General features: G+C 45.0%; 108 protein-coding genes, 1 tRNA gene and 1 riboswitch (2 of these 110 cut by a window edge). Of the genes, 82 read left to right on the top strand and 27 right to left on the bottom strand.

Annotated features, from left to right (window positions below; translation table 11 throughout):
* The 6 genes from B9A22_RS05250 to B9A22_RS05225 all read left to right on the top strand — a co-directional run.
* Window positions 1-987: the 3' portion of a diaminopimelate decarboxylase family protein gene (locus B9A22_RS05250; RefSeq protein WP_084574647.1), read on the top strand. The gene continues 273 nt to the left of window position 1, outside the view; only the last 987 of its 1,260 coding nucleotides appear in the window; the start codon falls outside the window, past its left edge; the stop codon is at window positions 985-987.
* Between the two features lie 162 nt (window positions 988-1,149).
* Window positions 1,150-2,313 (top strand): alcohol dehydrogenase-like regulatory protein ErcA, encoded by a 1,164-nt coding sequence (gene ercA / locus B9A22_RS05245; protein WP_245823808.1) that lies wholly within the window; start codon window positions 1,150-1,152, stop codon window positions 2,311-2,313.
* Window positions 2,303-3,145 (top strand): sensor histidine kinase, encoded by an 843-nt coding sequence (locus B9A22_RS05240; RefSeq protein WP_084574646.1) that lies wholly within the window; start codon window positions 2,303-2,305, stop codon window positions 3,143-3,145. Before ercA ends, B9A22_RS05240 begins: the two co-directional genes overlap by 11 nt.
* Before the next feature lie 110 nt (window positions 3,146-3,255).
* The gene (locus tag B9A22_RS05235) at window positions 3,256-3,426 is read left to right on the top strand and encodes an aspartyl-phosphate phosphatase Spo0E family protein (RefSeq protein ID WP_176215401.1); all 171 of its coding nucleotides are present in this window, start codon (window positions 3,256-3,258) and stop codon (window positions 3,424-3,426) included.
* 93 nt (window positions 3,427-3,519) lie between these two features.
* Window positions 3,520-3,732, top strand: a complete 213-nt coding sequence (locus B9A22_RS05230) for a hypothetical protein (protein ID WP_084574644.1) — start codon at window positions 3,520-3,522, stop codon at window positions 3,730-3,732.
* Window positions 3,733-3,783: 51 nt separating this feature from the next.
* Window positions 3,784-5,100: a hexokinase family protein gene (locus B9A22_RS05225; RefSeq protein WP_084574643.1), complete on the top strand. Its 1,317-nt coding sequence runs from the start codon at window positions 3,784-3,786 to the stop codon at window positions 5,098-5,100.
* 137 nt (window positions 5,101-5,237) lie between these two features.
* On the opposite strand, the gene B9A22_RS05220 is transcribed toward B9A22_RS05225, so the two are convergent.
* Window positions 5,238-6,434 carry an alginate lyase family protein gene (locus B9A22_RS05220; protein WP_084574642.1) on the bottom strand — a complete coding sequence of 399 codons (1,197 nt, stop codon included), beginning with the start codon at window positions 6,432-6,434 and terminating at the stop codon, window positions 5,238-5,240.
* A 366-nt stretch (window positions 6,435-6,800) separates the two neighbouring features.
* On the opposite strand from B9A22_RS05220, the gene B9A22_RS05215 reads away from it, so the two are divergent.
* The 3 genes from B9A22_RS05215 (at window position 6,801) to B9A22_RS05205 (ending at window position 8,758) form a co-directional block, all read left to right on the top strand.
* Entirely contained in the window at window positions 6,801-8,084 is a 1,284-nt protein-coding gene (locus B9A22_RS05215; RefSeq protein WP_084574641.1) for an MFS transporter, read from the top strand.
* An 81-nt stretch (window positions 8,085-8,165) separates the two neighbouring features.
* Window positions 8,166-8,242, top strand: a tRNA-Arg gene (locus B9A22_RS05210).
* A gap of 276 nt (window positions 8,243-8,518) precedes the next feature.
* Window positions 8,519-8,758 (top strand): hypothetical protein, encoded by a 240-nt coding sequence (locus tag B9A22_RS05205; RefSeq protein WP_139796172.1) that lies wholly within the window; start codon window positions 8,519-8,521, stop codon window positions 8,756-8,758.
* A gap of 238 nt (window positions 8,759-8,996) precedes the next feature.
* On the opposite strand, the gene devC is transcribed toward B9A22_RS05205, so the two are convergent.
* The 3 genes from devC to B9A22_RS05190 are packed head-to-tail and all read right to left on the bottom strand — an operon-like array spanning window position 8,997 to window position 11,757.
* Entirely contained in the window at window positions 8,997-10,637 is a 1,641-nt protein-coding gene (gene devC / locus B9A22_RS05200) for an ABC transporter permease DevC (RefSeq protein WP_084574639.1), read from the bottom strand.
* A gap of 59 nt (window positions 10,638-10,696) precedes the next feature.
* Complete coding sequence (locus B9A22_RS05195; RefSeq protein ID WP_084574638.1) at window positions 10,697-11,047, bottom strand: hypothetical protein; 351 nt, start codon at window positions 11,045-11,047, stop codon at window positions 10,697-10,699.
* 8 nt (window positions 11,048-11,055) lie between these two features.
* The gene (locus tag B9A22_RS05190) at window positions 11,056-11,757 is read right to left on the bottom strand and encodes a response regulator transcription factor (RefSeq protein ID WP_084574637.1); all 702 of its coding nucleotides are present in this window, start codon (window positions 11,755-11,757) and stop codon (window positions 11,056-11,058) included.
* Between the two features lie 458 nt (window positions 11,758-12,215).
* On the opposite strand from B9A22_RS05190, the gene B9A22_RS05185 reads away from it, so the two are divergent.
* Window positions 12,216-13,028, top strand: a complete 813-nt coding sequence (locus B9A22_RS05185; protein WP_245823806.1) for a helix-turn-helix domain-containing protein — start codon at window positions 12,216-12,218, stop codon at window positions 13,026-13,028.
* A 71-nt stretch (window positions 13,029-13,099) separates the two neighbouring features.
* Complete coding sequence (locus B9A22_RS05180; RefSeq protein WP_245823804.1) at window positions 13,100-14,053, top strand: DMT family transporter; 954 nt, start codon at window positions 13,100-13,102, stop codon at window positions 14,051-14,053.
* A gap of 382 nt (window positions 14,054-14,435) precedes the next feature.
* On the opposite strand, the gene B9A22_RS05175 is transcribed toward B9A22_RS05180, so the two are convergent.
* The 4 genes from B9A22_RS05175 to B9A22_RS05160 all read right to left on the bottom strand — a co-directional run bounded on the left by B9A22_RS05175 (window position 14,436) and on the right by B9A22_RS05160 (window position 20,782).
* Window positions 14,436-15,716: a lipase family protein gene (locus B9A22_RS05175; RefSeq protein WP_245823802.1), complete on the bottom strand. Its 1,281-nt coding sequence runs from the start codon at window positions 15,714-15,716 to the stop codon at window positions 14,436-14,438.
* A 32-nt stretch (window positions 15,717-15,748) separates the two neighbouring features.
* Window positions 15,749-18,853: an efflux RND transporter permease subunit gene (locus B9A22_RS05170; protein WP_084574634.1), complete on the bottom strand. Its 3,105-nt coding sequence runs from the start codon at window positions 18,851-18,853 to the stop codon at window positions 15,749-15,751.
* Window positions 18,850-19,983 carry an efflux RND transporter periplasmic adaptor subunit gene (locus B9A22_RS05165; protein ID WP_084574633.1) on the bottom strand — a complete coding sequence of 378 codons (1,134 nt, stop codon included), beginning with the start codon at window positions 19,981-19,983 and terminating at the stop codon, window positions 18,850-18,852. The genes B9A22_RS05170 and B9A22_RS05165 overlap by 4 nt, the downstream gene beginning before the upstream one ends.
* Before the next feature lie 160 nt (window positions 19,984-20,143).
* A complete protein-coding gene (locus B9A22_RS05160) occupies window positions 20,144-20,782 on the bottom strand; it encodes a TetR/AcrR family transcriptional regulator (protein ID WP_084574632.1) in 639 nt (212 codons plus the stop codon).
* Window positions 20,783-21,058: 276 nt separating this feature from the next.
* Here B9A22_RS05160 and B9A22_RS05155 point away from each other — a divergent pair, with 276 nt between their 5' ends.
* The 6 genes from B9A22_RS05155 to B9A22_RS05130 all read left to right on the top strand — a co-directional run bounded on the left by B9A22_RS05155 (window position 21,059) and on the right by B9A22_RS05130 (window position 28,194).
* Window positions 21,059-23,026 (top strand): methyl-accepting chemotaxis protein, encoded by a 1,968-nt coding sequence (locus B9A22_RS05155; RefSeq protein ID WP_084574631.1) that lies wholly within the window; start codon window positions 21,059-21,061, stop codon window positions 23,024-23,026.
* A gap of 157 nt (window positions 23,027-23,183) precedes the next feature.
* Window positions 23,184-24,899 (top strand): glutamine--tRNA ligase/YqeY domain fusion protein, encoded by a 1,716-nt coding sequence (locus tag B9A22_RS05150; protein WP_084574630.1) that lies wholly within the window; start codon window positions 23,184-23,186, stop codon window positions 24,897-24,899.
* Window positions 24,900-24,998: 99 nt separating this feature from the next.
* A complete protein-coding gene (locus B9A22_RS05145; RefSeq protein WP_084574629.1) occupies window positions 24,999-25,751 on the top strand; it encodes a YdcF family protein in 753 nt (250 codons plus the stop codon).
* A gap of 26 nt (window positions 25,752-25,777) precedes the next feature.
* Window positions 25,778-27,049, top strand: coding sequence for a phosphoribosylamine--glycine ligase (gene purD, locus B9A22_RS05140; RefSeq protein ID WP_084574628.1), 1,272 nt, complete (start codon window positions 25,778-25,780; stop codon window positions 27,047-27,049).
* A gap of 24 nt (window positions 27,050-27,073) precedes the next feature.
* Window positions 27,074-27,592, top strand: a complete 519-nt coding sequence (locus B9A22_RS05135) for a DUF456 domain-containing protein (RefSeq protein ID WP_084574627.1) — start codon at window positions 27,074-27,076, stop codon at window positions 27,590-27,592.
* 14 nt (window positions 27,593-27,606) lie between these two features.
* Window positions 27,607-28,194 carry a TetR/AcrR family transcriptional regulator gene (locus B9A22_RS05130; RefSeq protein WP_084574626.1) on the top strand — a complete coding sequence of 196 codons (588 nt, stop codon included), beginning with the start codon at window positions 27,607-27,609 and terminating at the stop codon, window positions 28,192-28,194.
* Window positions 28,195-28,408: 214 nt separating this feature from the next.
* On the opposite strand, the gene B9A22_RS05125 is transcribed toward B9A22_RS05130, so the two are convergent.
* The gene (locus tag B9A22_RS05125) at window positions 28,409-29,230 is read right to left on the bottom strand and encodes a MetQ/NlpA family ABC transporter substrate-binding protein (protein WP_084574625.1); all 822 of its coding nucleotides are present in this window, start codon (window positions 29,228-29,230) and stop codon (window positions 28,409-28,411) included.
* 270 nt (window positions 29,231-29,500) lie between these two features.
* Window positions 29,501-29,606: riboswitch (SAM riboswitch) on the bottom strand.
* 206 nt (window positions 29,607-29,812) lie between these two features.
* Here B9A22_RS05125 and B9A22_RS05120 point away from each other — a divergent pair.
* Genes B9A22_RS05120 through B9A22_RS05110 form a run of 3 tightly spaced genes read left to right on the top strand, consistent with a single transcriptional unit; the run spans window position 29,813 to window position 31,835 of the window.
* Entirely contained in the window at window positions 29,813-30,118 is a 306-nt protein-coding gene (locus B9A22_RS05120) for a YerC/YecD family TrpR-related protein (protein WP_084574624.1), read from the top strand.
* Window positions 30,119-30,133: 15 nt separating this feature from the next.
* On the top strand, window positions 30,134-31,315 hold the full coding sequence (gene hisZ / locus B9A22_RS05115) for an ATP phosphoribosyltransferase regulatory subunit (RefSeq protein WP_084574623.1): 1,182 nt from the start codon (window positions 30,134-30,136) through the stop codon (window positions 31,313-31,315).
* Window positions 31,308-31,835 carry an HDIG domain-containing metalloprotein gene (locus B9A22_RS05110; protein ID WP_139796171.1) on the top strand — a complete coding sequence of 176 codons (528 nt, stop codon included), beginning with the start codon at window positions 31,308-31,310 and terminating at the stop codon, window positions 31,833-31,835. Before hisZ ends, B9A22_RS05110 begins: the two co-directional genes overlap by 8 nt.
* Here B9A22_RS05110 and B9A22_RS05105 read toward each other — a convergent pair.
* On the bottom strand, window positions 31,832-32,788 hold the full coding sequence (locus B9A22_RS05105) for a D-2-hydroxyacid dehydrogenase (protein WP_084574622.1): 957 nt from the start codon (window positions 32,786-32,788) through the stop codon (window positions 31,832-31,834). The genes B9A22_RS05110 and B9A22_RS05105 overlap by 4 nt on opposite strands.
* Window positions 32,789-32,980: 192 nt before the next feature.
* On the opposite strand from B9A22_RS05105, the gene hisG reads away from it, so the two are divergent.
* The 25 genes from hisG (at window position 32,981) to B9A22_RS04980 (ending at window position 58,696) form a co-directional block, all read left to right on the top strand.
* A complete protein-coding gene (gene hisG, locus B9A22_RS05100; protein WP_084574621.1) occupies window positions 32,981-33,646 on the top strand; it encodes an ATP phosphoribosyltransferase in 666 nt (221 codons plus the stop codon).
* The gene (gene hisD, locus B9A22_RS05095) at window positions 33,643-34,983 is read left to right on the top strand and encodes a histidinol dehydrogenase (RefSeq protein ID WP_084574620.1); all 1,341 of its coding nucleotides are present in this window, start codon (window positions 33,643-33,645) and stop codon (window positions 34,981-34,983) included. Before hisG ends, hisD begins: the two co-directional genes overlap by 4 nt.
* A gap of 1 nt (window position 34,984) precedes the next feature.
* Window positions 34,985-36,028, top strand: coding sequence for a histidinol-phosphate transaminase (hisC, locus tag B9A22_RS05090; RefSeq protein WP_084574619.1), 1,044 nt, complete (start codon window positions 34,985-34,987; stop codon window positions 36,026-36,028).
* The gene (gene hisB, locus B9A22_RS05085) at window positions 36,025-36,612 is read left to right on the top strand and encodes an imidazoleglycerol-phosphate dehydratase HisB (RefSeq protein ID WP_084574618.1); all 588 of its coding nucleotides are present in this window, start codon (window positions 36,025-36,027) and stop codon (window positions 36,610-36,612) included. The genes hisC and hisB overlap by 4 nt, the downstream gene beginning before the upstream one ends.
* Before the next feature lie 12 nt (window positions 36,613-36,624).
* Window positions 36,625-37,257 carry an imidazole glycerol phosphate synthase subunit HisH gene (hisH, locus tag B9A22_RS05080; RefSeq protein ID WP_084574617.1) on the top strand — a complete coding sequence of 211 codons (633 nt, stop codon included), beginning with the start codon at window positions 36,625-36,627 and terminating at the stop codon, window positions 37,255-37,257.
* A gap of 4 nt (window positions 37,258-37,261) precedes the next feature.
* Entirely contained in the window at window positions 37,262-37,999 is a 738-nt protein-coding gene (gene hisA / locus B9A22_RS05075) for a 1-(5-phosphoribosyl)-5-[(5-phosphoribosylamino)methylideneamino]imidazole-4-carboxamide isomerase (protein WP_084574616.1), read from the top strand.
* Window positions 37,999-38,757 carry an imidazole glycerol phosphate synthase subunit HisF gene (hisF, locus tag B9A22_RS05070; RefSeq protein ID WP_084574615.1) on the top strand — a complete coding sequence of 253 codons (759 nt, stop codon included), beginning with the start codon at window positions 37,999-38,001 and terminating at the stop codon, window positions 38,755-38,757. Before hisA ends, hisF begins: the two co-directional genes overlap by 1 nt.
* Window positions 38,754-39,407: a bifunctional phosphoribosyl-AMP cyclohydrolase/phosphoribosyl-ATP diphosphatase HisIE gene (gene hisIE, locus B9A22_RS05065; RefSeq protein WP_084574614.1), complete on the top strand. Its 654-nt coding sequence runs from the start codon at window positions 38,754-38,756 to the stop codon at window positions 39,405-39,407. The genes hisF and hisIE overlap by 4 nt, the downstream gene beginning before the upstream one ends.
* 157 nt (window positions 39,408-39,564) lie before the next feature.
* Window positions 39,565-40,293 (top strand): GntR family transcriptional regulator, encoded by a 729-nt coding sequence (locus tag B9A22_RS05060; RefSeq protein WP_084574613.1) that lies wholly within the window; start codon window positions 39,565-39,567, stop codon window positions 40,291-40,293.
* Window positions 40,294-40,297: 4 nt separating this feature from the next.
* Window positions 40,298-40,954 carry a cobalamin B12-binding domain-containing protein gene (locus B9A22_RS05055; protein WP_084574612.1) on the top strand — a complete coding sequence of 219 codons (657 nt, stop codon included), beginning with the start codon at window positions 40,298-40,300 and terminating at the stop codon, window positions 40,952-40,954.
* A 13-nt stretch (window positions 40,955-40,967) separates the two neighbouring features.
* The gene (locus B9A22_RS05050) at window positions 40,968-41,678 is read left to right on the top strand and encodes a DUF1638 domain-containing protein (protein ID WP_084574611.1); all 711 of its coding nucleotides are present in this window, start codon (window positions 40,968-40,970) and stop codon (window positions 41,676-41,678) included.
* A gap of 516 nt (window positions 41,679-42,194) precedes the next feature.
* Window positions 42,195-43,007, top strand: coding sequence for a methyl-accepting chemotaxis protein (locus B9A22_RS26255; RefSeq protein WP_084574610.1), 813 nt, complete (start codon window positions 42,195-42,197; stop codon window positions 43,005-43,007).
* Between the two features lie 28 nt (window positions 43,008-43,035).
* Window positions 43,036-44,169 (top strand): uroporphyrinogen decarboxylase family protein, encoded by a 1,134-nt coding sequence (locus tag B9A22_RS05040; protein WP_084574609.1) that lies wholly within the window; start codon window positions 43,036-43,038, stop codon window positions 44,167-44,169.
* Between the two features lie 175 nt (window positions 44,170-44,344).
* Window positions 44,345-45,757: a sigma-54 interaction domain-containing protein gene (locus tag B9A22_RS05035; RefSeq protein ID WP_084574608.1), complete on the top strand. Its 1,413-nt coding sequence runs from the start codon at window positions 44,345-44,347 to the stop codon at window positions 45,755-45,757.
* Between the two features lie 261 nt (window positions 45,758-46,018).
* Window positions 46,019-47,593: an acyl CoA:acetate/3-ketoacid CoA transferase gene (locus B9A22_RS05030; RefSeq protein ID WP_084574607.1), complete on the top strand. Its 1,575-nt coding sequence runs from the start codon at window positions 46,019-46,021 to the stop codon at window positions 47,591-47,593.
* 6 nt (window positions 47,594-47,599) lie between these two features.
* Complete coding sequence (locus B9A22_RS05025) at window positions 47,600-48,742, top strand: acyl-CoA dehydrogenase family protein (protein WP_084574606.1); 1,143 nt, start codon at window positions 47,600-47,602, stop codon at window positions 48,740-48,742.
* A 32-nt stretch (window positions 48,743-48,774) separates the two neighbouring features.
* A complete protein-coding gene (locus B9A22_RS05020; RefSeq protein ID WP_084574605.1) occupies window positions 48,775-49,914 on the top strand; it encodes an acyl-CoA dehydrogenase family protein in 1,140 nt (379 codons plus the stop codon).
* A 61-nt stretch (window positions 49,915-49,975) separates the two neighbouring features.
* Window positions 49,976-50,752: an electron transfer flavoprotein subunit beta/FixA family protein gene (locus B9A22_RS05015; protein ID WP_084574604.1), complete on the top strand. Its 777-nt coding sequence runs from the start codon at window positions 49,976-49,978 to the stop codon at window positions 50,750-50,752.
* 20 nt (window positions 50,753-50,772) lie between these two features.
* A complete protein-coding gene (locus B9A22_RS05010; RefSeq protein WP_084574603.1) occupies window positions 50,773-51,705 on the top strand; it encodes an electron transfer flavoprotein subunit alpha/FixB family protein in 933 nt (310 codons plus the stop codon).
* A 34-nt stretch (window positions 51,706-51,739) separates the two neighbouring features.
* Complete coding sequence (locus B9A22_RS05005) at window positions 51,740-53,023, top strand: FAD-dependent oxidoreductase (protein WP_084574602.1); 1,284 nt, start codon at window positions 51,740-51,742, stop codon at window positions 53,021-53,023.
* Window positions 53,020-53,310 (top strand): ferredoxin family protein, encoded by a 291-nt coding sequence (locus B9A22_RS05000; protein ID WP_084574601.1) that lies wholly within the window; start codon window positions 53,020-53,022, stop codon window positions 53,308-53,310. The genes B9A22_RS05005 and B9A22_RS05000 overlap by 4 nt, the downstream gene beginning before the upstream one ends.
* 289 nt (window positions 53,311-53,599) lie before the next feature.
* Window positions 53,600-54,874 carry an MFS transporter gene (locus B9A22_RS04995; protein ID WP_084574600.1) on the top strand — a complete coding sequence of 425 codons (1,275 nt, stop codon included), beginning with the start codon at window positions 53,600-53,602 and terminating at the stop codon, window positions 54,872-54,874.
* Window positions 54,875-54,944: 70 nt separating this feature from the next.
* Entirely contained in the window at window positions 54,945-56,417 is a 1,473-nt protein-coding gene (locus tag B9A22_RS04990; protein WP_084574599.1) for an S-layer homology domain-containing protein, read from the top strand.
* 91 nt (window positions 56,418-56,508) lie between these two features.
* Window positions 56,509-57,810, top strand: a complete 1,302-nt coding sequence (locus B9A22_RS04985) for an MFS transporter (protein ID WP_245823800.1) — start codon at window positions 56,509-56,511, stop codon at window positions 57,808-57,810.
* 313 nt (window positions 57,811-58,123) lie between these two features.
* Complete coding sequence (locus tag B9A22_RS04980; protein ID WP_084574598.1) at window positions 58,124-58,696, top strand: DUF2284 domain-containing protein; 573 nt, start codon at window positions 58,124-58,126, stop codon at window positions 58,694-58,696.
* A 116-nt stretch (window positions 58,697-58,812) separates the two neighbouring features.
* Here the strand turns inward: B9A22_RS04980 and B9A22_RS04975 are convergent, their stop codons facing one another.
* Window positions 58,813-59,766, bottom strand: a complete 954-nt coding sequence (locus B9A22_RS04975; RefSeq protein ID WP_084574597.1) for a LysR family transcriptional regulator — start codon at window positions 59,764-59,766, stop codon at window positions 58,813-58,815.
* Window positions 59,767-60,085: 319 nt separating this feature from the next.
* On the opposite strand from B9A22_RS04975, the gene B9A22_RS04970 reads away from it, so the two are divergent.
* Window positions 60,086-61,225 carry a uroporphyrinogen decarboxylase family protein gene (locus tag B9A22_RS04970; protein WP_084574596.1) on the top strand — a complete coding sequence of 380 codons (1,140 nt, stop codon included), beginning with the start codon at window positions 60,086-60,088 and terminating at the stop codon, window positions 61,223-61,225.
* Between the two features lie 115 nt (window positions 61,226-61,340).
* On the opposite strand, the gene B9A22_RS04965 is transcribed toward B9A22_RS04970, so the two are convergent.
* Window positions 61,341-62,240 carry a LysR family transcriptional regulator gene (locus B9A22_RS04965; protein WP_176215400.1) on the bottom strand — a complete coding sequence of 300 codons (900 nt, stop codon included), beginning with the start codon at window positions 62,238-62,240 and terminating at the stop codon, window positions 61,341-61,343.
* A 203-nt stretch (window positions 62,241-62,443) separates the two neighbouring features.
* On the opposite strand from B9A22_RS04965, the gene B9A22_RS04960 reads away from it, so the two are divergent.
* The 3 genes from B9A22_RS04960 to B9A22_RS04950 all read left to right on the top strand — a co-directional run bounded on the left by B9A22_RS04960 (window position 62,444) and on the right by B9A22_RS04950 (window position 67,732).
* Window positions 62,444-65,413, top strand: a complete 2,970-nt coding sequence (locus B9A22_RS04960; RefSeq protein WP_084574594.1) for a molybdopterin-dependent oxidoreductase — start codon at window positions 62,444-62,446, stop codon at window positions 65,411-65,413.
* On the top strand, window positions 65,410-66,249 hold the full coding sequence (locus tag B9A22_RS04955) for a 4Fe-4S dicluster domain-containing protein (protein WP_084574593.1): 840 nt from the start codon (window positions 65,410-65,412) through the stop codon (window positions 66,247-66,249). Before B9A22_RS04960 ends, B9A22_RS04955 begins: the two co-directional genes overlap by 4 nt.
* A 145-nt stretch (window positions 66,250-66,394) precedes the next feature.
* The gene (locus tag B9A22_RS04950) at window positions 66,395-67,732 is read left to right on the top strand and encodes a uracil-xanthine permease family protein (protein ID WP_084574592.1); all 1,338 of its coding nucleotides are present in this window, start codon (window positions 66,395-66,397) and stop codon (window positions 67,730-67,732) included.
* A gap of 60 nt (window positions 67,733-67,792) precedes the next feature.
* Here B9A22_RS04950 and B9A22_RS04945 read toward each other — a convergent pair whose 3' ends face one another.
* Genes B9A22_RS04945 through B9A22_RS04935 form a run of 3 tightly spaced genes read right to left on the bottom strand, consistent with a single transcriptional unit; the run spans window position 67,793 to window position 70,789 of the window.
* Window positions 67,793-68,743: a 3-hydroxyacyl-CoA dehydrogenase family protein gene (locus tag B9A22_RS04945; RefSeq protein WP_084574591.1), complete on the bottom strand. Its 951-nt coding sequence runs from the start codon at window positions 68,741-68,743 to the stop codon at window positions 67,793-67,795.
* A gap of 14 nt (window positions 68,744-68,757) precedes the next feature.
* Window positions 68,758-69,582: a beta-keto acid cleavage family enzyme gene (locus B9A22_RS04940; RefSeq protein ID WP_084574590.1), complete on the bottom strand. Its 825-nt coding sequence runs from the start codon at window positions 69,580-69,582 to the stop codon at window positions 68,758-68,760.
* Between the two features lie 25 nt (window positions 69,583-69,607).
* Window positions 69,608-70,789 carry an acetyl-CoA C-acetyltransferase gene (locus B9A22_RS04935; protein WP_084574589.1) on the bottom strand — a complete coding sequence of 394 codons (1,182 nt, stop codon included), beginning with the start codon at window positions 70,787-70,789 and terminating at the stop codon, window positions 69,608-69,610.
* Between the two features lie 176 nt (window positions 70,790-70,965).
* Here B9A22_RS04935 and B9A22_RS04930 point away from each other — a divergent pair, with 176 nt between their 5' ends.
* The 7 genes from B9A22_RS04930 (at window position 70,966) to B9A22_RS26250 (ending at window position 77,195) form a co-directional block, all read left to right on the top strand.
* Complete coding sequence (locus B9A22_RS04930) at window positions 70,966-72,516, top strand: sigma-54 interaction domain-containing protein (RefSeq protein ID WP_084574588.1); 1,551 nt, start codon at window positions 70,966-70,968, stop codon at window positions 72,514-72,516.
* A 199-nt stretch (window positions 72,517-72,715) separates the two neighbouring features.
* Window positions 72,716-73,363 (top strand): CoA transferase subunit A, encoded by a 648-nt coding sequence (locus tag B9A22_RS04925; RefSeq protein ID WP_084574587.1) that lies wholly within the window; start codon window positions 72,716-72,718, stop codon window positions 73,361-73,363.
* A gap of 21 nt (window positions 73,364-73,384) precedes the next feature.
* Window positions 73,385-74,032 carry a 3-oxoacid CoA-transferase subunit B gene (locus B9A22_RS04920; protein ID WP_084574586.1) on the top strand — a complete coding sequence of 216 codons (648 nt, stop codon included), beginning with the start codon at window positions 73,385-73,387 and terminating at the stop codon, window positions 74,030-74,032.
* Window positions 74,033-74,097: 65 nt separating this feature from the next.
* Window positions 74,098-74,439 carry a cupin domain-containing protein gene (locus tag B9A22_RS04915; protein ID WP_084574585.1) on the top strand — a complete coding sequence of 114 codons (342 nt, stop codon included), beginning with the start codon at window positions 74,098-74,100 and terminating at the stop codon, window positions 74,437-74,439.
* 24 nt (window positions 74,440-74,463) lie between these two features.
* Window positions 74,464-75,252 carry an SDR family NAD(P)-dependent oxidoreductase gene (locus tag B9A22_RS04910; RefSeq protein ID WP_084574584.1) on the top strand — a complete coding sequence of 263 codons (789 nt, stop codon included), beginning with the start codon at window positions 74,464-74,466 and terminating at the stop codon, window positions 75,250-75,252.
* 26 nt (window positions 75,253-75,278) lie between these two features.
* The gene (locus tag B9A22_RS04905; protein WP_084574583.1) at window positions 75,279-76,214 is read left to right on the top strand and encodes a cyclase family protein; all 936 of its coding nucleotides are present in this window, start codon (window positions 75,279-75,281) and stop codon (window positions 76,212-76,214) included.
* Between the two features lie 162 nt (window positions 76,215-76,376).
* Entirely contained in the window at window positions 76,377-77,195 is an 819-nt protein-coding gene (locus tag B9A22_RS26250; protein ID WP_084574582.1) for a methyl-accepting chemotaxis protein, read from the top strand.
* 411 nt (window positions 77,196-77,606) lie between these two features.
* Here B9A22_RS26250 and B9A22_RS04895 read toward each other — a convergent pair whose 3' ends face one another.
* Together B9A22_RS04895 and B9A22_RS04890 are read right to left on the bottom strand one after the other, a co-directional pair.
* Window positions 77,607-78,929: a uracil-xanthine permease family protein gene (locus B9A22_RS04895; protein WP_084574581.1), complete on the bottom strand. Its 1,323-nt coding sequence runs from the start codon at window positions 78,927-78,929 to the stop codon at window positions 77,607-77,609.
* Window positions 78,930-79,124: 195 nt separating this feature from the next.
* Window positions 79,125-80,231, bottom strand: coding sequence for a uroporphyrinogen decarboxylase family protein (locus B9A22_RS04890; RefSeq protein ID WP_084574580.1), 1,107 nt, complete (start codon window positions 80,229-80,231; stop codon window positions 79,125-79,127).
* Between the two features lie 201 nt (window positions 80,232-80,432).
* On the opposite strand from B9A22_RS04890, the gene B9A22_RS04885 reads away from it, so the two are divergent.
* Together B9A22_RS04885 and B9A22_RS04880 are read left to right on the top strand one after the other, a co-directional pair.
* Window positions 80,433-81,368: a LysR family transcriptional regulator gene (locus tag B9A22_RS04885; protein ID WP_139796170.1), complete on the top strand. Its 936-nt coding sequence runs from the start codon at window positions 80,433-80,435 to the stop codon at window positions 81,366-81,368.
* A gap of 504 nt (window positions 81,369-81,872) precedes the next feature.
* Complete coding sequence (locus B9A22_RS04880) at window positions 81,873-82,919, top strand: hypothetical protein (protein ID WP_084574579.1); 1,047 nt, start codon at window positions 81,873-81,875, stop codon at window positions 82,917-82,919.
* A gap of 178 nt (window positions 82,920-83,097) precedes the next feature.
* Here B9A22_RS04880 and atpC read toward each other — a convergent pair whose 3' ends face one another.
* Entirely contained in the window at window positions 83,098-83,499 is a 402-nt protein-coding gene (atpC, locus tag B9A22_RS04875; RefSeq protein ID WP_084574578.1) for an ATP synthase F1 subunit epsilon, read from the bottom strand.
* A 509-nt stretch (window positions 83,500-84,008) separates the two neighbouring features.
* On the opposite strand from atpC, the gene B9A22_RS04870 reads away from it, so the two are divergent.
* The 7 genes from B9A22_RS04870 to ndk all read left to right on the top strand — a co-directional run bounded on the left by B9A22_RS04870 (window position 84,009) and on the right by ndk (window position 90,349).
* Window positions 84,009-84,683, top strand: a complete 675-nt coding sequence (locus B9A22_RS04870; RefSeq protein WP_084574577.1) for a DUF1638 domain-containing protein — start codon at window positions 84,009-84,011, stop codon at window positions 84,681-84,683.
* Between the two features lie 263 nt (window positions 84,684-84,946).
* The gene (locus tag B9A22_RS04865) at window positions 84,947-86,833 is read left to right on the top strand and encodes a sensor histidine kinase (RefSeq protein ID WP_084574576.1); all 1,887 of its coding nucleotides are present in this window, start codon (window positions 84,947-84,949) and stop codon (window positions 86,831-86,833) included.
* Complete coding sequence (locus B9A22_RS04860; protein WP_084574575.1) at window positions 86,820-87,536, top strand: response regulator transcription factor; 717 nt, start codon at window positions 86,820-86,822, stop codon at window positions 87,534-87,536. The genes B9A22_RS04865 and B9A22_RS04860 overlap by 14 nt, the downstream gene beginning before the upstream one ends.
* 160 nt (window positions 87,537-87,696) lie before the next feature.
* Window positions 87,697-87,864, top strand: a complete 168-nt coding sequence (locus tag B9A22_RS25265; protein WP_176215399.1) for a hypothetical protein — start codon at window positions 87,697-87,699, stop codon at window positions 87,862-87,864.
* 43 nt (window positions 87,865-87,907) lie between these two features.
* Window positions 87,908-89,575, top strand: a complete 1,668-nt coding sequence (locus tag B9A22_RS04855) for a formate--tetrahydrofolate ligase (RefSeq protein WP_084574574.1) — start codon at window positions 87,908-87,910, stop codon at window positions 89,573-89,575.
* A 96-nt stretch (window positions 89,576-89,671) separates the two neighbouring features.
* Window positions 89,672-89,878: a hypothetical protein gene (locus tag B9A22_RS04850; RefSeq protein ID WP_084574573.1), complete on the top strand. Its 207-nt coding sequence runs from the start codon at window positions 89,672-89,674 to the stop codon at window positions 89,876-89,878.
* Window positions 89,879-89,923: 45 nt separating this feature from the next.
* Entirely contained in the window at window positions 89,924-90,349 is a 426-nt protein-coding gene (ndk, locus tag B9A22_RS04845) for a nucleoside-diphosphate kinase (RefSeq protein ID WP_217805879.1), read from the top strand.
* Window positions 90,350-90,488: 139 nt separating this feature from the next.
* Here the strand turns inward: ndk and B9A22_RS04840 are convergent, their stop codons facing one another.
* Window positions 90,489-90,881: a pyridoxamine 5'-phosphate oxidase family protein gene (locus B9A22_RS04840; protein WP_084574572.1), complete on the bottom strand. Its 393-nt coding sequence runs from the start codon at window positions 90,879-90,881 to the stop codon at window positions 90,489-90,491.
* A gap of 118 nt (window positions 90,882-90,999) precedes the next feature.
* Between B9A22_RS04840 and B9A22_RS04835 the strand changes: the two genes are divergently transcribed.
* A complete protein-coding gene (locus B9A22_RS04835) occupies window positions 91,000-91,344 on the top strand; it encodes a winged helix-turn-helix transcriptional regulator (protein WP_084574571.1) in 345 nt (114 codons plus the stop codon).
* 351 nt (window positions 91,345-91,695) lie between these two features.
* On the opposite strand, the gene B9A22_RS04830 is transcribed toward B9A22_RS04835, so the two are convergent.
* The gene (locus B9A22_RS04830; RefSeq protein WP_084574570.1) at window positions 91,696-92,589 is read right to left on the bottom strand and encodes a LysR family transcriptional regulator; all 894 of its coding nucleotides are present in this window, start codon (window positions 92,587-92,589) and stop codon (window positions 91,696-91,698) included.
* A 257-nt stretch (window positions 92,590-92,846) separates the two neighbouring features.
* Here B9A22_RS04830 and B9A22_RS04825 point away from each other — a divergent pair, with 257 nt between their 5' ends.
* From B9A22_RS04825 to B9A22_RS04775, 11 genes are all read left to right on the top strand, one after another.
* Complete coding sequence (locus tag B9A22_RS04825) at window positions 92,847-93,959, top strand: uroporphyrinogen decarboxylase family protein (RefSeq protein ID WP_084574569.1); 1,113 nt, start codon at window positions 92,847-92,849, stop codon at window positions 93,957-93,959.
* A 69-nt stretch (window positions 93,960-94,028) separates the two neighbouring features.
* Window positions 94,029-95,348 carry an S-layer homology domain-containing protein gene (locus B9A22_RS04820; protein WP_084574568.1) on the top strand — a complete coding sequence of 440 codons (1,320 nt, stop codon included), beginning with the start codon at window positions 94,029-94,031 and terminating at the stop codon, window positions 95,346-95,348.
* Between the two features lie 33 nt (window positions 95,349-95,381).
* Window positions 95,382-96,488 (top strand): uroporphyrinogen decarboxylase family protein, encoded by a 1,107-nt coding sequence (locus B9A22_RS04815; RefSeq protein ID WP_084574567.1) that lies wholly within the window; start codon window positions 95,382-95,384, stop codon window positions 96,486-96,488.
* 214 nt (window positions 96,489-96,702) lie between these two features.
* Window positions 96,703-97,527 (top strand): methyl-accepting chemotaxis protein, encoded by an 825-nt coding sequence (locus B9A22_RS04810; protein ID WP_084574566.1) that lies wholly within the window; start codon window positions 96,703-96,705, stop codon window positions 97,525-97,527.
* Window positions 97,528-97,840: 313 nt separating this feature from the next.
* On the top strand, window positions 97,841-98,644 hold the full coding sequence (locus tag B9A22_RS04805) for a methyltetrahydrofolate cobalamin methyltransferase (protein WP_084574565.1): 804 nt from the start codon (window positions 97,841-97,843) through the stop codon (window positions 98,642-98,644).
* A gap of 54 nt (window positions 98,645-98,698) precedes the next feature.
* Window positions 98,699-99,328 carry a cobalamin B12-binding domain-containing protein gene (locus B9A22_RS04800; protein ID WP_084574564.1) on the top strand — a complete coding sequence of 210 codons (630 nt, stop codon included), beginning with the start codon at window positions 98,699-98,701 and terminating at the stop codon, window positions 99,326-99,328.
* Between the two features lie 80 nt (window positions 99,329-99,408).
* Window positions 99,409-99,669, top strand: coding sequence for a hypothetical protein (locus B9A22_RS04795; protein ID WP_084574563.1), 261 nt, complete (start codon window positions 99,409-99,411; stop codon window positions 99,667-99,669).
* A gap of 95 nt (window positions 99,670-99,764) precedes the next feature.
* Window positions 99,765-100,367, top strand: coding sequence for a GTP-binding protein (locus B9A22_RS04790; RefSeq protein ID WP_084574562.1), 603 nt, complete (start codon window positions 99,765-99,767; stop codon window positions 100,365-100,367).
* Window positions 100,351-100,746: a hypothetical protein gene (locus B9A22_RS04785; protein ID WP_084574561.1), complete on the top strand. Its 396-nt coding sequence runs from the start codon at window positions 100,351-100,353 to the stop codon at window positions 100,744-100,746. The genes B9A22_RS04790 and B9A22_RS04785 overlap by 17 nt, the downstream gene beginning before the upstream one ends.
* A gap of 140 nt (window positions 100,747-100,886) precedes the next feature.
* Window positions 100,887-102,740, top strand: a complete 1,854-nt coding sequence (locus tag B9A22_RS04780) for an ASKHA domain-containing protein (protein WP_084574560.1) — start codon at window positions 100,887-100,889, stop codon at window positions 102,738-102,740.
* Between the two features lie 180 nt (window positions 102,741-102,920).
* Window positions 102,921-103,415 carry a YajQ family cyclic di-GMP-binding protein gene (locus B9A22_RS04775; RefSeq protein ID WP_084574559.1) on the top strand — a complete coding sequence of 165 codons (495 nt, stop codon included), beginning with the start codon at window positions 102,921-102,923 and terminating at the stop codon, window positions 103,413-103,415.
* Between the two features lie 149 nt (window positions 103,416-103,564).
* Here B9A22_RS04775 and B9A22_RS04770 read toward each other — a convergent pair whose 3' ends face one another.
* The 4 genes from B9A22_RS04770 to B9A22_RS04755 all read right to left on the bottom strand — a co-directional run bounded on the left by B9A22_RS04770 (window position 103,565) and on the right by B9A22_RS04755 (window position 107,099).
* On the bottom strand, window positions 103,565-104,437 hold the full coding sequence (locus B9A22_RS04770) for a hypothetical protein (RefSeq protein ID WP_084574558.1): 873 nt from the start codon (window positions 104,435-104,437) through the stop codon (window positions 103,565-103,567).
* Window positions 104,438-104,448: 11 nt separating this feature from the next.
* The gene (locus B9A22_RS04765) at window positions 104,449-104,820 is read right to left on the bottom strand and encodes a response regulator (protein ID WP_084574557.1); all 372 of its coding nucleotides are present in this window, start codon (window positions 104,818-104,820) and stop codon (window positions 104,449-104,451) included.
* 81 nt (window positions 104,821-104,901) lie between these two features.
* Window positions 104,902-105,228, bottom strand: a complete 327-nt coding sequence (locus B9A22_RS04760; RefSeq protein ID WP_084574556.1) for an STAS domain-containing protein — start codon at window positions 105,226-105,228, stop codon at window positions 104,902-104,904.
* A gap of 2 nt (window positions 105,229-105,230) precedes the next feature.
* Window positions 105,231-107,099 carry a methyl-accepting chemotaxis protein gene (locus tag B9A22_RS04755; RefSeq protein WP_176215398.1) on the bottom strand — a complete coding sequence of 623 codons (1,869 nt, stop codon included), beginning with the start codon at window positions 107,097-107,099 and terminating at the stop codon, window positions 105,231-105,233.
* Window positions 107,100-107,344: 245 nt separating this feature from the next.
* Between B9A22_RS04755 and B9A22_RS04750 the strand changes: the two genes are divergently transcribed.
* Window positions 107,345-108,553: a divergent polysaccharide deacetylase family protein gene (locus tag B9A22_RS04750; RefSeq protein ID WP_084574554.1), complete on the top strand. Its 1,209-nt coding sequence runs from the start codon at window positions 107,345-107,347 to the stop codon at window positions 108,551-108,553.
* 153 nt (window positions 108,554-108,706) lie between these two features.
* Here B9A22_RS04750 and B9A22_RS04745 read toward each other — a convergent pair whose 3' ends face one another.
* The 3 genes from B9A22_RS04745 to B9A22_RS04735 all read right to left on the bottom strand — a co-directional run bounded on the left by B9A22_RS04745 (window position 108,707) and on the right by B9A22_RS04735 (window position 111,755).
* A complete protein-coding gene (locus B9A22_RS04745) occupies window positions 108,707-109,474 on the bottom strand; it encodes a DUF4130 domain-containing protein (protein WP_084574553.1) in 768 nt (255 codons plus the stop codon).
* Window positions 109,437-110,663, bottom strand: a complete 1,227-nt coding sequence (locus tag B9A22_RS04740) for a putative DNA modification/repair radical SAM protein (RefSeq protein ID WP_245823799.1) — start codon at window positions 110,661-110,663, stop codon at window positions 109,437-109,439. The genes B9A22_RS04745 and B9A22_RS04740 overlap by 38 nt, the downstream gene beginning before the upstream one ends.
* Window positions 110,664-110,864: 201 nt before the next feature.
* Window positions 110,865-111,755 carry a LysR family transcriptional regulator gene (locus B9A22_RS04735; protein WP_084574552.1) on the bottom strand — a complete coding sequence of 297 codons (891 nt, stop codon included), beginning with the start codon at window positions 111,753-111,755 and terminating at the stop codon, window positions 110,865-110,867.
* 148 nt (window positions 111,756-111,903) lie between these two features.
* Here B9A22_RS04735 and yedE point away from each other — a divergent pair, with 148 nt between their 5' ends.
* From yedE to pcrA, 4 genes are all read left to right on the top strand, one after another.
* Complete coding sequence (gene yedE, locus B9A22_RS04730; protein WP_084574551.1) at window positions 111,904-112,974, top strand: YedE family putative selenium transporter; 1,071 nt, start codon at window positions 111,904-111,906, stop codon at window positions 112,972-112,974.
* A 6-nt stretch (window positions 112,975-112,980) separates the two neighbouring features.
* The gene (locus tag B9A22_RS04725) at window positions 112,981-113,187 is read left to right on the top strand and encodes a sulfurtransferase TusA family protein (protein WP_084574550.1); all 207 of its coding nucleotides are present in this window, start codon (window positions 112,981-112,983) and stop codon (window positions 113,185-113,187) included.
* 162 nt (window positions 113,188-113,349) lie between these two features.
* Window positions 113,350-113,586: a putative Se/S carrier protein gene (locus tag B9A22_RS04720; protein WP_084574549.1), complete on the top strand. Its 237-nt coding sequence runs from the start codon at window positions 113,350-113,352 to the stop codon at window positions 113,584-113,586.
* Between the two features lie 136 nt (window positions 113,587-113,722).
* Window positions 113,723-115,343: the 5' portion of a DNA helicase PcrA gene (gene pcrA, locus B9A22_RS04715; RefSeq protein WP_084574548.1), read on the top strand. Its footprint extends 602 nt past the window's final position; only the first 1,621 of its 2,223 coding nucleotides appear in the window; the start codon lies at window positions 113,723-113,725; its stop codon lies beyond the right edge, outside the window.

The raw sequence follows: 115,343 nt of genomic DNA, 5'->3' as shown, positions 1-115,343 counted from the left end.
GGCGAAGAAATCATTCTGACTTCGAATGACACCCCAGCGATTGAGTTTAAAAAGGCACGTGAATTAGGTGCAATTATTAACCTTGACGATATTAGTCATATTGACTATCTGGATAAACATGCCGGTCTCCCGGATATGATTTCATTTCGTTATAATCCTGGCCCACTGCGTGAAGGCGGCAACTCGATCATCGGTAATCCAGAAGAATCTAAATACGGTGTGACCCGCAAACAGCTTTTGGATGCATACCGGATTATGAAAGCCAGAGGCGTAAAGCGGTTTGGCCTCCATACTATGGTTATTTCCAACGAACTTGATCCGCAATATTTCATTGAGACGGCCAATATGATGTTTGATCTCATTATTGAAATTCATCGTACCCTTGATATTAAAGTCGAGTTTGTTAACTTCGGCGGTGGTATCGGTATTCCTTACCGCCCTGAGCAAGAGGCGGTCGACCTTACTATTGTCAGCCAAGGAATCAAAAAGGCGTATGAAACAAAGATTGCGGCTAATGGTCTTGCACCGCTGAAAATTGCCATGGAGTGCGGCCGGATGATTACCGGACCTTATGGTTATCTGGTATCGACAGTGCTGCATAAAAAAGAGATCTATAAGAACTACGTTGGTCTTGATGCCTGCATGGCCAACTTAATGCGTCCGGCGTTATATGGCGCGTACCACCATATTACAGTACTGGGTAAAGAAGAATGGCCGCTCGGCTACATCTATGATGTTACTGGGTCGCTGTGCGAAAACAACGATAAATTTGCCGTTAACCGCAAATTGCCGATGATTGATATTGGTGATGTGTTGGTTATTCATGATGCAGGAGCGCACGGTCATGCTATGGGCTTTAATTATAATGGCAAATTGCGTTCTGCTGAATTAATGCTCAAACCGGACGGCAGTGTTGAGACTATTCGCCGGGCTGAGACGATTGAAGATTATTTTGCCACGTTAGATTTCTCTGGACTAGAAAAATAAGATTTAACATAGAAAATTCACTTGGATTATTGCCAGGTGAATTTTTTCTTATCCTCCTCTGCAGCGTAAGCTTTCGTGAAAAATATAACTGGCAGAGGTTGTCTACCAATTGTAGGAATTTTTTGATAAAATGAAGTAAGAGAGCTATTGGGGGGGATAAGTGTGACATTATCAATCCTGGAGTTGCGTAAATTTGTTGTACCAGAGTTTATTTTTGGGATGGGTGCAATGGCACTTGCTGGGCAGTATGCAGAAAACTTTGGCGCCAGAAAAGTAATGATCGTGACTGACCCCAGGATTATTGAGTGTGGTTGGCTGGACCCTGTGGTGAGCAGCCTTGAAAAGCACTCTTTGCCTTATGTTGTTTTTCAAGATGTGCATGTTAACCCCCGTGATTATGATGTAATGGCCGGAGCCCTCATGTATAGAGACTGTGGCTGCAACCTACTATTGGCGGTTGGCGGCGGCAGCCCGATTGATTGTGCCAAAGGGATCGGGATTGTATCGTCGAATCAGCGTCATATTAATGAGTTTGAAGGTGTTGATCAGGTATTCAGCCCTATGCCGCCGTTGATTTGCATTCCGACTACTTCCGGCAGCGCTGCCGATGTTTCACAGTTTGCGATTATTGCTGACAGTACGAGGAAAACCAAAATAGCTATTGTCAGCAAGGCTTTAGTTCCGGATGTTGCACTCATTGATCCGGCAACACTTACGACCATGCCCTCGTATCTTACCGCCTGTACCGGGATTGATGCCTTGTCCCATGCGATTGAAGCTTTTGCTTCAACAGCTAGTTCTCCCATAACTGACTTACATGCTTTAAAGGCTGTAGATTTGCTCATCAATTATTTGCCACTAGCGTTGCAGTATCCGGAAAACACTGAGTATCGCAGTTATACCATGTTAGGCAGCTTATCGGCGGGAATGGCCTTTTCTAATGCGATTCTGGGGGCAGTTCATGCCATGGCTCATAGTCTTGGCGGGATGTTTGATCTATCGCATGGCGAGTGTAACGCCATTCTATTAAAACATGTTATGGCCTTCAATTTCCCCGTTTTCCGGGAAGGCTACGAAAAAATCGGCGGAGCAATGGGCCTTAAACTTGACGGCTTAACAGAGTACGAGCGGGAATCACTTATTTTATCTTCAATAGACCTTTTTCGAGAAAACCTAGGAGTTACCCGGACATTAAAACATATTGGTGTTACTGAAGCAGACATTCCGCTTTTAGCCCAAGGAGCCTATCAGGACCCATGTCTGGCTACCAATCCGCGTAAGGCTACGATCAAGGATATTGAGGAGATATTTCGCCATGCATTATGACGCTGCTGCTGAAGAATTACGGGGAAAGCTCATTGGGCTTGGCGAGAAATCCATTCGTAAGAGCTATTATCCTGAATTACAGCGCCGGATGGATGAGTTGGAACGATTAAATGCGGAGCTTGAACAGCGCGTGGCAGACCGCACTGCCCAACTGGCGGCTGCCAATAAGGAACTGGAAGCTTTTTGCTACTCAGTATCGCATGATTTGCGAGCACCTCTCAGAAGTATTGACGGATTTAGTTTAGCCGTTTTAGAAGATTATGGACAGTTGCTTGATGAGGAAGGCCTTGGCTATCTGAATAGAGTGCGGTTAGCAAGCCAACGTATGGCTGAACTTATTGACGGTTTACTCAATTTATCACGCCTCACGCGCGGCGATATGATTAAACAGGAAGTAGATTTTAGTGCAATAGCGGGGATTGTAGCTGAAGAACTTAAACACAGATTTCCTGATCGGACTGTAATGGTTATTATTAAACCAGATATGAAGGCGTATGGCGATGTTGGGCTGCTGCGCACACTTCTTGAAAATCTGCTTGGCAACGCTTTTAAATTTACTGCCAAATGTGCTAATGCCGTTATTGAGGTTGGCAGCACTCTGGATAGGGAATCAGGACAATCTGTGCTATACGTACGGGATAACGGGGCAGGCTTTGATATGACCTATGCGGATAAGCTATTTGGGGCATTTCAGCGATTACATACTGTGCACGAATTTCCCGGAAATGGAATCGGTTTAGCGACTGTACAGCGTATCATTAACCGTCATGGAGGGAAGATATGGGCTGACGGCACAGTCAATCAGGGTGCGACTTTTTTCTTCAGTATTTAAAAGAAAAAAATATTAAAACAACAAATTTCTACTTCCAAAATTAGGTAATGTAGTTTATAATGTTAATTGTTGTTGAGATACGTATTTTTTCTAAATGGAGGGCGCACCTGTTGTCACAAAATATCGAAGCACTTAATATCCTAGATATAATTGAGTATTTACGGAAAAAGCTGCATTTGCTTGTTGCGTCTTACGGTTTGTCTGATCCTCAAGTTCTGGAAGCCAGCCAGTTATTGGACAGCGAAATTAGCAAATACTACCGTCAGAACCGAAACAGTTAGTCTGTTTTTATTCAATAGTTAGCGTTGTTCAGTAGTCTGGTTCTTCCATTAAGACATATAATAGGGTAGGAGTGAGTGGAAGAAGGGGTTTGTATGAGTTGGGCTAGCCTTATTGGAATGGCGGTTGTGGGGTTTATTATTACTGACCAGTTTTATACTGCTGTTAATGTACGTATGATCTTCATTGCGGCTATTATTTTGTGTATGGTATGGCCAGACTTTAAGCGGTTTTTAACACGCCAATATGTACGTCTGGTGCGGGCTGTTAGGTATATTTTTACGCCAAACAAATATTATAACAAATAGCCTCCAGCTACTGGAGGTTTTATTTACTATTAATCTCGGAGGTAGATTGCCTTGAAAAAATTGCCTGCCGTTCTAGCAAAGATTGAAGAAGAATTAGCTATATCAGTCGATTATATGCGTGACATTGCCGCCCGCTTTCAGGAGGCTATGAATGATGGCCTGGCAGGCAAGCAAAGCTCCCTGAAGATGCTGCCTGCCTTTATCGGTAGCCCTACAGGCCAAGAGCAGGGAAAAGTAGTTGCCATCGACTTTGGCGGCACTAACGTACGTGTGTTATTAGTCGAGCTGGCCGGTCAAGGCCAGGCTAGCATTATTGAAAAACGGTCTGTTCCTCTTAAAGACAAGTACGGAAACTATGACTATACTTGTGCGACAGCTTTAGGTGCCGAATTGTTTGATTTCATCGCCGGAAAAATTTCTGAAATTGTACCGCCTGGCAGTATTTATCCTTTAGGTCATACTTTTTCCTTTCCATGCCGGCAGTACGGCGTCAACGAAGCGGTATTAATCAGTTGGACTAAGGAAATCAAAACTGCTGGGGTTGAAGGTCAGAATGTCGGCCAATTACTACAGAGTGCGCTGGATCGTAAAGGCGTCGGTTATGTTAAATCGCTAGCCGTCATTAATGATACCACTGGTACATTATTAGCAGCTGCTTATACTGACACAGCCACCACGATCGGAGCGATTTGTGGCACCGGTCACAATAGCTGCTATCTTGAACCATGTCATCCGCTGACCAAGCAGCCTATGATTGTTAATATGGAATCTGGTAATTTTGACGGGGTATGCCAGACAACTTATGATATGCTCTTAGATCAGGCCAGTGAGAAACCTGGTGCTCAGCGGCTTGAAAAGATGGCCTCCGGTCAGTACTTGGGCGAACTGATAAGGTTAATTGTGGGCAGGCTTGTAACTGATGGACATATTAGCCAAGGTTCAGACAGGCTGCAGGTTCCATATTCATTTACTACTGCGGATATTTCACCAATTCTTGCTGATGAATCACCTGAATTGGGTGCTGTCGCCAGCCTGGCAGTTACGCGTTGGGGGATAAGCGGGTTAGCTCTTTGTCAACTTGCGGCAGTTAAGAAAGTGGCACAGCTAGTTACTATACGATCAGCTCATTTAGCGGCTGCTACGTGGGCGGGGGTGCTATTTAAGATTGATCCTGAACTGAATCGCAAGCACACTATTGCTGTTGACGGCTCGTTGTACGAGAAGCTACCCGAGTATGCAAACACTCTGGCTAAGGCTATGGCTGAAATACTTGGTGATAAGGCTAAGCAGGTAACGATAAGGCTTAGTAAAGACGGCTCCGGGATTGGTGCTGCCATTGCTGCCGCTACTGTATATAATAGGAAGTAAAAATAGTCGATAAAGAAAACACGACTTGCGCCGAGCCTTTGGCGAAAGCGGAAGCCGATGTTGCCCTTATCCAGGAGAAAGTTATACTTTCTATCAGGATAAAAAAGGCTGGCCATGATGGTCAGCCTTTTTAGCGACTATTTAAGTTCGTTTTTTATCAGGACAGGTATAGGTACAGCAGGAGAAGCGGATGATGGTTCTGGGATAACCGTTAAGGGCAGGCCGTACAAGAGTGCCCGGTAGCTTAGACGGTCTACTTTACCAGCAGGGTTAGTATAGATGCTGGTTAAATATTTGGCGAATAAGGGATCCTTGTACCAGGCGTAAGCCATTTCGTAAAGGTCGGTTGCTAAGGCTTTGGTAGGTTGGCCCGCGGGTGTAGCTAGTGTGAGCGGTGCTGCAAACATGGTTCGCAATTTTTGGTCAGTCGTCAAATCGTAGCCGAACTGGGGCGCAATTTCAGCGACTGATGAGAGTGCTGACAGAGCAGAGTTGTGGTGCTCAAGCGAGCCGTCTGCCCATAGTCCGGTGGCAGACACGCCTTTGGCGATTTGTTCCTTAAGACCAAGCGGTCCTTCGATCGCTGCCTTAACCCAGACCGGATTATTGGTGGCAAAACCTAAAAGTGTGCTGCCTGCGCTTTCCCAGATGCGATTAACACTGCGGTCGGCGGTTTGCTTTGCTTGAAGCATTGTGTATAGTGGTGTGATGAGTTCATTTTCAATTGTTTGCTGTTCATCAATTGTCAGAGCAGGATAGATTAGGTTATAGCCCCAGGCAATATTGGTGGCAAACTGGGCTTCATCCAGTACTTGCCAAAATATATGACCATGATCATTACTGATGTTGGGATTTTTATATTCAGCCCAGTTTTTCGCGTACTGGAGTAGAATATCACGGCCGGCAGCGGCGTATTTATTGTCGCCAGTTAGCGCATATGCCAGCCCTAGATCTTTGGTTGCACGGCCATTTCTCATATGTACATAAAAACGTTGAGCAGCGTCGAGCTTTTCGCTGGAATATTGCTTATTGTCTTTCGGACAGCGGTGTACAGCTGCTTTTTCATCATAGCTTAATGGTATACCATGGTCTGGGCAAACATAATCTTGCGCCAAGCCGCCGTATACATTGGAAACTTTGACCGGTTGAGCGGCTATCCGGTCAGCTTGTCGCGTTAGCATAAGCAGCGATTTTTTTGCGTCAAGGTCTATTTGAACTTTTGCCTTAACTGCATCCAGTTGCTCAACTGCCAAAAATGGAACATAGGCTTGACCAGCTAACGGCAAACTGACAAAAGTCAGATAGCATAAGACAAAAATAATGAAACGAAACATGGCAAACCTCCTCGATCAGTTCTATATATTGTATATTTCTCAAAATCAGGGGAAAATCCTGCCGAAATATTAAAGAATGCAAATGAATCTAATTATACAGATGTATTCAGATAGAATACAATATTAACCACGTTTCGTGAATTTTTATTACAAATAATGTTGACTGGGATTTTTATACAGTTTATAATTAATTAAATGTAATTTTATGTATACAGAGCACGTTTTTAGTGAATTGGATTCTGATTGCAAGGGGCGGATTAAGAGTTTTAAGTCGGTTTCAGGATTATTTTGCAATATCTATTTGTTTTTTTGTTTAGGCCTCATAAGAGCGTTAAAAAGTAAATAATCATAAGATGGAGTGATAATATGCGCAATTTTCGTTGGTGGCTAGCTGTCCTCATGTTTCTTGTCGGTTTTATTTCTTATATGGATCGCGTAAATCTTTCTGTAGCTACACCTGATATTATGAAAGAGTTTGGCTTTAACAAAATGGATATGGGTTATTTACAAACAATGTTCTTTTTGGGGTATGCCCTTATGCAGATACCGGGCGGGATCATGAGCGAATACTTTGGTCATCGCCGGGTGGTTACAATTGCTGTAACCTGGTGGTCGGCATTTACAGCGCTTACAGCCGCTAGTTCCAGTTTCACAACGTTTGCCATAGTCCGCGGCTTGTTTGGCCTGGGAGAGGGCCCGGTATTTCCGGCGTTCAATAATTTTATCTATCGTTGGTTTAATAAAAATGAAAAAGCTACTGCAGCATCCTTTATGCTTGGCGGTGCTTTTGTCGGTCCGGTATTTGGGCCTGGGATAACGGTTGCGCTTATGCTGGCTTTTGGCTGGCGGTCAGTATTTGTTGTCTTTGGTGTAGCTGGTTTGGTATTGGCTGCTCTATGGTATTTCTTTGCCGCAGAATCACCACGGAATAGTAAGTATGTTACTGCGAGTGAGCTTGCTCATATTGAAAGCGGGCGGTGTGAGAGCGAGGAAAAGAAGGAGATTGCTCCTTGGCGGGACTTTATGTCATCTCCACAATTTTGGGCGATTGGTATCCAATACTTTATCACCGACTATATTATGTACGTATTTTTGGCTTGGCTGCCATTATATTTAATGGAAGCACAAAAGTTCTCATTGGCTAAAATGGGTATTGCAGCTTCGTTTCCTTGGGCGCTCTTGTGTGTCCTAACCTTTACCGCCGGCTTTATAAGTGACAAGATGATTGCGGCTGGGGTGTCTAAACATAATGCGCGTACTTGGTTTGGCTCCATTGGCTTAGTCGTCTGCTGTGTAACCTTGTATCTGGGCGCAATTGCCAAAGATCCGTGGATGAATGTTATGTGGCTTACTCTTTCGCTTGGGTCACTTGGTTTTACCTTTAGCGCCTCTTGGGCAGCCTGTATTGATATTGGAGGTAAGTTTGCCGGTTCGGTGTCAGGCTGGATGAACTTTTGGGGCAATATCGGCGGAGTGTTGGCACCCATTTGCACTGCTTGGATTGCCACAAACTACGGATGGGAGGCAGCTATCGTAACTACTGCCATTTCAGCAGTCATTGGTGTTGTGGCTTGGTTTATGGTTAAGCCTGATGTTCCCATTGAGAGACGCCAAAGCGGTAGTTCGTCTGGTGTCCCTGTAGTAAAGTAAGGTATTAATAAAAAAAATGTTGATGAGTGTTGACATTATTTGATTTGCATAATATAATAGTCAAGTAGCAAGTCAACACATGACTCCGTAGCTCAGCTGGATAGAGCGTTTGACTACGAATCAAAAGGTCGCAGGTTCGAATCCTGCCGGGGTCGCCATTGATATCTCAAAGGTTTTACGATGCTTTCGTAAAGCCTTTTTTATTATTTTCATTGTAGTGGTGTTTCATGGTCGATTGGGGTAGCCGGAAAGGAAGAGTTGAGCCATGAGGCGATTTTTTCCTGGCCGCAGGTGCAGGATTTCTTCATGAAGGCTTTGTTTAGAGCAATGCGTAGGAGAGAAAAGGTCAGTTCGGTCAGGCGCGGTCCGCCGCCGTTTTATTTAATCTGATCGACTATGTGTTGAATATCAATCCCCCTGTGCTTTGTAGTTTAATGCCACCTAAGAGCGGTTGGATATGGTTGACGATGGCCGAGCCGGAAGAAGAGAAATGCATCCGGGAAGTAAACAATTTTGTCGTTTCGGCCTTGGTGCCGGGAAATGGATGCAAAGGCGTGAGTGTTGACGCGGTAGTGGCCACTTTGGACGCTGTACTGGATGTCTTGCCGGATAGCGTGGAGCAACCGCATAAGGAACACATGAATTCAGAAAAGAAATCTAAAGACAAAACTTAATCGAGGACAAGATGTAAAAAATCGTCGGATAGAAACGTTGTGAAAGGCAGAAACTCCGGGGAGTGTGGCGTTCCTATGGGGATATCGAAATGAATTTTAAAAACGGTAATTAAGCTGCACAAAAGGACCGCTCAGGCTTATTTTCGCATACTCATCATTGGAACCTGATTTTGCGGCTAAATAACGGTATCCGGCTACGAAACCGGCTTTTTCCGAGATGTTTCTTTTAACACCGACTTCAGATGCATACGAATACTTGTTGCCGCTGGTAACTGCCGCAGCTATTTCGCCATAATAAGATGTTGGGGTTGTACACGCACATCGTGAGGATCATAAGAAACACGTTTATCACCTTGGTTAGCGGCATCGGCATGGGGATAAACGTAAACGATTCAGCGAGATTATAGAGCCCCAGAGAAATCAGGAATCCGGGGATGAATCCGATGATCGCCAAAATTAAGGACGAACTGAAAACAACCAGCAGCAGATAACGATTTGAATAGCCCATTGCCTTTAAGGTAGCAAACTCCTTCAAGTGATTGGAGATATCTGTAAAGAGAATTTGATATACGATTACCAGCCCAACGACTAATCCCATGATTGTACCAAAGCCGAAAATAAACCCAAGCGGTGCACTGCTCTGCCAATATTGATATTCGAAATTAACAAATTCCTTGTCCGTAAAGACATAAACCTTATCATTAAGAAGGAGACGCAGGTCTTGTTGTAATTGACCAATATTAGCATTTGCTTTTACCCGGATAACGCCGACATCAATCTGAGACGGATGCCGGCTTGGGAAAATCCGAAAAAAATTCTGGTCACTTGTAATTAAATTGCCGTCAGCCGCGAACGATGTTCCGATACGCACTGTACCAATTACCTCCATCTTACGGTCGTTGATTTCTGTCACCACCGGACCTTGCTTCAACAATGCAGCAATATCACCAAACTCCGGCCGGGACGACTCATCAAACACAGCCGTATCCCGTCTTGTCAGCGCGGCTCGGAATTGCTCAATACCTGTGAGGTTTAGGACAGTCTCCGTAGGTTCACTACCCCATACCATAAGGGTGCGATTTACTTTGGTTTCCAGATTATTAAACTGAGCCTCGCCAATATAAACAGGAACAACTGAATCAACATCAGGGCTGGCTAATACCCGTTGAAGTTTCGTTCGGGAAAAAGGTACTGTTGCCGACAACGCTTGACACTGCTTATGGACTAAAAACAGTTCCCCTTGAAACCGTTTGGCGATGATTGTTGAGCTTTCGTTCAGCGAATCCAGAAATCCTAGCTGCATAAACACCAAAACGCAGGCAAACATGACTCCCAGTATGGCAGCCGCAAGCTTGGCCCGCCCGTGAGTCAATTGTCGCCAAGCCAGGTGCGTCGCAAAATAAAACTGTCTAGTTAGCAGCACAGGTTGCTTATCGATTGCCTCCAATGTAAGCTCATCCCTGGTAAAAGCTGAAAAATAATTTATCAAATCCACCATGTGCTTTGATTTCTTTAGAATCAGCTCATAATATTCCTGCTTGTCGCTCTCCGAAAGATCTTTTTGCAGGGTCAACAATTCCACAAAACCGTTAATGGTCGTCAGAGGAGTTTTTAGATCGTGAGCAATCGCCGCAATCATATCGACCTGTTCCCTGTGCGCCTGATGAAGCCTTGCTTGCATTTCGTTAAAATAATGATACAGTTCCCCGATCTCATCCGTCCTTTTCAAATATAAGGAGCTAAATGAATGCCCGATATTTATCCTTTTTAACCGGGTATTCAGTATCTGAATCGGCCTAGTGATGTTGAAATGAAAATACACTGCCAGAACAGCAAAGATGGCAGCGATCAAAATCAGCAGCAACCAAAGGAATAACATGAGTTGCTCTCTTGAATTTTGTTCCCACTGGCGAACCCTTTCAATCTCTAAAAAATACACTAGGTGGGGTGCTGGGATGTTTTTACGGGTAACCAGAAATTCTTTAATGCTTTATCGTCATAATCGTCGTACGGTTTCAAATAGGATAACAGCACCGCAGATGCGTCGTGATTATATAGTTTCAAGGAAATATTTTGAGAGTTGGAAATCTGCCTCAGATAAGCAGCGATTGCTTGCTGATCAGGATATAACGCAGCCACACTATCGGCTATTATTTTATTGTCAGCGACATAATCTTTATAACCTGGAAATAGCTTATCCATGGTGTACACTCTAATAGCCACAAGCAAAAACACCAGTGTTACCAGCATCAATAAAAACAGCAAAGGCAGTTTAATTTTGAGCTTCAATTTTCCAGTTATCCTTCCGTATATTTGTAACCGACACCCCAGATCGTTTTAATCAAATCATACTCCGGGCCGAGCTTTTTGCGGATATTTTTGATATGCACGGTGACGGTGTTTAGTTCATCGTATTCGTCTCTCCAAACATTTTCATAGATTTGTTCCCGGGTTAAGACCATGTTGAAATGTTTCTTCAGAAAAGCCAAAATCAGAAATTCCTTGGTTGACAGATCAAGCTTTTGCCGGTTTAAAAAAGCTTCAAAAGTCTGCTCATTTAAAACCAACGGTGACATAGCTGCCAATCCGTTACTGTCTGCATCCTTCCTGCATTCGTTCCACTCCTCATACAAACGGTCCACCTTTCGGAAATGCGCCTTGATCCGGCTGGTTAACTCTTGAATGCTAAAAGGTTTGGTCATGTAATCATCGGCGCCGATTTCCAGCCCGATAATCTTATCAATGTCCCGGTCCCGCGCGCTCAAGAATAAAATCGGGATATTATAGTCGGTGTGGATGTTGCGGCAAACTTCCAACCCGTCCATTTCCGGCATCATGATATCCAGCACCACAAAATCAACGGGAGTTGCTATAAGTATTGCTAGGGCCTCTTTCCCTGAACAAGCCGTCACGACTTCAAATTGTTCGTATTTTAAACTTTGGGTGATCAATTTGATAATGTCCGGATCATCATCAACTACCAAAATAGTTTTTCCCATGAGAAGTTCACCCGCTTTATTGCCTTTTTTCTATTATAACAAGAACATGTAAAGAGAGTATAAATAATTCTAAAAAATCATGAAGGTACATTAATGGTATAATGAAAATGGAACTCCTTTTTTGAGTCTGTCCTAGTCTCTGACCTTTTCTATGACGGGGTTACTTGCTTTAATCATACCCGGAACAGGGGATAATGATCAATACATAAGAAATATGACTAAAGCAAGAACAGACAGCTCGACTTGGAAGGGCTGTCTGTTCCGGAAAAAACAGGTATTTTGTTATATGAATAGAATAAATGACGATATGTAACATTTTTTGGTAATTTGATGGGGATGAGCGAAGTGACGATAAACGTTAAAGTAGCGGTGCAACAAAGCGGTAGATGCTTTAAAAAGAATGCCCCAAAATAGTATCATCACAGCAGACAATAAAATGAAAGGTAAGTGTTTGAACTTTGAATATATCAGACAAGGATTATATGAGCAGTATTGAGAAAGACAGACATATGGAATTTAGCAGAAGCATTATTGAAGGCGTGGAAATCAAGAGGTGTAGAAACAACCCCCATGAATATAAGGCTCATGTTCATAATGAACTTTCATTAGGGTATATCATAGAAGGATCCACTGATTTAACATTGAACGATAGGACTATCCTTTATGGAACAGGTGATGGTGTCATTATTCCACCATTGATGACTCACAGATGTGCACCGAAAGATACCAATCACTGGGCATATGTTATGTTATTTGTTGATCCCGGTTACTATGGCGATTTAGTAAGCTTTAATCAAGCAAAAAAGTTAACAGGTAATCAGGTTCAGAAATTAATAGGCTTTATTGAACAGCTGCTAACGGAACAGATTCCAGACACATTGGAAAATATACTTATTGAATTATTGATAGAGTTTGGAGAAAAAGATATTCCGGAAACTACTACAACAAATACAATAGATATTGTCAAAACGATCCATGAATATATATTAAATCACGTGAATGACGTTATAACATTGGATAAACTTCAGCAAATAACCGGACTAAATAAGTTTACAATAATAAGGAATTTTAAGAAATTATATGTCACTACACCTGCTGCATACCATTTACAATATCGAGTAGCTGAAGCAAAAAGGCTATTAAGTAAAGGTGTAGACGTGTTTGAAATTTGTGAGGAATTAAGATTTTATGACCAAGCTCATTTAATTCGAGAATTTAAAAAAATGTATGGTATTACACCAGTAACATATTTAGAGCAATTAAAAGGATAGTGTCAATTTTATACAATACAGCTCCTTATTATTTAGCTAATCTAAACTTAGCAAGGATAAGGAGTGTGTCTATGAATAGAATTAAATTAGCACTTGTTATGATCATATGGGGGAGTCTGGGGGTATTTACAAGTTCCATTCCATTGTCCGCATTAAGCTTGGCTTTTCTGAGGGCATTAATTGCACTGCCGGTTCTTTTTGTTGTAATGAAAATGAAAAAAACAGATAAGGTGGAATTGTCGCTTTTAAAACCCTATCTTATTTCAGGTGTATTACTGGGTTTTGGCTGGTTAACCTTGTTCTATGGATTTAAGCATACCAGTATTTCATCTGCTGTTGTGATCTACAACATGTGCCCGGTTTATGTAATGATATTTGCACCATTGGTATTAAAAGAGACTATCTCAAAGATTCAAATTGCAGTGATTTTCGCCTCGTTTCTAGGTCTCTTTCTGATTGTAGGTCATAACTTACTTGAAGGTTACGGGTACATGGGGATGGCACTCAGTGCTATTTCAGGGATGATGTATGCAACCATTGTTCTTATTAACCGCAGCATTAAAGTCAGGGTGGATAATCAAACTGCTACATTTGTGCAAATATTTACAGCGATGATTGTTTTACTGCCATTTGTATTGATTGATGGAAATATTTTAACGGTTGTAGACTTGGATGCTATGGCAGTTATTTATACCATTCTATTGGGTATATTACACACTGGTGTGGCCTATACCATGTTCTTTTCCCTCTATACACATATGAAATCTGTTGAAATAGTGTCCTACAGTTATTTAGAGCCTTTATTTGGTATTCTATTCAGTGTGATCTTTGTCGGAGAGACATTAACACTCCCTCAGATTATTGGCGGGATTTTAATATTGGGTTCAACCTATATCGGGGAAATGCTTAAGGATAGAAAATCTAAAGAAAAAGATTCTATTCAGAATGTAAGCGTCAACGCGCAAAATCCAGCATTATCAACTATTAATGGTGTTTTGAAAACGAAAAATGATGGCGAAATTTGACTACGAATCAAAAGGTCGCAGGTTCGAATCCTGCCGGGGTCGCCATATAAGCAGAGAGGCCAAGAAGACGAGCCGAAAGGCGAAGTCTGATTGGTGCGAATTGCTTAGTTCCAAGCAATAGCGCGGAACATCATATAATATTTTAAAAAGAGTTTTACGAGGTTTTCGTAAAGCTCTTTTTGTGTTTTTTATAGCAATTTGACAACAACTGTGACAACAACGCAGCCGAATTGCTTTTTATAAGTTTTTTAAGGAAGAATTGAGCTATGAGGCGATTTTTTTCCTTTCCGCCTGTCGGATATCCTGTGGGTGTAGACATTAAGCAAGAGGATCGTAAGCATGTTAGAGTGTAGCCGGCGGTTCCACGAAATGATTAAGAAGGTCAAATTGTTTTTGCAAACTGATCAATCAAGTGAGCATGCATTCCTTTAAAAGTATGAATGAAGGCTTCCAGGGGAGTCAGGTTATAGGTTGCGGTCGAAAAAGTGGCGGTGGTGACGGCGGTACCACTTGTGACATCATAGACAGTTTGAGTTAATGTGATGTAGTAAATATTCTTTTCTTGTTTGACACGCAGGGCACTTACGTCGGAGACAATGGCCCACCGGCAGCCGGAGGCGCTGGCTGTCTTCCGCCAGTCAGCCTGATCATCAGCTGTGACATAGTCCGGTAATGTCTGCTGGTATTCATCCTGCAATGCTTCCTGCATGTATGAAAATTCTTCCGTCAATCCAGCAGGAAGGTTATTGCCGAGCGGGGCGATATAGACGCGCCCGTGATTTATTTGTTTGTCAGCGGACGGGATAGGTAGTTGCACTCCGGCCGCAACAGCCAGGCGGCGTTTGTCATAATAGTTTTTTATTGCAGAATCTATGTAGCCGATCAATTGATGAGCATCGTCCACTGTATCAGGCGGGCGCCATTTAATTTCCTGGCCAAACTGCCGGTAGCCGCCGAGCAGAGTTTGCAGGGCGCCGGTTACCACGTCGCCGGAATTGACGACCCGTGTCAGATGGAGGCTTGGGCCGAACTTTGCGGCAAACGCAGCATTGCCTACGGCGGGTGCGCCGAAAGTAATGACTTCTAACTGCTCCGGGTTGATGCCCACGCTAAGCAGTCTGGCTCCGGCCAAGGTGGCGGCTGCGCCGCCGAGACTATGGCCGGTTAAGTACAATTTGCGGGTTTGGTTAGATAGGAGCAAGTCAGGAAGCGAGAGACTAACCTGCCGGGGATTGCGTAAGACGGCTGACAGGCCGGCTTGTACAAATTGATTAAATCCTCTGTGAACCTTAGGTTCGGTACCAGGAACATCTTTTTTAGCGGCATTGACTGCGCATTCTTCCTCATTGCTGCCGGCGAAATATACTTTATCAAACTTGAGATCGGTTTCAATATCCCTATCGTTTTCCGTGCCGACAATGGCTGCAAGATAGTAGGGGACACCTTCTTTGTGAGCAATCAGGTAGCGGGCGCCGGTATGGCCCTGGGACTGAACGTAATGATCAATTTGCCAGCCGTCCTGTTCCAGATAGCGATTGGCCAGCTCGCCGATCCGGCCGCTGTAGGCTGCCGCGCTGGCAGCCGCGGTAAGGTAGAGGGTATAGGCGTCTTCATAATCTTCTTTCGCCCCGGCATAGCCTGTGACCGGAAGGTATGCCAGCATACACGTGACAAGGCATAGCAGCAAGAAGCGTTTCAATTCATATCACCCTGTATTTCACCATTGCCGCCGATGGTTTCATATTGTTCATAAGATGGTCGGGCCTTATACCAGGCAGCATACATGGTCGGTAAAATGATAAGTGTCAAAATGGTAGCGACAAAGAGCCCGCCGGCGATAGCGACAGCCATCGGTCCCCAGAAAATACTGGAAACCAAAGGCAGCATGCCCAGAATTGCCGCAGCGGCCGTGAGCATGATGGGGCGAAAGCGGCTAACGGTCGCATTAATGATCGCATCCCACAACGGTTCGCCGGCGTCGACATGCCGGTCAATCTGATCAATAAGAATAACCGAATTTCTGATGATAATTCCGGCAAGTGCCAGAATACCTAATTGTACGACAAACCCCATAGGACGTCCGGTTACCAGCAGCACCGTGCTGACGCCGATCATTCCCAGTGGTGCCGTTAGCAGCGTCATGAGCATCTTGGGGATGTTGTGCAGTTGAAACATGAGCAGGGTAATGATGATAATCACCATCGCTGGTACGGGCTGGAGCAGCCAGAGTATGGATTTTTCACTTGACTCCGTGGAACCGCCGATTTTAATACTGTAGCCTGCTGGCAGTGAGGCGCGGAGTTCTTTTAGGTTTTCATAAGCGCCACTCGTCGCATCGTCCCCCAATACGCCTTCCGCGGTATTGGCCCGGACCGTAATCGTTGGTGTTAGATTACGCCGCCAAATCATACCTTCTTCGGCATCATAGCGGATTTTGGCGATTTGATCCAAAGGAACAAATCGGCCGCCGCCAATGTGAATATTGAGATCTTTAAGGCGGGAAAGATCCTTGCGGCTGTCTGAATCGACGCGAAAAACAATGCCGACTGTTTTATCCTTTTCACGGAATTCTCCAACCTCCGTTCCAGATAACAAAGATTGCAGGCTAGCCGCCAATGTCTGACTATCGAGGCCCAGCGCACGGGTTTTGGCCTGATCAATGTCCAGATGCAGGACTTTGTTTTTTTCATTCCAGTCCAGGCTGATATCGGTAAGGTGGGGATCGGCGGACAGGATGTCCCGCGCTTGTCCGGCGATGTCCCGGACTTTGTCATGATCAGCACCGCTGACCCTGAGCATAACCGGATAAGGGTCGGACGTGCCGGTTTGGATGACCTTGGTGTGGCCGCGCACGTTGGTAAATTCAGTGGCAAACAGCCTTTGGACTTTTTTCTGCAGTTCTATGCGAGCTTGTAAATCTTTCGCTACAAAAATAAACTGGGCGAAATTTGAATTCTCTATAGGCGGGTCTGCGGTCAGAACGAAGCGAGGCGCTCCCCCTCCTAGATAATACGTATAGTTGATAACGGTATTATCCTGTGCGAACTGGCTTGCAAATTTTTCGGCTTCCCGGTCGGTTGCCTGCAGGGAGGCTCCTTCCGGCAGTTGCATTTCCACGATGAGTTCGGGACGGGTCGAGGCTGGGAAAAATTCCTGCTTGAGCAGTCCCAGTAGGAAAAGTGAGCCGGCAAAGCAGAGGACGGTACCTACCAGCACCTGTCGGCGATGGGTCAGGCACCAGGTCAGCAAGCGCTTAAACAGGCGATAAAATGGTTTATTGTAAGCATCATGCTCAGCTATGTTGTCGGCGGGAGCGATTTTCAGCAAATGATACCCGAACAAGGGGGCTGCCATCACGGAGATTACCCAGGAAATCAGGAGGGCAATGGTGATGACGGAGAAAATGCTGCCGACAAATTCGGAGGCACTTCCCTTGGAAAAACCGACCGGAATAAAACCGGCGCAAGTGATGAGTGTGCCGGTCAGCATGGGAAAGGCGGTAGTGGTATAGGCGTGGCAAGCGGCGTCAAAACGGCTCCAACCTTGCTCCAATTTTACGATCATCATTTCAATGGCAATAATGGCGTCGTCCACCAACAGGCCCAAAGCGATGATAAGAGCCCCTAAGGAAACTTTGTGCAGGGCAATTCCCAGCATGTGCATGGTAATGAACACGCCGGCAATTACCAGCGGGATGCAGAGCGCCACCACGACACCTGAATGAAGGCCCAGACTGGCAAAACTGACTAAGAGGACAATGGCTACCGCTTCCGCCAGCGTTATGACGAATTCGTTAATGGATTCTTTTACCACGGTGGGCTGATTGGTAACTGTAGAGAGCTCCAGCCCAAGCGGCAGTTCCTGCTTGATCTGCGCCACAGTTTGTTCCAGGGATTTGCCCAAGGCGAGAATATTGCCACCTTTTTCCATTGAAAGCGCCAGCCCGATTGCCGGCTGACCGTTGTAAACCATTTTCGGCTCCGGCGGATCGACGTAACTGCGTTCAATTTTGGCGATATCGCCGAGGTGGAAGGTGCGGCCGCCGGAGCGCATCGGGAGATTTTTCAGGTCATTGATATTTTCGAACATGCCGGATACACGCAGATAGATATTATCCGAGGCTGTATCGATCATGCCGGACGCCGTCATGGCATTTTGCGCCTGTACGGCACCGGTAATGTCTGACGGGGCAAGACCCAGCTGCGCCAATTTGGCGGATTCGATTTCAATATAAATTTTCTCCGCCTGTACGCCAACCAAATCGACTTTCTTAACGCTGGGAACAGCCAGCAGCAGGCGGCGGATATTTTCCGCCCGTTCCCGCAAATCTTCATAGCTGTAGCCATCGCCGGTCAGGGCATAGATGCAGCCAAATACATCGTCAAACCGGTCGTTGAAATAGGGACCGTCTACGCCTTGCGGCAAGGTGGCTTTGATGTCATTGACCATATAGCGCACTTCCAGCCAGGTTGGATGCACCTTGTCTGCAACAACAACGTCCTCTTTCAATGATACGTAAATGATGGATTGCCCGGGAACAGAATAGCTTTTCAGATAATCAAGCCCCGGCGTATCCTGTAATTTTTTTTCAATTTTGTCGGTTACCTGTTCTTCTACCTGGCGGGCCGTCGCACCAGGCCAGTTTACCGATACGACCATCTGACGGATCGTAAAGTCAGGGTCTTCCATCCGGCCGAGATTCTGATAGGAAATAAGTCCACCCAGGAAAATGACGGTAATGAAATAGTAGATCAGTTGTTTGTGTTTGAGGCTCCATTCTGTTAAATTAAATGTTTTCACTGCCTGTCACCCTCCGATACCCGGACCTTCTGTCCTTCGCGGAGTTTGTGTACGCCGGCCGTAACCATGATTTCACCCGGACGGAGGCCGCTCACCTGCACCAGGTTATTACCGAGGCCGCCGATTTGAACAGGACGCAAATGGGCGGTGTTATCGGTCACCACCCAAACGCCGGGAGTATCATTGGTCTGATAGATGGCCGATAACGGAATGGAAATAAGGTTGGTATTTTGATCGCCGGCGCTGCTCACAGTTACGGCAGCTGTCATGCCGAGCTTGATTTCCGGCGGTGGATTCAGTAAACCGATGCGCACCTGGTAGGTGCGGGTGGTCGGAGCGGCCATGGGTGCGATTTCCCGCACTTTGCCGGTGATTTTTACATCAGGGAGAGCCCAAAAGGATATAGTGAGTTGTGCTGCTTTGCGTAATTCTTCGATGCGGTTTTCCGGCACACTGATTTCCACTTCGCGTTCGCCGCTTTGGACAATGGTTAATATCGTTTGACCGGCGCTGACTACCTGCCCGGCCTCCGCGCTGATGCTGGAAATCACACCTGATTTATCTGCATAGAGCAGGCTGTAGTCCAATTGGTTGGAACTTTGCCCATATTGGGCCGATGATTGCTGTACGGCAGCCTGGGCCACTTCATAAGCATTTTCGTATTGATCCAGCTGGGCCCGGCTGATGGCGCTCTGAGCGAATAATTGGCGGTAGCGCTGCAGGTTGCTTTCCGCCAGCTTCAGCTGTGATTCGGCGGAGTGGACCTGAGCCGAACTGCTGTTAACCGTCTGCTGCAGATCTTTTGGATCAATTTGGAGCAATACATCGCCGGCATTGACGACACTGCCGAGCTGCACATTGCGTTTAATGATTTTACCGGTCACCTGAAAGGCAAGCTGGCTTTCGTAGCGGCCGCGCACTTCCCCGGCATATGTATAGTTCTTTAATCCCCCGGCAGCGCCGACTACGGCAGTACGTACCAGGGGGATGGTTTCAACTGTGGCGGCGGGTTGGCTGTGAGCTTTCCAGAAAAGAATACCGGCAATGCATAAGGCGGCTGCCGCCAAAACATAAGATAATTTCTTTTTGGAGATTGTTTTTAAGTAATCGAATAGCATAACTGTTTGCATGATTGATTTTACTCCTTTACTAGTTTACTCACTTCTTCCCATGACAATGGTTAGCTTAGCCTTGATCTGGAGCGGGCAATTAATTGAATTAAGTTCAATTAATTGCCCGGAAAAACCGCTCATCCCAATAGCTGTTTGGATGGCGGAATTTTTTCCTGGATTATGTTTTAACTTGCCCGGTTAGTCTGATATGAATTGTTTTTTCCTGTGCGCCCAGCGCTTTTTCGATAAGCGCTTCTGCCATTCTCAGGCGAAAAAACAAGATGTCGGCAGATGTTTTTTCATAGAGTGCTTCACTTAAAAAATCCATGATCATCAGGATGTAATCCACAGCAGTCGGAGGATGAGATACGCAAAAATCCTGATTCCTAGTTCCTTCTTCGATGATATTCAATAACCAGGGTGAGAGCGAGACAGCAAGTTGACGAAACAATTTGTCTTTAATATGCAGGTTCTGGGTATCATATAGCATATTGAGCAGCAATCCGTCTTTATAACTGGTTTTACGCAGCACGGCAGCTACCAGTAAAGCCATTTTTTCAGGCGGGGGCGTGTTATTATTTAAACAAGTTATCTCTTTAATTTCCGAAATAAGGGCAGAGGCGTGGCGATCAAGCAGGGTTTCTAATAACTCTTCTTTTGACTTAAAGTAGTAATACAGCATTCCCTGGGCAACGCCCATTTTCTTAGCGATATCTTTGATGGTTGTTCCCTGGTAACTTTTGGTGAAAAATAGCTGATCGGCAGCATCTAAAATTTCAGTGATGCGAATTTGAGGATCTTGCGGAGTTCTGGCCATAGTGCACCTCAATAAATTGAATTATGTTCAAATTATAAACCTTGTTGAAAAATAATGTCAAGGATAATTTTTCATTTAAAAAGGCCGCCCTCATTAGGAACGTGTGATGGCTAATTAAAGACCTAGTCGAGCGATTCAGAATAACACTTCAACAAACTACAAAATCCTACACAAACATTGTATTAATTTAGGGGAAATGTCGATTGCTGAAAATATTTGCAACGGTTATAATTATTAGTAGATTACTGTAATAAAGGTTTATGGAGGTAATAAGCTTTGTTTGTCACCAATAGTTTAAAAACTAGATTAATCGTGCTGCTTGTGTTATTTGCATTGGTTCCCGCCTGTGTCAGCGGTGTTATCGGGGGCTATATAAATTCCAATTCGGTTAGAGAAGCGACCATCCAGTCAAACCTTAATACTGCGAATCAGATTGGCAATGAAATTTCGCGGATGATAGACGATGCGCGTATTATGAATGAGACCATGGCGGCAACACCGACAGCGAAATCAATGGATGCTGCAGCTATTAAAGAAATGATTGTAGCTGTTAAGCAAAAGAGCCCAATTTTCGAACTTGTTTTTGTTATGGACACGTCAGGCATGCAAATTGCCAGAACCTCGGGTAATTTGGCTAATCGCGCGGACAGGCCTTATTTTAAAGAAGCTATGAAGGACAGTACATTTTTTACAGAGTCATACATTTCAACATTTACCAATGCGCCCTGTATAACGATTGCGTCTCCGATTAAAAATAGTGCAGGCCAAATTGTCGGTGTACTGGCTGCTGACGTTAGTCTGAAGGCTATCTGGGGAATTGTTGATGATGTACATATTGGACAGACCGGTTATGTTGATATTGTAGATAATAAAGGAACGGTAATTGCGCATCCTGACAAAGAGCGTGTACTCAAAAAAGAGTCATTTACTACATATGACTATATTACAAAGGTCATTGATGGTCAGCATGGTTCGGTAGAAGCCGTTTCAACCCATGGTGAAAAATCGCTTGTTTCCTATTCGCCAATTCCAGGAAATAATTGGGGCGTTATTGTCTATGAGCCATTAAACGAAGTAATGGCGGCTGTTATGTACTCAGCGTTCGCGACTGGGATTGTGACGCTGCTCGCTGTTTTGATTGCGCTTATCAGCGCATACTATGTAGCGCGTAATACTGTAAGACCGCTTGAAAAACTGGCAAATGCTGCTGATCAAGTGGCAAACGGCGATTTGGCTCACACCATCGACGTGCATGGTGTAGCCGAAATAAATCAGCTCACCGATGCGTTTAATACAATGATAAGCTCACTCCGGAGCCTGGTGGCCAAAACTTCGGCTACTGCCGAGACGGTTGCTGCATCGTCGGAAGAACTGGCAGCGTCGTCTGGTGAAGTCGGCAAGGCGGCCGAAGAGGTAGCAATTACGATTCAAAGTGTGGCTGAAGGCGCTAACAGCCAAGTCAATCTGGCAGATAATTCAGCACAGGTGATCCGCGATATGGTGGAGTCCATTGGCAATACCAGCCGGGCTGCCCATTCGGTGGCTGCCGCTTCCGAGCAAAGTGAACGGGCTGCTGAAACCGGATCAAATCAGATTGGTATGGCAGTTACTAAAATGAACCAAATCCAGGCGGACGTAAATCAGGCAACCAAAATGATTCATGCGCTTGGTGATAAGTCCCGTCAAATTGGACAAATCGTTGATGTGATTACTGGGATTGCCGGACAAACAAACCTGTTGGCTCTCAACGCGGCGATTGAAGCAGCGCGGGCAGGCGAGCAGGGCCGCGGTTTTGCGGTAGTTGCTGATGAGGTTCGCAAACTGGCTGAACAGTCAGAATCGGCAGCACGGGAGATTGCCGGAATCATTCAAGCAATTCAGGCTGAAACTGTGGAAACAGTTAATGCCATTGATAAAGGTGGCCGGGAAGTAGCCGCTGGCGTACAGGTAGTGGAAAACTCCGGTGCTGCCTTCAAAGAAATCTATGCAGCTATAAAAAATGTGCGCAGTGAGGTAACTCGGATTGTGGCACTGACAGAAGAGCAAGAGCGGCATAGTGGGCAGGTAGAACAGGCTGTTCACAGTATCGCTGACGCGGCTCGGCTCAACGCAGCCAGCTCTGAACAAGTGGCTGCAGCTAGCCAGGAACAAAATGCCAGTGTCCAGGAAATTACTGCAGCTTCGTCAAGTTTGGCCCAAATGGCTGCTGAATTGCAGCAGGCAGTGTTGAAATTTAAAATTTAAATAGCCGACTTACACGCAAAATCCCTAACTATTTGTTTAGTTAGGGATTTTTTTGTAAAAAACTATTATTAAACCCGCTTACTCGCTTTTGGAAAGAGCAGTAATGTTGTATAATGTAAGGATATAAAGTGGACACATACCCTAAGGAGGATTCGCAATGACTAACGAAACTGCACATGTGGATAAAGAACCTGCCGCCAATCCTGCCATTCCTGCTAATTTCATTGAAGTCATTATCAATGAAGATATAAAGACTGGGAAATATGGCAACCGGGTGCACACACGGTTCCCGCCAGAGCCGAACGGTTACCTACATATCGGGCATGCCAAATCAATTTGCTTAAATTTTGGACTGGCTCTTAAGTATGGGGGCAAATGTAACTTACGCTTTGACGATACGAATCCGACTAAAGAAGATGTTGAGTATGTAGATTCTATTCAGGAAGATGTAAAGTGGTTGGGGTTTGACTGGGATGACCGTAAGTATTATGCTTCCGATTACTTTGAAAAAATATATGAATATACTGTTGAACTCATTAAAAAGGGTAAAGCCTATGTTTGCGACTTGTCTGCCGAGGAAACACGGCAATATCGCGGAACGCTGACTGAACCTGGCAAAGAAAGTCCCTATCGCAGCCGCACAGTGGAAGAGAACCTTGACCTGTTTGAAAAAATGCGGGCCGGAGAATTCGCAGAAGGCAGCCGGGTGTTACGCGCAAAAATAGACATGGCTTCCCCTAACCTTAATATGCGTGACCCTGTTTTGTACCGCATTATCCGCACTACCCATCACCGTACTGGGGACGCATGGTGCATCTACCCCATGTACGATTATGCCCATCCTATCTCGGATTCGATCGAAGGGGTAACCCACTCGATCTGCACACTTGAATTTGAGGATCACCGGCCATTATATGACTGGACACTTGAGGCATTAGGCATTTATCAATGTCAGCAAATTGAGTTTGCCAGGCTGAATCTGACAAATACAATTATGAGCAAGCGTTACCTGCGCCGGTTGGTTGAAGAGGGCTATGTCAGCAGTTGGGACGATCCACGGATGCCGACAATATCAGGTCTTAGACGGCGGGGTTTTACGCCTGAATCTCTCCGTGACTTTTGTGACCGGATCGGTGTTGCCAAAAGCAACAGTACTGTTGATGTTGCTCTCTTAGAGCACTGCATTAGAGAAGACCTTAATACCAAAGCGCCTAGAGTTATGGCAGTACTTAAACCGCTCAAATTGATTATTGATAACTATCCGGCAGGACAAGTGGAAGAGCTTGTGGCTGAAAACAATCCAGAGAACCCGGATATGGGGTCACGGACAATTCCGTTTTCCCGGGAAATATATATTGAGCAGGATGATTTCATGGAGAATCCGCCCAAGAAATACTTCCGCCTGGCACCTGGCACTGAGGTTCGTCTTAAACAAGCCTACATTATTAAATGTGAGCAGGTAGTGAAAGACGAGCAGACTGGTGAAATAGTGGAGGTACATTGCTCCTATGACCCTGATACCAAGAGTGGCAGCGGGACTGCCAATCGCAAGGTTAAGGGTGTGTTGCATTGGGTATCGGCCGCTCATGCGGTAAAAGCCGTGGTACGCCTGTATGATTATCTGCTGCTCAATCAAGAGGTAGAAGAGGGCGAGGCTGCTAAGGATTTTGTTGATACGCTAAACCCTAATTCCTTGGAAGTACTGGCTGATTGCCTGGTTGAGCCCAGCATAAAAACAGCTCAAGTGGGAAGTCGTTTTCAGTTCATGCGGCACGGTTATTTCTCGCTTGACCGCGATTCCACTGCAGATATGCCGGCGTTTAACCGTATCGTATCCTTGAAGGATTCGTGGGCTAAGCTTGAGAAGAAATAGCGGCACTAAAAGACTTTTGCCTGGCAGGGATGCCGGCAAAAGTCTTTCTGATACCACTATGGGTATCTGTGCTGCATTTGAGAAGCGGGGTATTTTTACGTGTTGGTCTTGATCAAGTTCTTATACATAACTTTTCTGTTGCCACCAGGGTTGTTTATTGCTGCGCTGACACTCTTATGCGTCTGGTTGAACAGGCGAAAACAGCGAGGGGTACGGGCGCTGGCTGTAATAACCGGGCTGCTGTATCTTATCTCTACCCCCCTGTTTGGGGATTGGTTTATGCGGTCCCTGGAGAGCCGTTACCATCCGCCTGAAACCGTAAGCGGTGATGTTATTGTTATGCTGGGGGGCGGGGCAACGGCAGATACGCCTAATGTTCATGGCAAGGGCCATCTGTCAGGATCTGCCGCCAACCGTCTCTTGACGGCGGCGCAGCTTCATTATAGTACAGGTGCGCCGATCATTATTTCCGGTGGACAGGTATTTGCCAATACTGGTAAAGAAGCTGAGATTGCCCGGCACATTTTGCTTGGATTGGGTGTTTCAGACAGCAAAATAATTGTTGAAGGGCAGAGTCTCAATACTACGGATAATGCCCGGTTTACCAAAGAGATCTTGGAAGAACGTGGCTTCACCAGTCCAGTCTTGGTGACTTCAGCTTTTCATATGGAGCGGTCTGTTCAACAATTTGCCAAGTATAACATGATCGTAACGCCATACCCTACTGATTATCAGACAAATACCCGGCTTATTTTTGAATGGCACCAATTGTGGCCCAGAGCTGACGCTTTCTATAACACGCAGTTGGCAATAAAGGAATATCTCGGCCTGATGGCTGTACGATGGTTTTAGAGAAAACATATTATAGGAGTGATATTTTGAATATTTTACTTATCGGCGGCGGCGGACGCGAGCATGCTTTAGCCTGGAAGCTGGCCCAGAGTCCACGGGTGGAGAAAATATACTGCGCGCCAGGGAATCCTGGGATTGCGGCTATAGCTGAATGTATAAACATTGATATGACTGATAATGAAGCTTTGGGCAAGTTTGCTCTGGCACATAACATCGGTTTGACCGTAGTTGGTCCTGAATTGCCGTTGACCAACGGACTTGTTGACCACTTCGATGCTCTTAACCTTAAAATATTTGGGCCATCCCGCCAGGCAGCACAGCTAGAGGGTTCTAAAGCTTTTGCCAAAGACATTATGCATAAATACAATATTCCCACTGCCGCCTCAGCGGCTTTTACTGATGCAGATACTGCCATAGACTATATAAAGAAGCAAGGTGCACCGATTGTAGTTAAAGCTGATGGCTTGGCTGCTGGCAAGGGTGTTGTAGTTGCTATGACCGTGGACGAAGCCGTTGACGCTGTTGATATGATGATGCGGGAGAAGGCGTTTGGCAGTGCCGGTAACCTGGTGGTTGTTGAAGAGTATCTTGATGGCGAAGAAGCGTCACTCTTGGCTTTTACTGATGGGTATACTGTGGCACCGATGATTGCGGCTCAGGATCATAAGCGTGTATTTGATAATGATCAGGGTCCTAACACCGGTGGTATGGGTACATATGCGCCTGCACCGGTTGTTACTAACGCTGTGCGGGCTCAGGTCACGCGTGAGGTGCTGCAGCCGGTGATTGACGGAATGCGTCAAGAAGGCATAATCTACAAGGGTTGTTTGTATGCTGGCCTGATGATTACGGCCCAGGGACCGAAGGTTATTGAATTTAACGCTAGGTTTGGTGATCCGGAGACACAGGTGGTACTGCCGCTTTTGGCCAGCGATTTGGTAGATATTATGGAGGCCTGCGCCGATGGACGGTTGGCTGACGTAAGCATCAATTGGGACAGCAAGGCAGCTGTCTGTGTTGTCCTGGCAGCTGGCGGCTACCCAGGCACCTATACAAAAGGTGATAAAATTAGTGGTCTTGCTCAGGCCGAAGCACAGGGCGCCATGGTTTTCCATGCCGGTACAGGAGCCAAAGACGGTGCTATTGTTACCAATGGCGGCCGGGTACTTGGTGTGACTGCTGTGGGGGATGATATCCGCTCAGCAGTGGATAAGGTTTACAAGGCTGTGCCTGAGGTGAATTTTGAGGGGATGCATTACCGTAAAGATATTGCACACAGGGCTTTTAATAGAGCGTAGGGCAAAACAAAAGGAGTGCACACTATGGACGCAGGTTTAACCGCCCTTAATCTGCTTGTAATTGTTGTCGCTGTTATTGGTATCGGCATGACTGCTATTGGGCTGCCTGGCAACTGGTTGATATTATTCACAGCACTAGGCTATGGCTATCTGGAAACCTTTGTTCATATGAATACTACCGCACTGCTCATCCTTTTGGGGGCATTGCTTTTGGGGGAATTAGCAGAGTTTGTGGCCGGGGCTATGGGGGCGAAGAAAGAGAAGGCCTCCCGTGCAGCCATTGTATCGGCTTTTATCGGCGGTATTTTCGGTGGTATTATCGGCACAGGTATAATGCCGGGGCTGGGTTCGATTGCCGGGGCTGTTGGCGGTTCGTTTGCTGCTGGATACCTGGCTGAGTATGCAGCCACTGGTGACAGGGAAAAGGCAGGCCGTGTAGCCAGGAGTATTATGATCGGCCAGGCACTAGGTTTGATCTTTAAATTAGCGGTAGCCATCGGTATGGTGGCGTTTATCATTTCCAAGTTAACGTGGGCAGGGTAGACAGGAGGAAATAAATGAAACGCCAGCAAATACTTGATGCCGCTTATACGGTTTTTTCCCGTAAGGGGTATCACCGTGCTACTGTCGATGAGATCATAGCACTGGCTGACACCGGCAAGGGCACAGTCTATAACTATTTCGTCAATAAAGAACAGCTTTTCTATACCCTCGTAAAAGAACGCAGTTCAAAATTTGAGGCTGAACTTAATGCGATTGCCTCTCTGCATGAACTGCCTTTAAGTAAAATTAAAATGGCGATCAAGGTGTTTTTAGAATTTTACGTGGCTAACGCGGATTTGTGGCGGGTACTTATGTATGAGATGCGCGGATTAGGCCATGAAGACTCAAGTTTTACCGAGGCTCAGCGCAAAAAATACCGGGAAAGATTTGTCCATACTATCGGAATCTTAGAGAACATTCTCCAGGAGGGCATTGAGCAAGGGGCTATTCGCCCCTGTGATGTACATAAGGCTGCCCATGGTTTGTTCAGTGTCATTGTGATGATGGTATTTCAGGGGTTTGTCGGCGAACAACAGGATTCGATTGAAACCGCAGCCAATAGCATTGCCGATATTTTTCTATATGGTGTTGCCGAACGCTAATAGTAAAAGAAAAAAGGCTTGTGAGTCAGGGGAGTGTCCCTTAACTCACAAGCCTTTACTATTGAGTGTTTATCGGCTTCCGCTTTCGCCAGAGGCTCGGCGCAAGCCGTGTTTTCTTTAGTCTACCAGAATTTATAACGCAATTCTGTTGACATAAGAACGACTAAGGCTTCTGCCGGCGTCCTGAAGGACTTGGCACAAGCCAAGTCTTTTCTTAAAATGCTGGAACGATTGCGCCTTGATATTTTTCATTGATAAATTTCTTAACTTCTTCCGAAGTCAATGCTTTGGTCAGCTTTTGAATCTCGGGGCGGTTTTCGTCACCTTTGCGTACTGTTAGGATATTAACATATGGGGAGTCTTTTTGCTCGATAAACAGGGCATCTTTGGCTGGAACAAGTTTAGCTTCAAGGGCGTAGTTGGTGTTGATGACAGCTAAGGCGACATCATCAAGCGAACGGGGTAACTGAGGCGCCTCAAGTTCACGGATCTTCAGGTTTTTGGGGTTTTCGGTAATGTCTTTAACGGTAGCATTAACGCCTGCGCCGTCTTTTAGTTTAATAAGACCGGCTTTGGCCAGGAGCGCTAATGCACGTCCGCCATTGGTGGGGTCGTTAGGAATTCCGATTTGTGCGCCATTTTGTACATCATTCAGGCTTTTTACTTTTTTAGAGTAGATGCCCATAGGCTCAATATGTACAGCAGCCGTGTAAGTCAGGTCAAGCTTGCGTTCTGCACTGAATTTGGTCAGATACGGGATATGTTGGAAGAAGTTAGCGTCAAGTTCTTTCTCAGCTACAGCGATGTTGGGGCGGACATAGTCGCTCATTTCCACAATAACAAGATTAATGCCGTCTTTTTCAAGGATAGGTTTGATAACATTAAGAATCTCGGCATGCGGTACAGCGGTCGCGCCAACTTTAACCGTCTTTTTATCAGCGGCTGATGGGGCAGGGGGCTCTTTGCCGCCGCAACCGGCGATAATAGTAGATAAAGCCAATAAGGCAGTAATAAACAATAAGCTTAATTTTTTCATAGTACATTTCCTCCCAATAATCAATGAAGTTTTAACAAAATCGAGTTTGTCCGATGACCAAGCCGCTCTAAGACTCTCATCTTCTACAAGTGAGAGTTAAGAGCGGCTAAGTCCCTGGAAGTTGGTCGACTAAACTTCAGATGGGGTTAAAACCCCACCTGAAGCTAAGTCTCACTTTATACATAACAGATGGAGAGTTCTGTCTTAGTCCTCCCTTCGTGGAAATAATTAAAGCCTCTTCGGCAGAGCGAAGAGGCTTGTTTAACCAGTTCTTCATCTGCCAGGATATAATCCTGTTGGATTTGGCACCGTTCGTAGTATACGATGGTTGCCGCAGCTTCATAGGGCCATTCCCTCAGCCAGCTCTTGATGAACTATATGTAATTTATAAAATTTATAATAACATGGCTAAATGTATCTGTCAACAGGATTTTTACAGTATTATTTGCGAGAAACGGACAATTCTATAATAAATATAAGTGATTTTAATTAAATAAAGATAGAAAGCACTAAAGCAGGAAAATATAAGAGCAATAGCGAATAAATATTCAATAGCAAGAATTTACAGGGAGGCGTAATATCATGTCCTCAAATCCCAAATTGAAAGATAGGCTAACAGACCAGTTATTTAAGGGTATTTTGTCACTGAGCAATGAGGAAGAATGCTACCAATTTTTTGAAGACGTATGCACGATTGGCGAGCTTAAAGCCATGGCCCAGCGGTTGGAAGTGGCGCGTCTGTTAAAAGCAGGGGTTATTTATGATGATATTGTTGCTTCAACCGGCGCGAGTACGGCAACTATCAGCCGGGTTAAGCGTTGTCTTTATTATGGCGCTGACGGCTATAAAGCAGTACTGGCGCATTTGGAAGAAAACAAGACAGACTAGAATGGAGTGTGGACAATGAATAAGAATCAGTTTGTGCCGCAAATCCCCTATGGTACACGGGATCTGCTACTTAGGGAAGCCAAGCAGAAGCGTATTGTTGAGGGCTCGCTTGCTGAACTTTTTTCCCGCTGGGGCTATGATGAAGTGGTAACCCCAACCTTTGAGTATATGGAGACGCTCACTGTAGGTACTGGCAGCGACATGCAGCAGCATGTATTTAAATTTTTTGATAAAAATAACCGCATTATGGCCCTTAAGCCGGATATGACTACGCCGATTGCCCGAGTAGCTGCTACCAGGCTGAAAGAAACACCACTGCCGCTTCGGTTGTTCTACCTTACCAATGTGTTCCGGCACGAGCAGGCACAGGCCGGCAGACAGTGTGAATTTTATCAGGCAGGTGTTGAACTCTTAGGCGCTCCTGGCCCAGCGGCTGACGCTGAGGTTGTGGCGCTGGCTGTAGAGGCAATGCTGGAAGCAGGGTTAACTAATTTCCAAATCGGTTTAGGCCAAGTTGATTTTATTAATGGGATTATGGCTGAGAGTGGACTGACTCCGGAGCACAAGCAGCAGGTTAAGTACGCTATGGTTACGCGGGACTTGGTCGGACTTGGTGAGATTCTGGCGCAAAGTGGTCTTAGCAAGGCAGCGCAGGAATTGCTGCGGCAGATTCCTGTGCTGCATGGGCATGAGGATATGCTTAATCATGCGTATCAGTTAGTAAGTAATGACCTTAGCCGGAGAGCTCTTGATAATCTAGCTGATATTCATCGGCTTTTAACAGGTTATGGGGTTGACCGTTATGTCAATTTCGACTTAGGAATTATCCGTGATTTTGATTACTATACCGGCATGGTATTTGAGGGATATACGCCTGGTTTAGGTTTCCCATTGTGTGGTGGTGGCCGCTATGACAACATGTTGGCTTCTTTTGGTGTTGCCAATCCGGCAACAGGCTTTGCGTTAGGCATTGAACGGGTGCTGTTAGCACTGGAACGCCAGGGTATTGGTGTTAGTGTACGCGGCAAAGATGTGTACATTGCCTGGGCTGAGGGCAAGCTTCCTGAGGCTATTGAGGCGGCGAACCAATGCCGCAAAGAAGGCCGCCGGGCTGAACTGGCGCTTGCGTCTGAGTCAAAGGCATCGGCTGAGACTGTGATCGCTGAAGGCTACGAAGAACTGATCTATATTGAGTAAACGGGTCAAGCAGTTTATAGCGGCATTGACAGCTCGGATTACCGGGCAAGACCGGAAATTTGTCGCTCGCTATTTGGATGCTGAGCAGGCGATGCTCTTTTGGCAAATGAATCTTCCTGACCAACGGCATGCCCTGAATGTGGCCTACACAGCGCTTGAGCTTACCGCCGGTGACTGCACGATTGACCAGAAGCTGCTGATGAAATGTGCGCTTTTGCATGATGTCGGCAAGGTAAAAGGTGATGTTAGCACTGTCGATAAAATTATCACAGTCATTCTGGATAAGTTTGCTCCATGCTGGGCCAGGCAATGGGGACGCGTAGGGCGGGGCGGCAAAGTGGCCAATCTTCGCCATGCCATATATATCTATTACAATCACGCGGCCCGTGGGGCTGCTATGTTAAGGGAGATAGGCGTTCCAGAGCTGATGGCAGAGATTGTGAGCAGACATCACGCAGCGCCGACAAGCGGGGAACCGGCAGAACTGCAGATACTACGAACAGCTGACAGCCTAAACTAATAGCCTTTAATCTTGTCAACAATGTTGATCATATCCCGTCCCTGGATAAAACGGGTGAGGTTATCGGCAAATAGCTTAATCGCCCGGTCAAGATAGGCAGGTGACAATGCTGCCACATGTGGCGTGATAATCACGTTAGGCATGCCCCAGAGCGGGTTGCTCTCAGGCAAGGGCTCATTGACAAACACATCCAGCCCTGCACCCTGAATGAGTTTTTGTTCCAGGGCCGTAATCAGGTCAGCTTCATTAACGATAGTGCCGCGGGCAATATTGAAGAGGTAAGCCGAGCGTTTCATTGCTGTAAAATGGGGTAGGCCAATCATGTTCTGCGTATTTTCAGTGAGTGGCAGAGCCACGACGACAAAATCAGCCTGGGCCAGCATTTCAAGCAGGCTCTCATTGTCTGGTGGGTAGAGTTTGTCAACAAACAGTTCGGTGGTAATCTCCTGCTTGCTGGCTAGGACTGTCATTCCCAGGGCTTTAGCCTTTTTAGCAATTTCCCGGCCAATTGATCCTAATCCAATAATGGCAATGGTTTGGTCGTGCAGTTCACCTGTCGGCATGCGTTTCCATTTCCTGGCGTCTTGTTGGCGAATGCTGATAGTAAGGCCGCGGCTAAAGGCCAGCATCATAGCTAAAACATGTTCAGACATTGGAATGCCATGAATACCTTTAGAATTAGTCAGGATGGTGTCTGCTGTCTGAATTTCAGGGAAAATCAGCTTCTCAACACCGGCGCTTAACGCGTGAATCCATTCGAGGTGAGGGGCAGCCAGATACAGTGGTTTGGTCTCAGCCCAGCCCCAAGTCACTAGAACATGGCAGCCGCTCATATGCTCAAGGGCATTCTTTTCATCAGTTACAATGATATTGATATTAGGATCAACTGCTTGAAGCAGTTCTCTGTGACGGTCTGCAAGCGGGTTGATCACTACAAGATTAAGTACAGCCATATGGAACCCCCTTCTCAGGTATTATTATCCTGACAATTAGTTCTACATATGCAGGCAGTTTTCCTACCTGTGGTGTGAAGTGGATGGTCTTGAGAAAAAAATAGAATAAGTATATTGACGTTGATAAAACTTCGTATTATTATATTAATATATTAATGCTTTAATTAACTAAAGAAAAACAGGAGGCATGACATGACCTCAAATGATATGGATTATTTAACAATCGCATTACCCAAGGGCAAATTGTTTGACCTCTCAGCCAGTAGGCTGGCCAAAATCGGCTATACTGCCGAAGGGCTTAGTGAGAACTCACGGAAATTAGTCATTGCCAACGAAACTGAGAAAATCCGGTTTATTATTACCAAAACAGCTGATTTGCCCACATATGTCGAGTACGGCGCAGCTGATGTTGGCATTATTGGCAAAGACGTACTTTTAGAAGAAAACAAAGATGTCTACGAGCTGTTAGACTTAAAGTTTGGTTTCTGCCGGATGATGGTAGCTGTTCCACAGGCGCTCAAGCAGGAAAAATTAACCGATTATGCCCATATGCGGGTGGCGACCAAGTATCCCAGAGTAGCCGAAAGCTTCTTTCATGGCATTGGCATTCAAATGGAGATTATTAAGCTGAACGGTTCGATTGAACTGGCGCCCATGGTGGGCTTGGCTGAGATTATTGTTGACTTGGTGGAAACCGGCCGCACACTGAAAGAAAATAATCTGGTCGAAGTGGCCCAGATTCACCCGGCAACCGCCCGGTTTATCGCTAACCGGGTAAGCTTTAAAATGAAGTTCGACCGGATCAATAAAATGGTGGAAGGGCTAAAAGCACTGGTGGAAAGCGAGGGGAAAGCGTGAAAAGGATATATAGCAGTTGTTTAAGTAAAGAAGAAATTGCTGAGATTATGGAAAAACCAGCCTTTGATAAGGTGGTGCTTGGTGCAGGCGCCAAGGCCAAAGTAAAAGAACTATTTGGTGAAGAGCTCTCAGCCCAGCAGGTTGTTGAACGCATTGTCGAGGATGTACGGAATCAGGGCAACGAAGCTGTCCTAAAATATACTAAGTTAATTGATGGGGCCAATTTTACAGCCGATACCCTGGAGGTAACCCAGGATGAGATTGACAGCGCTATCGCTGGAGTTGATAAAGAGGTACTGGCGGCATTAGAGGCTGCGGCTGCCAATGTGAAGAAGTTTCATGCCGAGAAAGTGCCTGAATCATGGTTTACCGAACGCGAGCATGGGGCCATACTTGGACAAAAATGTACGCCGCTTGACCGGGTGGGCATTTATGTCCCTGGCGGTACTGCCGCCTACCCCTCCTCTGTCCTGATGAATGCTGTCCCAGCCGCTGTGGCTGGGGTTCAAGAGATTATCATGGTTGTGCCGCCTGACCGCGAAGGCCGGGTTAATCCCTACGTACTGGCAGCAGCCAAGCTGGCCGGAGTTACAAGAATATTCAAGGTGGGCGGCGCTCAGGCAGTGGCCGCGCTGGCTTTTGGAACTGAAACCATTCCTAAGGTGGACAAGATTACTGGCCCTGGTAATATTTTTGTCACTTTGGCCAAGAAGGCCGTATATGGCCATGCCGATATTGATATGCTGGCAGGCCCCAGCGAGATCCTGATTGTGGCTGACAGTACGGCTGACCCGCGCTATGTCGCAGCAGACATGCTGAGTCAGGCCGAACATGATGTATTAGCTTCAAGCATTCTTATCACCGACAGCGCCGACCTGGCCGGTAAAGTAGACAAAGAAGTCGAGCGTCAATTGGCTGTCCTGCCGCGTAAGGATATTGCAGCTCAGTCCATTGAAGACAACGGCTTGATTATTATTACGAAAGATATTTTTGAGGCTATCGAACTGGCCAACTTTTCGGCACCTGAACATTTAGAGCTGTTAACAGCTGAGCCCTTCAAGCTGCTGCCCTATGTGCGGCATGCTGGCGCGATCTTTATGGGGCCCTATTCGCCTGAGCCGCTTGGCGACTATTTCGCCGGTCCTAACCATGTTCTTCCGACAGGTGGTACGGCCCGTTTTTACTCGGTGCTTAATGTCGAGACCTTTATGAAAAAGACTAGCGTTATTGCTTATACACAAGAAGCTCTGGCAGCTGTCAGCAGCCAGGTTATCAAGCTGGCCGAGGCCGAGGGTCTGGCTGCGCACGCTAATGCTGTCAGGGTAAGGGGGAATTAGTATGTTTATGCCCCGTTCTGGGCTGGAAACATTAAAACCATATTCTGTTGAAGAAGTTGATTGGCCTATTAAGCTTGATGCAAATGAACGGTCAACAGACCTGCCACCAGCCGTTAAGGCCAAGGTGATTGAGAATTTGAGAGCACTGCCATTTAACCGTTACCCCGACATTAGTGCTCTTTCATTAAAAACAGTCATTGCTGACGGGTTTGGACTGACTGCAGCCAATGTACTGATCGGCAACGGCTCAAGCGAAATTTTGGAAGCACTCTGTTTTGCTTTTGGCGGTGCAGGCCGCAGCATTGTGTATCCGACTCCGTCATTTTCCATGTATGGCATCTACGTAAAGCTGGCTGACAGCCAGCCTGTGCCTGTGGAACTGAACGCTGATTACACGCTGGATGCCGACAAACTGCTGACAGCAGCAAATCAGGCAGCTGCCAGTATTATTCTTCTCTGCAATCCCAACAACCCGACAGGCACCATTATTCCACCTGAGCAGATTGAATATATTGTGGCTAATACCAAGAGCCTGGTAGTTGTTGACGAGGCCTATCACGAGTTTTATGGTAAAAGCTCAGTTGATCTATTGGGTAAATATACGAATGTTGCGATTGCCCGCACTTTCTCCAAAGCCTACGGCCTAGCGGCTGCCAGGGTAGGCTATCTCTTAGCCCCAGAAGAAATTGCCCAAACGATTGGTAAAGTATTGCTGCCCTACAATGTTAATGCCTTAACACTGGCTACCGCCAAGACCGTGTTTGCCATGCGTCAGGAGTTTGCTGCCAGCCTGGCTGAAAACAGCAGTGAGCGGGAAAGAATGACAGCCGCGCTTAGCGCCGTTTCCGGTCTCACAGTATATCCATCGCAAACCAACTTCCTGCTTGTTAAGAGCGATAATGCGGCAGCACTGGCAGCCCGCCTGAGTGCGCGTGGTATTGGTGTACGCGATTTCAGTACTGCGCCTGGCCTTGCTGGCTGTATAAGGATTGGCGTGGGTACACCTGCGGAAAACAATGCTGTACTGGAGGCTGTTACCGCATGAGCCGTACTGCCACCATTGAACGCGTAACAGGGGAAACAGCCATAAAGGTTTCGATTGATCTTGACGGCAGCGGCCAAATCCAGGTTGCTACAGGCATCGGATTTTTTGACCACATGCTCATTCTACTTGGCAAACACGGCTTATTTAACCTGACAGTTGAGGCCAAAGGCGACTTATATGTTGATGGACATCATACAGTGGAAGACACTGGGATTGTCCTGGGGCAGGCCTTGGCCAAAGCCCTGGGCGATAAGGCCGGGATCAAGCGTTACGGTACGGCGTTTGTGCCAATGGATGAGGCACTGGCTATGGTATCGCTTGATATCAGCGGACGCCCCTTTCTGGTATTTGATGCTGTCCTGCCAAGTGAACAAGTAGGGCAATTTGACAGTGAGCTTACCGAGGAATTTTTGCGGGCACTCAGTGTACATGCCGGACTTACCCTGCATGTACGTCTGTTGTCAGGCAAGAACACCCATCATATCATTGAGGCCATCTTTAAGGCGTTAGGCCGGGCGCTTGATGAAGCTACACGCAGAGATGAACGGATACAAGGTGTCATGTCTACTAAAGGAATGATATAAGGAGGCTAAAGCATGGCGCTTGAAACCCTGGCAATTATTGATTATGGTATGGGCAATCTCCACAGTGTGTCCAAGGCCTTAGCAAAATTAAACGCCGAGAACGGCGGCAAGTATGATGTTGTTGTTACCAGTGATCCTGCCGTGATCGGCAGTGCTGCCAAGGTAGTACTGCCTGGGGTAGGGGCGTTCGGGGACTGCATGGCTAACTTAAATAGTTATGGCCTTATTGATGTTATAAAAGGAGTAGCTGGGCGGGGCACACCTTTTCTTGGAATTTGCCTTGGTCTCCAGCTCTTATTTGATGGCAGCGAAGAAGATCCTGGCGTACCGGGACTCAGAATTTTACCTGGAATGGTACGCAAAATTATTGCACCAGAACTAAAAATTCCTCATATGGGCTGGAACAGTCTTGAATTCAAGACTGTAAGTCCGCTGTTTGCCGGACTGCCGGCCGCAGCTTATGTATATTTTGTCCACAGCTATCATGCTGTGCCTGAGAATGGCCAAATTGTCACAGCTGTTACTGAGTACGGTGGCGCTGTTACTGCAGCTGTAGGCTGTGGCAATGTGCAGGCCGTGCAGTTCCATCCGGAGAAATCAAGTGCCACCGGTCTGGCGATTTTGGCTAATTTCCTGAGGAGTTGAGATTATGATTATATATCCGGCAATAGACATTCGCGGCGGATGCTGTGTCCGTTTGACCGAAGGCCGTTTTGATAAAGAGACAGTATTTGCCGATAATCCGGCTGAGATGGCGCTCAAGTGGGCAGCCGCCGGAGCTGAATACCTGCATGTCGTTGACTTAGATGGGGCGTTAGCCGGTAAGCCGGTAAATCTTGAGATAGTTAGCGCTATTGTTAAAGCAGCAGCTATACCAGTGCAATTAGGCGGCGGTATCCGCACGCTTGACAATATTGGAGAGGTGCTGGAAGCCGGTGTCAGCCGGGTAATCCTGGGATCTATCGCGGTCCGTAACCCAGAACTGGTGCGGGAAGCCTGTCGACAATTCGGCAACCGGATTGTTGTAGGAATTGATGCCAGGGATGGCCAGGCAGCTGTTGACGGTTGGGAGGTTTCAGGCGGTGTAGGTGCCGAAGAATTGGCTAAGAAAATGGCTGAAGCCGGTGTCGCCCGTATTATTTATACCGATATTTCGCGGGATGGTACGCTACAAGGCGTCAATGTTACGGCAACAGCCTCGCTGGCTAAGGCGGCAGGTATCCCGGTCATTGCCTCAGGCGGTGTTAAAAACCTTGATGATATTACGGCGCTCAAAGCCGCTAATATCGACAACGGTATTGAGGGCGTTATCGTCGGCAAAGCCATTTATACCGGCGCGATCGACTTGGCAGAAACCATTCGTCTGGCTAAGGAGGGAGCGGTCTAATGTATACTAAACGGATTATTCCCTGCTTGGATGTCAAAGACGGGCGGGTGGTAAAAGGTACGAATTTTGTCGGGCTGCGTGATGCCGGTGACCCCGTCGAACTGGCCAAGGTGTATGATGTCAAGCTTGCTGATGAGCTGGTTTTCTTAGACATCACTGCGTCGTCTGATGAGCGCAACACGATGGTAGACGTAGTTGAACGAGTCGCAGCCGAAGTGTTTATTCCATTCACGGTAGGCGGCGGTATTCGTACTGTCGATGATATCAGGACAATGCTCAAAGCTGGAGCCGACAAAGTGTCGTTAAATACGGCAGCTGTAAAGAATCCTGATCTCATAGCTGAAGGTGCCAAACGGTTTGGCCGCCAATGCATTGTGCTGGCAGTGGATGCCCGGCAGACAGAACCCGGTAAATGGGAAGTATACATTAACGGTGGCCGTACGCCAACAGGCATTGACGTATTAGAATGGGTCAAACGCGCCACTGAATTGGGAGCAGGCGAAATTCTCCTGACCAGTATGGATAAAGACGGCACTAAAGACGGCTACGACATTCCGCTGACAAGGGCGGTATCTGAGGCTGTTAATGTTCCGGTTATTGCCTCCGGTGGGGCCGGCGAGATGGAACACTTCTACGAGGTGTTAACAGCAGGCAAGGCAGACGCTGTACTGGCCGCTTCGGTGTTCCACTATGGTCAGTTTACCGTCGGTCAGGTTAAAGAATATCTTAAATCCCGTGGGGTAGAGGTGAGACTATGAATGGTGCTAATATAAAGTATGATGAACATGGCTTAGTGCCAGCTATTATCCAGGATGAAACATCTGGGACTGTGCTCATGCTGGCCTATATGAACGCAGAAGCACTCACTAAGACACAAGAAACAGGCGTAACCTGGTTTTACAGCCGCAGCCGTCGTTCCCTCTGGCAAAAGGGTGAGACATCAGGCCATGTGCAGACAGTTAAAGAGATGTATTATGATTGTGATGCAGACACCATTCTGGTTAAGGTAAACCAAACAGGTGCAGCCTGCCATGAAGGAACCTTCTCCTGCTTTAGCCGTCGGCTGGATGCCGATGCTGAACAGGCAGAAAAACTGGTTGACCCGGATAAAGTGTACAAAGAGCCGCTATCAGGTGTTTTACATGAGCTCTATCATGTCATCAATGATCGTAAGCATAACCCAAAAGAAGGCTCCTATACTAACTATCTTTTTGAAAAGGGCCAGGATAAAATCCTGAAAAAAGTCGGAGAAGAAGCGGCAGAGACGATTATTGCCTCCAAGAATAATGATAAAGCCGAGATACTGTATGAGATGGCTGATCTATGGTATCACTGTCTGGTGCTGTTGGCAAACCATGATATTGCACCAAGTGAGCTGTTTGAGGAATTGAAGAAACGCAGGAAATAATCAACAAGAGTAAAGCTATCTTCCTATGTCTTAGGAGATAGCTTTTTTCATTTAACAATAAAAAAATTGACATAATAATGAGTTTTCGTGTACGATTATATATAGATGTATAGATTTTTAAAAGTATGTTTTTAAGTACTTCCGAACGGAGGTTATTATGAGAAGTCGGGCGAACCTAATACCTGTTTACTATCGTCTAGCCGATGATATTAAACAACAAATTGAATCTGGTGCGCTAAAAGACGGTGACCTTATTCCGACTGAGGCGCAGCTGGGAGAACAGTATGGAATAAGCCGTATGACTGTAAGGCAAGGGATTGCACTACTGGCAGAAGCTGGTTTGATTGAAACAGTCAAAGGAAAAGGAAGCTTTGTGACTCGGCCCCGGCTAAACCAGCTAGTAATTGATCTGAAAAATAGCGGCGTTAACAATCAAGAGCTGCGGTATAAGCTCTTAGGCGTCAACTTAATTCGTAACAACCGGGAGTTGGCCAATGAATTGGGCTTTACTGGCGAATCAAATGTGATCACTGTCAAGCGGCTCATGTTCAAAGGCAATCAACCTGTGGCGATTGAAGAAAAATTTTTACGTTACCAAAAGGGTAAACCATTATTGGAAACCCAGCTGGAGTATGCCGATTTTCCCGATTTAGTGGCTAAACATCAAAAAAGTGTGCCAGTTCGTAATGATATGGCAATATCGGTGGCCACTTTGTCTCATGAACAAGCTAAATTATTAGAAGCTGATGACATACTACCTGCCCTGGTGATAAAGCAAGTTATCTATTCAAAAGATGACAAACCGTTAGGAGTCTCTGTCATGGTTTGCCATAAAGACCGATTTGAATTAAAGGCAACTTCATACCCAATTTCAGGAAGGTTGTGAAATCATGCTGAAAATCCAGAAGATGCTTGTTGGTGCCATGGCCAGATTAGACGAAACCATGGTCATTAATTTAGTAAAGCAAGGTCTCCAAATGGGGATTAATCCCTACGTTCTACTTGAAGAAATTAGGCTGGGTACTGACCGGGTAGGAGAATTATACAGCAAAGGTGAGTATTTTTTGTCAGACCTAATAATGGCTTCTGAGATTTTTAAGGATGTGCTGGCACTGGTAAATCAAGACCGGGTTGTTACAGCGCAAACGCTTTATCCTACGGTTATTTTTGGTACTGTAGAAGATGATATTCATGATATTGGCAAAAATATTACAACAGGCATTATGCGCTATAACGGCTTTGATATTTGCGACCTGGGGGTTGACGTACCTGGACAAAAATTTATTGAAGCCGTTGAGCTGTATAACAGCCGGGTTGTCTGTTTAACCGGACTGATTACTGAGGCATTTGACTCGATGAAAAATACAATTGATCTTCTGGAAGAAGCGGGGCTCCGTGCGCGGACTACTGTAATCATTGGCGGCTTGGTAAATGAAAGTGTAAGAAAGTACACCGGTGCTAATTACTGGGCTACCGACTGTACTAAGGTAATAGAGTTGTGCCGTAATATCCTTGTAACAAATAAAAGAATAGTTCAATCGTCGTAGAGGAAGTGGTTGGATGGGTACAGCCATATTAGCATGCCAGACACTCCAGGATGAGCTTAAATTGGCTATTAGAGAAACTGGTGTAGATTTCCCAGTTATTTATGTTGAGTCTGGCTTGCATAATACGCCCGAATTATTACATCAACGAATTCAGGAAGAAATCAATAGAATTGATAATGTTGACATATTATTATTATTATTTGGGTATTGTGGCAATAGCCTGCTTGGTGTCAAGTCTGATAAGGCAAAACTAGTACTCCCCAAGGTAGACGATTGTATTCCGTTACTGTTGGGTTCTTGTGAAGCGCGAAAAAATATATCAAAAGAAATGGGAACCTATTTTTTAACCAAAGGCTGGTTGGACTACGAGAATAACCTGCTGCGGGAATATGACCGTTGTGTTACGCGCTATGGCCAAGCTAGAACCTCAAAAATAATGAAAATCATGTTAGGACATTATAAGCGGTTTATGCTGATTGATACGGGAGCCTATTCGGTGGAAAGCATACTGCCTCAGACTCGGGAGTTTGCTGAACGACTCAATCTGTGTCATGAGGTGGCTCCAGGCTCTCTCCGCTTGTTGCATAAGCTGCTGCAAGGGGAATGGGATGAGGAATTTTTTGTGCTGGAGCCAGGACAAAGCATTACAATGCATGATATTTGCGGTGCTAGTGAGCAAGATGAATTCAGTCAAAGAACCTCCATGAAATTTGGTGGGTGCTGAGCTGTGAAAAAGAAGACAGACAAGGTCCTGAATTCCACTGGTTGGTTCAGGACCTTATTTTAATTTGTTAAGTTATTAATAGCCAGGCCGTATTCTATAGGAGTATTCTCCAAGGTGAATTGCAAGAAGAATAAAAAAATATTGACAAGTCAATAGATTTCAGATAATCTATACACATATAGATGTATATACAAATTATTATCTGAAATGATTGACTAGTTGAACAGAGGGATAAAAATTAAAAGCCAAAGCATGCCAATACCAGCATGGTCTGTTGTTTCTTATGTAGGGCTGATTCTGTTCAATCAATGAACCGGTTTTGGTTCAATTCTCTAAAGATTCATAATGAGAATATCAACAGGGTAGCTGAAAAAGGCTGGAAATAATAAATTATATCAAGTAAAACAGGAGTTCTAAGCTTGCCTCTTTTAAGAAAGCTTCATCTTGGCATATAACTTGCAATTTGTAAATAATGCAAATTGCATAACGATAAATCTTACTTAAGGAGTTTAAGCTATGAAAATTGAGGAAATTATTGAGGCCGCCGATATTTTTCGAGACTTGAACGTATTTGATTGTTCAGTAATGGTATGTGATGCAGAGGGAAAAATTCTGCATTATTCACCGGCAGTGACATTTCATGCCGATGTAAAAATTGGTGAGCTGGCCAAAGGTGGGGCAGTATTGGAATGCATCAAAACGAGGAAGAAAGTAACTGCCCAAATACCATCACATATATATGGAATTCCGTGCAAGGCAATTGTTAAGCCGCTTTTTGATGAGAACAAGCAGTTTATTGGCATTGTCGGTGCAGCTGTCAGCATGCAAACAAATGAAATATTGCAGAACGCAGCCCAATCTGTTTCGGCGACAGCTCAACAGCTAAGAGCAACCTCTGAAACCCTTACAGTCTCAGCAAGTGAGTTATCAGATGCCCTTGCACAGGTTCGTCAGGATGGCGAGAAGGTTTTAGGTGATATCCATAAGACGGCAGATATTTTGAATTTTGTCAGTGATATCGCTGCCAATTCTAATTTGCTCGGGCTAAATGCCGCAATTGAGGCAGCCAGAGCAGGTGAGCATGGCCGCGGATTTGCCGTTGTAGCTGAGGAAATTCGAAAAATGGCAGTTAACAGCGGCAATTCGGTCAAGGATATAGCCGCTATTCTAAAAACCATTCAGCAAGATACCACAAAAGTGGTAAATGTCTTAGTCAAAACGGCGGCATTAGGAAGCACGCAAGCAATTTCCACCGAAGGAATTTCCGCATCAATGCAGCAGCTGGCCGCAACTGCGGCTGATATACAGAAAGTTGCAGACTCTGTGTAACAAAATATTCTAAGGGAGAGTGGAGTAAATGGCAGACGTAATGACTGCAGAAGAAAGACTGGTTGCTTCAATTAATCTTCAACCGGTGGACAGGATAGTCTGTGCACCTATTATTGAACAGTATGCTGGCCAACATGTCGGGATGACCAATAAGGAATTCCTATGGGACTGGGAAAAGGCGCAGGCTGCTATGCAAAAGGTATGGGAAGACTTCCCGGTATGGGACAGCAACGCGTATATGCTGCATGGCCGTATCGGTCCTGTTGCAACCAAGTGCGGTCCGGGACGCTTCAAAATGCCGGGTAAAGAGCTGGAAGAAAACGCCCAATACCAAATTCACGAATATGAAACAATGACTCGTGAAGATTATGCAATGCTCAAAGAAAAGGGCTGGCTGGAATATCGCCTGACATTCCTTGAGCGGGCCCATGAAGTGAGCCGTGAGGAGGTTCTGGCCGGACAAAAGGAAATGGCCAGACTTCGTCAGGACGAGATCGACAGAACATTGGCCCGCGGTCAAAGTTTAACCTGGGGAGCCATCATGGGCACAGTGCCTTTTGATGCGTTATCCATTGTACGTTCCATGGAACGTTTCTACAAAGATATGTATCAGATTCCTGATCAAGTAGAAGAATACATGTGGCTGCTCAATGACACAATCATTGCCGGCTGCGAAGCCTCGGTTAAGGCAACCGGAATTAACCGGGTATTTGTTGGCGGGGTTAGAGGTGCCGGTCAGTTTATCAATAAGAAGAATTTTGAACGCTTCGTTTGGCCGCAGCTAAAAGTAATGGTTGAGAAACTGGTTGCTAAAGACATTGTACCTATTCTTCATTTTGATGCAGATTGGACCAAGAACTTAGAATACTTCCTCGACTTGCCCAAGGCTAAATTTGTCCTTGAGCTGGACAGTGCAACAGATATCTTCAAGGCTCATGAAATTTTAAAAGGCCACTGCTCAATCAAAGGCGATGTCAACCCGGCTCTCTTCACCGTAGCATCACCTAGCGAACTTGATGAATACGCTAAAAAGCTGATTAATACCTTCCGCAATGGCGAAGGCCTCTTATATTCATCAGGCTGCAATCTGCCGATGAATGCAAAACGTGAAAATGTTCAGGCGTTCTTTGACGCTGTAGAAAAATACGGTCGCTACAATTAAGTTTTGACTAAACGGCAAACAGTTTCACTTTTATGTGAGACTGTTTTGCCGTTTACTAAGACTTTAGGTACAATTCGCGAAAACTGTAGAAATGTTCACGATAGTGAGATAAATAACAGGAGAATAGCAGATCGTGTCGAATTTTTAAATACAGCAAACTAAGAGAGGTGATTCTGTGCCGCGTGTTTCTAAAAAGACGGGGCGTAACTATCAGTTAGCTAAACAGAATTTGGGTCAAATATTTGATAATCTGCCTGATCCAATCTTTGTTACTGATCGTCATGGCAATATACTGTTGTCCAATTCAACAACAGCTCTGACGCTTGATATATCGCTGGATCAGTTGTTAAAATCCAATGTCCGTGACCTTGTGAATAAGGGTTATTATACAAAATCGTATGCGTTAGAGGCTGCTGAAAAGAAGTGTGTGGTAAAAGGGGAACTGACTACCAAACTTAACATTAAGCAGATGTCTACAAGTACACCGATTATGGATGAAGAAGGAAATGTTGTTTTAGTTTTAACAACAGGCAGGCTGGCAGAGGCATTGGAAAAGGGGATGAGTTCGGAGGAGCTGGAGTCAGTTAACCGCCGGAAAAGGGAGATTGAGTATCTGCGCAGCTATGTACTTGATAAAGATAGTATTGTGGCTGAGAGCAAGGCGATGAAGCAACTGCTGCTGCAAGCGCATGTGGTTGCTCAGACCGACAGCTCGGTGGTGCTGTATGGAGAATCCGGGACAGGTAAAGAGATTTTAGCTAAGTATCTGCATCGTCACAGTAAACGCTCTGCCGAAGCTTTTATTGCTGTAAACTGCGCCACATTGCCCGAACATCTTGTTGAGTCAGAATTATTCGGATATGAAAAAGGGGCGTTTACAGGAGCCAGTGCCGATGGCAAGATAGGCCTGTTTGAAGCGGCTCATCGGGGCACATTGTTTCTTGATGAGATTGCTGAACTGCCGCTGCCGCTTCAGGCAAAACTTCTCCGTGTACTGGAAACACACGAAGTGAGGCGGCTGGGCAGTCATGTGGACAGAAGGCTGGATTTCAGGCTAATTGCCGCAACTCACAAAGATTTGCAGAAAATGACACAGGAAGGTACATTTCGGGCAGACTTATTTTACCGGCTTAATGTCATCCCTGTTCAGATACCGCCGCTGCGGGAACGCCCGGCAGATATTATTGCCTTAGCTCTTAATTTCTTTGAAAAGTTCAAGAAAAAGTACGGCTTGGAAATTCAGATGTCTGCAGAAACCCTTGATTCACTGCAAAAGCATAATTGGCCAGGGAATGTACGGGAGCTCAGAAATGTAGTCGAGAGGCTGGTTATCAATAGCCTGCAGAACTATTCCTCAGAAGATATTGATATGGAGCACCAGATGCTGGGAAGTATAACTCAGGGTAATTATCTCCAGGCAGCCAGCTATAGCGGAACCTTAAAAGAAGTGATAAAATCAGTAGAAAAACAATACATTTATCAGGTGTTGAATGAATGCGGCGGCAGAATGGGTGAGGCTGCAGACAAGCTGGGAATTTACCGGACAGTTTTATATCGCAAGCTAAAGGCAATTGAACAAGAGATATAAAGAACCTGAATGTACTGTGTAAACAGTACATTCAGGTTCTTTATATTCCCAAATAAGTAATGTACCTAATTTGGTACGAAAATTTTTAGAATATTTCCAAATGTCGCAAAAACGGTACATTATTGCTGCCAGGCATTATCCCAAAGCTGCGCTTAGTCCTGGATTTACTTAATCCTTTGACTTTTTTAATAATTGGCACAAAAATTGCTTTATATATAAACGAGATCAAAATTTTTTGTATATAGAAGGGAGCAAAATGCCATGTCGAAAATAATAACTGCCGACCAGGCGGCTGCTTTAATCCAGGATGGAGCTACAGTAGCGGCAACAGGCTTTGGCCTTGCGGCTTGGGCCGAAGAGGTTGCCCAAGCCATTGAAAAGAGGTTTGTCGAAACCGGACACCCCAAGAATATTACCCTGACCCATGCTTCGGCCATTGGTGACTGGAAAGAACGCGGCACAACCCGTCTGGGTAAAGAAGGACTGGTCAAAAGATGGATTGGTGCCCATATTGGTTCATCAGCCGGTATGTCAAAACTGCTGGCCGAGAACAAGATTGAAGCCTATTGCCTGCCGCAGGGGGTTATTGTTCAGCTGTTCCGTGAAATTGCTGCCAAACGTCCTGGGCTGATTACCAAAGTAGGGATGGGAACTTTCGTAGATCCACGTGTTGATGGTGCTAAAATGAACTCGGCAACTACCGAAGATATCGTTAAGGTTGTTGAGTTTGAAGGCGAAGAATGGCTCTTCTATAAGACGTTCCCGATCAACGTAGCCCTGATTAGAGGTACCACGGTTGATGAAAACGGCAACCTGACAATGGACAATGAAGGTGTATTGATGGAAGCCTTGCCGCTCGCGCAAGCCACCAAAAATTCCGGCGGCATTGTTATTGTCCAGGCTGAATACCTGGCAAAAGCCGGCTCACTCCATCCTAAAAAGGTAAGGGTTCCCGGAATACTTGTTGACCATATTGTCATTGCAACAAGCAAGGACTCCTGCTGGCAGACCGAAGGACTGTACTTTAATCCTGCATTTGCCGGTGATATGAAGGTATCGTTGAACAGTATTCCTGAGCTGCCGATGGATGAACGCAAGATTATTGCCCGCCGTGCTGCCATGGAGCTTGCTCCGAATACCATTGTCAACCTTGGGGTAGGTATCCCGAGTGATGTCGCAACTATTGCCGCTGAGGAAAATGCCATTGATACATTGACCTTGACAACAGAAGCAGGTGGTATTGGCGGTGTGCCGGCCAGTCTGCCGCACTTTGGCCAGTCCTATAACGCTGAAGCCACTGTGGAGCATCATTCACAATTTGACTATTATGATGGCGGCGGCATTGATGTAGCGTTCCTGGGCCTTGCGCAAACAGACAAAAACGGTAACGTAAATGTCAGCAAATTCAAAGGTCGCCCTATGGGCTGCGGCGGCTTTATCAATATAACCCAAAGCTCTAAAAAGGTAGTGTATTGCGGTTCCTTTACCGCAGGCGGGCTGGAGGTTACAGCTGCGGACGGTAAGCTGGTCATTGTTAAGGAAGGTAAAAACAAAAAATTCATTGACAGTGTCGAGCAGATTACATTTAGCGGCAAGTATGCTGCTCAGATAAAACAGCCTGTGGTATATGTTACCGAGCGTGCTGTATTTGTTCTCGAAAACGGACAGGTAACGCTGACTGAGATTGCTCCCGGCGTTGATTTAGAAAAAGATGTCTTGGCATTAATGGACTTCAAACCTGTCATTTCACCTAATCTGAAAACTATGCCGAGTGAGATCTTCCAGCCCAAATGGGGGCAACTCAAACAGCTTATAGAAGCCAAAATGAAAGGTTGATGAATAATGGTTGACATGTCGCTTACCCCTGAACAACAAAAATTGCAACAGTTGGCCCGGGAGTTTACGGCGAAACATATCATTCCGGTCGATCGTGAATGGGATGAAAAGGGTGAGTTTCATGAGTTCATCCTTGCAGAGTCAAAGAATGCTGGGCTCAACTGCCTGGCTATACCCAAAGAATATGGCGGCCCTGGCTATGATTCTGTAACCCAGTCGCTTGTTGCAGAAGAGTGGGGCTACGGCTGCGCCGCTTTTGCCACAACCCTTGGCGGCAACGGACTGAGCTCCTATCCTTTAGCAATTGCCGGTACGGAAGAACAAAAAAAGCTGTACTACGGACGTTTGGTAAACGGCGGCATGGGTGGCTTTGCCTTAACAGAGCCGGGAGCAGGCTCTGATGCCGGTTCTTGCGCAACAGTTGCCAGGCTCGAAGGTGAAGAGTGGGTGCTTAATGGTACAAAATGCTTTGCCACTACCTGCGGCTATGCAGACATCATGGTCGTGTTTGCTTCAACAGATCCTACCAAAGGCGTTAAAGGACTAAGTGCATTCATTGTCGAGAAAGAGCGCGAGGGTCTTATCGTTGGCGCAGTTGAGCATAAAATGGGTATCCGCAGCTCCAATACTGTTGAACTGATCCTGAAAAATGTGAGAATTCCCAAAACACATCTCCTGGGTAAAGAAGGCGAAGGCATGAAACTCGCCATGAAAACCCTGGATATGGCCCGGCCCATTGTGGCTTCAATCGGAGTCGGTATTGCCCGGCGGGCACTTGATGAAGCTGTGAAGTATGCTAAAGAATACCTTGATGTTAATGGTAAACCCATTGGCAATCATCAGGCAGTTGCCTTCAAATTAGCTGACATGGCTACCCAGGTTGAAGCTGCCAGACAGCTAGTACGCAATGCGCTCCGCCTAAAAGACGCCGGTGTACCTTATACCAAAGAAGCAGCCATGGCTAAAACATTTGCTACAGACACTGCCATGCGTGTGTCTGCCGATGCTGTCGAACTTATGGGGCAGTACGGCTATTCCCAGGATTCTATCGTGGAAAAGCTTATGCGTGACGCCAAGGTTACCCAGATATATGAAGGCACCAATCAGGTTCAACGGATTGTAATATCCGGGATCTTGCTTAGCTCTTAAGTTAGGCAGCGTAAAGAAGAGGAGGTTAACGCATGAGTTATCCATTAACGGAAGAACAACAACTTATTCAGCAAAATGCCAAGGAGTTTTCCCTGGAATATGTTGAACCGGTTGCTGCTGAAATTGATCATACAGAAAAACACCCGGCAGAAATTGTCAGTAAGATGGTTGAGCAGGACTTCCTGGGGATTTTTATCCCAGGGGAATTTGGCGGCGCTGAAGCTGGCTATCTGAGCTATATTTTAATTATTGAAGAGTTGGCACGCGTAAGCGGTGCTGTGGCATCTGTCCTCGTGAATCACGCCTCACTGGCTGCCTACAGCATCAACCGCTGGGGCACAACTGAGCAAAAAGAGATTTATCTGACAGCCTTGTGTCAGGGACAAAAACTGGGCGCTTTCGCCCTCAATGAGCCAGGCGCGGCTCCGGGTGCCGGAGAGCATAAGGTGGTTGCGGTTAAAGACGGTGATCACTACGTATTAAACGGACGCAAAAGCTATGTTGCCAATGGCGGCGCAGCCGGCGTATATATCGTATTTGCCCAGACCAATCCGGAGGCCGGTGCAAAAGGAATCAGTGCTTTCATTGTTGACGGCCAGGCAGAAGGCTTGTCAGTAGCCCGGACTATAAGCAAAATGGGTCTTCGCGGCTGCCAATCAGCCGAATTGGTGTTTGACAATGTAAAAGTGTCGGCAGCTAACCTGTTAGGTGCTGAGGGAGCCGGCCTTGCCATTGCGGCTGAAGCGCTGGCTGCCGCCAGTATTGCTGAAGGTGCTATGGTTGTAGGCATCGCTCAGGCAGCTATGGAAGATGCAGTCAAATATGGTAAGCAGAGAATCCAGTTCCGTCGTCCGATTGCCAGCTTCCCGGCCATTCAGACCATGCTGGCCGAGATGGCTGCAAACATTCATATGCTGCGGCTTGCGGTATATGACGCGGCCAGTCTCTTGGAAAATGGCGAGCCGTTTACCGCTGAAGCAGCCATGATCAAGCTGTTTGCCGCCCGTATCGGCCAGAGCGCCTTGATTGATGTAATTCAGATTGAAGGCGGCTATGGCTACAGCCAGGAAATGGTGGCTTCACGCCTGTATCGTGACGTAAAAGGTGCAATTATTAAAAACAGCTCAGTTGATTTTCCAGAGAAAATTATTGCCGGAGATCTGCTGGCTTAACAAGAATGAACTAAGCGGGAGAGGGTAAAAATCCTCTCCCAAATGAAGAAAGGGGTCAACCATGCAAAAGCTTCTTGTCTGCTACAAGTGGGTTTTAGACGAACAAGACATCAAAATAGCGGGAGATTTGTCTCTCGACACCGGCAGGGCTAAATACAAAATCAGTGATTATGACAAAAATGCAATAGAAGAAGGCGCTCTTTTGGCGGAAAAGCATGGCGTCAGCATTGAAGCGCTCACTTTTGGGCCTGCTGCAGCCAAACAATCACTAAAGGATGCTCTCTCCAGAGGCCTTGACAAAGTGTATTGGATTGGTGATCCGGCGGCCGAACAGGCAGACGCTTTTGTGACAGCTAATATATTAGCTGCCGCCGTGAAAAAAGCTGGAGCATTTGACTTAATTTTATGCGGCGAAGGCAGCTCTGACTCCTATAGCCAGCAGACAGCCCCACGGCTGGCTGCCCTTCTTGATATTCCGGCTATTACCTTTGTTCAGCAGCTTACTGTGGCTGACGGACGGGTAGTTGCCACCCGTAAACTAGGTGATTGTACCGAAGAAGTGACAGTAACAGGACCGGCTGTAATCAGTGTTTTACCAGAGATTAACAAACCGCGCATACCTGGTTTAAAACAGGTTATGGCGGCTGCCAAGAAGCCTTCAGAGGAAATAAAAGTTGCTGATTTAGGTCTGAGTGACGAGGAATTAACGCCGAAAGTGCGTTGTCTGGCACTTAAAGGGTATGTCATGGACCGGAAAAAAGTCATCCTTAAAGAAGCTAACCAGGCCGATAATGTTGCTAAACTAGTTGCCAGCCTTACGCAAGAAGGTCTGTGCTAAAGGAAAGGGGTAATTTTTACATGCCAGGAATTTGGATTTATTCGGAAGACAGCGCTGTTGCCAGACAACTCTTGACTGCTGGTCAGGAGCTTAAGCAAACCATGCAGCAGCCGCTTAATGTGATAACACTCTATGCTGATGATGCCCCAAGCTTTGTCCAAGCTGGTGCTGATAAGGTATGTGTGCTTAAAGGCAACAATCCATGGCCGGAAAGTTATGCTGCTGCCATCACAGCCCTCTTGCAGGCAGAACAGGCAAGTGTGCTGCTGGTTGGTGCTACTATGCGTGGCAAAGATCTGGCTGCTAAGGTAGCTGCAGGCCTCAAAACCGGCCTTGTTACCGATGCGCTGAGTGTGCAATTTGCTAATGATATTATTGAAACAACCCGGTTGATGTATGGCGGTCTGGCTGTTCGTACCGAGGCTGTGGCTTTGCCGGCTTTGGTTACAATCCCGCCGCGTACCTTTGCAGAAGCCCCGGCCAGTGCTGGACAAGGGGAAGTGGTTACTGTTGAAGTAGCCAACGACGATGCCAGAATAACTATTAGCAATGTTTGTCCTATTGTTCGCCAGGGGGCTGACATCTCAACAGCCAGCCGGGTAGTCTGTGTTGGCCGCGGTTTAGCCAAGCAGGAAGATATGAGCATGGTTGAACAGCTGGCAGCTGCTGCCGGTGCTGAGATTGGCTGCACACGGGGTATATCTGAGGATTATCACTGGCTGCCTAACGACCGCTATATCGGTATTTCCGGTCAGAAGGTTAAGCCTGAACTCTATATTGGTTTGGGAATTTCCGGACAGGTGCAGCATGTTGTTGGTATCAGGGATTCCAAAGTTATTGTTGCTATTGATACCAATGAAAAAGCTCCGATTTTTGAAGCAGCTGACTATGGGATTGTAGGGGATATGTATGAAGTTGTGCCCTTACTGACTGCCGCTTTGCAGAAAAAGTAAGATCGGCAAAAGTTGCTGAAATGGGGGGATTATTGTGTCAGCTGATGAAAAATTTGATGCCATAATTATCGGTGCCGGCCCAGCCGGCGCCGCCTGTGCCTATGTGCTGGCTAAGAATGGCAAAAGTGTCCTGATGGTAGAGCGGGGCGTAAGCGCCGGCAGTAAAAACGTCACAGGCGGCCGTCTTTATACCTATGCGCTGGAATTAGTCGAACCTGGTCTGTACCAAGAGGCGCCGCTTGAAAGAAAAGTGGTTAGAGAGCAGATTATGATGCTTGGCGCTAATGGGGCAATGACCATGGACTATGTTGATTACGATTTTGGGGAGGGAGTTCCTCAATCATATTCAGTGCTGCGTGCACCGTTTGATGAATGGTTTGCCGGCCAGGCAGAGGCTCAGGGCGCTATGCTTGCTCCCGGTATCCTGGTTGACGAGCTCATTGAAAAAGATGGGAAAATTGTTGGGATCAAGGCAGGCGACGACGAAATCTATGCAACAGTAGTTATAGCTGCTGACGGAGTAAACTCCTTTATCGCTCAGAAAGCCGGTTTGCGACAAGACATCGATGCCCATAACGTCGGGGTGGGCGCAAAAGAAGTGATTGAGCTACCGGAGAAAGTGATTGAAGACCGTTTCAACTTAAACGGTGATGAAGGTGCAGCCCGCGTATTGGTCGGTTGTGCCGATGGAGTGCTCGGCGGTGGCTTTCTTTACACCAATAAAAACAGTATTTCACTTGGTGTAGTATTAAATCCCGCAGACCTTGCCTGCCACGGTAAGCAGATACATGAAATTCTGCAGGATCTCAAAATGCATCCGGCAATTTATTCGTTGATCAAGGACGGAACAACGATCGAATATGGCGCACACCTTGTGCCAGAGGTTGGTTATCATGCCATGCCTAAGACCTTGTACAGGGATGGACTGATACTGGTGGGGGATGCTGCCGGTATGGTAGTTAATACCGGTACCATGATTCGTGGTATAGATCTGGCAATTGTGAGCGGTGTGGCTGCCGCACGTGCTATCATGAAGAATGAAGAGCTCAGTAATGTCGGCCCTGCCTATGTTAAGGAACTGGAAGATATTGCATTGCTTCCAACCATGAAATTGTACGCTGGGTTCCACGAGCTCATGAGCAACCGGCGTATGGTGGCTGTCTACCCGGCGATGGCTAATGATATGATGAAAGTCTTGTTTGCTGTGGATGGCAAACTGCCAGAACGCATGGATAAAGCAATGCTGAAAGTCTTGAAAAAGCATGTCACATTCGGGCAACTGCTTGCTGACGGCTGGAAGGGGTTTAAAGCCATATGACAATAAAAAAACTATCACCGGAAGAGCTTCTCGGTATAAATAAGTTTGCTGTTGATGAAGAAGAACCCCACATTGTTCTTGACAAGGCTATCTGTGCAAAATGCAAGGAAAAGCCCTGTCTGGTTGTTTGTCCTGCCGTTCTCTACACCTTAAAAGACGGTGAAATCAACTTTGATTATGCCGGCTGCCTTGAATGCGGCACCTGCCGTGTAGTCTGCAAAGACAAAGGAATTACTAAGTGGACTTATCCACGCGGTACTTTCGGCGTTGCCTTCCGTTGTGGGTAAAAATCCTACTCTTTTTATCTGTGCGTGATTTTTCTGAAATATCAGAGGAAAAGGATTGACAAATATTTTAGAGTGGGATACTATCTATATAGATGTATATATATCTATAAACGTGTAAACGGTCTCAAATAAAAACCGAGCACTCATACTGAAAGACTCAGAAGAGTTGCCGCAACAAAAAACGTGAATTCAGTAAAGATTGAGTCCACATAGGCAAGTTCTTTAAGTCACAAGTTGGGGAGCTCGTTTTTTTGAAAAGACCGAAAATTATTACAAGGAGGTCTAATTAATGGGTAACACTCAAAATTTTTATGGTTGGAAACTGGTAGGAGCACTGTGGTTTTTGTACCTGCTGAACATGGGTTTTCCACTTTACGGTGGCGCAGTAATTAACAGCTATATGATGAAAGAAATCACCATGGATCGCACTACTTACGGTTTAGGTTTTTCGTTGTTGAATTTATTTGTAGGAACGTCAGCTATTCTGGTCGGGATGGCAATTACTAAATGGGGCGTTCGCAAGACCTTTATAATTGGCTCAGGTTTGCTGGTTATTGGTTCATTGTGGATGGCACAGGTTGCCACACAACCCTGGCACTATTTAGTGGGCTTTGGCTTTTTAATTGGTTGTGGTCTCGGGTTTGGCACAATTGTAACATTATCAACTACCATTACGCGCTGGTTTTCTAAATTCAGGGGAAGAGCCATGGCTCTGGCCATGACCGCTTCAGGCTTCGCCGGCTTTATTGGTGCGCCGGCCATGAACAAACTGATCGCGGCCAGTGGGGGCAACTGGCGGGTAGCTTGGCTGGCTGTAACTGGGATTGCTATTACTAGCGCTTTAATTGCCTGGTTTTTTGTAAAAGAGCGTCCACAGGATATCGGGCAAGTTCCTGATGGAGAAGAAATAACGGCTTCAGCAACGCCTGTAGCCAATGCATTAGTGACGAAGTATGTATGGGCACCGGCCGAGGTATATAAGTCGGCTTCCTATTGGTTGACTGTACTGGCGGCTGCTGCTAGTCAATGGCCGTTTTTCTTCTTTACCGCCCACTGGATTATGCATTTGAAAGGCAAGGGAATTTCGCCGGCAGATGCAGCGTTTGCTATGGGGATGTTTACCATGGGTGGGATTTTTGGACGGTTGATCAGTGGTTGGCTTATGGATAGAATTGCGGCCCGCTTTGTCTTCATGCTAGGCATTTGTTGTTACTTTGTCGGCTCGTATCTTGCTGTGCAGGCTGCTCCTGGCGCACTAACGGCCGCCTATGCAGCGGCTGTGTTATATGGTGCCGGTTTTGGCTGGTCTTTTGTGGCACAAAACACAATGTTGGGTAACTTTTTTGGACCTGCCGCCTTTCCTAAAGTCAATGGTATGCTGCAGGCAATCTCTGCAGTCATTGTATCTGGTGCCGGTGTAGTTGGCGGAAAGTTATTTGATTCTTATCAGAGTTACACACCAGCGTTTCAGCTTAATTCGGCCATCTGCCTGATAGGACTTATTTGTCTGATTTTTGCAACCATGCCTAAGCCAGCGGCTGCCAAGTCTTCTGAAAGTGCATAACTAAAAGGGGCACTCAGCAGGCAAAGTATAGACTAGAGAAAAGACTAAAAATAATAGGGGAGAGATTTTCATGAAAACAACAAAATCGGTAAAAAAATGGATGGCTATTGTACCACTGGCTCTGATGTCCATCACTATGGCTGGAACCCCTGCATTAATCACTCCTGTTCATGCTTCCTCTGCGGCTCAAGCCTTCAGTGATGTCCCTGCCAAGCATTGGGCATATGATGCTGTAGGTAAATTAGCTAAAGCCGGAATTGTTAGCGGCTATAACGACAACACCTTCAAAGGTGATAAGACCCTGACCCGTTATGAATTTGCCTTTATTGTTTCCAAAGCAATGGACAAGTTTGACGCTGCTGATGACGCTAACAAGCAACTAATCGACAAACTGTCTGCCGAGTTCGCCAGTGAGCTTAACCGCTTGGGTACCCGGGTAGCTAAAGTGGAAGCTAAGACCAATACCTGGATTGCCGGCGAAACTCGTTTCCGTGCTTTCGGCAACGACCCTAAGGCGGCTGGAACATCGAAATTGAAGGGGTCAAATAATTTTGATTTCCGACAACGCATTAAGTTTCAGGGAACTATTAATGAGGATATTTCCTGGATGGCAAGAATTCAAGCAAGTTCAAATTTTGGTAACTACAATAATAACGAGGGAAGTAATGCTGCCTTCGATATGTTGGCCGTAACTGCGAAGAATGTTATGGGTATAGACAAAGTCCGCATCGGTCGTTTCCCTTACGACAACCTTACTCACGGTCTGTTCGGTAAAGCAGTCGGCGTTGATGGTATTCGGATTGATGAAAACATTGGCAAGGTAACATTTACCGGATCGGTGAACAATATCAAAGGTAATGGTCCTACTACAAGTGTAGTTAACTCAAATGGGGCCTCTACTGGCGACGCTAACACACTTACTACTGCTCAACTTACAGGTAAAGTAAATAACAATCTTGGCTGGAAAGCTGGCTATTATTGGTCTGAAGTTCCTGGAAGTAGTAATCCACAGGGTAAGGGCTCAATGAATACCAATATTGGTTCCTTTGATAAATCAGCTGGTTGGGCAGTAGGCTTTGACGCTAAGCTCGGCAAAGTTATGCTTATTGGAGATTATGTATCAACAGACTTAAAGGGTGCGAGCAATCTGCCAACATCACCAAAGGGGTGGGCTGTTGAACTTTCTAGCGGCGTCGACAAGATTCCAGCCTTCTACTCAGTAAAAAACCTTGTAGACTATAAGAAAAAAGGTGATTTTGGTTGGTCGGTAGCATACCGCAGCATTGACGCAGGGGCTATTCCGTCTGGTGCCGGTGGATTTGACTCGCAAGCAATGGCCTACCCGTCAGATTCTTTCTCAACATTCACTAAAGGAACAGATAATCTAAAAGGTGTCTGGGTTGCCCTACAGAGCACTGTAAGCAAAAACGTTATTTGGACTATTGAGGCACAAGACCTCAAATTTAAGAATAGAAACCTAACTGGACAGGCCTCCGATGATCTTAACAAAACCTACATGACCAAGTTAGAGTTCTTCTATTAAAATCTAAAAAACTAAACTGGATTGCAGGGACCCCGACTTGTTCGGGGTCATCTGTTCAATGATGCAACTTTAACAGAAGGAGGCCGCATCTGTGAATGGAGAACAAGCAGTGAGGGAAAATGTAATTTCAGAGGGAGAGCCAACCAAACAGCGGGTGGTCTTGATCCTGGTGCTTTTAGTGACCCTGTTGGTTGCATATCTTGACCGGGTTAATGTATCGGTACTGGTGGCCGATGAAACCTTTTTAACCGAAATGGGTATCAAGGGTAATGCGGTGGCTATGGGGGCGTTGATGTCCTTGTTTTTGGCAACCTATGCTATTACAAACGCTGTATTAAGTCCACTGGGTGATTTGTGGGGGCCACGTAAGGTAATGGCTCTGGCAATTGTACTGTGGGCAGTTTCTTGCGTTTATGGGGGATTGGTCACAACCTTTACAGGCATGATTGTTGCCAGATGCATTCTGGGTTTGGGTGAGGGAATGCATTGGCCTATGCAAATGAAGTTTGTAAGGAATTGGTTTCCGCCTCAAGAGCGAGCCCGGGCTAATTCGACATGGCTGATCGGGCTGGCAGCAGGCCCGGCTATTGCGATGCCATTCTTCGTGTGGGTTGTTGGGACTTGGGGTTGGCGGACGAGCTTTTTTACCCTCGCAGCCATTGGTATTATTCCGTTAATCCTGATTTGGTTTTTTACCACAGACTATCCAAGCCAGAATAAAAGAATTAACCGGTTAGAATTGGAGCATATTGAGAGCGGTCTGCAAGCCGAGGCTGCCAAGAATAAAACAGTAAGTGAATCAGTTTCCAAATGGGAAATTTGGAAACAATTTCTGCTTAATATTGACTATTGGCTTTGTGTCACATTTTATGTTTTTAGTTCAGCAGCCTGGTGGGGGCTTATGACCTGGATTCCGTCCTATCTGAAAACCGCGATGGGCTTCACCTGGAGTACAATGGGTTTTTGGGCTAATGCTCCTTACGCTGCAGGGGTCATAGCACTTGTCGTTTCAGGCTACCTCACAGACAAAATCGAAAGAAAAGCGACTTTTGGCGTTCTGCATATGGTAGGTGGAGCTGTAGGAATTTATTTTGCTGCTCATGCTACCGGTCAGATAGAGGCAGCATTATGGCTTGTAGTTGCCGTTGCCTCCTTAGTCATCGGGTTGCCTGGCCATTGGTCAATGATTCAAAAGGTTGTACCGGAAAAAGCCTTAGCAACAGGCAGCGGGCTGGAAAGCGGTCTAGGTAGTGCCGGGGGGGCCATCACTCCGGTCGTTGTTGGTTATTTTATTGATGCAACCGGCAGCTATACCGGTGGGCTGATGTGTCTGGTAGCTTTTTGTGTTATAGGTGCAGCGGCAATGATAGCTCTGTGGCTTCGCAAGGTATAGTCCGATCGAAGGTACTTTGCGTAAAAGAAAACACACCCCTCTGTATGATAAGCATAAGTAAAGGCAAAAAAGTAACGTCTGGAATCCTTTATTGAGGGTATCAGACGTTACCTTTTTTTTGATATTGTGAATAATAGAATTGTGCCAATAGTAAAAAAATATTGACACACTGAATGTTATCCACTAATCTATATCTAGATGTATATATAAGGACGAAGACGGTTGCTGCGGCAGTATCTTTACCCTTATATGCTGCATTTTTGGTGTATTGATTTTGCCAGAGGTGCTATTGGAATCTTTGGGAGGTAAGAGTATGGGTGCAATTTTTAATGACTTGGTTCAGGCAGCATTAGCTTCAAAGGCGGACCATGCCGCAATTGCTGAGGTATCCCAAATAAAATTTGTCGAGGATTTTAGGAAAGCATGTGAACAAAACGTATGCAGGAAATACGATACCAATTGGGTCTGTCCCCCAGCAGTTGGTCCTTTTGAGGAGTTGAAAGCTCAAGCCTGTACATATAAGTACGGTCTCTTGTTTCAGACAGTACATCAAATGAAAAGTTCGTTTGACTGGAACGGTATGATGGCGGCCAAAAAAGTTCATGATGGAGTATTCAGGAACCTGCTGGACCGTGTTAAAAATGAGTACAAATTGCAGAGTATTCTTCCTTTGAATGCGGGATCATGTGAGTTTTGTGCAAAGTGTGCCTATTTAGATAATGAACCATGCCGGTTTCCTGATGAGGCTTTTGCTTCGGTTGAAGCGTATGGGATAGATGTTATTAATCTGGAAAAGACTTGTGGAATTCCGTATTATAATGGAAAGAATACTGTTTCGTATGTTGGTCTTATATTGTTTAATATAGGGGCAGAGGAATCTATCTAGTAAAAATAAGTATAGATGCACATAAGAGAGGGGAGATTAGCTACGGCCAATCTCCCCTTCTTTTCACAAATTAGCGCCTTTGAAAAATCCTGGCCATTGATGTTTACCTACGGCTCTTAAATAGATGAAAGATGTTCATTACTATCATTAGATGGTGGAAGACCCATGCTATTTTGGAAAAATTGAATAGCACCTCTAGCTTTGTTAAGGAACAATGGTATAGCTGGATTCCTATTTGTTCTTTTCCAGGATGCGACCATCTCAACCTGCGCGTCGTCACCCTCCAGCTTAATAAAGCGGAGACTAGGGCTGGCATAGGGTTTGGTGGTAAAGTATGGGAGAATTGCAATTCCTTCTCCAGATTCAACCAGCGTAAGTAAAATCTCTGTAAGAAAAGGACGTTCAACAAAGTTTGGGGTAAAGCCCCTGTTGACACACAGACGTAACGTAAAGTCGTAGGGGCAGGGGGCAACTTCGCGATTGAGAACAACAAATGGTTCCCGGGCTACGGCGGTTAAATCTAATTGAGGTTGATTGGCCAGCGGGTGGTCATAAGGCATTACAAAACACTCAACATCCTGATAGAGTGTCTGCCAGGCAACCTTGGGAATATTTTGCAAAGAAACTGACATGGTAAGACCTATATCCAAATCACCACGCTCCAAGGCAAGATTCAGATCTCCCCAGCTTAATTGGGTTAGCAGTAACTTGATTTTGGGATATGAGTGCCGGAAGTCTTTTACCAATTTGGGTAAAAAGTGTTTAGTGTGGGACTCTAGAAAGCCGACTCTCAGAGTCCCGCCAAAACCAGATGCGGTGTAGCGAGTTCTTTTTATTGCTTCTTCTGAAGTGGTAATAATGAATTTAGCTTCCTTAACAAAAACCTGACCGGCCGCTGTTAATTGTACTGAATGTGAATTTCTCGCAAATAATTTGACATCAAGCTGCTTTTCTAAATCTGCTATTTGCAAACTGACTGCTGATTGTGTGAGGTACAAGTGCTTGGCTGCTTCTGTAAAATTTAGCCGTTCTGCGACACAAACGAAAATTTCCAGTTGTCGAATATCCATAGACGCCTCCTGTTGTTGAGAATTAGTCTTGTACTATGAGAATATTAAGTAAATTAAAAAGTGGACTAAGTATGGTTTTCTTCCCACTCTTATCTTTGTTTATATGCAATAACTGTGCCAATAGCTGAGGATATATCAGCTCATCCGGCATCCACCTCTACTGCATATAGCTGTAACCTACTGCTGGTTGTTTTTTATCAAAACATCCTTAGTATTTAATTTTCAAATTGTTGCGATTAAGAGAATGAATTTCCACAAAGTAAGCTTTTACGATATCATTTAGCTGAATAGTAAAAAAATATTATTGTGGGGTGGAAACATGGCAGCAAAAAAAGATATAATGACTGCGGAAGAAAGACTGGTAGCTACTATTAACCTTGAGCCGGTAGACCGGGTAGTATGTGCGCCGATGATTGACCAGTATGCCGGTCAATTTGCCGGAATTACTAATAAGGAGTTTATGTGGGACTGGGAAAAATGTATGGATGCCATAGATAAGGTTCATGAAGCCTTTCCGATCTGGGACAGCAATCCGTTTATTATGTGTGAGCGTTATGCCCCGCTGATGAAAAAAGTCGGCCTCATGAGGACCAAGATGCCTGGGGTCGAGCTGCCAGACAATGCCTGCTTCCAGATGCACGAAGTTGAAATAACATCTCAGGCCGATTATGACTTGCTCATTGAAAAAGGCTTACTCGAATATGTAATAAAATTTAATGAGATTGCTTTCGGTACAAGCAAAGAAGAAATGTTTCAGGCCATGATGGAAAAGGGTAAATTGCTCGTGGATGAAAATCAGCGCACACAGCGCCGGGGGCAGAGTTCGACCTGGGGAATCCTGGGCGGCTCAGCACCCGATGTCTTATCAATGACCCGTTCCATGGAATGCTTCTTTAAAGACATCTTTAGAGTCCCGGATAAGGTATATCAAGCAATGGAAGTTACTACTGACGGAATGATTGCCATACTGGCGGCCCAGGCAGATCAGATTGGTATCAGACGTACTTTTATCGGTGATTCACGCAGCAGTGCTCAATGGCTCTCTTTGAAAAAGTTTGAAAAACTGTTGTTACCGATTATGAAACGTCTTGTTAACGGGTTAGCCGAAAAAGATATTATTCCTATATTGCATTGCGATTCAGATTGGACTAAAAACCTGGAATATTTCTTAGAGCTGCCAGCCAAAAAATTTGTTTTACAGCTTGATGGTGATACAGATATTTTCAGGGTAAAAGAAATACTGGGCGGACATTGTGCCATCATGGGAGATATGCCGGCGGCCTTGTTGACAATAGGATCGGTTACGGATGTTGATGAGTATGCTAAAAAATTGATGACTGTTGTCGGGAAAGACGGCGGCTTCATTTATTCCTCAGGCTGTTGTGTCCCAATGAACGCGAAACATGAAAATATGAAAGCTTATTTTGATGCGGTGGAGAAGTACGGACGTTACAATTAATCTTTAATATCAGGGGCTGTGCTGAAACCAAAGGTTTCGGCACAGCCCCTGATTTATTATGATCAGAAAAACTATAGCATTTCAGAAGCGACATTATTCAATCTGCTGTGTATAGCTAGCGCTTAGTAGATAATTGCAGGCTTTCCAGTTCCTGAAGAAACAAAGGAATGGCTGGATTGTAATGAACCTCTGTCCAGGCGACAACTAGATCAAACCCTGTGCCGCTGCCGGCTATATCACAAAAGCGAAGCTCAGGGCCTGCGTATACTTTAATATGGCGTGGTAAAATGGCAACTCCGATTGCTGATTCGACCATAAGTAAAGCGTTCTCAGGAAAGGCCGAAAGCTTGGCGATGTTTGGTGAGAAGCCATTCGCTTCACAAAGGGAGATAATCTGGTTATGAAGACCGGGAGATTCCTCAGGTGCCAAAATGATGAAGTTCTCCTGGGATAGTGTTGATAACCTGACCGGATGATTGGTGGCGGCAGGATGGTCGTGACGCAGGACTACGGCAAGCGAATCGGAACAAATGGTCTTCCAGCAAAGCCCGGTCATCTTCGCCAAGTCAAAAGATAATGTAAAGCCGATGTCGATATCCCCTCGTTTTAGCGCATTGGCCAGTGCTCCCAGATTTAACTGGTTTAATTGTAAATCGACACTGGGGTAAGTGTTGCGAAAGCGCGAAATTAACGCTGGAAAAAAGTTTTTAACAGGTGCTCCCAAAAAGCCGATCTTTAGCTGACCTGCGAATCCGGCAACTGCAAGCCGGATTTTTTGGATGCCTTCATCATAGTGCGTAAGAATAGACTTTGTCTCTGCAAGGACCACCGCGCCAATTGGTGTTAGATTAACACTTTGCTTATTTCGCGCAAACAGCTGCACTCCGAGTGCATATTCCAAATCAGCGATGTGTCTGCTGAGAACAGGCTGGGCAATGAACAACTGCTTGGCAGCTGTACTGAAGTTTAAATGTTCTGCAAGGCATACGAATTCGCGCAACAACTGGATTTCCATGGTACCTCCTAACAGAATTACACTATAACAATAGTATAAAATGATTGGGTGGCAAGGGGAAGTAATTTTATGTAAAAACGCGCGTGCACGAACGTAATACTTTTTTGTTATAAGCTTAGTCATACACGGTATTTCCCAGGAAAAGCGGATTGCGGTATTATTAGGCTGTAGTGATGGAAGTTATTTCAAAGGAGAAGAATACTATGGCGCTTGAAAGTACGCAATTTTCTGTTATTCTTTTCGGTCTAGAAAAAATTTTAAAGATGACGTCAATGAGATCGAAAACCTTTACCAAGCGGCTGAAAGAAAAAAATCTGATAGCCCAAATTAAACTGCGTGATAATTCTCAAGGCAGATATTTTATTATTAAAGATGGCAAGGTTTCTTCCAAAGCAGGTATATATGATAACCCAGATGTTGCTATGATATTTGAAGATGCGGAGACTGCTGTAAGGCTGATGAGTCCGACAAAGACTCAATTGGAATTTATCAGTGCAGCCAAACATTTTCAGATCGACATGCAAGGGCCGGACGAACTGACACTCTGGTTTGCCGAGACCTTGAATATGACTATGAATATTGACCCTGAATATGGCGTGGACATGGGTAAGGGTGTCAAGCGCTATACCAGCAATACTAACGGCGGCCCGGTTTTTGTCTATGTCAAGGACGGCAAGATCATCCGCATCACCCCGATTGAATTTGATGAAGAGGATGCCGAGCCCTGGGTGGTCAAAGCCAGAGGCAAGACTTTTTCACCACCTAAGAAAACTACTGTTAATCCCCATACGTTAGCCTGGAAATCCATGATTTATTCGCCTGATCGTCTGCTCTATCCGATGAAACGGGTAGACTTTGATCCGAATGGCGAGAGAAACCCGCAAAACCGGGGGATATCCGGCTATGAGCGGATTAGCTGGGATGAAGCACTTACTATTGTGGTTAACGAAATTAAGCGGGTAAAAAAAGATCATGGCCCTGGAGCCATTATGAACGGCAGCGGCTCCCACCATACCTGGGGGGCATTAGGCTATTGGCTGAGCGCCAGATTGAGATTTTTCAATGCTATCGGCTGGACACCGGTAGTGCATAATCCTGACAGCTGGGAAGGCTGGTTCTGGGGGGCAACTCATCACTGGGGACAAAGCGCCCGTAATGGCGGCTCGGAAACCTACAATTTGGTGGAAGACTGTCTCCAAAACTGTGAAATGATTGTTTTCTGGTCAAGTGACCCGGAATCTACCAGCGGGGTGTATGGTGCTCAGGAAGGGACAGTGCGTCGGCAGTGGCTGAAAGAGCTGGGCATCAAGATTGTCCATGTTGATCCATACTACAACCATACTGCCGGTCTGATGGGCGGCAAGTGGCTGGCACCTAAGCCGGGAACAGACAGTGCTATGGTCTTAGCGATTGCCTACGTCTGGATGACCGAAAACCTCTATGATAAAGAATATGTGGCTGAGCGTACCACCGGTTTTAAAAAATGGCAAGACTATGTACTTGGTAAAGAGGATGGTGTACCTAAAACCCCGGAATGGCAGGAGCAGGAGACCGGTATTCCCGCTAAAGATATCAGAGCACTGGCGCGGGAATGGGGCCGTAAAAAAACCTATCTGGCTGCCGGCGGGATTATCGGCTTCGGCGGTGCTTGCCGTACTGCCACCGGAACAGACTGGGCCAGAGGCATGGTATGTCTGATGGCTATGCAGGGGTTAGGCAAGCCGGGGGTTAATATGGGCGGCATGCAGCAGGGGACACCGGTTGACACACGTTTCTACTTCCCAGGATACGCCGAGGGTGGTTTTTCCGGCGATATTTTTGGTACAGGCAACTTCCTTAATTTATATCAGCGGATGCCCAATATCGTGACCATGAATACGGTTAATCAAGGGGTGCCGCGCCTCAAGATACCTGAAGCCATCATGGAAGGCCGCTGCGAAGGCTGGTCGGCTGACGCCAAGACAATCGAAGGTCAGTTCTTCCCGTTCCAATACCCGTCCCCTGGTCACTCACCGGTAAAAATGTACTATAAATATGGCGGCTCACATATCGGCACAATGGTTGATACCAACCGCTACGTAAACATGTACCGGTCAGATGGCCTGGAGTTCGTTGTCAACCAGTCGATCTGGTTTGAAGGAGAGGCCCAGTTTGCCGATGTTATCCTGCCGGCCTGTACTAATTTCGAGCGTTGGGACATCAGCGAATTTGCTAACTGCGGGGGCTACATTTATCACTCGTTTACGCAGGTGAATCACCGTGTGGCTGTGCTGCAGCATAAATGTATTGAGCCGCTGGGTGAATCAAAATCAGATATTGAAATCTTTCTGGAACTCTCTAAACGGTTGGGGCTGGGTTCAGTCTACTCTGAGGGATCTACCGAACTGGAATGGTGCAAGCGATTATTTGACGGCACCGACCTGCCAAACCGTCTCTCCTGGAAGAAGTTTCTCAAAAAAGGCTATTATGTTATTCCGCCACTGCCAGAGAATCGCCGTGATCCGGTGTCTTTTCGCTGGTATGCTGAAGGCCGTGCGAAAGATACCCCTGAGCCGTTTCCGGCTCCAGCTGACTATACAGGCGAATACCGTATGGGGCTGCAAACACAATCAGGCAAAATCGAGTTTGAATCTTCCAGTCTAAAACGCTTTGACCCAAATGACCCCGACCGGCCGCCAATTATGAAATATAATCCTGCCTGGGAAGGGCCACATTCGCCTGAGCTGTTTGCTAAGTACCCATTGCAACTGATTTCACCTCACCCCAAATTCACCTTCCATACGCAAAGTGATGGCAAAGACAGTGCCATCAACGATATTAAGGATCATCGGGTGCTGATCAACGGGCATTATTACTGGATTGTCAGAATCAATTCCAGCGATGCAGCGGCCCGGGGTATCAAAGAAAACGATCTGGTTAAGGTATTCAATGATCGTGGTGCCGTTGTTTGCGCAGCACAATTGACTGAACGAATTCCGCCGGGAACCGTACATTCTTACGAGTCTTCAGCAGTATATAAGCCGGCAGGAGAACCCGGAAAGTCGCCAGATCTTGGCGGATGTATCAACCTATTGACGCCAAGCCGGATGATGATTAAAAAATCCCATGCCATGGCGGCTAATTCCTGTCTTGTTGAAGTTGGCAAATGGGGCGGAGAGGAGAGCGTTTCGTGAAAAAGTGGCATTTAATTATTGATGTTGAAAAGTGTGTAGACTGCAATAATTGTTTCTTATCTTGCAAAGATGAGCATGTTGATAATGATTGGCCGGGTTATACCCGGCCCCAGCCCAGACATGGCCATCGCTGGATAAATATCATGCGCAAAGAGCGGGGGCAGTACCCACTTATTGATGTAGCCTACCGGCCGACTACCTGCATGCATTGCGAGGATGCTCCCTGTATTAAAGCATCCCGCGGCAGTATTGCCAAACGTCCTGACGGTGTTGTTAGCATTGACCCGAATAAAGCTAAAGGCCAGAAAGAACTGGTCAAAGCCTGCCCTTATCAAGCGATCTGGTGGAATGAAGAACATGATGTTCCGCAAAAGTGCAGTTTTTGCGCCCACCTTCTTGATCAGGGGTGGAAAAAGCCTCGTTGTGTGCAAGCCTGTCCTACCGGCGCGCTTAAGGTGGAATATGTGGAAGATGCCGAAATGAGTCGTATCTGTCAGGCCGATAATTTGGAGGTTTTGCAGCCGGAGTATAATACGCGTCCTAGTGTGTATTACAAGAATTTATACCGATTTACTAAGTGTTTTATCGCTGGGAGTGTCGCTGTAAATAGCAGTGGTGTTGTTGACTGTGTCGAAGGCGCTAAAGTTACCCTGTTCCGTGACGAGAAAAAACTTTCTGAGGTGCTTACCGACAACTTCGGTGACTTTAAGATTGATAACCTGCCTGAAAACAGTGGCCCTTATACTATTGAAATTGAGATGCTGGGGTTTGAGAAGGCCACTGCGACAGTTGAAATCACTACCAGTCAGAATATTGGTACTGTATACCTGGGATAGTTCACTAATTATAGGAAGATTGCCGCGCTGTATCCCGGCGCGATATCGGAAGAGGGAACGAAAAATTCCGTCATCCTGTAGTGGTAAAGGGGCAGCATGGCAATCTTCCATTCCCTGGTTCATTAACATTCAGGAGGACAATCGCATGAGCCAGGACAGCAGCAAGCTGATGCAGCAGTCAGGGATGAGATATGGTTTAGATGATAACCTTCCCCTGAAGGAGCTGATTTCCTATAGTGTGCAGCATTTGACATACTTTCTGGCCAATGCTGCTATTTTGCCGGTCATCGTGGGCGGATACCTGGGACTTGATCAGCTGGGGTTAGCCGGCTTGGTACAGCGGACATTTATTCTGTGTGGAATCGTATCCATATTTCAGTCGCTATGGGGTCACCGGTTTCCTATCATGGAAGGGCCGGCAGGCCTGTGGTACGGCTTATTAATTACTTTGGCCACTTCGGCACCAAGTCTGGGAAAACCGCTGGAGATTCTGCGGACCGATATAGAGCTGGGTTTTATCATCGCAGGAATTGTGTGCATCCTGATCGGAGTTACCGGAATGGCGGGAATGGTTGTCAAGATTTTTAGTCCCCTGGTAAATGGTGTTTTTCTTGTTTTGATGTGTCTGCAGCTTAGTCCGGCCATGATAAAAGGTATGCTGGGATTAAACAGCACCAATCATATGGTGGATTTCAATAGTTTGCTAGCCTTTGTCATTACTACCGGGTTGATCATGTGGATCACTTTGAAAGGCAGGGGCTTTTTTCAGAGTATAGCCGTTCTTATTGGCGTCGTCTTTGGCTGGATTACAGCTCTCATCTTTGGTATCGCGCCGCAGATAAACCAATATAGTACTCAACTACCAGCTGCGCCTGAAATATTTGCATGGGGTACGCCGACCTTTGACCTCGGGGTTATTCTTGCCTGTGTTTTTGCTGCATTGCTGCTTTTTTCCAACTTAATTGCAAGTATTCTGGGTATGAGCGCAGTGACCGGTGAACCGCTTAAACCAGCCATGTTCAATCGAGGCGCAATTTTTACCGGTGTTTCAGACATTTTTGCCGGCCTCGGGGCGGTAATTGGGTTTATTCCTTATGCATCGGCGATCGGGTTTACGTCAATGACTGGCGTGGCATCAAGAAAACCTTTTATTGCAGGTGCTGCGCTAATAACTATTTTAGGGATTTTTCCGCAGGTTGGCGTTTTTTTTGCCGCCATACCACCTGCTGTTGGCAATTCGGTGATGTTTGTTGTTTTCTGTCTGATTCTAGGGATGGGGATAAAAGAATTCTCTAAGGTCAATTTAACTAACCGGGAAATGTATATATTGGGTATATCGTTAATGGTAGGTGTCGGGGTAATGTTCTTACCTCAGGAGGTCTTTAATAATTTACCGCCGTTGTTTCGCTATATGCTGCTTAACGGTATGGTGGATGGCATAATCGTATGCATTGTTCTTGAGCAAATTTTACTAATGAACTAATGGATAAAAAAAACACAGATGTCAGCTGATGTGCAGGCACCTGTGTTTTCGGATATTGATTTATCCCTGTGTGTAATACTCTGAAGCCTTCAATTGATGGATCAGTTTTTTCATAAACCTTTTTTTAATATCAGGGATTTCATTCCCGGCATACTTGTAGAAACCTTCGCCGGTTTTAATACCAAGCTTGCCTTCGGCTACCTTTTGTTTTAAGAGGTCGTTGGCACCCAGGCGATTGTCCATCTCTTTTAACAGATTGTCGCCGACAATGCTCCAGATATCAAGGCCCCCGAAATCGGCAACCTCTAACTGGCCGGTCGTGGCATAGCGGAAGGCGGGACCGAACTTAAGAGCCTTGTCAATGTCGGCAGGTTCGGCAACACCCATTTCAATGAGGGAAAAGACCTCTCTGGCAACACCCTGCTGAATACGGTTGGCTACCAGTCCGGGGACGTCTTTAAGGACTTTGACTGTTTGCTTTTTGATGGAAGCGTGTAACTGCTCAACCTCGGTATAAAGCGCCAAAGGCATATTGCCAAAACAAGAGAGTTCAACAATAGGCATAAGGTGGGCAGGGTTATACCAATGGTTAACAATCATACGCTGTTTACGCTCGTCCGAAATCAGAGCCATCATGCCATCCAGTTTGAGGCTGGACGTGTTGCTTGCCAGGATAGTATGCGCAGGGCAGAGTTCATCTAATTGTTTGAACAAATTTTGTTTGAGCTCCAGTATTTCCGGAGTGGCTTCAATAATATAATCTCTGTCTTGAACAGCCTGCTGTAAATCACTGTAAACCTTAATCCGGTCAAGCGTGGCTGCAATGGAGTCAGTCTCAATGAATTGTTCTTCAGCCAGGAGTGCGAGCTCATCGGCGATCTCTGTCATTGCTTTCTTCAACTGATTTTCATAGGCATCATATAAAGTTACATCATAGCCGTACAGGGCAAAGGATAAAGCAATGCCGTGCCCCATAGTGCCTGCACCGATAACACCAATATTTTTAATCATAGTTCGTCTCCTAGTTATTTCTTTGCAAGACCTAAGATTTCTCTGGCTTCGGCTGGGGTAGCTACTGCTTTGTTTGCTTCTTTAACTACTCTTACCGCCCGGGCGACAAATTCAGTGTTGGACTTTGCCAACTGATTTTTAGCATAGTACACATTATCTTCCATGCCGACGCGGATATGACCGCCCATGGCAATAGCAGCAAACATAATTGGCACATGACCGTTCCCGATGCCCAAAGCTGACCAGGTAGATCCTTGGGGCAGTAAGGCTTTGAGATAAACCAGGTTTTCGATAGTAGCGGCAGTACCGCCAGCCGCACCTAAAACGAACTGATAGTGTGCCGGTTGAGCAAGAACGCCCTTTTTCATATAGTAGAGCGAGTTGTAAATCATACCGGCGTCGAAAATTTCGATTTCTGGTTTTACGCCATTTTCAAGCATGGTTTTGCCAAGCTTCTCAAGGAACTGAGGCGGGTTCAGAAACAAACTGTTATGCATCCAGTTCATTGAACCGGCGTCATAAGAGGCCATTTCCGGCTTGAGCTCTATTAAATGAGCCATTCTGGTCTCATCGGTAGCGTGAAGGTCGCCGGAGGTGGTAAGGTTAAGGATGATATCACATTTGCCGCGGATAAGTTCAACCGTTTCGCGGAATTTCTCTTTGCACATAGTGCCTTTGCCTTCGTCGTCACGCATATGCAGGTGAGCTACAGCCGCGCCTGCCTGCCAGCATTCATATACATCGTTGGCAATTTCCCGGGGAGTCAGCGGAATATTGGGGTTGTGTTCCTTAGTCGGCCAAGCTCCAGTTGTTGCGACAGTAATAATGGTTTTTTCCATGAGTGGTTCACCTCGTAATTATTTTTTAGATTCGTTCTACAATGGTGGCAATTCCCTGGCCGCCGCCGATACACAGTGTGGCTAAACCGCGCTTGGCCTCACGCTGCTGCATGGCGTGGAGAAGTGTAACAAGGATGCGGGCACCACTGGCGCCAATCGGGTGTCCTAAAGCAGTGGCACCACCATGGACGTTGATTTTTTCTTTCGGTAGCCCGAGTTCCTTGCCAACAGCCAGGAATTGGGCGGCAAAGGCTTCATTGGCTTCAAAAAGGTCGATATCGGCCACAGTCAATCCGGCTTTAGCCAGTGCTCTTTGGCTTGCAGGCACAGGTCCCATACCCATGATGGAAGGGTCTACCCCGCCAGAACCATAACCGGCAATCCGTGCCAGTGGTTTGAGCCCGAGAGCTTTGGCCTTTTCGCCAGACATAATAACAAGGGCGGCAGCACCATCGTTAATACCTGACGCATTGCCTGCAGTTACCGTACCGTCTTTTTTGAAGGCTGTCCGCAGTGTGGCAAGTGATTCGGCAGATGTGCCCCGCTTGGGAAACTCATCTGCGGCAAAGACAGTATCGCCTTTCTTGCCTTTAATGGTTACCGGTACAATCTCCTGGGTGAAAGCACCGCTGTCGATGGCTTTGATTGCTTTTTCCTGTGATTCGGCAGCCAACTTGTCTTGCTCTTCCCGAGTAATGCCATATTTGGCAGCAATGTTTTCGGCAGTGATTCCCATATGATAGTCATTGGTTGCGCACCATAGGCCATCGCGAATCATGACATCAATAAGCTTGCTGTCACCCATGCGATATCCCCAACGAGCTTTGCTTTCCAGAAGATAAGGCGCATTGGTCATGCTTTCCATGCCGCCGGCCACAATGATGTCCGCATCGCCGGCCATAATTGACTGGGCAGCCAAATTAACGGCTTTGAGGCCTGAACCGCAAACCTTATTGATGGTGTAAGCAGGTACTTCAACAGGCAATCCGGCTTTCAGGGCAGCTTGGCGGGCCGGATTCTGTCCCAGACCTGCCTGCAGAACATTTCCCATGATGACCTCATCAACGGCATTGGATGCTATATTGACTTTTTCCAGAGCAGCACGGATAACGATGCTGCCTAGTTCAGTCGCTGATAAAGGGGCCAGTGCGCCGTTGAAGGTGCCGATGGCTGTTCGCAGTGCGGCGACAATTACGACTTCTCTCATCTTTTCATCCTCCTAGTATGTTGTAGGTTAGAGACTGCTTACCAACAATGACATCTGCAATTTTCATGCCAAGAGTAATGAATAAACATAGGTTTGAATGTTTGCATCCTGCTAGATATTGGTTATGGATAACCTTATTAAGTGCCGAAGAACAGCTAATTTTAGGGGGAGATGAAATGAAAAACAGAATAGATAGCAGCGAGGCTATTTTAAAAGATTTAATATCAAAGATAGAGAAACAAAATTGGGATATTTCGTCCCATCAGGAGCTTTTTGCTGGTTTGCAGAAAGTGCTCAGTGAGCTCACTGAAGCCAGGGAGCTTGATTTTAGAGAGATCGGGGATCATCTTTATGACGGGATTTACATTACTGATGGCAATGGTAAGACCTTGTATGTTAATGCTGCTTACACCAGAATTACCGGTATTCGTTCTGAAGAAGTTGTAGGGAAGTACGTTGATGAGCTGTTGATGGAGGGCGTTTATCTAAATGCCGTAACGCCGGAAGTAATTAAGCACAAAAATCAAGTGAACTCCATGGGCGAAAGTTTAAGGAACGGAACTAAAATGCTGATTACAGGCAGTCCGATTCTAGATGCCGAAGGGAATGTAAAAAAAGTAGTTATTATTGACCGGGAAATAACCGACTTGCTGCAAATGAAGTCTGATCTGGAAGCATCACAAAAACAGATAAAAGCGGTTGAAAAAGACAAGATAAAGAGTGCTCTGGAAGTCGAGCACCTCAGGAAGCTCCATTTAAAAAAGAATATGATTGGGAGTAGTCTTGAAACACGGCAGGTCATCAAGAGTATTCAACAAGTTGCCGGTCTTGATGTTACCGTTTTGATAACGGGAGAAACGGGTGCAGGCAAAGAGGTGGTAGCAAATGAAATCTACATGAATAGTGCTAGGAAAAATGGTCCTTTTATCAAAGTGAATTGTGCGGCCATTCCAGCTAATTTGTTGGAAGCTGAGTTGTTTGGCTATGCCAGGGGGGCATTTACCGGTGCTACCACTTCAGGAAAAACCGGTTTGTTTGAATTAGCAGACAAAGGAACGATAATGCTTGATGAAATCGGGGATATGCCGATGGAACTGCAGTCAAAATTACTCAGGGTAATTCAACACAAAGAAATAACCCGTATCGGAGGGGCGAAACCAGTTAAGTTAGATGTAAGAATTCTCTCTGCGACAAATTGCGAGTTGAAAGACCTTGTAAAACAAGGGCGTTTTCGTGAAGATCTCTACTATCGGCTGAACGTATTTCCTATTCATATCCCGCCGCTGCGCTCAAGAGACCAGGATATTGAGATACTAGCCCGCCATTTCCTTGAAATATACAACTCTAAATACGCAAAGAACACAGCGATAGAGCCGCTTGGTTTTGAAATGATGCGGCAGTATTCGTGGCCGGGAAATATTCGTGAGTTACAAAATATCATTGAGAGACTTGTTATCGTATCTGAACAAGATGGAACGATTAGTAACGAGCAAATCGGCAATTTGTTGAATATACATCCGTCTTATATGACTGAGCTAGTTGTAGAGGAGATGGGGCTTAAAGAAATCGTCAGCAATATCGAAAAAAAGACCATCGAAAAGGCCTTGGCATTATGCGGGAGTACAAGAAAAGCTGCAAAAGTTTTAAAAGTAGACCAATCAACCATTGTGAAGAAAGCCAAGAAGCTGGGGATCGTCTTAAGAGATGAAAAGACGCATCGACAGTGATGCGTCTTTTCATCTCTTGGGAATATCAGTTATAGCTACAGATACAGGAAGTATTTTAATAAATGCGATGATAAAGTTCATCAAGAGAAACTAACAACAGGGGCGATTGCCGCGATGATCTATAAAATTTAGATTGGCACAGTTCTTGCTTATAAATATAGCATAGGAGTCACTAATTCTAAGAGCTGAGGGGGAAACAATGTCTAAGGTAATCAGTATAGAGCAGGCAATGGACAAAGTACAAGATTCGTCTGTCATAATGATTGGGGGATTTTTAGCGGTTGGTACTCCGGAACGTTTAATTGATGCTGTGGTTAGCAAGGGATATAAACATCTTACTGTAATAGCCAACGACACTGGATTTCCGGATAGGGGCATTGGAAAGCTGGTTGTTAACCGCCAAGTGAAAAAAGCCATTGTTTCGCATGTTGGCACAAATCCTGAGACCGGCCGCCAAATGAATGCCAATGAACTTGAAGTAGAATTATCACCGCAGGGAACATTGATTGAGCGCATACGATCAGGTGGTGCCGGTTTGGGTGGCGTGCTCACGCCAACAGGTGTGGGAACGGTTGTTGCCGACGGAAAGCCTACAATAACAATAGATGGCCGCTTATTTTTATTAGAAAAACCCCTGCGGGCTGATGTTGCACTGGTAAAGGCACATAAAGCCGACACTGACGGCAATCTGGTATTCAGAATGTCGACCCGTAACTTCAATCCCCAAATCGCCACCGCAGCCGATGTTGTTATTGCCGAAGTGGAAAAAATCGTGCCTGTAGGAGAATTAGCTCCTGACGAGGTTATGGTGCCAGGAATCTTTATTAGCAGCATCGTTCAAGCTTAGCGGAAGACTGGAGGAGCGTTCATGGAAAACAGAGTTCTAATAGCCAAAAGGGTTGCACAAGAACTTAATGATGGCGATCTGGTAAATTTGGGTATTGGTATACCTACACTTGTTGCCAACTACATTCCAAAGGATAAAAAGGTGATCCTGCATTCTGAAAATGGCTTTATCGGACTAGGGCCTGCAGGAGAAAGCATTGATCCTGATCTGAGCAATGCAGGTGGACAACCAGCCGGTATTCTGCCAGGCGGCGCTACCTTTGACAGTGCCATGTCATTTGTCATCGTCCGTGGCGGGCACCTTGACGCCACTGTGCTGGGGGCCTTGGAAGTAGACCAGGAAGGAAACCTGGCTAATTGGATGGTTCCCGGAAAAATCGTGCCAGGCATGGGGGGGGCCATGGATCTTGTCGTTGGTGCCAAACGGGTCATTGTCGCCATGGAGCATGTCGGTAAAGGCGGCGTACCCAAAATTATGAAAAAATGCAGCTTGCCGCTGACTGCATCACATGAAGTGGATTTAATAATTACTGATTTGTGTGTATTTCAAGTCACCGAACAAGGGCTGGTACTAACCGAAATAGCTCCTGGTGTTGCTCTCCAGACGGTAAGAGAAGCTACGGATGCAGATTACATCATTTCTTCTGATATCAAAGAGATGGCAGTCTAAGTAAATCTTTATATTATTAATAATGTTATAAACATGGAAAAATGTGGAAGGAGGAGACGGAAAAAATGAAGAAAATCGAATTAAAAGATGTAAAGCCATACCAAGCCCCAAAGCACTTCAACATGGTTGCGCTAAAATTGCATGGGAAGGAGGAAACCGGGGCACAGAAATTTTGGATGGGCCTGTCGCATTTTCTGCCGGCTGGTGGCGCTGAATATGATGCATCCCCTGTTGAGAAGATTTATTTTGTTCTCGAAGGCGAAGTAACTGTTACTACCAAGACGGAAAAAGTCGTGTTGAAGGCATGGGATTCTATCTACATCGGAGCCAATGAAGGCAGAGAAATTATCAATGAAACCAATAAACCCGCAAGTATGCTGGTGGTTATGAATTATCCTGAAGCATAATTGGGTATGGAAAGGTGATATGTAATGGAACAGGCAATTTTGGATAAAATCAAAAATCTGTTTTGTCTTGAAGGCAAAGTAGCAGTAGTAACCGGCGGTGCCGGTGCCCTGGGAGAATCGATTGCTGCCGGGTTGGCGGCATATGGTGCTGATATTGTTGTTACCGGTAGAACGATTGCTACCCTGGAAGAAGCAGTAAAGGGTGTTGAAAAACTCGGCAGAAAAGCACTGGGTGTTGCTTGTGATGTCAGCAAAGAAGAAGATGTAATCAACATGGTTAAACAGACTGTGGACACCTTCGGCAAGATTGACATTCTTGTGACTGTAGCTGGCATTGCCAAACGTCATGCGGCCGAAGATTTTCCGGTTGAAGACTTCCAGCAGGTAATGGATATTAACGTTAAAGGCACTTTCCTCACTTGTAAGCATGTTGGCCGGGTAATGAAAGATCAGGGTTTTGGTAAGATCATTACCATATCTTCAGTGCGTGGTTTTGCCGGCCATCCTGGTGGTTATGCTGCTTACGGCCCCAGCAAAGCAGCTGTTGATGGCTTGACCAAACAGTTGGCCACCGAATGGGCTAAATATAATATCACGGTAAACGCCATTGCGCCGACCATCTTTTGGACTCCGCTGACGCAGCAAGTACTCGAAGATGAAAAACTCAAGCAAATATTCCTGTCCCGTATTCCCTTGGGACGTGCAGCTGTGACCGAGGATATGGTTGGAGCAACAGTATACTTAGCTGCGCCAGCTTCAGACTTTGTAACAGGTCAGATTCTGTATGTTGACGGTGGATGTACCGCTGGTTAAAAATTAATTATTTGGAGGAATAACAAATGGGAAAAAAAGTATTAGTAGATTTAACTCATCCATTCCATGCTGACATACCCGTATGGCCGTATTTTGCAAAACCTAAAATTGATACTATGCATAGTCTTGCAAAAAGCGGAGTATTAACGCAAAAAATAGATGTTGTTATGCATTGCGGAACACATGCAGATGCACCTCGCCATGTTATGGAATACGAGTTTGACGGAAAGCGCGCACGTTACACTCATGAGCTGCCACTGGATGCATATTATGGAGATGCAGTTTGCCTGGATATTCGTGTTGAGCGCTGGGGCCTTATTACCGCAAAACATCTTGACGATGCTTTGGCACGTGCAGGAGTAACACATGAAGAAGTAAAGGGCATGGTACTTGTTTTAAGAACAGGTATACATCTGAAATTTGATGACACTAAAGAGTATTATCATTATTCCTGCGGCTGCGGTAGAGAAGCAGGACAATGGTTTGAGAAATATCAACCAAAATGTGTAGCTATGGACATGCAAGCCCTTGACCACCCGCTACATACAACAATGGGTAAGAACGGTCCACCGGCAATGAATCTTATTGGTGATTCAGGCAAACCGATTACTGAGGAATATATTGAGCAATTTGGTATTGAGGCTTATGCAGAGTTCGAAAAGGATGTATTTATCAAAACCTTTGGTAAAGAGAAATATATGGAAGCGTATGGTAAGCTTGAAGACCATGGTCTGGCAGGAACCTGGGAGCCTTGCCACAAATATATGATGGGTAACGGCATTGTAGGTGTCGAAAACGTTGGGGGAGATCTTGAAAAAGTTGTAGGCAAACGGTTTAAATTCATGGCATTCCCGATTCGCTGGTGGTTGGGCGATGGCGCTATGGTTCGCTGTGTGGCTGAAATAGATGAAGATGATCTAAATCCAGTACCAGACAGAGTATACAAATACGGCGGATTTTAATCCAGTACCAGACAGAATCTACAAATACGGTATAGTATCCTATATTCTCAAACTGGGTAAAGTTACGAAGACTGACACTGTACTTGCTACGCTGTCAGTCTTTTTAGAGGTTATTTAACAACTTATAAATGAGGAAGTGAACGTGAGAAAGGAACTTTAAATATGGATAAAACATTAGAGTTGCTTATTTTATGTACACCTATTATCCAAACGGTGCTTCCGTTTGACTCGATGGTGGTTATATCTGATAGAGATACCTTTCTATACTACAAACCAGGTAAAAAGATGCAGCATGAGTCGCCTGTCGGTAAAGCTGTTAGTAAAGGAGATGGCATGTGGGAAGCCATCTCCAGTAAAATTACGCAAGATTTTGTAGTATCTAAAGAGGTTTGGGGCTTTCCGTTCAAGAGCATTAGTGCGCCTATCGTCAATGAAAATCGAGAAATCATTGGAGCAATAGGTTTGGCGTGTAGTTTAGAAACCCAAGAAATTCTGTATGATGTTGCGCAAACCATAGCTGCAGCGTCTGAACAGGTGGCGGCATCAAGCCAAGAACTTGCAGCTAATGCGGCACTGCTCAATAAGCGATTAGAGCTGCTCGGTGTGACAGGGCAATCTATGGTACAGAATATTGGAAAGTCAGACTCTATTCTTATGTTTATTAAAGATATAGCAGCAAATACAAATTTGCTAGGACTAAACGCGAGCATTGAAGCGGCTAGAGCGGGAGAGCAGGGACGAGGGTTTTCTGTGGTTGCTGAAGAGATTAGGAAGTTGTCTAATAATAGTCAGACATCTGTTAAGGAAATCAAGGGGATTTTAGAAAGCATGCGAGGGGAAATAACGCAGATAGAAAAAGAAATAGATGAGGTTGATAAAATTAGCTCTCAGCAGAAAGCTGCCAGCTATGAGATAAGTAAAGCCATAGAATCGCTTACCAGCCTGGCAACAAGAGTACAAGAACTAGCATTTCGTGTTTAATTGAGAGTGTTGTAAGTAAATCATTTTACACTGAAGTCCGGGGATCTGTGTTTTTGGCTGCGACCGGGACCGTGGGTTCGCACCACCCTCTCTGCCAATAAACAGGGTTGTAGCGATTGCTACAACCCTGCCTCCGGTGCGCCCCCAGCATGAGCGCTTACTTGTTGGTGAAAGTCCTAATGGCGGCAATAATGGCTCTTACATTTTCTACAGGTGAACAGAGTAGTTGGTAGGCTCGCCTTTGGATTAGGTAATGGGAGTTATGGCCTGAAGTGCAGAAGTCTTGTATTACTGGTGGTATTATGATTGATGCTACAAAGTCATAATACCACCAGTGGTAGCATGTAGATTTTAGGTTGGCAGAGTAATATCCCCAAAAGAAGTATATCCGAAAAATTATTTGACCGCGAACTAAGAATTAGTTACTAGGGCACGATCTGCTGCTTTTGCAGGGAGAATTAAATTCATAATAATCGCAGTTAGTGCGCCGACACAAATCGATGAACTGAACAAATAACTAAGTAACGGAGGCATGCTCTGAACGAGCGGCGGCGGCAGAACTGTTGCGCCAATTGTTGTCAGAACAGTGGTGCCGATAACTAAAATATTGCGCTCAGTTAACGAGTAGTTGCGAATGCTCATTAAACCACTCATCATGATCATAATACAAATCACTCCATATATTCCCCAGACGACAGAGCTAGGAACAACAGCGATTAGGAACATCAGCTTAGGGCAGAGTGCCATGACCACAGCTATAATACCGCCGCCGATCGCCGCATAGCGGCTGAATACTTTGGTGACTGCGATGACTCCGGAGTTCGAAGCATAGCTAGTGACCGGTAAGCCACCGAAAAATGAACCAATTAAGCAACCCACTGCTTCGCCGACTACACCCTTGTCGATTCGATCGGATTCTAGTTTCTCACCTGACATCTCAGCGATGCTAAACCAGGTACCAATGCTTTCGACCATAACTATCAACAAGATAAAACTCATAATTAAACTTGAGTTTAATTCAAACTGTGGAGCACCAAAGGGGAATAGCTGAGGAACAGCAAACCAAGGAGCCGACGCGACAGGTGACAAATCCACATGGCCAAACAGCGATGCGACAAATGTTCCAATTGCTATAGCATAAATAACGGCACCAACCATCGAAACTCGACCGATTTTGTTTGGAAGATGTGCAAGCCTCATGAACACAATCATGGCAGCAAACGTGACTCCTGCTTCCAGGAAATTAACCCCAGGATTTCCTGGAATGGCAATTAAGGAATTAAAAGTAATTGGCATCAATGATAGTCCGATAATGAGAATAACTGTTCCCGCAACCAGCTCAGGAATAAAGTTTTTAACGATTTTACTAAAAATCTTTGACCAACCAATAAGCATGAGGACGATTGATGCTACTATCAGGGCACCTGCAAACGTGGCGAAATTTGCTTGCGTTGCTATTGCTATGATTGCCCCGATTGTCGCGAAAGACATTCCTTGAATAACCTGAAACTTGAGAAAAAAGCCTGACTGAATAACCGTGGCAATACCGCAAGCCAGGAAAGTCATCGAAATCAGTGCAGCAGCGCTCGAAATATCCATTTTCATGATTCCGATGATGACGATGGGACCTAAAAACAAGTTACATGCCAATACTGACTGAAAACCATAAAACAATGATTGCCATATGTTCAGTTTCTCACCAGACCCTACGATTCTTCTTGTTTCATTCTCCATTTTTCCCCACCCTTTAATAATTATTTAGAATTGTCCCTTATACATCTTCGGGGATTACTGCTTTTTTTCTCATCTACTTTTGCCTACAGGACCTACGCACTTCCAAAGCAACTTCTAAATACCATGTGGAATTTGAAATAACGAATGTCAGTTAACAAATTAGGGTGTACTTAATAGGTGGATTGGAGCTTATAGCTATTTTCCGCTAGCAGCGGCAATCATGGCTTTTACGTTTTCTACTTTGGCATTGACCGGTACGGCGCAGCCTGAGGCCAGTATGAAACCCGGTCCCATATCTTTAATTAATTTGGTGCAGTAGTTATATACATCATCAGGTGTACCTAATGTGAACATAGCAGCCGATACATCGCCTTTGATACACATCGTATCACCGAGGACCTCTTTAATTTTATAAATATCGGTAGCACCGTCGGTTTCGAATACGCACTTGCCCTTCGGGAAATCCTTAAAGTACTCTAAGTCGCGTGTCCAGTTAGAATCAATATGGAAATTGATTACGGCGCCTTCTTCAATAATAACATCGGCAACTTGCTTCAAGTATTTCCAGACAAACCGCTCCCATAGTTTAGGGGAAAAGAATTGGCTGGCGCCCCGGGCGGGGGAGATAAACACATATTCTGAATTAGTATCACGGATTTGTTTACGCATATTTGTTAGCACGCCTTGCTGAATGGTATCCAGTACGGCCTCAACTTTGTCTGGACGCTTATACAAGTCTTGAATATATTTAGGCATGGAACGACCGCCGCTTAGTAGCTCATTGACAAGATTAATAACCAGCGGCGAGTACACCACATATCCGGCATCTTCAAAATTTTTAACCATTTGAGGAGTATCGGCAAGTTCTGACAAAATAAAGTCTAGGGGAACATTTAAACGGTTTTGGACATAGTCCTGCATAAAGGGTTCCCAGCCCTTGGACAAAATTGTGTCATAATCTTCGACTGTCATAATCTCTTTTTCATCAAGCTGCCACAAAATGTTATCGCCCAGTTCACGCCCAGGCATTTTTATATTTGACATGAACCCTAAAGGGAAAAGGGGGGCGGCAACAAAAGCTGAATCAAAACCGTCAATATCACCAAGTTCCGTAATGGACTCGACCATTACTTTATTAGATGCGTGTAAGCTGGAGCAAAAATCAGATAGCTTAACGCCCATGTGAGTGGCGCAAAAAGCATCAGCCAAGGTTACTACCGGTGTTCTATCCGGCTTTTCGAGGGAAACGGCTTGGCGAATTCTTTTTTTACGTTCTTGCAGAAGATCTTGATTTGATTTCATTTTAAAGTACCTCCAATTTAGAAATAATAGAATTGTGTGACAAGTTTCTTGGTTAAGTATAGATTAGAAAAGAAGCTTTGGGAAATTGAATATGATAATCAGCATATTTAAAAATACAATAAGCATGCTTGTCAAGCAGTTATTGCTTACTTATAATTAAAATAGAATTTTGGATACGGCTGATATAGGGAGGGTGTAATTATGGATATACGGCAATTACAACTTTTTGTCTGTGTTGCAGAACGATTAAATTTTACCGAAGCAGCCAAGTCTCTCTACTTGACGCAGTCAACGGTAAGTTTGCGTATCGTCGAGATTGAAAAGCAATTGGATGTTAAATTGTTTACTCGAAATACTCATGGGGTAAAATTGACACCTGCCGGAGAAACCTTCTTGAAGGAGGCTAAGGCTATTATTTCCAGTTATGAAGAGGCAATCACGCTTACACGCAAAACAGCTTCTGGTTTCAACGGTACGTTAAAAATCGGCTTTCTCGAGTCACATACCAAGCATTTCTTACCCCAAGCTATGCAGACTTTCCGTAAAAACTATCCAAATATCAGCTTAAACGTTCACCAAATTCCCTGGCGGGAACTCAGCCGGGGCTTAGAGCGTGGAGAATTAGATGTCGGCCTTACCATGCCACAATCTTTGGAACAATGCAGCAGCTTAACATGGCAGACTATTTATGCCGATATGGAGTGCTGGGTTATGCATCAGGATCATCCCTTAGCGCAAGCTTCAGTTTTAGATTTATCCGCAGTTGCCAGAGAACCGTTTGTTGTGCTGCACCGAGATGTCGGCCCATTTCCCTATGATTGGACTATTCAGTTGTGCGCAAACCGTGGATTTGTGCCTAGGATTATTCATACACCCCGGCTTACCGAAACACTTTTAACTTTAGTTGAGGCTGGCGAGGGAATTTCCATTCTTCCTTATGTAACGACCAAAGATTATGCGAGCTCCAATCTCCGCTTTATCAAACTAGAAGGAGATGACGCTCAGGTAGGGATGGTAACTGCATGGAATAAGGCCAATACCAACCCGGCTATACCACTATTTAATAGTGTAATAATTTCTGCAACCGAGAATTGGTCAGACAGTGTTGAGCTTTTTTCTAGATTACACGCCAGGTGAATAACTATTAAAGATCTCTTAAGCATGCTCGTTAAGGAATTAGCGAGTATGCTTTTTTGGTGTGCCTAGCATAAGCGCTCAATCTCTAGATTATTTCTTCTAAAGTCAGCAAATTGCGTGGTGTATCATCATTCGATGATGACGTATATCATCAAATGATGAATTTTATCATCATTTGATGAATTGAGGAAAAATACAGAAAGTTCTCGAAAAAGCGATGCAAATGTTCATCACTGCGGGGTTCTGAATCTTCAAAGGAACCTCGCGCAGGCGGTCCGTATTTATCAGAACACGAAGAGTTCGCCTATTCTATGGCTTTTTTTAGGGAAATTTTCAAAAATCTCTGCAGTTGGCATGATTAATGCATTAGGTTGATGTAAGACGACCTATACACTGCCATTAAGTAAAAGGAGAGGATAAGGGAAGGAGCTTTATGGTTTACCAGAGATTTGACTTTTAAGGAAATGACACCAGAAGTAAATGAAAAAGGGTGGGTAACTATTTATGAAAAAAAAGGTAGCAGCTTTGTTAGCAACACTTATGGTCGGGGCAGCAGCCGGTTCTGCCTGTTTGGCTTCAGACATAATCATAAACGGTACGTTTGATGCCAGATACAGTAATGCCAATGATCGGGGCATGTATAATTTTTCTCCTGATCTCACTAAGAAAAGTGGATTTTATCACCGGGCAGATATAAATTTAATTGCTCCGGTTTCCAAAGATGTATCTTTTATTGGAGCGCTATTTGCTGGGTCGCGTAGTTCTTCTAGCATTGCTGATAGGCTGGATAGTCCATCTGTTAAGCTGGCTATGATAGTAGCCAAAAAGGGTAATGCCGAATATCATGTTGGTCGGTTAGCATTTCAACAAGGTCTAGGATTAACTGGTACTACGCCATACTTCGATGGTGCAAGCGTTGAATTAAAGACCGATAAACTAACAACTATCTTAGTTGGTGGTAATACGTTTATTACGACATATGACCCCGATTTAGCTAATCCAATTAGTAGTGGTAATCATAACTTTTACGGGGTGGATGCCGCATATGATATAGATAAGGATAAGAAAATCATAGCAACCCTGTGGCAAAATGGGGATAAAGATGTTTATAAAACTGCAACTATGGGGTACAAGCAAAATATAAATGAGGATTGGGTAGTTAGTGGCGAGTACGGGCGTAATGATTCCACCTTAGCAAAAGATAATAATGGTGGATCGGCAGCCAAGGCTTACTTTGCGCGGGTCAAATATCAAGGAGCTGATCCGGCAAAACTTGGCTCTAGCGGGGTGTCGTTAACATATATAAAGGCTGACCCTTACTTTGATCCATGCAGTGACACTCTGCTTGAGACTACTCCTAACGGTTGGAATTACCCAACTAATGGATCAAACATTGATAATACAAAGGGGTTAGTGTTTTCCTACGAACAAACTGTATTCGACAAGACTGTGTTTAAGGTCAACTATGCCCCAGTTAAGCGGGTTAAAGATATGAATGGTGTCCCGGATGACCGCAGCTATGTCACTGCTGATTTGATAATACACTTTTAAATTCTAGAATTAGAGTTCTTGGCATAATAGTTAAATGAAACGCAAAACGTTGGATCCTCGCATTCATCAGTGAGAATCCAACGTTTCATTTTGACCCATAAATCTAAAACTAGACGCGGGCCCCGGCCGGGTTTGTAATTAGTGTAAAATATCCGGAGACGTGTAGTCACCGGATATTTTACGGTTTATTAGATTGAGAAACTTTGAGACGTAGGGCGGCGCGTTTTCGTGTAAATTCAGCTCTGCGAGCATCAATATCACCTTTTAACCTCAAGGCCGTTCGTTCTTTGGCAGCGTTGGCGCGCCTGATATCAATTTCCTCAGGTGTTTCCGCACAGCTGGCTAATACAGTGATCTTTTTTGGACGTACTTCCATAAAGCCACCACATAATAATAGCTGCTGTTCACCTTCGTCCTTGATAATCCTAAGTGACCAAATTTCGAGACTGGTAATTGACGGAGCATGACCAGGACAGATACCAAGGTCACCATTGGTTGCTCTGGCGATCACCATATTGACGTTTTCGGAATATACCATTCTATCAGGAGTAAAAATATTCAGTCGAATCTTTTTAGCCATAGATTATCCCTCTTTCAGCTATAGTTTATCGGTCTTTATCAGCTAGTTCGTTCAGGATGACTGAAGATCTTTATGAACTGATTTGCGACGATGAATACCAAAATAATAACAACCGCAATATCAACATGTATATACATCTATATACATAGTCATATTCTATATAAATGCTTAGAAGAATGTCAATAGAAAAAAATGCACAATGAGAAATAACTTGGATATAAAAAAAATAGGCATCTTCTAAGCACAAGGCGAGAAGATGAAATAATTAAATTGAAGGAATAGTATAAAAATATTGACACATATACATTGATGAATGATAATATATCTAGATGTATATACAATACCTATTGTCAGGAGACACCACATGTCACTCCGAACAATGAGAAATACGCTTCCTTGCTTTTTTTTGTTGCATTTTTGATTTCTAGCTTTTTATGGCTAGAGGATATATCTAAGTCTTTGAGAGATAAGTGCTGAATAATCGCTATATAGTGGAGGGCGAAAGGGCTATGAAATCATTAATCATTACTTGTCGTACCATCCAAGCAGAGGTTGATAAGGTTATTAAACAGACTGAGTGTCATTTTCCAGTGATGTATCTTGAATCGGCTCTACATAATGAACCAGATAAGCTAAGGTTTGTTCTCCAGGAGGCTCTGAATCGGACAAGCAATGTTGAACAGGTTCTGTTGGTAATGGGATATTGCGGCAACGCCATTTTAGGACTTAAGCCAGAAGGGTTTAGACTGGTTGTTCCTCGCGCAGATGACTGTATAACTATGCTGCTTGGTTCGCAGCAAAAACGGACAGAAGTTCAAAGAACAATGCCCACATACTTTTTTTCCAGTGGTTGGCTGGCAAGCTGGGAACAAATGGAGCGAACTGTATTTGAAGAATATGAGCGAACAATCAAGCGGTATGGTAAGGAAAAGGCTGATAAGATATTGCGGACTACTTTTAAACATTATAAAAGAGTAGGGTTAATAGATACAGGAGAATTCCCCCTTGATGAACTGATGCAAAAAGCACAGGTGCATGCCGATTTTTTGAATTTAAAATGTGAAGTCATTCCTGGAACCTTAGATTATCTTAAAAAATTTCTGACTGGTCCCTGGGACAATGATTTTATCATAATAGATTCAGGTGAAGCCATCGCCATGGAGCGTCTGTTTGGCAAAAACTAAATGGACCTAGTGCTGATAAAAACGGCTATGAAATAACCAAACTCCTGCAGGGTTAAACCAGCTTGCAGGAGTTTGCATTTACATGACAATATTATTCACATGTTATTTGTGATTTTATTATTTTGGGAAAGTTACAGGATATCGTAAATTTGGCGAGAATGAACTAGATATGTTATTTTTCAAGGAGGGAAAGCGATGCCGGAGTTCGTTACAATGTTTGTTGTTCTGTTAAACACCACGTTGATAAGTGAGACATTATTATCATGAAAAACTTATCGATAAAAGCGCATCTATGGATTGCTTTCGCAGTTATACCTATAATCCCAGTAGTTTTTCTTAGTACGTTGCTAATACTGCAGTCACCTGAATTCTCTCTGCAGTCTGTCACTTTGAGTGTTGTTATTACGTTGGTATTTACCCTTTTATTAGGCTATTTTCCGGCAAAACGTATAAATATCACAATAAAAATACTTTTGGAATATATTCAGGAAGTAATTAGTAAAGGTAATGAGGTAAAAACAGTCAGTTTTCCGCGATTTGCTCCTCGAGAGTTTCATTTTATGGCCGAGCATTTTTTTATCATGGCAAAGAAAATCAAGGATAGTCAACAAGCGCTGCTCAAGCTAAATGCTGAGTTGGAACAACGGGTGGAAGAACGAACCGAGAGCTTATCACGAACGAACCAAGAGCTTGCTATCTTGAATCAGTTAATCACCCCAACTACCCCTTACCCCGGGGGTGCGAATATTATTAGAGAGTGTCTTAGGCAGTTTTTTGAGGTATCAGGTGTTGCTGTGAAATTGTATCTAACTAAACCGGTGTTTTCTTTGCTGGGATCTTATGAGGAGGCAGCTTATGAGGAGGCTGTGAGTGGCAGCGATGATCGTGATAGAGCCAAGCATAAGAATGCATACAGATACTATGTTCAGGCCATTCGTGCAGGTAATACTACTTTCGGACACTTGGTCGTGTCTAATTCCCCGCTAAGCGAAGCTGACCGTCAGTTCTTGCAAACGCTGTCCCATTCTGCCGGGATTATTATTCAACAGGAAATGTTGTCACAAACACTTCAGCAAAATCATGCTGTTCTAAAAGCCGTCCTTGAGAGCATGTATGATGCAATCACTTTGATTGATAAAAAACGGGAGGTAGTGTACGCGAATGGCCGTATGGCCAAGCTGCTTGATACTCCCCGTGATAAAATGCGTGGTTTGTCAGAAGAACATATATTTGATGTTATATCAGGCCGGCTATCTGATTCTGACCGGCAAATTATTAAACAGGCGAGGCAGGAATATGGTATCTACAGGTTTAAAATTAACTATGGCGATACTCAACAGCACATCATGCTTTCAGCTTTTCCTGTTACCGGTGATGAGCACCATACCATTGGCAAAGGTCTTGTTTGGCGGGACATTACCAAGGAGTACGAAGTTGATAAGCTTAAGAGTGATTTAATTTCCATGGTTTCCCATGAATTTAAAACACCGATAACAAGTATAAAAGGCAGTGTTGAAACAATACTGCGTGTCGATGCTGAGTGGGATGAGGAGTTTAAACGGGAAATGTTAACAGGAATCCATGAGGATATTGATCGTATTCAGGAACTTGTTAACGATTGGCTGGATATCTCCAGAATTGACGCCAAAGCTATTAGTTTGGACCGGGAACCGGTACGGCCAAGCACTGTTGTTGACAATGCAATCAGGAAGTTGCCCAAACACTTCGCCAGTGGCGCGAAGATTGAATCAACAGTAGCCGAAAGCTTGCCGTTTATCTATGGCGACAGGGTTCGCTTGGGCCAGGTTCTATCGAATCTCCTTACTAATGCCATCCGTTATAATGAGCGTAGCCCCCATATTAAAATTTCGGCCACCAGTGATGACAAATATATCCATATCAGTGTAGCAGACAATGGAATTGGTATCAACGAAACGCACTTGGGTAAAGTGTTTGATCGTTTTTATTGTGTTGACACCGGTCGTGAACGGCCCAGCGGCGGTACTGGCTTAGGTTTAGCTATCTGCAAGGGGATTATTGATGCTCATAGCGGCAGCATTAGCGTCGAAAGCTGTGAAGGAACCGGTAGTATCTTTACCGTTTCAATACCTAAATACAGAGGTAATGGTGGTAAATATGAAAAAAAGTAGAATATTCATCATTGATGATGAGCCAAAAATCTTGCGGTTCATATCAGCTAACCTCAAGTCATTAGGCTATGAACCACACATATTTCAAAATGGCTCAGACGCATTGGACAAATTTGACATACTAGCCCCGGAGCTCATTTTATTAGATCTCATGATGCCTGGGTTGGATGGCCTTGCACTCTTAAAACGGCTGCGAACCTTTTCCAATGTGCCGGTGATTATCCTGACTGCGCGCGGTAATGCAAATGATAAAGTACAGGGGCTTAACATGGGCGCTGATGATTATCTTACAAAACCATTCTCGCTCGATGAACTTTTTGCTAGAGTTAAGGCTGTTCTGCGGCGCTCTGACAATAGGGTTGTCAGTAACTATATGACAAGCGAAATAAAGAACGGCGAGGTTACTATTAATTTGGCTCAACGGCGAGCCTGGATAGGAAATAGGGAACTGAGGCTTACGGAAACAGAGTATAACTTATTTTCATTATTAATGGCTAATGCAGGCAAGGTGTTGACTCATGAACAACTCCTTAGCGATGTGTGGGGCAGCGAGTATCGCGATGAAGTAGAATATTTACGGGTAGCTATAGCCCGAATACGCCACAAGATCAAGAATGCAGACCTCGATGGCGGTTTTATTGTAACATACCCTGGCGTAGGATATATGATTGCCAATAATGAGTCCGAAAAACACCACCTGTGATGGGCGTGTTTTTCTTTTTTTTAATGTTTTTGTAATACTAAAAGTTATGAATTTTATGCGTATTTAACGGCTAATACGATAAGATAGAAACAACAGCAGTGCTTGATTAAATAAATTGAGCGTTGCAAGTATTTTAATAAAGTATAAAGGAGGCCCCAATATGAATCTGTCTTTGTGGTGTGAGCATGAGGAGAAGACATCAAAATATAGTACGGTTAAGTATTGTTTTGAAGACAAGGAAGTGCTGTTAAGAGTGCAAACTTGGATATGCCCGATATGCGGAGTTCACGGCTCAAATACAGAGGTGGCTCAAGCGGCAGATGCCTAAGAATTAACCGAAATTTAATTACGCATATTAGGGGGACTTATTTGTGAAAAGTGACGTTGAAATTGCACAAGAAGCCAAAATGAATGCTATTGTAGAAGTGGCTAAAGAATTAGAAATTCCTGCCGAAGAATTAGAACTCTACGGAAATTACAAAGCTAAAGTTTCTCTAAAAACCTGGGAGCGGATTAAAGACAGACCTAACGGCAAGCTAATTCTGGTCTCGGCTATTAATCCTACTCCCGCTGGTGAGGGCAAAACAACCACTACTGTAGGCTTGGGTGATTCACTCCGAAGAAAAGGCAAGAAAGTAGTAATTGCTCTCCGTGAACCATCATTGGGACCCTGTTTTGGTGTCAAGGGCGGTGCCGCAGGTGGCGGTTATTCTCAGGTAGTACCGATGGAAGATATCAATCTTCACTTTACCGGCGATTTTCATGCAATTACTACTGCGCATAATTTATTAGCGGCCATTCTCGATAATCACCTTCATCATGGCAATGCACTCGGTATAGACCCCCGCCGCATTACCTGGCGTCGCGTACTTGACCTTAATGAACGCGCACTGCGGTTTATCGTTTGTGGACTTGGCGGCAAAGCCAATGGCGTGCCGCGGGAAAGCGGGTTTGATATAACTGTTGCCTCTGAAATGATGGCCATTCTTTGTTTGGCTAAAGACCTTGACGATATGAAAGAGCGCATTGGCCGGATTATTATTGCTTATACGCATGACGGGAAACCTGTTACTCCTAATGATCTAAAAGTTACCGGTGCTTTAACGCTTCTATTTAAAGATGCTATTAAACCCAATCTTGTGCAAACACTGGAAAATACGCCTGCCTTCGTTCATGGCGGTCCGTTTGCTAATATTGCTCATGGCTGCAATAGTGTATCGGCGACTAAGTATGCCCTCAAACTAGCTGATTACTGTGTCACAGAGGCAGGGTTTGGCGCAGACTTGGGTGCAGAAAAATTCATTGATATCAAGTGCCGTTTTGCCGGCTTCCAACCCAGTGCAGTCGTTATCGTAGCTACAGTTCGTGCACTCAAGATGCATGGTGGCGTTCCCAAGAACGAATTAGCCGGTGAGAACATGGCAGCGTTGGAGAAAGGTCTTGCAAATCTTACTAAGCATATTGAAAACATTCAGCAATTTGGCCTGCCAGCTGTAGTAGCTATCAACGCTTTCCCAACAGATACTGCCAACGAGTTGAACTTTGTAGAAGAAAAATGTAATGCAATGGGCGCTGAAGTAGCATTATCTGAGGTATGGGCTAAAGGCAGCCTTGGTGGGCAGGTGCTGGCGGAAAAAGTGCTGGCTGCTTGTGAGAAGCCTAATAACTTTACCTTCGCTTATGATGAAAAAGCTCCGATAAAAGATAAAATTGCAGCTATTGCCACTAAAATCTACGGTGCTGACGGCGTTAACTACACAAGTGCCGCAGAAAAAACTATCCAAGAACTTACCACCATGGGTTTTGATAAAACCCCGATTTGCATGGCCAAGACCCAATACTCTCTAAGTGATGACATGACTAAGATGGGGCGTCCAACCGGATTTAAAGTTACCGTCCGCGAGGTAAGGGTTGCTGCTGGTGCCGGCTTTTTAGTAGCCATTACCGGCGAAATTATGACCATGCCCGGACTGCCTAAGGAACCCTCCGCGGTTAAAATGGATATCGATAATAGCGGTAAGATTGTTGGATTATTCTAGTCCACGAAGAATATAATTATTAAAAACAAGGAAAGCTGTCGGCATATATATCTGATGGCTTTCCTCGTTTTAGCATATCAATAGAGGTGAATGAAAATGCAAAGTGATGCTTCGCGTGTCCAACAGGATACTGACAATGATTTGCAACTGCTTGCGGAAAGCTTCCAAAAGGCTTGCAAGATAATGTGCGATTCTGGAAAGGAGCATCGCGAAATAGCTCAGATTATTAGGCAGATGGCTGCAATCGCAAGAGAAATATGCTCACTATCTGAATATGAAGTACCTACAATGAGAAAATCGTAGGATTGACGCGATTAATACTTTTAGATCTGGAGGTAATATAAATATATGAATACCATAGAAAGTACGCTTGTATTGTTGAAACCGGACGCAGTTAAGAGGAAGTTATGTGGTGAGATCATTAGCCGTTTTGAACGGCGCGGACTTGACATTTCTGCGCTCAAGCTAGTGCGGCTGACTCGGGATGTCGCTGCTAAGCATTATGAGGAACATCAGGATAAACCTTTTTATCCGGCTTTGCTTGAATTTATTACTTCAGGACCGGTTATGGCAATTGTGGTTACCGGACCGCATGCGGTCAGCATAGTGCGGAAAATGATGGGGGCTACGAATCCAGCCGAGGCTCAGCCAGGCACGATACGCGGTGACTATGCTACGACTATGGATAATAATATTGTGCATGGTTCAGATAGTGTTGTAAGTGCTAAGCGGGAAATTGCGATTTATTTTACTGTAGGGGAAGTTTATGGATAATATATACATATAATGGTTTTAATCATATCATATCTATCGGCGGAAAGTGATGGAAATAGTTAAAGAATCAACAACCCAAGAGCGGGCTGTTGATTCTTTTTTTATGAGAGTTTATTTGACAATAGAAATTGTTTTAAAATTAAAGGTTAACAGTCTTGCTTTCACCAGTCATTGAACAAAAATTCGCAATGGCATTCTCAAGATAGAAAATTTCAAAAATCTCATCTTCCACAGAGTACATCTGTTTTAGCATTGGCAGTGCATCTAGTGCCTGGGCTTTAGCTTCTTTTGTAGTGCAGAATACAGCTTTGCCGCTTAGGCGCAACCACCTTCCATTTTTTGACGCACAAATTTCAATATTCGGATTTGCCATTAGTTGTGCATAAAACGGTTTTTGGTTGCTTGTGGCAAAGCAGAGCTTGCCTTCATGCTCCATTGCGAAGCTGAATGGACGAACTCTTGGCTGGTTGCCATCAACTGTGGAAACGAAGAATATTCCACAGTCTTGAAGAAAATTAAAAACTTCATTCATAGTATGACCTCCAATAATTTTGTTAGTTATAGTATAATTATATGTGTTGATAATATTATAACAAGTATGCAGATTATTATTACTAAGTAAGTTTTTTGTGAGTATAGGAGGTTGAAGCGTGAAAGAAATTAAAACTTTTTCAATAAAAGATGATTTATGTCCTGTTGGCTTTGCATTAAAGGTTATAGAAGGTAAGTGGAAGTTACCGATACTTTGGGTGCTTTGTCAAAACGGGACGCTTAGATACAACGAATTAAAAAAGAGTATTTTAGGAATAACCAATATGATGCTGACAAGTTCACTTAAAGAGCTTGAGGAAAGTGGAATTGTTAATAGAGTACAGTACAACGAAATACCACCACGTGTTGAATATTCATTAACAGAGATTGGAAACAGACTTCTGCCAGTTCTTGATGAATTTGCAAAATGGGGCCAAGAATTGATTGGAATTAAGAAGCTGTGAAAGTAAATTGTAGGCGCGGGTAGTGTTCAAGAGACGATCATATTACTTAGTTTAGTGCAGTTGATCATATTAACCCTCCTTGGTGTGGGAATCTGCCCAGGAAGAGCTGATTGCTATTCAGGCAAAGGTGGCTGAAAAAAAGATAGTGAATACAACCGGATAAATAAAATAACAAGGGGATGTGTTGAAACTATGTTTCAGCACATCCCCTTGTTTTATCCTTACATTGCTGTCAATTTCTTAACAATTCTATTAGTGCCAGTTTGTGTGTTAAGCAAGATTTATATAGAGAAAACACGCTACTTATTACCACAGTTTGTGATGATCCAATCTAGCATGAGGTAGTTGTGTTCATGCCTTAATAGTTTCAAGTACCTTGAGGAAAAGTGGAATAGCAGGGTTATGATGTTCCTTCTTCCAGACGGCCATTACATTAGCAACAGCATCGTCTCCCTGCATATCAACTATGGAAATGCTCGAGTGTATGTGATGATTGATTGAATGATCTTTGACCGTAAATGAAACACCAATACCCGCTTCTACTTGCCAATATACGCTTTCCATGCGCGTTGTTTTACTAGCGATATCTGGTGTAAATCCTCGCTTTTTACAAGCGTCCATGATCCAGTCAAAGCCCTGTTGGCATTCTGCTTCATATAGCATAATGAAAGAATCATTAGCTAAACAAGAGATATCAATAGAAGTCTCGTGGGCGTATTTATGATCATTTGGCAACAAAAAGCATAAAGGACTCCTATGAATTAAAAGGTTCATGAAACGGCTGGTTTTTGACTCAGTTCCTAGCAGTACAGTAAAGCCAAGATCCAAATCTTCAGATTCTAAACCATTCTCTATCATTTTGAGGGTGAGTAGGCGAATATCCAGACTTATTTGTGGATAAAGAGACCTGAATTTTCTTAGGGCGTGGGGTAGAAAGGCATCTTCAAGTCCAAAACAGCCGATTTTTAGGTTGCCACGTATTCCGCGCTGAGCTAGCTTAGTTTTTTCGACAACTTCGGCAACCTTATCGATGAGAATAGCGCCTTCTCTAAGTAGCGTTTTGCCTGATGCTGTCAATTCAAGTGAACGGTGGTGGCGAAAAAATAATTCAACCCCTAATTCCTCTTCTAGTTCAGCAATTTGTTTACTTAGAGCCGACTGACCTATATATATACGTTTGGCAGCCTCGGTAAAGCTTAGACATTGTGCAACCATTAAAAAAGAACGTAAACTACGGATATCCATAGGAAATCATCCTCCGGCATGCTAAGAAATCACTAATCTAATAATAGTATAAAATCCGCTAAAAAGGTAGAAATCTTAAAGAATTAGCACGATTTTTGGGAATAGTTTTCGGAATTATAGGAATTTGACGGCAATTACATTATGGGACTACCATTATAGTATAAGAATGCATGAAGATTTCGCTAATTATGTAGACATGTAAATGCTATCTTATGCAGAGGACTAAATAGTCTAGAAGTGATGTAAAGGAGGATGCTATGGAAAGTCGTCAGCAATTATTTAGTACACATTTCAACAGGCTTATTACTGCAATCTCAGGCGGAACACCAGACCGAGTGCCGGTCGTTCTAGCTGCCGATTCTTTTTTTGCCCGGCACATGGAAGTATCTTTAGCCGACTATCTTGAAGATCTGGAGGGAAGTAGTCAAACCAATTTGAAATCACTAGCCCAACTTGGCGAGATCGATGGTATTCAGTATTTAGTACCTTGCGTTCATGCTTTAGGGGCGGCAACTTTCGCCAAGGTAAAACTGCCAGGGAGGGAATTACCCCCTGATGCTCAATGGCAAATTGATGAAATCTCCCCGATGTCTGTGGAAGATTATGATGTCATTTTAGATAAAGGGTTTGCCTATTATCAACAGCAAGTATTTGAAAAGTATCTGCCGCTTGCTGTACCTGATTTGCAAAAGTACGTATCGTCTGACTGGCAGAAAATAGTTACGAACTATGTTAATGCGGGTATTGTGCCATTTAGCCCACAAATCTTTGGGGTTCCCTTTGATGTTCTTTCAAGTGCCAGGGGGATGGCTAACTTAACAAAAGATTTGTATCGAATACCAGATAAGGTAGAAGCAGTACTAGATGTTATTACCACAGAACTGATTGCTATGATAAAAATGCAAATCGATCAGATTAAACCATTTGCTGTCTTTACAGGAGCAACTCGGTGTGCGCCAGAATATATGTCGGCTAAAATGTGGGAACGTTTTGCTCTGCCGTTTCTTAAAAGGCAGGTAGAAGCAGTAGTTGACTCAGGGGCTTATGCATTACTCCATTGGGACAATAATTGGACCCGAGCTATTGAACATTTACGCGAGTTCCCCAAAGGTAAGTGTATCTTATCTTCCGATAGTAATACTGATTTATATAAGGCCAAAAAAGCATTGAGTGGTCATATGTGTATCATGGGTGATGTGCCTGCAGCCATGCTTACATTGGGAACACCAGATGAAGTATACCAGTACAGCAGAAAATTAATTAACGATTTAGGGCCGGATGGCTTCATTTTGGCCGTGGGCTGCTGTACTCCTCTTAATGCAAAACCTGAGAATGTTAAAGCCATGATTTCCGCGGCTACTGGTAAATAGAAGGGATTTAGCGCCTTATAAAGAGACGATGTTGGTTCCTTAAAAATACAAGAATGGGTGGGGAAAATAATGAAAAAACCGTTAATTACCCTCGTTATACTGATGGTCTTTTGCATTTCCAATCTGGCATTTGCTGCAGGTAGTACCTTTAGTGACCTTCCGGCTAAACACTGGGCATATGATGCCGTGAAGAAGCTGGCTGATGCTGGTGTAATTGATGGAGTTGGCGATGGCACTTTCCGTGGCGACAAAACTATGACAAGGTATGAAATGGCTCTTATTGTAGCCAATGCTCTTACTAAGGAAGAAAAAGCGAATGCCGAAACCAAGGCTGTACTGGAAAAGTTGTCGGCTGAGTTTTCGAAGGAATTGACAAGTATTGGTGTACGTGTCAAAACTCTGGAGGACAAGGATACTAATAGCTTGAAATTTTCAGGCGTAGCGCGAATCAGGCATGAATGGACCGAGAATCCGCGCCCACTTGTACCTGACGCTGCTCTTGGAGGGGACCCATATTACACTGGTCAACCATCGGATAAATCGGAACTCCGCACTGCATTATACGTATTTGTAGACAAAAAGTTTGACAGCAACAATTACTTTCACGCTACAATCGGAAATGACTCAATATCAGGAGATACGAGAACTGATAGCTCAGTTCAGTTTGAGGAAGCGTATTATGTAAGTAAGAATGGCAATTTTGAGTGGTCTGCAGGCAGATTTATTCCTACAGTCGGCAAAGGACTATTGTTTAATGCGCCCTATGTAGATGGTGGAAAAGTGAGTTTTGGCAAAGATATGAAAACAACTATTTATTCTGGTAAGAAAACAGATTATACATGGTTACTAGCTGATACGCAATTTAAATTAAACAAGAATACCAAGATGCTATTTGCTTACACTTCCAATAATAAAGGTTCTGACACAGGTCTCGATTTTTATGATTCAAAAGCAGTGGGATTGGAATACACCGGGATACCTAATTTCAACCTGCAAGGTGAGTATGGCGTAAATACTGCAACCAATGCTAAGCTCTTTAATGGTGGCGATTCGCCTAAGGGAATGTATATCAGGGCAAAATATAAGGGGGCAAATCCATTTGCAGTAGGAACGTTAGGTGCTTGGGTAGGGTATCGGAAGGCTGACAATGGTTTTGATATATTACAATATACTGGCGCATTAACCGCTCCCAATAACTGGACATATCCTGCGCAAAGTAGCAGTATCAACGATGTTCAAGGTTTTGAATATGGATTTGAAGTAACAGTTGCGCCACAGGCAATGCTTTCAGTTATCTATGGTGATTTGGAAGCTGTAAAAGTAGGCGGCTTAGGTTTACCGGATAAGAGTCAGAAATTCTTGATTAGCCAGTTAACCTGGATTTTCTAATCTAAAATAATTCATTCAATAAGGAGTGTTATCGTGAAAACTGCACAAGAGTTGCTTTTAGAACGCAAGACCAGGATTAATAAAGCTATCGCTTTGGAGAAACCAGACAGAACACCGGTAGTACTTATGATGGATTCTTTCTGTGCATATCATATGGGTGTTAAAATGTCAGAATTTTGCTCAAGTCTTAAAACTCAGAATCAAGTAATGCTTAAATCCTTAAAAACTTTTGGGGATGTTGATGGTTCAAATAGTGCATTTGCAGGTGGGCCGTTATTTCCGTTGATTTTTATGTCCCACGTTAAGATGCCTGGTAAAGAGCTCCCGGATGATGCCCTGTGGCAGTTGGACGAAAGAGAAGTAATGACTACTGACGATTACGACACCATTCTTAATAAGGGATGGGGCCCGTTTTATCAGGATTATTTGATTAATCGGCTGAATTACAACCTAGGTCCGATTATGGGGGAATTGGCTGATACGCCCCAAATGGTTAAAAATATTGAAGATGAGGGGTATGTGCTATATAGCCCGATAGTAACTGCAACGGTTAATGAACTTCTCGGCGGCGGACGCTCTCTGCCAAAGCTAATGAGAGATTTATACAAAATGCCGGATAAGGTGGAAGCCGTTCTCGATGTCATTCAAAAAGATACTCTTGATATGTTGCGTCAACAAATCCGCGCTACTAAGTCGACAGTCGTATTTATGTCTCCCGCACGAGGTGCTGGTGAATTTTTCTCTCCCAAGCTGTGGGAGCGCTTTGTTTGGAAATACCTAAAAGGAATGGCTGATGTAATTATTGAAGAGGGTGCCATAGCTAACCTTCACATCGATTCAAACTGGGAACGCGACCTTGATTACTTCCGTTCATTTCCAAAAGGTAAGTGTGTATTTGAAACTGACAACGCTACCAATATATATAAAATAAAAGAAGTTCTTGGCGATCGCATGTGTATTAAAGGAGATGTTCCTGCAGCTAAGCTTGCTCTAGGTACACCGGATGAGGTATACAACTACTGCACGCAATTAATTAAAGACATGGGGTCCGGTTTTATCTTATCTTCAGGTTGCTCAATTCCACCTAATGCAAGAGTAGAAAACGTTAAGGCTATGATTTCTGCCGCTACCGGAAAATAGATATGAAGTAGAAGCTTTCAATAGATTCTACTCGACCAGATGGTAATCTATTTATTGATGGGCGATTAGGTTGTTTTATTCTAATTGTTTTTTGGAAAGCATCTTTGCTGCTATAGGAGTGTTGGTTTTTTAGCACTTTTGCCAGGCAGCGGAGATGCTTTCTGAGTGGCAGTTAATAGTTATTTTATAGTGCAAGCAGCAGGAGAAATCGCATATGAACAAAATGGAAGCCTTGACAATGTGTTTTGATATTATTAAAGCAGCCTGTCCTGTAGGCTCAGGAATAATGTTAATAGATAAAAATAGGGTCGTAATAGCTATAATTGAGGCAGATATTAAAGTCACATTGCCAGCACCGAAGGTGGGAGAAAGGATTCCCGAGGAAAATCCGATTTTGCAGTGTTTGGAAACTAAATGTTTGTCAACGGATATAATTCCCAAAGAATTGTACGGAGTTAAATTGAGAGCTACCACTATTCCGGTAATTGATGCAACTGGAGATGTTCTTGGAATTTTGAGTGTTGTTTCCTCCCTCGAATTACAAGATAAATTACTTACTGCTGCTGAAACCATGGCAGCTTCTACGGAGCAGATTACTGCCACTACGGAGGAAATGGGTGCAAACGCTGTTGGCTTAGTTAGTAGATTGGGCACGGCTAAGGCTGGCGGGGAAAGTGTGCGGGCTAAAATTGAAAAGACTGATGAAATCTTGAAGTTTGTCAGTGATGTAGCCGCTAACTCCAACCTTTTGGGGCTCAACGCAGCCATTGAAGCAGCACGAGCTGGTGAACATGGCCGGGGCTTTGCTGTAGTTGCTGATGAAATTAGGAAAATGGCGGTCAACAGCGCCAATTCGGTCAATGAAATTAAAAAGCTTCTACAGGCAATCAATATTGACACTACCGAAGTTGTTGATACAATTACCAGCACCTTTGAGCTTAGTCAACGCCAAGCGGAAGCAAATGAAGAAATTGTATCAGTTATGCAGGGAATAGCATCTATTGCCTGCGAAGTAGAGACACTGGCTGGAAAAGCATAGGTTTTTACGAAAGCGAAGTGATTTTTGGATGATATACACTACAAACTAAACTAAAGTGAAATAAATCCTACATAAGTAGCAGTAAAGAATTTGAGAGAAACTAGGCGTAATTGTCTGGTTTTTGCGTTTTAACAGTCACTGCTAGAAAAATTAAAGAGCTAGGCCTGATAGGCTTACTCTATATATAACGATGAGAAAGTGCGATTTTTTTGAAATGTGAGATAAATAGTATTGACAAGATGTAGAGCTAGAGTTATTCTATATATAGATGTATATACAACACGTGTGAGTCGATAGGAGGAGTAAAGATTAAATGCTAATCATCGGGGAACTTATTAATACCAGCCGCAAGGCCATTCGTGAAGCTGTTGACACAAGAAACGCAGCATATATTCAAGAGGTTGCTAAACAGCAAGAAGCTGCCGGTGCCCATTATTTAGATGTAAACTGTGGTACTATGGTCGGTCAGGAGATTGAATGTATGGAATGGCTGGTTAATACCATCCAAGAGGTTACAGATCTGCCTCTGTGCATTGACAGTCCTGACGTGAATGCCTTAAGAGCCGGACTTACTCTGGCTAAGACTACCAATGGTAAGCGCATGATAAACTCGACAACGGCTGAAACAGCACGTTACCAAGCAGTTATTCCACTGGTTAAAGAGTTTAATGCTAAGATTGTTGCTCTTTGTATTGAAGATGCCGGTATGCCGGAAACGGCAGAAGACCGCTTGCGCATTGCCAGCAAGCTGATTGATGATATGGAGAAAGAAGGCATCAATCAAGATGACATCTACATTGATCCGTTGATCAAGCCGTTAAGCACCAATGACAAGTATGGCAAGTCTGTATTAGACGCCATTTACGCCATTAAGACAAAATATCCTGCCGTACACTTAACCTGCGGTTTGAGCAATATCTCCTACGGTTTTCCGAATCGGGCTGTACTCAACCGGCTGTTTGTAGTACAAACCATGACTGTGGGCATGGACGGTTATATCCTAAACCCAACCGACAAAGCAATGATGGGTGTGGTATACGCAGGACAGGCCCTGCTGGGTAACGATAGATACTGCACTAAATATCTGAAGGCTCATAGAAAAGGACTTTACGAATAATTTACTTGCGTATTCAGGCCTACTTCACAAATAATATAATTAGGGGGAGATTGTATGTCAAAGATTGATGTCGTAAAAGCGGTAACTGAGTTAGAGGAAGATTTAGTAATTGCTGGTGTAAAAGAACAAATTGCAGCTGGCGTGCCCGCAGTTGAGGTTCTTGCACAACTCCAGGCTGGTATGGAAGGCGTAGGCAAGCTGTATGAAGCTGGCGACTACTACCTGTCAGAATTGATTATGTCTGCAGAGGTATTTTCTAATGCAGCCGGTCTTCTTGGATCAGCTCTTGCCGATTCCGGCGACAGCAAAACCATCGGTACAGTCATCCTTGGCACTGTAAAAGACGACATTCACGATATCGGTAAAAATATTGTTTCCACAATTTTGAGCTGCAACGGCTTCAAAGTAGTGGATATCGGCGTAGACGCTCCTATCGAAACATTTGTTGAGGCAGTAAAAACTCATAACCCTGACGTAGTTGGCATGTTCTGTCTGCTGACCACTGCTTTTGATGTTATGAAAGAAACTGTAGCTGCCGTAAAAGCTACTGGTATTAAAACCACAGTTCTGGTTGGTGGCGGCCCGGTTGACCCGAGTGTTGCTACATGGTGCAGCGCAGATGGCTATTGTAAGAATGCCTACGATGCAGTTGAAATGTCGAAGAAGGCTTCAGGCGTTAACTAAGCCATCGTTATTCCTTGCGTCTAAACCTTGGATGTGCGCTATTATTTATTGATTTAAGTTGAAGGAGGGTGTCAGCTCATATGAATTGTAAGGATAAAGAAACAAAAGTCGGCGCAAGCGAGAATGAGTTTGATACCTTGCCGGATAGCCAGGACGCACATGCACAGTTGGATATTCAAAGTGATTGTAAAAAGTACTGTGAAACAAACTATGATCAGGATGAAATAGCTCCAATTATTGATAGAATATTAAGCATTGCAAAAGAAATATGCTGTCTATCTGAGCAGGAAGTCCCTGTAGAAGCTCCGCGTATCGCAAAAGGCTTCCTTAAAGTCAAATAATACGCTGGACCAATCCAACGGTGAACTCAATCCGGGTTGCTCTTTAGCAATCCGGATTGTCCTGCATAGGAGAATTAAAAGAAGCGGAGGAAAATATGCGTATTTTGCTTTTTGGTGGCTTCCTAGGCTCTGGTAAAACAACCACAATATTGCAAGTTGCTAAATATATTACTGAACAGAAGCAGGAAACAGTTGCACTTATTGAAAACGAAATCGGCGAAGCCGGTATTGATGATAAGCTTTTATCTGATAGCGGCTTGCAGGTGAGGCCGTTATTTGGCGGGTGCGTATGCTGCCAGATTACAAGTGATCTAATAACCGCAGTTCGGGAGATTCATGATACGATAAAGCCGGACTGGCTTGTCATTGAGATGACTGGTTTAGCCATTCCAGGCAATATTGCCAAGTTGATCAATGAATACTGCAATTTTTATTCTGGCTTTAAAACGATAACCCTTGTTGATATGGGGCGTTGGCCGGAGCTAAAAGAAATTCTCGGCCCGCTTGTTACCGGGCAGGTAGAGAAAACTGACCTTGTCATTATTAACAAAGCAGATATTGCTGGCTGTGACCAAGCTGAGATTATCAAGGACATTAAAGAAATAGTCAGCAGCGCCCCAATCATGGTTGCGAGTGCAGCCGGGAAACTGTCTCACGAGGTACTTGAGGAGGTAATTCGTTTTGGACAAACTCACTGATGCCGTAGTTTTTAGTAAGACGCATCATATTGATTTCGAAAAAGCAGTTACCAAGCCAATCCTTGAGAGACTTGCAAGGCAGCTCATACAAGACATTGGCAGACCTCTATCCCATAATGGCATTATCGTTGGGCATATCAAGGTGCTTGTCAAATTATCGGATGAAGAATTTTTATTTGTTTCGATTACAAGACTTGATCAGGTAGATTTTAAGATGTCGTCACACTGGACTACTGGATTAGACAATAAATATAGCAGTATCAAACTGGATATCAATGTACTGATCTTTGGGCATAGTGAAGAGGCCATAGAGAAAGTGGTAGACGGCTCACTCGCTAATTTACGCCGGGATAGTATGTGCCAAGACTGTACTAATTAATAGAGTAATATGCTGTTTCAGCGCATATCCAAATTGGGTAGGCGCGCTACATACATTCCGCCAAAGAAGAACTACCTTCAAATATATATAGTAGTTCTTCTTTTTGGCTTTCTGAACTCAATAGGAAAGAGGGTACAAACATGATTAAGCCATCCCCAACCTACCATTTACTAATCGAAGGTGATGACGGCAGATGTCTGGCGTGTTCACCGGAAGACACTATCTTGCGTTCACTCATCAACGGTGGCCTGTTTGTAGAAGCTAACTGTGGCGGCAGGGGTACGTGCGGTAAGTGTAAAGTACAAGTGATTGCAGGTCAGGTTACAAATAAAGAGGGACTGCCAATCAAGCCCAATCAAGATAATACTTATTTGGCGTGCCAGATTTATCCTCAAAGCGATATCACAATCCGGCTAAAAACAGCAGAAGCAAGTCAGAAGGGCCAAGCGTTAGACATAGTAAGTGATGGCGGGGCACCACTGATAAAAAAGGTGGTTCTTGCTCCGGTGTACCCAACAGTAGATAATCACTATTCGCTACAGGACATGATTGGACAAGCGTTAGCTGCACCGGGAGCAGTGGGCGGTGGTTCCAGTAGTCCTGTGCTTATTGATGATTCAGCCATGCTGCGACGGTTAGCGGCAGTTGTGGAAACCAAACCTGAGCTTATAACCGTTACTTTGCTTGATAATAAAGCCATGGCAATTGAGGCACATGATACGTCAAGTGTGCTGTACGGTGTGGCGTTTGATATAGGTACAACTACAGTTGTAGGAATGTTGGTAGATCTTAATGTGGGAAAGGTAGTTGAAGTACGTTCGAGGAATAACCCGCAAGCATCGCTGGGGGCGGACGTTATCTCGCGGATTCAAGCGACACATGAGCTGGAGGGCGGACTGGAAAGGCTGTCTCAGCTTATTAGGTATTGTTTGAACCAAATCATTGCTGAATTATGTACTGCAGCTGGCATTGATCCAAACCAAGTATATGCTGTAACCATTGCCGGTAATGCCACTATGGCTCATTTGGTCTTAGAGATTTCGCCATCAACTTTGGTACGTAAGCCTTATGCAGCTTTATTTAAGTACATGTCGCCGCTTAATCCCCAGGATATTGAACTGGAGATAAACCCTCAAGGAAAAATCATGGTATTGCCTAATATTGCAAGTTTCGTTGGCTCAGATACGACGGCCGCCATTCTGGCTGTAGATCAAGACATTTCGGAAACCCCAATGCTGATGGTTGATTTGGGAACAAATGGTGAAATGGTTATTGGGGATGGCAACAAGCTATATGCATGTTCAACAGCTGCTGGGCCCGCATTTGAAGGTGCGCATATACGGGATGGCATGCGTGCTGCTGATGGCGCTATTGCCGATGTTGTTATTACAGAACAGGCGGTCTTGGTGCAAACGATTGGCAGTGCTAAGCCAACTGGTATATGCGGGTCAGGTATTGTAAAGGCAGTTGCAGAGCTGGTGAAAGCCGGTATATTAGACCCGAGTGGACGGTTTAATAAGTCAGCAGCCGCAAAACTGCCGGTATCGCTTTGTCAACGTTTGAAAAATAACGATGGCCAATGGGAGTTTGTTCTTGTCGAAGGGAAACAAACGGCTAGCGGAACTGACATCTCCATTACTCAAGCTGACGTCCGTCAGATCCAACTGGTAAAGTCATCTATCTGTACAGGCATTCACTTCCTAATGGAAAAGCTGCCGCCTGAAACTGTATTTAAAGTATGCTTAGCAGGCGCTTTTGGTAATTACGTTGATATTGATAGTGCTTTACGGATTGGAATGCTGCCGGGATTTAAGAAAGAATGTGTCTGCTCTGTCGGAAATGCGGCTGGTACCGGCGCAGTTCAGGCCCTATTATCTGCAGATAAAATGCAGAGATGCGTGACTATTGCCAGTAAAGTCGGCTATTTAGAATTGGCAGCTCAGCCCGGCTTTCAGAATAGGTTTTTGAAAAATCTCAGTTTCCCCAAAGCCTAATTTCATATTCCCAACTATAAAGGGGCAGGGTTAATCATAGCCTTGCTCCTTTACGTCTACGCCTAAGGTCTGTAATAAAGGGATGAATTAAGGTAAATCAGCAGGTTTCTTGGACAAAATAGCGAAATATGGTATTATATTTCTGATAAATGTTTTTTTGTGTGAAAGGGGTTACTGGTTATGGCGAAAGATTGTTCCTTCGATATTGTGTCAGAGGTAGATATGCAGGAAATGGATAATGCTGTAAATCAGGCTACCAAGGAGATTGCGCAGCGCTATGATTTTAAAGGCAGCAAAGCTGAAATGGTTCTTGATAAGGAAACCTTAAAATTATCGGCTGAAGACGACTATAAGCTTGGGGCCATGATTGACATTCTCAGAAGCAAAATGGTTAAGCGTAACGTGCCTTTAAAATGTCTGGATATCGGTAAGATCGAGTCTGCTTTCAGCGGTACGGTGAAACAAACTGTTACTATCCAAAAAGGCATCAGCAAGGAAAAGGGCAAAGAGGTAATTGCCTATATTAAAGAGCAGAAGCTCAAAGTTCAGGCGCAAATTATGGATGACCAACTGCGGGTAACTGGCGCTAAAAAGGATGATTTGCAGGCAGTGATTCATAAGCTGAGAGAAAAAGATTTTGGTGTAGAATTGCAGTACATAAACTTCCGCTCGTAAACATGAGAAATCCGCTAAGGTTAGTCTTAGCGGATTTTTCTCCTGATAGAAAGTATAACTTTCTCCTGGATAAGGGCAACATCGGCTTCTGCTTTCGCCAAAGGCTCGGCACAAGCCGTGTTTTCTTTATATGCTCTGATTTTGTTAGCTTAGGTGATGGAGAGTACGAGTTCAATAGGGCCGAAGGTGAGGGTAATAGGAATCCGGTAACCACTCACACTATCGGAATAGGTCTGAGCAGTCTGAGGTTTAAGGTCAAGTTCAAAGCCTATATCTGACATATTGATTAAGAAAATACCGTTATGTAGATTCAAAAACTCGGCCACACTGTCTTTCGCCAACTCGTCAACCTGGGTTATTTCTTCCTGGCTAAAACGGGTGGCAAGGTCGATTAGTGCAGAATCTTTTAGCACTAAGGCGGTAGAAAGAGTCCGATCACCAACAGCTTGCTGGGATATTATCCAGCCTTCCGTTTGCTTGGTCAGCGGCAGCGGGCGAGACAGCAGCGGCTGGTCGTTAAGGAAACGGACGATATTTTTCAATAGCAGAGTCACATATTCATAATGCAAACGACCTAAGTCATCTTGGGGAAAGTCGAGGAATAAGGGAACAATTTGGTCAATATCGGCGCTTTGTAATGCCTGTAGTTGTTCCTGTGACAGTTGCGTATCTTGTTTAAAGCTTTCGAGGGCGGCTTCCAACTGGCTTAGTGAGAGGTAGTTTTTATCAATAATAGCTTGATTTAAGCCTAAATGGCGGCTGCTTTGCTGATTAAGCAGGTTGTCAAGCTGCGGTTGGGTGAGGTAGCCTTTACTTAAAGCAATTTCGCCAAACCGTCGATCCATGGTTCGCTGCAGTTCGTGAACTTCTTCAATTTGAGTCGCTGTCATTAGCGATGAGTTGAGCGCCAATACACCAAGTTTTACCCGGGCAGATTGTTCATAAGCCAGTAAATCACAAAGCTGATCGGCTGAGATAATGCCTTTATTGAAAAGATATTGGCCAAAATATTGAGTAAACATGGTTGTCTCCTTTACGATTCAGAATAGCCGACAGCCTTGGCAATCTGGTCTCTGTTATAGGGTTTTTGAATAAAATCAGCTGCGCCGTGCTTGAGCGCCTCCAGTACTTTAGAAGAGGTGCCAGTAGAGGACAGCATGATAACTCTAGCGCCCTTATCAAGCTCTTTAATCTGCTTGAGTGCTTCCAAACCGTCTAATTCAGGCATAACAATATCCATAAAAATTGTGCCAGGTTTATGGTTTTTAAATATTTCTACACATTCGGCACCGTTTTTGGCTTCATACACTTGGCAGTGCATTTCTTCTAGCAAATCACGAAGTTTTTTGCGAACAAGCATTGAATCGTCGCAGATTAATACCTTGGAAGTACAAGCATTCACCATAAAAACTCCTTCAATTAACAAATGTACTCTTAATCATATTCGAAAAATTTTTGGTAAATCCTGCAGATGATGTTTACTTTATTACGCTACTGCATTTTGACAATCAAGGATGGTAAAGGCTTTACTCAGCCGGGTACGGTCAAAGGCTGCTTTAACGGTACCGTGCAGACCGTGAATAATGATATCGCCGCCTTGTTGCAGTGCTCGTTTTTGAATATTGACAAGCATACCTAGCCCGGTTGAATTGATGTTGTTTACATTAGAAAAATCAACTTTAAAGTCGCAGTAGCCGTCAGAAATATATGTTAGCATAGTTTCGCGGACTTGGGCGGCAAGTTCTCCTTGTAGGCTGCCAACAAGATTTACGACAACCTGGCTATTTTCAACAAGAAATTTTTGGTTTTTCATTTTCACGCCTCCAATTTATTTGCATAGTGTTCGGTTCTAAAAAATGCAATGGCAGCTTTTAAATTGGCAGCCATTTTGTTGGTGCCGGTCGAGTTAGCCGCAAGGGAGTCCATGACGGTTGCTGTTTGGTTGGTGGCTGTTGAGACTTCTTCAGCTTGGTGAGCCGTGTTTTCAATAACAGTAGCCAACGAGTCGATTAGGTCAATAATCAGATCAGAATGTGTGACCTCTTCATCAGTGATTGCCAATACTGCCTCAATGTCAGTTACTGTATTATTCACAGCTGAAAAAATATTCTCAAGGGTACTTTGAGCTTGGCTGGCGCTGGCTACGCCGTATTCCACTTCAGATCGGCTGCCTTGCATAGCGTGAGCTGCGGCTGTGGTACTTTCTCTTACCCTTTGGATGAGTGCCGATACTTCAGACGCTCCCTGGGTCGACTGCTCGGCCAGTTTCTTGACTTCTTGTGCTACCACGGCAAAGCCTCGTCCAGCCTCACCAGCTCGGGCGGCTTCGATGGCGGCATTCAAAGAGAGTAAGTTGGTTTGTGAGGCAATACCGGTTATGGTATCGGTGATAGCTCCGATTTTGGCAATATATTGATTGAGTGTGGTCATTAATTCTTCGGTCTCAAGCGTTTTGTCTCTAATATTGCTCATGCAGGCGACTGTATTGGCCACTGTGTCACGGCCTTCCAGGGCAGTGCTTAGGGTTGCTTTGGAGTTGGCGGCTGCTGACGTGGCTTCACGTTTGGCAATATCAACAAGTGAGGAGAGTTCGAGCAGCGACTTAGATACTTCAACAACCGAGGCTGTGCCGACGGCAGCGTCCGCTGCCAGCACAGAGCTGTTACCCGCAACCTCGGTAGTTGTAGTGGATACCTGCTCAACCGAAGCTGCCGTTTCCTCGGAGGCTGCGACTACCTGATCGGCTGACAAGGAGACTGTTTTTACCAGTGAGCGCAGGTTCATGACCATGGAGTTTATCGCTGTGGACAAGCGGCCAATTTCGTCTTTGGTAGTGACTGTAATTGCTGATAACGCCAGGTTACCGGAGGCAACCTGTTCGACACATGTAACCATATTGCGAATTTCTCCAAGCGTTTGGCGCAGGATCAAGAGTGCAAGGGCAATGGCGATGCTTAGCCCTGTAACAATCATGCCCGAAAACAGCATGATCAGCCAATTGTACCGAGTATCAGCGCTTTGATATTCTCTTTTTGCTAACTCGAGTTGAAGCTGGATGAGTTCAGATAGTTTACCAGAGACTGGCTCAATACTTGAGTACAATTCTTCGATCATAAAAGCACTCAAGGCTTTTTTATCCTCTTTTACCATGATATCGGCTGCTTTGGCCAATGCTCCATCAGCAATACCCATAAAACCGTCAATCTGAGCTACCATCTGTTCTTCTTCTGTTGTTGATACATGAGTTTTGTAGGTGTTCCACTGGTCTTTGATAATCTTGGACCCTTCATTAAGCCTGTTTCTGCCTAGTGCCCAGGCCATGTGGCTGTCGCTGACTTTGTGGCAGGTATCTACAACATTTACCGTGAGTGCATCAGACATGAGTTTCAGTTCCTGGAGAGCGATGATCCGGCTTGTGTACATATTCTTAAGAGCATCGTTGGCGGTTTTTATCCCATGTAATCCGACTATACCTATAATAATAGATAACAGCGAAAAAATAGCGACAACAATCAGAAGTTTTGCTCTTAGGCTTAAGCGGCACAACAAAGGTGAAAAGGTTTTTTCCTGGAGTTCTTTTAGCCCCTCAGGCAGCTTTAGCTGACAGCGTAACCTAGCTGGTAATTTAATGTTAAATTTCTTGGGAAGATTGCAACTTGCTGCAATGCGTTTTAATAAGCTCACGCTGTACTCCTTTACGTTCGTATATTTTTTGCATAGGGACATTTTTTGCTATTGCTATAAAATGTTAGTCTTTGGCAAGGGATTATCCTTCCATGGCATTTTAAGGTACTGTTAACTTTATGTTAAGTTTCTGTTATTCGTTTGTAAGGAGAGAATCTATAGAATCAAGTAGACATGAGCGGCATTAAAAACATATAATTGTTATGAAAACTCAATGTAGCAAAAAACGCACAAGGAGAACCTCTATGGCTAAAAAAAGCAATAATTTTAAATGGATACTGGCGTTGGTGGCTATTTTTGCAGCAATTATCTTTTATCAAACAGGTCATCCACCAGAAAAATCTCCAGCACAGCCTGGACCTGGCTATAATATGGAGAAAACAGGCGCCGGGGTGGTGCTTGACTTCACAGAAACTGCCCGGAAAATTCACGCTGCTGTTGACACCGGGTTAACAAATACCAAATTGACGCCCAAAGAGGTCAAGGAAAGCACGCGGGAGGTGCCGCGCAAAGGGATTGAAGGTGTCATCCGCTGGCATACCCGGAGTCTGTCTATTGTGCTCCCGGAGAATACAGCTCCGGAAGCATTGGAGCAGTCGCTAGCCCCGCTTGTTGGCAAAGCAGGCGGCAAGGTAATCGGTATTGAACCTGATCAGTATAACGGAGTGTCGGCAGTGCGGATTGATATCGGCATTAAAGACATCTTAAACAGCGAACCGCTTACGCTAGTGACTGACCGGATATATATTGTTAAAGATAAGGGCGCACTGCCGCCTAAGCCGAAGGTTGAAAGTAAACCTGGTGATATGGCCATAGTGATTGACGATTTTGGTTATACCAGGGAACCCATTGCCGGGTATGTTGATATGGGACGGCCGATTACGTTTGCGGTGCTGCCATATCGCCAGTATAGTAACGAGGCGGCATCAAAGGCACTGAGCGCCGGTCATTTAGTTATGCTGCACCTGCCGCTTGAGCCGCTGTCAGCTGCCGAAGAGGTTGAGCCGACAGTCATTACTGTGAATATGACTGATGAAGAGATTAAGCAGACGGTGGAAAAGGCCATTGCTTCGGTGCCTGGTGTCAAAGGGGTCAATAATCACCAGGGTTCTAAGGCCACTGCTGACAGGCGGGTTATGAAAACCGTACTTGGTGTTATCAAATCCAATAATCTGTTTTTTGTTGACAGTCGTACCAACGGCAAAACAGTAGCCGCGGAAGTGTCCAGACAGTTGGGGCTGAGGACCGGTGAAAACGAGCTGTTTATAGATAACAGCCCTGACGTAGACCTAATAAAAAAACAACTGCGCAAGGCAGTTGATATGGCACATAAAAACGGCAGCGTAACAGTCATTGGCCATGCCCGGCCTAATACTGTCATCGCTGTGCGGGAAATGATACCTGAAATCGAAGCAGCTGGTATCCGGCTGGTTTATGTAAATCAACTGCTTTGATAAAGAAAACACGGCTTGCGCCGAGCCTTAGCGAAAGCGGAAGCCGATGTTGCCCTTATCCAGGAGAAAGTTATACTTTCTATCAGGATAAAGCTGAAAAGAAACCCCGCTAATGAAGGCGCCTGTTAGGCAATTCTTCATTAGCGGGGTGTTCTATTTGGAAGCCTCGTTTTTCAGTATTTTACCTTCGGCCAGCCAATCCCAGTATTTTTTGGGGATGGCATGTTGCGCCAGTTTAATGTTTTTGCGGGTAGCAATATATTGGGATTGATAGTAGGTTTCCCAGGCAGCGGCAAAATCCCGGTCTTCAATATAAGGAAGATAAGCTGCTGCAGGCAATTCGGCTATGACCCCATCCTTCAGCATGAGTGCAGTGTCATCAAGAATCAAGACTAAGCAGGTATTGGGATAACGTGAAACAAATTTTTTTAAGATAAGGTCAGCTGTTTGATGAAAGAGTTTAGGCCTAGCGACCAGTGTGTTGTTTGGGGCTGGAGTGAACCGGATAAAGCCTAACATTTTATGGACTTCATGTGAGACTACCTTTGCCCGGGAAATAAATATGCGGCTAATGTCACCGATACCGCAGAAACAATAAGAGTGACCATAGCGAAGGGCTTGTTCAGCAGCGGCAAAGACAACAGCTGCTCTGTCTGACGCTTGATAGCGCAGGTTGGCGGCCACAAGACGCGCCAATGTTTGCCCCGGACTGCCTAGCAGCCAGGTTACATCAAGGCCGCAGGTATCTGAGAGTTGGTTAGTCAGCGTGGCCAAGGACACCGTGTCGGCGTTATGAATAGCGGTATCCTTGAACAAGCCGAGACTATCCTGCTCGCCGTGAAAGCACGGCAAGTCATTATGTATTTGAGCCAGCAGTGCGGCTTTAATGATCGGCCATGGCGCCGGTGAGCAGATGATCACGGGAGTCCCCCCATAAACTTAATTGTGTATAATTTTGCCGGTTGGGTTTGGCAAGCTTACTGCGGTCGCCATAAAAGCGGCCATCAATGGTGATAAAAGATAACGCCCGTTTAAGTACCAGGCCGGCGTTCTTTAACTCTGCCGGTTGTGTCAGACGGTGCTCGCGTCGTACCCGGACAATCTTGGCAGCTGATCGCGGGCCAAGGCCGGGAACCTTGAGCAGGTCGTTAAACGAGGCCTTGTTTATTTCAAGCGGAAACAATTCAGGGTGCTTGAGTGCATAGGCAAGCTTGGGGTCAAGTTCCAGGTCAAGGTTGCCATTTAGTTCAAATGCTAAATCGCTATAAGTAAAACCATATAGGCGGAGTAAAAAATCTGATTGGTATAAACGGTTTTCCCTGATGAGCGGCGTCTGGCCGATCGCGGCGAGCGGCGTGCCGTCCACCGGCTGAAAGGCGCTAAAATAGGCCCGTTTCAAGTTATATTGGCCATACAGTTTGGTCACAGATTGCAAAATGTCGCGGTCTGCCTCCTGGGCAGCCCCAACAATATATTGGGTCGAGTGACTGACTCCTGGCTGTTCTTTCAAGTGATTACGTATTTTAGCCATGCCGTCAAGGATTTCGCCATCAAAGCTTTTGGTGCGGCTAAGCTTAGCTAAATGAGCAGCACTGGGGGCTTCCATATTTAGCGATACCCTGTTTGCGAAACGAATAGCGGCTGCAACATCGCCGCCAGAGGCACCAGGTAGAATCTTGAGGTGAATATATCCGCCAAACTTATAGCGGCTGCGGAGAATCTCGGCTACTTTGAGTATTTCGCTCATGGTATGACCGGTGGAATGGGTGACGCCTGAGCTTAAGAACAGCCCTTCCACATAATTGCGGCGGTAAAAATCCATGAATAATCCGGCTAACTCGTCGGCAGCAAACTTAGCGCGGGCGACATCACGCCCTGCGCGGTTGGGACAATAGGCGCAGTCCTTCTCACAATAGTTGGTTAACAGCACTTTGAACAGAGAAATACAGCGCCCGTCAGGGGTGAATGAATGGCAGACACCACTGGGGGACGCCGCACCAATATCCCATTTTCCACTCTTTTGCACCTTAGAAGCTGTTGAGGCACATACGTCATATTTGGCCCCTTCGCCTAATATTTTTAGTTTGTCTAACGTTGCCAGAGTCTTCACAGTATTCACCACCGCCACGTACGAGGATTTATATACAATTATACAATAAGAACAAATGTTTTGCAAACATTTGTTCTGGGTGAATTATTACTGACAATAGAGAATTAAGCCGCCTGTCTTCGCTAGACGGGCGGCCCGGGATTGCGAAGACAGGCGGCAACTTGCAGCTATGTATATGGAATGGCGGCGGTCGCAATCAGGTTACAGAGGCTGTTGCTGCCCAATTAGATAGCTCCAGAAAAGTTCCAGGCAGGCCGGAAGCAACGGCTGACGGCTAATGGCGTAAAATTGCCGCTCAATCACAGGTTCAGGCAGAGGCAGAGCAATGAGCTGACCAGATTTAAGCTCGCCCTCGACTGCCCATTCTGAGATAAAGCCGACCCCGATCTTACTCATAATGGCTGCCTTAACAGCCTGATTGCTGCCTGCTTCCATAACGACACTAAGATGGTCAGTGTCAATACCAAATCGGCTTAGCGCATTTAGGGCTGAGCTTGCTGTACCTGACGATTTCTTTCGTAAAATAAAGGGTAAAGTAAGCAACCAGTCCTTTGACGTGTAGTCAGCCGTTTCAAAATCAGGGTGGGCGGCAAGTATCAGTTTATCAGTCCATAACGGCTGGCTAGTAAGGCTGTCATCTGGCTTAGTGCCGATTACGGCAATGGGAAATTCGCCATGATTGAACTTCTCTAGGATAGTATGACTGTCTCCTGTCACCAGGGATATAGTCAGGCCGGTATGTTTTTTTAGAAAATTGGCCAGCAGTGGCGGCAAAATATAATCAGCCGGAATTGTGCTGGCGCCAAGCAGTATCCGTCCAGCTGAACCCTGCGCCATGGCCTGGATTTCTTTATGGGTATCAGTAATTAGGCCGTTTATTGTTCTGGTAGTCTCATACAGCTTGTCACCGTATATTGTTAAGGAAACACCTTTGGAGGTCCGTTTAAACAGCGGGCATCCAAAATTTTTTTCGAGGTTGTCAATGTGGAAAGAAACGGTTGGCTGCGTAAGTTCCAATTTCTTTGCGGCAGCTGAAAAACTGCCTTCTTCAGCAACATAGAGAAATACGGTTAAGGATTGTATATAAGACATGCGATCACCTCAGATAATTAGTGCTATATAGCTAATTAATTCGCAGAGTAAGGTTAATTTTCCTGTTAAAGCCTGGCAAAGCAGGAATATTATTGTTTATATATAATATTTATTTATGTACTGAAAATATTTTCTATGAGGTGATGGGATGAACTGGTTAATCATTGCCACAGGGGTGGTGTTCGGACTCGGAGCGGTTCTTCTGGTCAAGTTTGGCAATCCGGGCAATTACGGTTTTTGCGCTGCTTGCCAACTGCGGGATATTGCGGGTGCATTAGGAATTCACAGCACGGCTACCCTACAATATGCAAGGCCTGAAATTATCGGCTTTGTGCTGGGGTCTTTCGGTTTGGCCCGTGTTAGTGGTGAGTTTAGGCCACGCGGCGGTTCCAATCCGGCCTTACGGTTCGTGTTGGGAATAGCGATGATGCTTGGGGCCTTGGTATTTCTAGGCTGTCCGCTGCGGGCGATCTTACGGGTAGCCGGTGGTGACCTGAATGGCATCACTGCGTTAGTCGGCTTTATTGCCGGAATTGGAGCCGGCGTGATGTTTTTGAAACGCGGCTTCAACCTGGGGCGAGCCCATGCATATACTGGGGGAGTCAAGGTGAGCGGTTATTTGGCTGCTGCTGCCGCGCTGGTACTTTTGATTGGCGTCAGCATGGGGACTGGTTTCCTGAACTTTAGTGCCAAAGGGCCAGGTTCGATGCATGCTCCAATCATTATCAGCTTAATTGCCGGTCTGGCAGGTGGAGCCTTGGCTTGGCGTACCCGCATGTGCCTTAGCGGCGGCTTCCGCGATTTTATGCTGGTAGGTGATACATCTCTGCTTAAAATCTATGGAATTATGTTTTTAGCGGCACTGGCAGGCAACCTGTATTTTGGTTTCTTTAAATTAGGTTTTGAGAATCAGCCACTGGGTCATACCATGCATATCTGGAATTTTCTTGGCCTGTTCCTGACTGGTCTGGCAGCTACGTTGGCTGGCGGCTGTCCGCTTCGCCAGCTGATTATGGCCGGAGAAGGCAGTACTGATGCTATGTTTTGTGTATTAGGCATGTTAGCCGGGGCCGGTGTGGCGCACAATCTTAATGCGGCTGGTTCGGCGGCTGGTGTTGGCATTAATGGGCAGATTGCCGTGATAGCGGGTATCGTCATTATCGCTGTCCTTGGTTATGTATGCAGAGAAAAACTTGTGCCAATAAGCAAAGGAGTTTGATAAATAGTGGCGAATGTTGTAGATGTACGAGGTTTAAGCTGTCCGATCCCGCTGATTAAGACCAAAGAGGCGATGGCTGCTGCAACTGCTGTCAGTGTTTTGGTTGACGAACCATCAGCGAAAGAGAATATTATTAAATTTGCCAAAGCGCAGAACTTCCAGGTTGAATGTGTAGCGGCAGATGGGGAATATACTATTAACATATCCAAATAGCGTTAAAGTAGACTTAGCTTCAGATGGGGTTTTAACCCCATCTGAAGGTTAGTCGCCCAACTTCCAGGGAAGCCTCCTAAACTCCCACTTGTAGAAGAGGGAGTCTTAGAGCGGGTTAGTCATCGGATAACATACTATGCCGGTTTTACGAAAGGGTTGTATATGGTCAGTTGTGTAATTACATTTCCCTCAGTCTATCACGCCTTCCGGGCAAAAAAGATATTAAAAGAGCAGGGTATTATTGCTGAACTTGTACCGGTGCCCCGCGAATTAAGCGCCTCTTGTGAGGGCTTAGCTGCCCAGGTTGCTGAACAGGATGTCGACAAGGCAGTTGAGGTACTAGGGGCCAAAGGAATTGCTATGCTGCAAAAGGGTGTCAAGCTGATGCAAGCCTATTAATAGCATGAGAAATGGTCTACCGCGATCTAGAGTCTGCACCGGCAGGCTCTATTTTTTTCTTCAAGCTTCGACAGGAAAAGAGGAATATGTGGAGAAAATATATATGTTTAACCCTACTTAACATTAGGAGGAACCTATGCACAACATTTTTGACCGCCTGAATCCGGCTCAGCAGGAGGCTGTCGCCCATACAAATGGGCCGCTTTTAATTATGGCAGGTGCTGGCTCAGGCAAAACCAAGGTACTGACCAGCCGGATTGCCAACCTGTTGGCACAGGGAGTGGCGCCTTATAATATTCTCGCCATTACGTTTACTAACAAGGCAGCCGCCGAAATGAAAGAGCGGGTAACCGCCATTGTCGGCTTGGCTGCAAAAGATATTTGGCTTAGCACCTTTCACGCTTTTTGTGCCAAATTTCTGCGGATGGAAATTGAAAACTTGGGTGGTTATACCCGGAATTTTGTTATCTATGACTCCAGCGATTCCCAGACGCTTATCAAGAACTGTGTGAAAGAGCTTAATCTGGATGACAAGCAGTTTACGCCAAACGGGGTTCAATCGACCATCTCCAATGCAAAAAATGCACTGCAGGATGTCCGGGAGTTTACGGCACAAGCGGACAATTTTTATAACCTTAAAGTAGCTGAAGTGTACAAGCTGTATCAGAACAAGCTGAAAGTACATAATGCCCTGGACTTTGATGACCTGCTGATGTTGTCAGTTGAGCTGCTGGAATATAATGCCATGGTTCGGGAAAAATATCAGAATAAGTTTCACTATATTTTGATTGACGAATACCAGGATACCAACCGCGCCCAATATCTCCTGGCCCGGACACTGGCTGCCAAGTGCCGGAATCTTTGCGTGGTAGGCGATATTGACCAGAGTATTTATGGTTGGCGGGGCGCCGATATCCAAAACATCCTGGACTTTGAGAGTGATTATCCGGATGCCAAGGTCATCAAACTTGAGCAAAACTACCGTTCGACACAGACCATCCTGGATGCGGCCAATGCCGTGATCGAAAACAACGGTAACCGTAAGCCAAAGGCACTGTGGACAGATAATACAGCCGGTGATGCAATAACTCATTATCTGGCTGTTGATGAGCGGGATGAGGCCCGCTATATCGCTGATAATATCATCAAACTCAATACCGTTTACCGCACTCCGTATAAAGATATCGCTATTTTATACCGTACCAATGCGCAATCAAGGGTGCTTGAAGAAGGCTTAAGAAATGCAGCAATAACCTATACCATGGTAGGCGGCCTCAGGTTCTATGACCGTAAGGAAATAAAAGACATCATGGCCTACCTCAAGGTAATCTTCAACCCTGCCGACGCCATCAGTTTGCTCCGCATTATTAACGTACCGCGCCGCGGCATTGGTGACACTACTATTAGACGCCTGTCCGAATATGCGGCCGAAAACAATGTGCCGCTGTTTGACGCAGTATCGAATCCGGATTTGGTGCCAGGGCTTACCGCCCGTGCCAAAAATCAACTGGAATCGCTGGCAGAGATCATCTTTACCCTCATGGCCTCTCAGAATACACTATCTGTCGCCGATTTGGTGGATAAAGTCATGCGCGATTCAGGGTATTTAGCTGAGCTTGAAGCTGATGATGACCCACAGTCTGAGACCAGGATTGAAAACCTGAAAGAACTCAAAAGTGATGCCAAAAAGTTTACTGAGAACGAAGAAGAAAACACGTTCGAAAACTTCTTAGCCCATGTGGCACTGCTGACAGATA

It is taken from the genome of Sporomusa malonica, assembly GCF_900176355.1.
Classification (GTDB): domain Bacteria; phylum Bacillota; class Negativicutes; order Sporomusales; family Sporomusaceae; genus Sporomusa; species Sporomusa malonica.
The sequence above is the reverse complement of the archived record's forward strand: the minus strand, read 5'-3'. Positions and strand labels throughout refer to the sequence as shown.

Excerpts from the sequence above, each read along its gene's own strand:
- B9A22_RS05240 (WP_084574646.1), top strand. The coding sequence starts at position 2,303 with ATGCATTATGACGCTGCTGCTGAAGAATTACGGGGAAAGCTCATTGGG.
- B9A22_RS05230 (WP_084574644.1), top strand. The coding sequence starts at position 3,520 with ATGAGTTGGGCTAGCCTTATTGGAATGGCGGTTGTGGGGTTTATTATT.
- B9A22_RS05220 (WP_084574642.1), bottom strand. The coding sequence starts at position 6,434 with ATGTTTCGTTTCATTATTTTTGTCTTATGCTATCTGACTTTTGTCAGT.
- B9A22_RS05215 (WP_084574641.1), top strand. The coding sequence starts at position 6,801 with ATGCGCAATTTTCGTTGGTGGCTAGCTGTCCTCATGTTTCTTGTCGGT.
- B9A22_RS05205 (WP_139796172.1), top strand. The coding sequence starts at position 8,519 with ATGCCACCTAAGAGCGGTTGGATATGGTTGACGATGGCCGAGCCGGAA.
- devC (WP_084574639.1), bottom strand. The coding sequence starts at position 10,637 with ATGTTATTCCTTTGGTTGCTGCTGATTTTGATCGCTGCCATCTTTGCT.
- B9A22_RS05190 (WP_084574637.1), bottom strand. The coding sequence starts at position 11,757 with ATGGGAAAAACTATTTTGGTAGTTGATGATGATCCGGACATTATCAAA.
- B9A22_RS05180 (WP_245823804.1), top strand. The coding sequence starts at position 13,100 with ATGAATAGAATTAAATTAGCACTTGTTATGATCATATGGGGGAGTCTG.
- B9A22_RS05175 (WP_245823802.1), bottom strand. The coding sequence starts at position 15,716 with ATGCTGGCATACCTTCCGGTCACAGGCTATGCCGGGGCGAAAGAAGAT.
- B9A22_RS05165 (WP_084574633.1), bottom strand. The coding sequence starts at position 19,983 with ATGCAAACAGTTATGCTATTCGATTACTTAAAAACAATCTCCAAAAAG.
- B9A22_RS05160 (WP_084574632.1), bottom strand. The coding sequence starts at position 20,782 with ATGGCCAGAACTCCGCAAGATCCTCAAATTCGCATCACTGAAATTTTA.
- B9A22_RS05150 (WP_084574630.1), top strand. The coding sequence starts at position 23,184 with ATGACTAACGAAACTGCACATGTGGATAAAGAACCTGCCGCCAATCCT.
- B9A22_RS05135 (WP_084574627.1), top strand. The coding sequence starts at position 27,074 with ATGGACGCAGGTTTAACCGCCCTTAATCTGCTTGTAATTGTTGTCGCT.
- B9A22_RS05130 (WP_084574626.1), top strand. The coding sequence starts at position 27,607 with ATGAAACGCCAGCAAATACTTGATGCCGCTTATACGGTTTTTTCCCGT.
- B9A22_RS05125 (WP_084574625.1), bottom strand. The coding sequence starts at position 29,230 with ATGAAAAAATTAAGCTTATTGTTTATTACTGCCTTATTGGCTTTATCT.
- B9A22_RS05120 (WP_084574624.1), top strand. The coding sequence starts at position 29,813 with ATGTCCTCAAATCCCAAATTGAAAGATAGGCTAACAGACCAGTTATTT.
- hisZ (WP_084574623.1), top strand. The coding sequence starts at position 30,134 with ATGAATAAGAATCAGTTTGTGCCGCAAATCCCCTATGGTACACGGGAT.
- B9A22_RS05105 (WP_084574622.1), bottom strand. The coding sequence starts at position 32,788 with ATGGCTGTACTTAATCTTGTAGTGATCAACCCGCTTGCAGACCGTCAC.
- hisG (WP_084574621.1), top strand. The coding sequence starts at position 32,981 with ATGACCTCAAATGATATGGATTATTTAACAATCGCATTACCCAAGGGC.
- hisC (WP_084574619.1), top strand. The coding sequence starts at position 34,985 with ATGTTTATGCCCCGTTCTGGGCTGGAAACATTAAAACCATATTCTGTT.
- hisB (WP_084574618.1), top strand. The coding sequence starts at position 36,025 with ATGAGCCGTACTGCCACCATTGAACGCGTAACAGGGGAAACAGCCATA.
- hisH (WP_084574617.1), top strand. The coding sequence starts at position 36,625 with ATGGCGCTTGAAACCCTGGCAATTATTGATTATGGTATGGGCAATCTC.
- hisA (WP_084574616.1), top strand. The coding sequence starts at position 37,262 with ATGATTATATATCCGGCAATAGACATTCGCGGCGGATGCTGTGTCCGT.
- hisF (WP_084574615.1), top strand. The coding sequence starts at position 37,999 with ATGTATACTAAACGGATTATTCCCTGCTTGGATGTCAAAGACGGGCGG.
- hisIE (WP_084574614.1), top strand. The coding sequence starts at position 38,754 with ATGAATGGTGCTAATATAAAGTATGATGAACATGGCTTAGTGCCAGCT.
- B9A22_RS05060 (WP_084574613.1), top strand. The coding sequence starts at position 39,565 with ATGAGAAGTCGGGCGAACCTAATACCTGTTTACTATCGTCTAGCCGAT.
- B9A22_RS05055 (WP_084574612.1), top strand. The coding sequence starts at position 40,298 with ATGCTGAAAATCCAGAAGATGCTTGTTGGTGCCATGGCCAGATTAGAC.
- B9A22_RS05050 (WP_084574611.1), top strand. The coding sequence starts at position 40,968 with ATGGGTACAGCCATATTAGCATGCCAGACACTCCAGGATGAGCTTAAA.
- B9A22_RS26255 (WP_084574610.1), top strand. The coding sequence starts at position 42,195 with ATGAAAATTGAGGAAATTATTGAGGCCGCCGATATTTTTCGAGACTTG.
- B9A22_RS05040 (WP_084574609.1), top strand. The coding sequence starts at position 43,036 with ATGGCAGACGTAATGACTGCAGAAGAAAGACTGGTTGCTTCAATTAAT.
- B9A22_RS05030 (WP_084574607.1), top strand. The coding sequence starts at position 46,019 with ATGTCGAAAATAATAACTGCCGACCAGGCGGCTGCTTTAATCCAGGAT.
- B9A22_RS05025 (WP_084574606.1), top strand. The coding sequence starts at position 47,600 with ATGGTTGACATGTCGCTTACCCCTGAACAACAAAAATTGCAACAGTTG.
- B9A22_RS05020 (WP_084574605.1), top strand. The coding sequence starts at position 48,775 with ATGAGTTATCCATTAACGGAAGAACAACAACTTATTCAGCAAAATGCC.
- B9A22_RS05015 (WP_084574604.1), top strand. The coding sequence starts at position 49,976 with ATGCAAAAGCTTCTTGTCTGCTACAAGTGGGTTTTAGACGAACAAGAC.
- B9A22_RS05010 (WP_084574603.1), top strand. The coding sequence starts at position 50,773 with ATGCCAGGAATTTGGATTTATTCGGAAGACAGCGCTGTTGCCAGACAA.
- B9A22_RS05000 (WP_084574601.1), top strand. The coding sequence starts at position 53,020 with ATGACAATAAAAAAACTATCACCGGAAGAGCTTCTCGGTATAAATAAG.
- B9A22_RS04995 (WP_084574600.1), top strand. The coding sequence starts at position 53,600 with ATGGGTAACACTCAAAATTTTTATGGTTGGAAACTGGTAGGAGCACTG.
- B9A22_RS04990 (WP_084574599.1), top strand. The coding sequence starts at position 54,945 with ATGAAAACAACAAAATCGGTAAAAAAATGGATGGCTATTGTACCACTG.
- B9A22_RS04980 (WP_084574598.1), top strand. The coding sequence starts at position 58,124 with ATGGGTGCAATTTTTAATGACTTGGTTCAGGCAGCATTAGCTTCAAAG.
- B9A22_RS04975 (WP_084574597.1), bottom strand. The coding sequence starts at position 59,766 with ATGGATATTCGACAACTGGAAATTTTCGTTTGTGTCGCAGAACGGCTA.
- B9A22_RS04970 (WP_084574596.1), top strand. The coding sequence starts at position 60,086 with ATGGCAGCAAAAAAAGATATAATGACTGCGGAAGAAAGACTGGTAGCT.
- B9A22_RS04965 (WP_176215400.1), bottom strand. The coding sequence starts at position 62,240 with ATGGAAATCCAGTTGTTGCGCGAATTCGTATGCCTTGCAGAACATTTA.
- B9A22_RS04960 (WP_084574594.1), top strand. The coding sequence starts at position 62,444 with ATGGCGCTTGAAAGTACGCAATTTTCTGTTATTCTTTTCGGTCTAGAA.
- B9A22_RS04950 (WP_084574592.1), top strand. The coding sequence starts at position 66,395 with ATGAGCCAGGACAGCAGCAAGCTGATGCAGCAGTCAGGGATGAGATAT.
- B9A22_RS04945 (WP_084574591.1), bottom strand. The coding sequence starts at position 68,743 with ATGATTAAAAATATTGGTGTTATCGGTGCAGGCACTATGGGGCACGGC.
- B9A22_RS04940 (WP_084574590.1), bottom strand. The coding sequence starts at position 69,582 with ATGGAAAAAACCATTATTACTGTCGCAACAACTGGAGCTTGGCCGACT.
- B9A22_RS04935 (WP_084574589.1), bottom strand. The coding sequence starts at position 70,789 with ATGAGAGAAGTCGTAATTGTCGCCGCACTGCGAACAGCCATCGGCACC.
- B9A22_RS04930 (WP_084574588.1), top strand. The coding sequence starts at position 70,966 with ATGAAAAACAGAATAGATAGCAGCGAGGCTATTTTAAAAGATTTAATA.
- B9A22_RS04925 (WP_084574587.1), top strand. The coding sequence starts at position 72,716 with ATGTCTAAGGTAATCAGTATAGAGCAGGCAATGGACAAAGTACAAGAT.
- B9A22_RS04920 (WP_084574586.1), top strand. The coding sequence starts at position 73,385 with ATGGAAAACAGAGTTCTAATAGCCAAAAGGGTTGCACAAGAACTTAAT.
- B9A22_RS04915 (WP_084574585.1), top strand. The coding sequence starts at position 74,098 with ATGAAGAAAATCGAATTAAAAGATGTAAAGCCATACCAAGCCCCAAAG.
- B9A22_RS04910 (WP_084574584.1), top strand. The coding sequence starts at position 74,464 with ATGGAACAGGCAATTTTGGATAAAATCAAAAATCTGTTTTGTCTTGAA.
- B9A22_RS04905 (WP_084574583.1), top strand. The coding sequence starts at position 75,279 with ATGGGAAAAAAAGTATTAGTAGATTTAACTCATCCATTCCATGCTGAC.
- B9A22_RS26250 (WP_084574582.1), top strand. The coding sequence starts at position 76,377 with ATGGATAAAACATTAGAGTTGCTTATTTTATGTACACCTATTATCCAA.
- B9A22_RS04895 (WP_084574581.1), bottom strand. The coding sequence starts at position 78,929 with ATGGAGAATGAAACAAGAAGAATCGTAGGGTCTGGTGAGAAACTGAAC.
- B9A22_RS04890 (WP_084574580.1), bottom strand. The coding sequence starts at position 80,231 with ATGAAATCAAATCAAGATCTTCTGCAAGAACGTAAAAAAAGAATTCGC.
- B9A22_RS04885 (WP_139796170.1), top strand. The coding sequence starts at position 80,433 with ATGGATATACGGCAATTACAACTTTTTGTCTGTGTTGCAGAACGATTA.
- B9A22_RS04880 (WP_084574579.1), top strand. The coding sequence starts at position 81,873 with ATGAAAAAAAAGGTAGCAGCTTTGTTAGCAACACTTATGGTCGGGGCA.
- atpC (WP_084574578.1), bottom strand. The coding sequence starts at position 83,499 with ATGGCTAAAAAGATTCGACTGAATATTTTTACTCCTGATAGAATGGTA.
- B9A22_RS04870 (WP_084574577.1), top strand. The coding sequence starts at position 84,009 with ATGAAATCATTAATCATTACTTGTCGTACCATCCAAGCAGAGGTTGAT.
- B9A22_RS04865 (WP_084574576.1), top strand. The coding sequence starts at position 84,947 with ATGAAAAACTTATCGATAAAAGCGCATCTATGGATTGCTTTCGCAGTT.
- B9A22_RS04860 (WP_084574575.1), top strand. The coding sequence starts at position 86,820 with ATGAAAAAAAGTAGAATATTCATCATTGATGATGAGCCAAAAATCTTG.
- B9A22_RS25265 (WP_176215399.1), top strand. The coding sequence starts at position 87,697 with ATGAATCTGTCTTTGTGGTGTGAGCATGAGGAGAAGACATCAAAATAT.
- B9A22_RS04850 (WP_084574573.1), top strand. The coding sequence starts at position 89,672 with ATGCAAAGTGATGCTTCGCGTGTCCAACAGGATACTGACAATGATTTG.
- ndk (WP_217805879.1), top strand. The coding sequence starts at position 89,924 with ATGAATACCATAGAAAGTACGCTTGTATTGTTGAAACCGGACGCAGTT.
- B9A22_RS04840 (WP_084574572.1), bottom strand. The coding sequence starts at position 90,881 with ATGAATGAAGTTTTTAATTTTCTTCAAGACTGTGGAATATTCTTCGTT.
- B9A22_RS04830 (WP_084574570.1), bottom strand. The coding sequence starts at position 92,589 with ATGGATATCCGTAGTTTACGTTCTTTTTTAATGGTTGCACAATGTCTA.
- B9A22_RS04825 (WP_084574569.1), top strand. The coding sequence starts at position 92,847 with ATGGAAAGTCGTCAGCAATTATTTAGTACACATTTCAACAGGCTTATT.
- B9A22_RS04820 (WP_084574568.1), top strand. The coding sequence starts at position 94,029 with ATGAAAAAACCGTTAATTACCCTCGTTATACTGATGGTCTTTTGCATT.
- B9A22_RS04810 (WP_084574566.1), top strand. The coding sequence starts at position 96,703 with ATGAACAAAATGGAAGCCTTGACAATGTGTTTTGATATTATTAAAGCA.
- B9A22_RS04805 (WP_084574565.1), top strand. The coding sequence starts at position 97,841 with ATGCTAATCATCGGGGAACTTATTAATACCAGCCGCAAGGCCATTCGT.
- B9A22_RS04800 (WP_084574564.1), top strand. The coding sequence starts at position 98,699 with ATGTCAAAGATTGATGTCGTAAAAGCGGTAACTGAGTTAGAGGAAGAT.
- B9A22_RS04795 (WP_084574563.1), top strand. The coding sequence starts at position 99,409 with ATGAATTGTAAGGATAAAGAAACAAAAGTCGGCGCAAGCGAGAATGAG.
- B9A22_RS04790 (WP_084574562.1), top strand. The coding sequence starts at position 99,765 with ATGCGTATTTTGCTTTTTGGTGGCTTCCTAGGCTCTGGTAAAACAACC.
- B9A22_RS04780 (WP_084574560.1), top strand. The coding sequence starts at position 100,887 with ATGATTAAGCCATCCCCAACCTACCATTTACTAATCGAAGGTGATGAC.
- B9A22_RS04775 (WP_084574559.1), top strand. The coding sequence starts at position 102,921 with ATGGCGAAAGATTGTTCCTTCGATATTGTGTCAGAGGTAGATATGCAG.
- B9A22_RS04770 (WP_084574558.1), bottom strand. The coding sequence starts at position 104,437 with ATGTTTACTCAATATTTTGGCCAATATCTTTTCAATAAAGGCATTATC.
- B9A22_RS04765 (WP_084574557.1), bottom strand. The coding sequence starts at position 104,820 with ATGGTGAATGCTTGTACTTCCAAGGTATTAATCTGCGACGATTCAATG.
- B9A22_RS04760 (WP_084574556.1), bottom strand. The coding sequence starts at position 105,228 with ATGAAAAACCAAAAATTTCTTGTTGAAAATAGCCAGGTTGTCGTAAAT.
- B9A22_RS04750 (WP_084574554.1), top strand. The coding sequence starts at position 107,345 with ATGGCTAAAAAAAGCAATAATTTTAAATGGATACTGGCGTTGGTGGCT.
- B9A22_RS04735 (WP_084574552.1), bottom strand. The coding sequence starts at position 111,755 with ATGTCTTATATACAATCCTTAACCGTATTTCTCTATGTTGCTGAAGAA.
- yedE (WP_084574551.1), top strand. The coding sequence starts at position 111,904 with ATGAACTGGTTAATCATTGCCACAGGGGTGGTGTTCGGACTCGGAGCG.
- B9A22_RS04720 (WP_084574549.1), top strand. The coding sequence starts at position 113,350 with ATGGTCAGTTGTGTAATTACATTTCCCTCAGTCTATCACGCCTTCCGG.